The organism is Pseudomonas sp. FA117, from assembly GCF_057370475.1.
This window is the reverse complement of sequence record NZ_CM170675.1, coordinates 3,226,001-3,337,157: the sequence shown is the minus strand read 5'-3', so window position 1 is coordinate 3,337,157 and position 111,157 is coordinate 3,226,001. Positions and strand designations below refer to the sequence as shown.

107 protein-coding genes and 1 pseudogene (2 of these 108 cut by a window edge) are annotated in these 111,157 nt (G+C 64.8%); 49 read left to right on the top strand and 59 right to left on the bottom strand.

Annotation, left to right across the window (positions count from 1 at the left end):
• Positions 1-953 carry the 5' portion of an oxidoreductase gene (locus AC1TXO_RS15410; protein ID WP_486402552.1) on the bottom strand. 1,000 nt of this gene lie to the left of the window's left edge, so 953 of the gene's 1,953 nt are visible here — the first part of the coding sequence; the start codon lies at positions 951-953; the stop codon falls past the left edge of the window.
• Between the two features lie 152 nt (positions 954-1,105).
• On the opposite strand from AC1TXO_RS15410, the gene AC1TXO_RS15405 reads away from it, so the two are divergent.
• The gene (locus tag AC1TXO_RS15405; RefSeq protein WP_486402551.1) at positions 1,106-1,861 is read left to right on the top strand and encodes a class II aldolase/adducin family protein; all 756 of its coding nucleotides are present in this window, start codon (positions 1,106-1,108) and stop codon (positions 1,859-1,861) included.
• Between the two features lie 43 nt (positions 1,862-1,904).
• Here AC1TXO_RS15405 and AC1TXO_RS15400 read toward each other — a convergent pair whose 3' ends face one another.
• Positions 1,905-3,302 carry a purine-cytosine permease family protein gene (locus AC1TXO_RS15400; protein ID WP_486402550.1) on the bottom strand — a complete coding sequence of 466 codons (1,398 nt, stop codon included), beginning with the start codon at positions 3,300-3,302 and terminating at the stop codon, positions 1,905-1,907.
• Between the two features lie 281 nt (positions 3,303-3,583).
• Here AC1TXO_RS15400 and AC1TXO_RS15395 point away from each other — a divergent pair, with 281 nt between their 5' ends.
• The 4 genes from AC1TXO_RS15395 to AC1TXO_RS15380 all read left to right on the top strand — a co-directional run bounded on the left by AC1TXO_RS15395 (position 3,584) and on the right by AC1TXO_RS15380 (position 5,618).
• A complete protein-coding gene (locus AC1TXO_RS15395; RefSeq protein WP_486402549.1) occupies positions 3,584-4,471 on the top strand; it encodes an EamA family transporter in 888 nt (295 codons plus the stop codon).
• Between the two features lie 60 nt (positions 4,472-4,531).
• On the top strand, positions 4,532-4,852 hold the full coding sequence (locus AC1TXO_RS15390) for a YbjQ family protein (RefSeq protein ID WP_486402548.1): 321 nt from the start codon (positions 4,532-4,534) through the stop codon (positions 4,850-4,852).
• Between the two features lie 140 nt (positions 4,853-4,992).
• Positions 4,993-5,181, top strand: a complete 189-nt coding sequence (locus AC1TXO_RS15385) for a hypothetical protein (protein ID WP_486402547.1) — start codon at positions 4,993-4,995, stop codon at positions 5,179-5,181.
• A gap of 131 nt (positions 5,182-5,312) precedes the next feature.
• Positions 5,313-5,618: a hypothetical protein gene (locus AC1TXO_RS15380; protein WP_486402546.1), complete on the top strand. Its 306-nt coding sequence runs from the start codon at positions 5,313-5,315 to the stop codon at positions 5,616-5,618.
• Positions 5,619-5,662: 44 nt separating this feature from the next.
• Here AC1TXO_RS15380 and AC1TXO_RS15375 read toward each other — a convergent pair whose 3' ends face one another.
• Positions 5,663-5,998, bottom strand: coding sequence for a hypothetical protein (locus AC1TXO_RS15375; protein WP_486402545.1), 336 nt, complete (start codon positions 5,996-5,998; stop codon positions 5,663-5,665).
• Between the two features lie 309 nt (positions 5,999-6,307).
• Positions 6,308-7,447, bottom strand: coding sequence for a class C beta-lactamase (gene ampC, locus AC1TXO_RS15370; protein ID WP_486402544.1), 1,140 nt, complete (start codon positions 7,445-7,447; stop codon positions 6,308-6,310).
• Positions 7,448-7,573: 126 nt separating this feature from the next.
• On the opposite strand from ampC, the gene AC1TXO_RS15365 reads away from it, so the two are divergent.
• Positions 7,574-8,566, top strand: coding sequence for a bile acid:sodium symporter family protein (locus tag AC1TXO_RS15365; RefSeq protein ID WP_486402543.1), 993 nt, complete (start codon positions 7,574-7,576; stop codon positions 8,564-8,566).
• 12 nt (positions 8,567-8,578) lie between these two features.
• On the opposite strand, the gene AC1TXO_RS15360 is transcribed toward AC1TXO_RS15365, so the two are convergent.
• The 3 genes from AC1TXO_RS15360 to AC1TXO_RS15350 are packed head-to-tail and all read right to left on the bottom strand — an operon-like array spanning position 8,579 to position 11,220.
• Positions 8,579-9,163, bottom strand: coding sequence for a TetR/AcrR family transcriptional regulator (locus AC1TXO_RS15360; RefSeq protein ID WP_486402542.1), 585 nt, complete (start codon positions 9,161-9,163; stop codon positions 8,579-8,581).
• A gap of 9 nt (positions 9,164-9,172) precedes the next feature.
• The gene (locus AC1TXO_RS15355) at positions 9,173-10,021 is read right to left on the bottom strand and encodes a 3-hydroxybutyryl-CoA dehydrogenase (RefSeq protein WP_486402541.1); all 849 of its coding nucleotides are present in this window, start codon (positions 10,019-10,021) and stop codon (positions 9,173-9,175) included.
• Positions 10,022-10,035: 14 nt separating this feature from the next.
• Entirely contained in the window at positions 10,036-11,220 is a 1,185-nt protein-coding gene (locus tag AC1TXO_RS15350; RefSeq protein WP_486402540.1) for an acetyl-CoA C-acyltransferase family protein, read from the bottom strand.
• 169 nt (positions 11,221-11,389) lie between these two features.
• On the opposite strand from AC1TXO_RS15350, the gene AC1TXO_RS15345 reads away from it, so the two are divergent.
• Positions 11,390-12,403 (top strand): AraC family transcriptional regulator, encoded by a 1,014-nt coding sequence (locus tag AC1TXO_RS15345; protein WP_486402539.1) that lies wholly within the window; start codon positions 11,390-11,392, stop codon positions 12,401-12,403.
• 26 nt (positions 12,404-12,429) lie between these two features.
• Here AC1TXO_RS15345 and AC1TXO_RS15340 read toward each other — a convergent pair whose 3' ends face one another.
• A complete protein-coding gene (locus AC1TXO_RS15340; RefSeq protein ID WP_486402538.1) occupies positions 12,430-12,867 on the bottom strand; it encodes a carboxymuconolactone decarboxylase family protein in 438 nt (145 codons plus the stop codon).
• A 207-nt stretch (positions 12,868-13,074) separates the two neighbouring features.
• Between AC1TXO_RS15340 and AC1TXO_RS15335 the strand changes: the two genes are divergently transcribed.
• Both AC1TXO_RS15335 and AC1TXO_RS15330 read left to right on the top strand, forming a co-directional pair.
• On the top strand, positions 13,075-13,533 hold the full coding sequence (locus tag AC1TXO_RS15335; protein WP_486402537.1) for a nucleoside deaminase: 459 nt from the start codon (positions 13,075-13,077) through the stop codon (positions 13,531-13,533).
• Positions 13,530-14,726 carry a cyanate transporter gene (locus AC1TXO_RS15330; RefSeq protein WP_486402536.1) on the top strand — a complete coding sequence of 399 codons (1,197 nt, stop codon included), beginning with the start codon at positions 13,530-13,532 and terminating at the stop codon, positions 14,724-14,726. Before AC1TXO_RS15335 ends, AC1TXO_RS15330 begins: the two co-directional genes overlap by 4 nt.
• Here the strand turns inward: AC1TXO_RS15330 and pdxR are convergent.
• A complete protein-coding gene (pdxR, locus tag AC1TXO_RS15325; RefSeq protein WP_486402535.1) occupies positions 14,719-16,152 on the bottom strand; it encodes a MocR-like pyridoxine biosynthesis transcription factor PdxR in 1,434 nt (477 codons plus the stop codon). The two genes, AC1TXO_RS15330 and pdxR, sit on opposite strands and share 8 nt — an antisense overlap.
• Before the next feature lie 126 nt (positions 16,153-16,278).
• Here pdxR and AC1TXO_RS15320 point away from each other — a divergent pair, with 126 nt between their 5' ends.
• Complete coding sequence (locus AC1TXO_RS15320) at positions 16,279-16,860, top strand: flavin reductase family protein (RefSeq protein WP_486402534.1); 582 nt, start codon at positions 16,279-16,281, stop codon at positions 16,858-16,860.
• Positions 16,861-16,890: 30 nt separating this feature from the next.
• Here the strand turns inward: AC1TXO_RS15320 and AC1TXO_RS15315 are convergent, their stop codons facing one another.
• Entirely contained in the window at positions 16,891-17,682 is a 792-nt protein-coding gene (locus AC1TXO_RS15315) for an SDR family NAD(P)-dependent oxidoreductase (RefSeq protein WP_486402533.1), read from the bottom strand.
• A gap of 103 nt (positions 17,683-17,785) precedes the next feature.
• Between AC1TXO_RS15315 and AC1TXO_RS15310 the strand changes: the two genes are divergently transcribed.
• Both AC1TXO_RS15310 and AC1TXO_RS15305 read left to right on the top strand, forming a co-directional pair.
• On the top strand, positions 17,786-18,751 hold the full coding sequence (locus AC1TXO_RS15310; protein WP_486402532.1) for a GlxA family transcriptional regulator: 966 nt from the start codon (positions 17,786-17,788) through the stop codon (positions 18,749-18,751).
• Positions 18,752-18,756: 5 nt separating this feature from the next.
• Positions 18,757-19,656, top strand: coding sequence for a LysR family transcriptional regulator (locus AC1TXO_RS15305; RefSeq protein WP_486406848.1), 900 nt, complete (start codon positions 18,757-18,759; stop codon positions 19,654-19,656).
• A gap of 25 nt (positions 19,657-19,681) precedes the next feature.
• Here the strand turns inward: AC1TXO_RS15305 and AC1TXO_RS15300 are convergent, their stop codons facing one another.
• Both AC1TXO_RS15300 and AC1TXO_RS15295 read right to left on the bottom strand, forming a co-directional pair.
• Entirely contained in the window at positions 19,682-20,848 is a 1,167-nt protein-coding gene (locus tag AC1TXO_RS15300) for an MFS transporter (protein ID WP_486402531.1), read from the bottom strand.
• The gene (locus tag AC1TXO_RS15295) at positions 20,841-21,653 is read right to left on the bottom strand and encodes an alpha/beta fold hydrolase (protein ID WP_486402530.1); all 813 of its coding nucleotides are present in this window, start codon (positions 21,651-21,653) and stop codon (positions 20,841-20,843) included. Before AC1TXO_RS15295 ends, AC1TXO_RS15300 begins: the two co-directional genes overlap by 8 nt.
• Before the next feature lie 124 nt (positions 21,654-21,777).
• On the opposite strand from AC1TXO_RS15295, the gene AC1TXO_RS15290 reads away from it, so the two are divergent.
• From AC1TXO_RS15290 to AC1TXO_RS15265, 6 genes are all read left to right on the top strand, one after another.
• On the top strand, positions 21,778-22,284 hold the full coding sequence (locus tag AC1TXO_RS15290) for a MarR family winged helix-turn-helix transcriptional regulator (RefSeq protein ID WP_486402529.1): 507 nt from the start codon (positions 21,778-21,780) through the stop codon (positions 22,282-22,284).
• Positions 22,265-23,248, top strand: a complete 984-nt coding sequence (locus AC1TXO_RS15285) for a LysR family transcriptional regulator (RefSeq protein ID WP_486402528.1) — start codon at positions 22,265-22,267, stop codon at positions 23,246-23,248. The genes AC1TXO_RS15290 and AC1TXO_RS15285 overlap by 20 nt, the downstream gene beginning before the upstream one ends.
• A gap of 321 nt (positions 23,249-23,569) precedes the next feature.
• The gene (locus AC1TXO_RS15280; RefSeq protein WP_486402527.1) at positions 23,570-24,502 is read left to right on the top strand and encodes a TauD/TfdA family dioxygenase; all 933 of its coding nucleotides are present in this window, start codon (positions 23,570-23,572) and stop codon (positions 24,500-24,502) included.
• Positions 24,499-25,983, top strand: a complete 1,485-nt coding sequence (locus AC1TXO_RS15275) for an AMP-binding protein (protein WP_486402526.1) — start codon at positions 24,499-24,501, stop codon at positions 25,981-25,983. The genes AC1TXO_RS15280 and AC1TXO_RS15275 overlap by 4 nt, the downstream gene beginning before the upstream one ends.
• A 14-nt stretch (positions 25,984-25,997) precedes the next feature.
• Positions 25,998-26,597 carry a thermostable hemolysin gene (locus AC1TXO_RS15270; RefSeq protein WP_486402525.1) on the top strand — a complete coding sequence of 200 codons (600 nt, stop codon included), beginning with the start codon at positions 25,998-26,000 and terminating at the stop codon, positions 26,595-26,597.
• A gap of 47 nt (positions 26,598-26,644) precedes the next feature.
• Positions 26,645-27,835: a multidrug effflux MFS transporter gene (locus AC1TXO_RS15265; protein WP_486402524.1), complete on the top strand. Its 1,191-nt coding sequence runs from the start codon at positions 26,645-26,647 to the stop codon at positions 27,833-27,835.
• 50 nt (positions 27,836-27,885) lie between these two features.
• Here the strand turns inward: AC1TXO_RS15265 and AC1TXO_RS15260 are convergent, their stop codons facing one another.
• Together AC1TXO_RS15260 and AC1TXO_RS15255 are read right to left on the bottom strand one after the other, a co-directional pair.
• Complete coding sequence (locus AC1TXO_RS15260; protein ID WP_486402523.1) at positions 27,886-29,175, bottom strand: sensor histidine kinase; 1,290 nt, start codon at positions 29,173-29,175, stop codon at positions 27,886-27,888.
• A complete protein-coding gene (locus AC1TXO_RS15255; RefSeq protein ID WP_486402522.1) occupies positions 29,172-29,912 on the bottom strand; it encodes a response regulator in 741 nt (246 codons plus the stop codon). Before AC1TXO_RS15255 ends, AC1TXO_RS15260 begins: the two co-directional genes overlap by 4 nt.
• Positions 29,913-30,131: 219 nt before the next feature.
• On the opposite strand from AC1TXO_RS15255, the gene AC1TXO_RS15250 reads away from it, so the two are divergent.
• Both AC1TXO_RS15250 and AC1TXO_RS15245 read left to right on the top strand, forming a co-directional pair.
• A complete protein-coding gene (locus AC1TXO_RS15250; RefSeq protein WP_486402521.1) occupies positions 30,132-30,407 on the top strand; it encodes a DUF2790 domain-containing protein in 276 nt (91 codons plus the stop codon).
• A complete protein-coding gene (locus AC1TXO_RS15245; RefSeq protein WP_486402520.1) occupies positions 30,397-30,966 on the top strand; it encodes a redoxin domain-containing protein in 570 nt (189 codons plus the stop codon). The genes AC1TXO_RS15250 and AC1TXO_RS15245 overlap by 11 nt, the downstream gene beginning before the upstream one ends.
• A gap of 17 nt (positions 30,967-30,983) precedes the next feature.
• Here the strand turns inward: AC1TXO_RS15245 and AC1TXO_RS15240 are convergent, their stop codons facing one another.
• The gene (locus AC1TXO_RS15240) at positions 30,984-31,874 is read right to left on the bottom strand and encodes a shikimate dehydrogenase (protein ID WP_486402519.1); all 891 of its coding nucleotides are present in this window, start codon (positions 31,872-31,874) and stop codon (positions 30,984-30,986) included.
• 242 nt (positions 31,875-32,116) lie between these two features.
• Between AC1TXO_RS15240 and AC1TXO_RS15235 the strand changes: the two genes are divergently transcribed.
• From AC1TXO_RS15235 to AC1TXO_RS15225, 3 genes are read left to right on the top strand one after another with little or no spacing between them, the layout of a single operon-like run.
• The gene (locus AC1TXO_RS15235) at positions 32,117-33,313 is read left to right on the top strand and encodes a TolC family protein (protein WP_486406847.1); all 1,197 of its coding nucleotides are present in this window, start codon (positions 32,117-32,119) and stop codon (positions 33,311-33,313) included.
• 47 nt (positions 33,314-33,360) lie between these two features.
• Complete coding sequence (locus AC1TXO_RS15230) at positions 33,361-34,581, top strand: efflux RND transporter periplasmic adaptor subunit (RefSeq protein ID WP_486402518.1); 1,221 nt, start codon at positions 33,361-33,363, stop codon at positions 34,579-34,581.
• Positions 34,582-34,595: 14 nt separating this feature from the next.
• Positions 34,596-37,727, top strand: a complete 3,132-nt coding sequence (locus tag AC1TXO_RS15225; RefSeq protein WP_486402517.1) for an efflux RND transporter permease subunit — start codon at positions 34,596-34,598, stop codon at positions 37,725-37,727.
• 33 nt (positions 37,728-37,760) lie between these two features.
• Here AC1TXO_RS15225 and AC1TXO_RS15220 read toward each other — a convergent pair whose 3' ends face one another.
• Positions 37,761-39,083, bottom strand: coding sequence for an MFS transporter (locus AC1TXO_RS15220; protein ID WP_486402516.1), 1,323 nt, complete (start codon positions 39,081-39,083; stop codon positions 37,761-37,763).
• A 157-nt stretch (positions 39,084-39,240) separates the two neighbouring features.
• Entirely contained in the window at positions 39,241-39,924 is a 684-nt protein-coding gene (locus AC1TXO_RS15215) for a FadR/GntR family transcriptional regulator (protein ID WP_486402515.1), read from the bottom strand.
• 278 nt (positions 39,925-40,202) lie between these two features.
• On the opposite strand from AC1TXO_RS15215, the gene AC1TXO_RS15210 reads away from it, so the two are divergent.
• From AC1TXO_RS15210 to AC1TXO_RS15195, 4 genes are read left to right on the top strand one after another with little or no spacing between them, the layout of a single operon-like run.
• Positions 40,203-40,988: a transporter substrate-binding domain-containing protein gene (locus tag AC1TXO_RS15210; protein ID WP_486402514.1), complete on the top strand. Its 786-nt coding sequence runs from the start codon at positions 40,203-40,205 to the stop codon at positions 40,986-40,988.
• 22 nt (positions 40,989-41,010) lie between these two features.
• On the top strand, positions 41,011-41,676 hold the full coding sequence (locus AC1TXO_RS15205) for an amino acid ABC transporter permease (protein ID WP_486402513.1): 666 nt from the start codon (positions 41,011-41,013) through the stop codon (positions 41,674-41,676).
• Complete coding sequence (locus AC1TXO_RS15200; protein WP_486402512.1) at positions 41,677-42,324, top strand: amino acid ABC transporter permease; 648 nt, start codon at positions 41,677-41,679, stop codon at positions 42,322-42,324.
• Positions 42,311-43,045 carry an amino acid ABC transporter ATP-binding protein gene (locus AC1TXO_RS15195; RefSeq protein WP_486402511.1) on the top strand — a complete coding sequence of 245 codons (735 nt, stop codon included), beginning with the start codon at positions 42,311-42,313 and terminating at the stop codon, positions 43,043-43,045. Before AC1TXO_RS15200 ends, AC1TXO_RS15195 begins: the two co-directional genes overlap by 14 nt.
• Here AC1TXO_RS15195 and AC1TXO_RS15190 read toward each other — a convergent pair.
• The 4 genes from AC1TXO_RS15190 to AC1TXO_RS15175 form a co-directional block, all read right to left on the bottom strand.
• Positions 43,040-44,782 carry a hypothetical protein gene (locus AC1TXO_RS15190; RefSeq protein ID WP_486402510.1) on the bottom strand — a complete coding sequence of 581 codons (1,743 nt, stop codon included), beginning with the start codon at positions 44,780-44,782 and terminating at the stop codon, positions 43,040-43,042. The genes AC1TXO_RS15195 and AC1TXO_RS15190 overlap by 6 nt on opposite strands.
• Before the next feature lie 132 nt (positions 44,783-44,914).
• On the bottom strand, positions 44,915-45,691 hold the full coding sequence (locus AC1TXO_RS15185; protein WP_486402509.1) for a hypothetical protein: 777 nt from the start codon (positions 45,689-45,691) through the stop codon (positions 44,915-44,917).
• Between the two features lie 154 nt (positions 45,692-45,845).
• Positions 45,846-46,736, bottom strand: a complete 891-nt coding sequence (locus AC1TXO_RS15180; protein WP_486402508.1) for a dihydrodipicolinate synthase family protein — start codon at positions 46,734-46,736, stop codon at positions 45,846-45,848.
• A 33-nt stretch (positions 46,737-46,769) separates the two neighbouring features.
• The gene (locus AC1TXO_RS15175) at positions 46,770-47,552 is read right to left on the bottom strand and encodes an aldolase (RefSeq protein ID WP_486402507.1); all 783 of its coding nucleotides are present in this window, start codon (positions 47,550-47,552) and stop codon (positions 46,770-46,772) included.
• A gap of 155 nt (positions 47,553-47,707) precedes the next feature.
• Here AC1TXO_RS15175 and AC1TXO_RS15170 point away from each other — a divergent pair, with 155 nt between their 5' ends.
• Together AC1TXO_RS15170 and AC1TXO_RS15165 are read left to right on the top strand one after the other, a co-directional pair.
• The gene (locus AC1TXO_RS15170; RefSeq protein WP_486402506.1) at positions 47,708-48,250 is read left to right on the top strand and encodes a helix-turn-helix domain-containing protein; all 543 of its coding nucleotides are present in this window, start codon (positions 47,708-47,710) and stop codon (positions 48,248-48,250) included.
• Positions 48,251-48,259: 9 nt separating this feature from the next.
• Positions 48,260-49,102, top strand: a complete 843-nt coding sequence (locus tag AC1TXO_RS15165) for an AraC family transcriptional regulator (protein ID WP_486402505.1) — start codon at positions 48,260-48,262, stop codon at positions 49,100-49,102.
• Here the strand turns inward: AC1TXO_RS15165 and AC1TXO_RS15160 are convergent.
• Positions 49,044-49,628, bottom strand: a complete 585-nt coding sequence (locus tag AC1TXO_RS15160; protein WP_486402504.1) for a LysE family translocator — start codon at positions 49,626-49,628, stop codon at positions 49,044-49,046. The genes AC1TXO_RS15165 and AC1TXO_RS15160 overlap by 59 nt on opposite strands.
• Before the next feature lie 260 nt (positions 49,629-49,888).
• Here AC1TXO_RS15160 and AC1TXO_RS15155 point away from each other — a divergent pair, with 260 nt between their 5' ends.
• A complete protein-coding gene (locus AC1TXO_RS15155; RefSeq protein WP_486402503.1) occupies positions 49,889-51,460 on the top strand; it encodes a TerC family protein in 1,572 nt (523 codons plus the stop codon).
• Here AC1TXO_RS15155 and rarD read toward each other — a convergent pair.
• The gene (gene rarD / locus AC1TXO_RS15150; protein ID WP_486402502.1) at positions 51,423-52,310 is read right to left on the bottom strand and encodes an EamA family transporter RarD; all 888 of its coding nucleotides are present in this window, start codon (positions 52,308-52,310) and stop codon (positions 51,423-51,425) included. The genes AC1TXO_RS15155 and rarD overlap by 38 nt on opposite strands.
• Before the next feature lie 33 nt (positions 52,311-52,343).
• Positions 52,344-53,930 carry an EAL domain-containing protein gene (locus AC1TXO_RS15145; RefSeq protein WP_486402501.1) on the bottom strand — a complete coding sequence of 529 codons (1,587 nt, stop codon included), beginning with the start codon at positions 53,928-53,930 and terminating at the stop codon, positions 52,344-52,346.
• 302 nt (positions 53,931-54,232) lie between these two features.
• Between AC1TXO_RS15145 and hppD the strand changes: the two genes are divergently transcribed.
• Positions 54,233-55,309: a 4-hydroxyphenylpyruvate dioxygenase gene (gene hppD / locus AC1TXO_RS15140; protein WP_486402500.1), complete on the top strand. Its 1,077-nt coding sequence runs from the start codon at positions 54,233-54,235 to the stop codon at positions 55,307-55,309.
• Between the two features lie 17 nt (positions 55,310-55,326).
• Here the strand turns inward: hppD and AC1TXO_RS15135 are convergent, their stop codons facing one another.
• The gene (locus tag AC1TXO_RS15135; protein ID WP_486402499.1) at positions 55,327-56,127 is read right to left on the bottom strand and encodes a CSS-motif domain-containing protein; all 801 of its coding nucleotides are present in this window, start codon (positions 56,125-56,127) and stop codon (positions 55,327-55,329) included.
• A gap of 295 nt (positions 56,128-56,422) precedes the next feature.
• On the opposite strand from AC1TXO_RS15135, the gene AC1TXO_RS15130 reads away from it, so the two are divergent.
• Positions 56,423-58,501, top strand: a complete 2,079-nt coding sequence (locus AC1TXO_RS15130) for a hybrid sensor histidine kinase/response regulator (RefSeq protein WP_486402498.1) — start codon at positions 56,423-56,425, stop codon at positions 58,499-58,501.
• Between the two features lie 51 nt (positions 58,502-58,552).
• Here AC1TXO_RS15130 and AC1TXO_RS15125 read toward each other — a convergent pair whose 3' ends face one another.
• Positions 58,553-59,608, bottom strand: coding sequence for a tetratricopeptide repeat protein (locus tag AC1TXO_RS15125; protein ID WP_486402497.1), 1,056 nt, complete (start codon positions 59,606-59,608; stop codon positions 58,553-58,555).
• Between the two features lie 206 nt (positions 59,609-59,814).
• Here AC1TXO_RS15125 and AC1TXO_RS15120 point away from each other — a divergent pair, with 206 nt between their 5' ends.
• Together AC1TXO_RS15120 and AC1TXO_RS15115 are read left to right on the top strand one after the other, a co-directional pair.
• Positions 59,815-60,690 carry a pirin family protein gene (locus tag AC1TXO_RS15120; protein ID WP_486402496.1) on the top strand — a complete coding sequence of 292 codons (876 nt, stop codon included), beginning with the start codon at positions 59,815-59,817 and terminating at the stop codon, positions 60,688-60,690.
• Between the two features lie 294 nt (positions 60,691-60,984).
• A complete protein-coding gene (locus AC1TXO_RS15115) occupies positions 60,985-61,248 on the top strand; it encodes a DUF1652 domain-containing protein (protein WP_486402495.1) in 264 nt (87 codons plus the stop codon).
• Positions 61,249-61,266: 18 nt separating this feature from the next.
• On the opposite strand, the gene AC1TXO_RS15110 is transcribed toward AC1TXO_RS15115, so the two are convergent.
• The 8 genes from AC1TXO_RS15110 to AC1TXO_RS15075 all read right to left on the bottom strand — a co-directional run bounded on the left by AC1TXO_RS15110 (position 61,267) and on the right by AC1TXO_RS15075 (position 67,504).
• Positions 61,267-61,881: a Yip1 family protein gene (locus AC1TXO_RS15110; protein ID WP_486402494.1), complete on the bottom strand. Its 615-nt coding sequence runs from the start codon at positions 61,879-61,881 to the stop codon at positions 61,267-61,269.
• Between the two features lie 87 nt (positions 61,882-61,968).
• Positions 61,969-62,256 (bottom strand): hypothetical protein, encoded by a 288-nt coding sequence (locus tag AC1TXO_RS15105; RefSeq protein WP_486402493.1) that lies wholly within the window; start codon positions 62,254-62,256, stop codon positions 61,969-61,971.
• Between the two features lie 123 nt (positions 62,257-62,379).
• On the bottom strand, positions 62,380-62,997 hold the full coding sequence (locus AC1TXO_RS15100) for an START domain-containing protein (protein WP_486402492.1): 618 nt from the start codon (positions 62,995-62,997) through the stop codon (positions 62,380-62,382).
• A gap of 117 nt (positions 62,998-63,114) precedes the next feature.
• Positions 63,115-63,951 (bottom strand): bifunctional allantoicase/(S)-ureidoglycine aminohydrolase, encoded by an 837-nt coding sequence (locus AC1TXO_RS15095; RefSeq protein ID WP_486402491.1) that lies wholly within the window; start codon positions 63,949-63,951, stop codon positions 63,115-63,117.
• A 157-nt stretch (positions 63,952-64,108) separates the two neighbouring features.
• Entirely contained in the window at positions 64,109-64,804 is a 696-nt protein-coding gene (locus tag AC1TXO_RS15090) for a sel1 repeat family protein (RefSeq protein ID WP_486402490.1), read from the bottom strand.
• A gap of 159 nt (positions 64,805-64,963) precedes the next feature.
• Complete coding sequence (locus AC1TXO_RS15085) at positions 64,964-66,058, bottom strand: hypothetical protein (protein ID WP_486402489.1); 1,095 nt, start codon at positions 66,056-66,058, stop codon at positions 64,964-64,966.
• Between the two features lie 25 nt (positions 66,059-66,083).
• Positions 66,084-66,725 (bottom strand): LysE family translocator, encoded by a 642-nt coding sequence (locus AC1TXO_RS15080; RefSeq protein ID WP_486402488.1) that lies wholly within the window; start codon positions 66,723-66,725, stop codon positions 66,084-66,086.
• Positions 66,726-66,727: 2 nt separating this feature from the next.
• Positions 66,728-67,504, bottom strand: coding sequence for a YqcI/YcgG family protein (locus AC1TXO_RS15075; protein ID WP_486402487.1), 777 nt, complete (start codon positions 67,502-67,504; stop codon positions 66,728-66,730).
• 163 nt (positions 67,505-67,667) lie between these two features.
• Between AC1TXO_RS15075 and AC1TXO_RS15070 the strand changes: the two genes are divergently transcribed.
• Positions 67,668-68,588, top strand: a complete 921-nt coding sequence (locus tag AC1TXO_RS15070) for a LysR substrate-binding domain-containing protein (protein ID WP_486402486.1) — start codon at positions 67,668-67,670, stop codon at positions 68,586-68,588.
• A gap of 18 nt (positions 68,589-68,606) precedes the next feature.
• Here AC1TXO_RS15070 and AC1TXO_RS15065 read toward each other — a convergent pair whose 3' ends face one another.
• The 11 genes from AC1TXO_RS15065 to AC1TXO_RS15015 form a co-directional block, all read right to left on the bottom strand.
• Positions 68,607-69,788, bottom strand: coding sequence for an MFS transporter (locus tag AC1TXO_RS15065; protein WP_486402485.1), 1,182 nt, complete (start codon positions 69,786-69,788; stop codon positions 68,607-68,609).
• 76 nt (positions 69,789-69,864) lie between these two features.
• Positions 69,865-70,668, bottom strand: coding sequence for a 2,5-didehydrogluconate reductase DkgB (dkgB, locus tag AC1TXO_RS15060; RefSeq protein WP_486402484.1), 804 nt, complete (start codon positions 70,666-70,668; stop codon positions 69,865-69,867).
• A gap of 238 nt (positions 70,669-70,906) precedes the next feature.
• Positions 70,907-72,241 (bottom strand): lysine N(6)-hydroxylase/L-ornithine N(5)-oxygenase family protein, encoded by a 1,335-nt coding sequence (locus AC1TXO_RS15055; protein WP_486402483.1) that lies wholly within the window; start codon positions 72,239-72,241, stop codon positions 70,907-70,909.
• A gap of 113 nt (positions 72,242-72,354) precedes the next feature.
• A complete protein-coding gene (gene pvdO, locus AC1TXO_RS15050; RefSeq protein ID WP_486406846.1) occupies positions 72,355-73,209 on the bottom strand; it encodes a dihydropyoverdine dehydrogenase in 855 nt (284 codons plus the stop codon).
• Positions 73,210-73,228: 19 nt separating this feature from the next.
• Positions 73,229-74,506 carry a pyoverdine-tailoring periplasmic protein PvdN gene (gene pvdN, locus AC1TXO_RS15045; protein ID WP_486402482.1) on the bottom strand — a complete coding sequence of 426 codons (1,278 nt, stop codon included), beginning with the start codon at positions 74,504-74,506 and terminating at the stop codon, positions 73,229-73,231.
• A 16-nt stretch (positions 74,507-74,522) separates the two neighbouring features.
• The gene (pvdM, locus tag AC1TXO_RS15040) at positions 74,523-75,875 is read right to left on the bottom strand and encodes a pyoverdine-tailoring dipeptidase-like protein PvdM (protein WP_486402481.1); all 1,353 of its coding nucleotides are present in this window, start codon (positions 75,873-75,875) and stop codon (positions 74,523-74,525) included.
• Positions 75,876-76,007: 132 nt separating this feature from the next.
• Entirely contained in the window at positions 76,008-77,111 is a 1,104-nt protein-coding gene (locus AC1TXO_RS15035; RefSeq protein ID WP_486402480.1) for a sigma-54 interaction domain-containing protein, read from the bottom strand.
• Between the two features lie 10 nt (positions 77,112-77,121).
• A complete protein-coding gene (locus tag AC1TXO_RS15030; protein WP_486402479.1) occupies positions 77,122-78,309 on the bottom strand; it encodes an acyl-CoA dehydrogenase family protein in 1,188 nt (395 codons plus the stop codon).
• Between the two features lie 9 nt (positions 78,310-78,318).
• Positions 78,319-78,879 (bottom strand): FMN reductase, encoded by a 561-nt coding sequence (msuE, locus tag AC1TXO_RS15025; protein WP_486402478.1) that lies wholly within the window; start codon positions 78,877-78,879, stop codon positions 78,319-78,321.
• A 281-nt stretch (positions 78,880-79,160) separates the two neighbouring features.
• Positions 79,161-81,056, bottom strand: coding sequence for a penicillin-binding protein 2 (gene mrdA / locus AC1TXO_RS15020; RefSeq protein WP_486402477.1), 1,896 nt, complete (start codon positions 81,054-81,056; stop codon positions 79,161-79,163).
• A 201-nt stretch (positions 81,057-81,257) separates the two neighbouring features.
• Entirely contained in the window at positions 81,258-83,048 is a 1,791-nt protein-coding gene (locus AC1TXO_RS15015; RefSeq protein WP_486402476.1) for a thiamine pyrophosphate-requiring protein, read from the bottom strand.
• Positions 83,049-83,253: 205 nt separating this feature from the next.
• Between AC1TXO_RS15015 and AC1TXO_RS15010 the strand changes: the two genes are divergently transcribed.
• On the top strand, positions 83,254-83,781 hold the full coding sequence (locus tag AC1TXO_RS15010) for a hypothetical protein (protein ID WP_486402475.1): 528 nt from the start codon (positions 83,254-83,256) through the stop codon (positions 83,779-83,781).
• Here the strand turns inward: AC1TXO_RS15010 and AC1TXO_RS15005 are convergent.
• Together AC1TXO_RS15005 and AC1TXO_RS15000 are read right to left on the bottom strand one after the other, a co-directional pair.
• Positions 83,765-84,952 (bottom strand): PAS domain-containing sensor histidine kinase, encoded by a 1,188-nt coding sequence (locus tag AC1TXO_RS15005; protein WP_486402474.1) that lies wholly within the window; start codon positions 84,950-84,952, stop codon positions 83,765-83,767. The genes AC1TXO_RS15010 and AC1TXO_RS15005 overlap by 17 nt on opposite strands.
• Entirely contained in the window at positions 84,945-85,757 is an 813-nt protein-coding gene (locus AC1TXO_RS15000; RefSeq protein ID WP_486402473.1) for an alpha/beta fold hydrolase, read from the bottom strand. The genes AC1TXO_RS15005 and AC1TXO_RS15000 overlap by 8 nt, the downstream gene beginning before the upstream one ends.
• 328 nt (positions 85,758-86,085) lie before the next feature.
• On the opposite strand from AC1TXO_RS15000, the gene AC1TXO_RS14995 reads away from it, so the two are divergent.
• Complete coding sequence (locus AC1TXO_RS14995; protein WP_486402472.1) at positions 86,086-87,051, top strand: threo-3-hydroxy-L-aspartate ammonia-lyase; 966 nt, start codon at positions 86,086-86,088, stop codon at positions 87,049-87,051.
• 46 nt (positions 87,052-87,097) lie between these two features.
• Entirely contained in the window at positions 87,098-87,493 is a 396-nt protein-coding gene (locus AC1TXO_RS14990; RefSeq protein WP_486402471.1) for a RidA family protein, read from the top strand.
• Here AC1TXO_RS14990 and AC1TXO_RS14985 read toward each other — a convergent pair.
• Entirely contained in the window at positions 87,475-88,101 is a 627-nt protein-coding gene (locus AC1TXO_RS14985; protein ID WP_486402470.1) for a helix-turn-helix transcriptional regulator, read from the bottom strand. The genes AC1TXO_RS14990 and AC1TXO_RS14985 overlap by 19 nt on opposite strands.
• A gap of 199 nt (positions 88,102-88,300) precedes the next feature.
• Here AC1TXO_RS14985 and AC1TXO_RS14980 point away from each other — a divergent pair, with 199 nt between their 5' ends.
• A complete protein-coding gene (locus tag AC1TXO_RS14980; RefSeq protein WP_486402469.1) occupies positions 88,301-90,154 on the top strand; it encodes an ABC transporter ATP-binding protein in 1,854 nt (617 codons plus the stop codon).
• A 91-nt stretch (positions 90,155-90,245) separates the two neighbouring features.
• Here the strand turns inward: AC1TXO_RS14980 and treS are convergent, their stop codons facing one another.
• Positions 90,246-92,312 carry a maltose alpha-D-glucosyltransferase gene (gene treS / locus AC1TXO_RS14975; RefSeq protein WP_486402468.1) on the bottom strand — a complete coding sequence of 689 codons (2,067 nt, stop codon included), beginning with the start codon at positions 92,310-92,312 and terminating at the stop codon, positions 90,246-90,248.
• A gap of 236 nt (positions 92,313-92,548) precedes the next feature.
• Between treS and pstS the strand changes: the two genes are divergently transcribed.
• The 7 genes from pstS (at position 92,549) to AC1TXO_RS14940 (ending at position 98,727) form a co-directional block, all read left to right on the top strand.
• Positions 92,549-93,577, top strand: a complete 1,029-nt coding sequence (pstS, locus tag AC1TXO_RS14970) for a phosphate ABC transporter substrate-binding protein PstS (RefSeq protein ID WP_486402467.1) — start codon at positions 92,549-92,551, stop codon at positions 93,575-93,577.
• A gap of 74 nt (positions 93,578-93,651) precedes the next feature.
• Entirely contained in the window at positions 93,652-94,617 is a 966-nt protein-coding gene (pstC, locus tag AC1TXO_RS14965; protein ID WP_486402466.1) for a phosphate ABC transporter permease subunit PstC, read from the top strand.
• Positions 94,617-95,510 (top strand): phosphate ABC transporter permease PstA, encoded by an 894-nt coding sequence (gene pstA / locus AC1TXO_RS14960; RefSeq protein ID WP_486402465.1) that lies wholly within the window; start codon positions 94,617-94,619, stop codon positions 95,508-95,510. The genes pstC and pstA overlap by 1 nt, the downstream gene beginning before the upstream one ends.
• Before the next feature lie 74 nt (positions 95,511-95,584).
• Positions 95,585-96,346: a phosphate ABC transporter ATP-binding protein PstB gene (gene pstB / locus AC1TXO_RS14955; protein ID WP_054894178.1), complete on the top strand. Its 762-nt coding sequence runs from the start codon at positions 95,585-95,587 to the stop codon at positions 96,344-96,346.
• A 91-nt stretch (positions 96,347-96,437) separates the two neighbouring features.
• A complete protein-coding gene (locus tag AC1TXO_RS14950) occupies positions 96,438-97,136 on the top strand; it encodes a hypothetical protein (RefSeq protein ID WP_486402464.1) in 699 nt (232 codons plus the stop codon).
• Positions 97,136-97,756: a hypothetical protein gene (locus tag AC1TXO_RS14945; protein ID WP_486402463.1), complete on the top strand. Its 621-nt coding sequence runs from the start codon at positions 97,136-97,138 to the stop codon at positions 97,754-97,756. Before AC1TXO_RS14950 ends, AC1TXO_RS14945 begins: the two co-directional genes overlap by 1 nt.
• A gap of 119 nt (positions 97,757-97,875) precedes the next feature.
• Entirely contained in the window at positions 97,876-98,727 is an 852-nt protein-coding gene (locus tag AC1TXO_RS14940; protein WP_486402462.1) for a helix-turn-helix domain-containing protein, read from the top strand.
• 93 nt (positions 98,728-98,820) lie between these two features.
• Here the strand turns inward: AC1TXO_RS14940 and AC1TXO_RS14935 are convergent, their stop codons facing one another.
• Positions 98,821-100,188 (bottom strand): APC family permease, encoded by a 1,368-nt coding sequence (locus AC1TXO_RS14935; protein WP_486402461.1) that lies wholly within the window; start codon positions 100,186-100,188, stop codon positions 98,821-98,823.
• A 382-nt stretch (positions 100,189-100,570) separates the two neighbouring features.
• Here AC1TXO_RS14935 and AC1TXO_RS14930 point away from each other — a divergent pair, with 382 nt between their 5' ends.
• Both AC1TXO_RS14930 and AC1TXO_RS14925 read left to right on the top strand, forming a co-directional pair.
• On the top strand, positions 100,571-101,953 hold the full coding sequence (locus AC1TXO_RS14930; RefSeq protein ID WP_486402460.1) for an aspartate aminotransferase family protein: 1,383 nt from the start codon (positions 100,571-100,573) through the stop codon (positions 101,951-101,953).
• A 58-nt stretch (positions 101,954-102,011) separates the two neighbouring features.
• Positions 102,012-103,502 carry an aldehyde dehydrogenase gene (locus tag AC1TXO_RS14925; RefSeq protein WP_486402459.1) on the top strand — a complete coding sequence of 497 codons (1,491 nt, stop codon included), beginning with the start codon at positions 102,012-102,014 and terminating at the stop codon, positions 103,500-103,502.
• Positions 103,503-103,512: 10 nt separating this feature from the next.
• Here the strand turns inward: AC1TXO_RS14925 and nikE are convergent, their stop codons facing one another.
• Genes nikE through nikA form a run of 5 tightly spaced genes read right to left on the bottom strand, consistent with a single transcriptional unit; the run spans position 103,513 to position 108,455 of the window.
• A complete protein-coding gene (gene nikE / locus AC1TXO_RS14920) occupies positions 103,513-104,334 on the bottom strand; it encodes a nickel import ATP-binding protein NikE (RefSeq protein ID WP_486402458.1) in 822 nt (273 codons plus the stop codon).
• A complete protein-coding gene (gene nikD, locus AC1TXO_RS14915) occupies positions 104,331-105,101 on the bottom strand; it encodes a nickel import ATP-binding protein NikD (RefSeq protein WP_486402457.1) in 771 nt (256 codons plus the stop codon). Before nikD ends, nikE begins: the two co-directional genes overlap by 4 nt.
• Positions 105,102-105,947, bottom strand: a complete 846-nt coding sequence (gene nikC / locus AC1TXO_RS14910) for a nickel ABC transporter permease subunit NikC (protein WP_486402456.1) — start codon at positions 105,945-105,947, stop codon at positions 105,102-105,104.
• Positions 105,944-106,885, bottom strand: coding sequence for a nickel ABC transporter permease subunit NikB (gene nikB / locus AC1TXO_RS14905; RefSeq protein ID WP_486402455.1), 942 nt, complete (start codon positions 106,883-106,885; stop codon positions 105,944-105,946). The genes nikC and nikB overlap by 4 nt, the downstream gene beginning before the upstream one ends.
• Position 106,886: 1 nt before the next feature.
• Positions 106,887-108,455, bottom strand: a complete 1,569-nt coding sequence (nikA, locus tag AC1TXO_RS14900) for a nickel ABC transporter substrate-binding protein (protein ID WP_486402454.1) — start codon at positions 108,453-108,455, stop codon at positions 106,887-106,889.
• Between the two features lie 87 nt (positions 108,456-108,542).
• Here nikA and nikR point away from each other — a divergent pair, with 87 nt between their 5' ends.
• A complete protein-coding gene (gene nikR / locus AC1TXO_RS14895; RefSeq protein ID WP_486402453.1) occupies positions 108,543-108,977 on the top strand; it encodes a nickel-responsive transcriptional regulator NikR in 435 nt (144 codons plus the stop codon).
• Between the two features lie 129 nt (positions 108,978-109,106).
• Here nikR and AC1TXO_RS14890 read toward each other — a convergent pair whose 3' ends face one another.
• The 4 genes and pseudogenes from AC1TXO_RS14890 to AC1TXO_RS14875 all read right to left on the bottom strand — a co-directional run.
• Positions 109,107-109,646 carry a type 1 glutamine amidotransferase domain-containing protein gene (locus AC1TXO_RS14890; RefSeq protein ID WP_486402452.1) on the bottom strand — a complete coding sequence of 180 codons (540 nt, stop codon included), beginning with the start codon at positions 109,644-109,646 and terminating at the stop codon, positions 109,107-109,109.
• A 275-nt stretch (positions 109,647-109,921) separates the two neighbouring features.
• A pseudogene (locus AC1TXO_RS14885) lies at positions 109,922-110,186 on the bottom strand (SDR family oxidoreductase); the annotation flags it as partial.
• A gap of 275 nt (positions 110,187-110,461) precedes the next feature.
• Complete coding sequence (locus AC1TXO_RS14880; protein ID WP_486402451.1) at positions 110,462-110,923, bottom strand: type II toxin-antitoxin system YhaV family toxin; 462 nt, start codon at positions 110,921-110,923, stop codon at positions 110,462-110,464.
• Positions 110,923-111,157, bottom strand: partial view of a type II toxin-antitoxin system PrlF family antitoxin gene (locus tag AC1TXO_RS14875; protein ID WP_486402450.1) — the 3' portion only. It continues 83 nt past the right edge of the window; only the last 235 of its 318 coding nucleotides appear in the window; its start codon lies off the right edge, out of view; the stop codon is at positions 110,923-110,925. Before AC1TXO_RS14875 ends, AC1TXO_RS14880 begins: the two co-directional genes overlap by 1 nt.

Below are 111,157 nucleotides of genomic sequence, written 5' to 3'. Positions count from 1 at the left end.
ACATCGGCCTGGCCACGGGCGATGATCAGCTCGGCTTCCTGCGGCTGGTTGATGCGCCCGGTGACGAACAGCGGGATGTCCAGACGTGCCTTGAAATGCCCCGCCTCGCGGGCGAGGTAGGCCGGTTCGATAGCCATGGGCGGTACGATATGCACCGCACCGCCCAGGGTTGCCGAGGTCCCGGCGACGATATGCAGGTAGTCGACCTGAGCCTGCACGGCAACGGCGGATGCCAGCGATTCATCCTCGGTCAGGCCTTCGCTGTCGCGCTCGTCGGCGCTGATGCGCAGGCCGACGATGAACTGCTCGTCGGTGGCCGCGCGCACGGCTGCGAGCACTTCGCGCAGAAAGCGCAGGCGCGCCTGGAGATCGCCGTTGTAGCCATCGGTGCGGCGATTGACCCGTGGATTGAGGAACTGTGCGGGCAGGTAGCCGTGGCTGGCCACCACTTCGACCCCGTCCAGCCCGGCCTGGTGCAAGCGCCGGGCGGCGCTGGCGTAGCCCTGGACGATCTCGTCGATCATCGACTGCTCCAGGGCGCGCGGCATGACCCGGAAGCGCTCGTTGGGCACCGCCGACGCGCTGTAGGCCACCGCCAGCAGGCCATCGGCCGACTCCATGATCTCCCGGCCTGGATGGAACAGCTGCGACAGCACCACGGTGCCGTGGGCATGGCAGGCCTGGGCGATGCGCCGATAGCCGTCGATGCAGGCATCGTCGGTGGCCATCAGCACATGCGAGGTATAGCGCGCGCTGTCATGTACCCCGGCGACCTGCAGCACGATCAACCCGGCGCCGCCCTCGGCACGGGCGCGCTGGTAGGCCACCAACTTGTCGTTGACCAGGTTGTCGGTGGGCAGGCAGGTGTCGTGGCCGCTGGACATGATGCGGTTCTTCAGGCGTTTGCCACGGATCTGCAGCGGTTCGAACAGGTGGGCGAAGGCGGTCAACATGCGTGCGGGCTCCAGCGTGCGTTCTTGTTTTTTTCATGGAAGTGTACCTTAAGTAAAAAATCAACTTGTTTTTTTACTTTGACGGCACTAGCTTCAGTTCACTCCCACGCTTGGGATAAGCTCGACACCACAAGAACAACCTGGATGACACCATGGACCCCATCGAACGCTCGCTGCGCCAGGAACTGGCCGCCTGTTACCGGTTGATCGCGCATTTCCGGATGACCGACCTGATCTTCACCCATATCTCGGTACGCCTGCCCGGGCCGGAGCATCACTTCCTGATCAACCCCTATGGTTTGCTGTTCGAGGAAATCACCGCATCCAACCTGGTGAAGATCGACCTGCAGGGGCGTGCCGTGGAGGCGTCGCCGCACCCGGTCAACCCGGCCGGGTTCGTCATCCACAGCGCCATCCATGGTGCGCGCGATGACGCCCAGTGCGTGCTGCACACCCATACCCGGGCCGGCTGTGCGGTGGCGGCGCTGGAGAGCGGGTTGCTGCCGGTCAACCAGATTTCCATGCAGTTCTACGGGCAGGTGGCCTATCACGACTACGAAGGCGTTGCCCTGGACATGGACGAGCAGCAGCGCCTGGTCGCCGACCTTGGCGACAAACCGGTGATGATCCTGCGCAACCATGGCTTGCTGACGGTCGGCAGCACCGTGGCCGAAGCATTCCTGCGCATGTTCTACCTGGAGAAGGCCTGCGAGATTCAACTGGCGGCGCACAGCGCAGGGAAGGTGGTGCTGCCGTCACCCGAGGTGTGCGCGCACACCGAGCAACAGTTCAATGCCCCGGCCCGGCCGCTCAAGCCGGGAGAGCTGGCGGACCCGGACGCCATGGGACTGGCCTGGTCCGCGCTGTTGCGCCTGCTGGAGAAGGTCGCGCCGGACTACCGCGACTGACCCGGCGCGTCCATGTGCGCGCGCCAGCAGGCGAGGGTTTCGCTCAATGTGCCTGGGGTTCGATCAGCTGCGCAGGTGCCTGCGCGGCCTTGCCCCGTGCGACCAGGTAGTACAGCACGCTCGGTACTACCAGCCCGATCAGCCACGACACATCGACCCCGCCCAGGTGCGCGACCATCGGCCCGGTGTAGAGCTTGGTGTCGATGAACGGCATCTGGATCAGCACGCCGAAGCTGTAGACGATGATCCCCGGCCAGTTCCAGCGCCCATAGCGTCCGTTCGGATCGGCCAGGGCAGGGATGTCGTAGCGCTCGCGGGTGATGAAGTAGTAATCCACCAGGTTGACCGCGCTCCAGGGCACGAAGAAGGTCAGCAGGAACAGGATGAACGACTTGAACGCAGTCAGGAACGAGTGCTGCCCGAGCAGGGCCACCAGCGTTGCCGCACCGACGATGGCGAGCACGAACAGCAGCCGCTGCAGGCGGCTGATCTGCAGGCTGCCGCGAAAGCCGCTGATGATCGTGGCAATGCACATGAAACTGCCGTAGCTGTTCAGGGTGGAGATGGTCACCTTGCCGAAGGCGATGGCGAAGTACAGCAGCGCCGCCGTGGTGCCAGCACCGCCCAGGCCGACGATGTAGGCCACTTCACGCCCCGAGAATTGCCCGCCGGCAATCGCTGCGGCGAACACGCCGAGGATCATCGAGGCCTGGGCGCCGATCACCGAGCCCAGGCCGGCGGCGAGGAAGGTCTTGAGCGGCGAGGTGCTGCTGGGCAGGTAGCGCGAGTAGTCGGCGACGTAGGGCCCGAAAGCGATCTGCCACGAAGCTGCCAGGGATACCGCGAGCAGGAACGAGGCCCAGCTGAAGTGACGGTTGTCGAGCAACTGGCCGATGTCGGCAAGCATCAGGATGCGGCTGAACAGATAGACGAAGGCAATGATCCCCAGCACGCTGGCGACTCGGCCGATCCAGTGGATCACCCGGTAGCCGGCCAGGGTGGCGAGCACGATCACCCCGGCGAAGATGAGGATGCCGGCGCTGTCGCTGACGCTCAGCAACTGGCCGATGGCCTGGCCCGAGAGCACCGTGCCGGTGGCGGTGAAGCCCAGGTACATCAGGCACACCAGCACCATGGGAATGGCCGCGCCGTAGACGCCGAACTGCACGCGGCTGGAGATCATCTGCGGCAGCCCCAGGCGCGGGCCCTGGGCGGCATGCAGGGCCATGACCGCCCCGCCGATCAGTTGGCCCAGCAACAGGCCGATCAGCGACCAGAACACATCGCCGCCGAGTACCACGGCCAGGGCGCCGGTGACGATGGCGGTGATCTGCAGGTTGGCTCCCAGCCACAGGGTGAACTGGCTGTACACGCGTCCATGGCGTTCAGCTTCGGGAATGTAGTCGATCGAGCGCCGCTCGATCACGGGCTTGCTGGACATGTGCGGCTCCGCTTGTTTGTTGTTGTAGGGCGGGGAGCGCATCCGGATGGATGACTCGGCTCTTATATCAGCATGTATATACAAGATGGTCAATGTCACGCCGTACACCCCATCGGGTGCAATCTTGCCCGCGAAAAGATCCCCGCTGCGCCACATGATCCCCCACGGAACAGCGGACTGTTGCGCAACCCTGGCCGGCAACTGTGCTGGTTGCGGTTGGCGGAATAGCCTTATGCTGTAACGAAATATGTCTAGAAAAGCCTGAGAAAAGGAACACCGCAATGCCAGTCAAGGACCTGCTGATCGCCCTGGTGGTAATCGTCGCCTGGGGCGTCAACTTCGTGGTCATCAAGGTCGGTCTCGACGGCCTGCCACCCATGCTGCTCGGTGCCTTGCGCTTCATGCTGGTGGCGTTTCCGGCGATTCTCTTCATCAAGCGTCCGCAGCTGCCCTGGCGCTGGCTGATCGCCTATGGCGCGACCATCTCCCTGGGCCAGTTCGCCTTCCTGTTCCAGGCCATGTACAGCGGCATGCCGCCGGGGCTGGCGTCGCTGGTGCTGCAGTCGCAGGCCTTCTTCACGCTGGGCTTCGCCGCGCTGTTTCTCGGCGAACGCCTGCGCGCGGCCAGCGTGCTGGGGTTGCTGGTCGCGGCAGGTGGACTGGCGGTGATCGGCAGCGAAGACAGCAGCCATGTGCCGCTGGTGGCTCTGTTGCTGACCCTGTGTGCCGGGGCCATGTGGGGCATGGGCAACATCATCACCCGGCGCTTCGGCTCGGTGGACCTGGTGGCGCTGGTGATCTGGGGCGGGCTGATTCCGCCACTGCCGTTCCTGGCGTTGTCGTGGTGGCTGGAGGGGCCGGAGCGTATCGGCCATGCGCTGACCCACATTGGCATGAGTTCGGTGCTGGCACTGCTCTACCTGGCACTGGTCGCCACCATGCTCGGCTACAGCCTGTGGAGCACGCTGCTGTCGCGACACCCTGCGGGCAAGGTGGCGCCGTTCTCGCTGCTGGTGCCGGTGATCGGCCTGAGCTCCTCGGCCTGGCTGCTCGGTGAACGCCTCAGTACCACCCAGGGCTGGGGCGCGCTGCTGGTGATGCTGGGCCTGCTGATCAATGTATTCGGACCTCGCCTGAGCCAGCGCCTGCGTGCCGCCAGCGCTCAGTAACCTGTGCAGGGCGCGGCTCTGGTAGCATCCAGGGTTTTCCACGGCCACGGAGCAGCGCCCATGATCATTTCCACCACCAGTCAGCTCGAAGGTCGTCCGATTGCCGAGTACCTTGGCGTCGTCAGCGCCGAATCGGTGCAGGGGGTGAACTTCGTGCGCGATTTCTTCGCCCGCTGGCGCGACTTCTTCGGCGGTCGCTCGCAGACTCTGGAGAGCGCCCTGCGCCTGGCCCGCGAGCAGGCGACCGAGGAGTTGCTCGAGCGCGCACGACGCTTGCAGGCCGATGCGGTGGTGGGGGTGGATTTCGAGATCAGCATGCCCTCGGTGCAGGGCGGGATGGTCGTGGTATTCGCCACCGGTACGGCTGTGCGCCTCAAATAGAGGCCAGATGCCATTGGTCGGGCGAGGGCGCTTCGTCCGACCGGTCTGCATATGACCGGCTAGTCTCAATTCAACGCGCTGCGTTTCTCTGGGCAAGCAGGCTGCTTGCCGACGCGGTCGCCTTTGGAGGGAGACAGGGCATGAGCGAGTCCTACATCGAAGACCTGAACGACACCTTTCCGATCAACAGCCAGGTGCGTTGCGGTCAGGCCGCGTTTCGCCTGGGTTTTGCCAACATGACCCTGGACGAGTCCGAGCAACTGCAGCCGGCTCATCTGCAGCGCAGCAAGAAGGGGCGCTTCACGCCGCGGGTTCCTCCGAAGAAGTGATCTTTACGCCGAACGGCAGCTGTTTCATCCGATTGCTTGATCCGGCTCAGGGTATCGGCGGGTAGCGCTCGCCGTACCGCTGCGGCTGTGGTTTTCTGGCGCGGCATTTCGGAAAAGGAGGATGGATTTCCATGCGAGTCAGGGAAGAGACCTATTGGCAATGGGCCGATGCCCAATTGCATTGCCGCTGTCACGATGAAGAACTGAGCGATGGCACCTGCATCGATGTGCAGGTGCGTCTTTCGCGACTCGGCGCCACGCAACTGTTCCTCAGTGCCTATGCACGGGACGGCAAGGCCTTGTTCGAGGAGTACCATCCTTCGCTACCGGGTGAAACCATGACGCGCGCCCTGGTCTGGGGCGTCAATCGCGCCCGGGCCCTGGCCACCGGTGCGTGGGTGCCGCCCTGTGACGAGCCCCTGCGTCTGCAGGCATGAAAAAGCCCGGCCTCGCGGGCCGGGCTCAGGTCACGGTGGGGCGCTCAATCGCGTGAGTCGATCACCTTGACGGCCTGCCGCTCGCGGGCTGCAGGCCATTCCTCTTGCAGGGTCATCAGCACGCGCCCGACGAACTGGGTGTCGGCGGCGGCCTTCTTGCCGACATAGCCCTGGCCACGGCGGTAGACCTTGAAGCGGGCGCACATGCTGTCGGGCATATGCTGGTCGGATTCGTCTTCGACGGTGTTGGCCGGCAGGCGGTCGAGGCGGACCTCGCCGGTCTGGCTGACCCACAGCAGGTGGTCGTCCTGGCTGTCCTTGCGCGCAGCGAACAGCTGAGCCAGTTGGTCGATCGTAGGATTGTTGTTCAAGTTCATCATAAAGCCCCCATTACCCATTCGTTGGTGATTTTCACAGTTGGCGCCACAACGGTGTAGCGCTCTACCAAGGCTGCTACAGCAGCATCGCAACAGGGGCTTTCTCACGCTGCCTTTTGGACAGTTTCCCTCTCCACGAACGGCCTGCGTTACCGCGCAGGCCGTCTGGAACACCCTTGCCACCGCTCCCGATCAGGGAGACGGCCTCATCATGCACAAGGCCGGGGAAGGGCGTCAATGGTTTTGTAGTGAAAATTTTCAGGCACTACATCTTGTCGGACAATCCTGCTTTCACAGGGGAAAATGCGGCTGTCAGGGCACTGCGGCAGAGAGGATCGCGTGGGCCGCACGGACCCGTTCGTCATTGGGATAATTGCGGTTGGCGAGCAGCGCGATGGCCATGCCCTTGCTCGGTACGAACACGACATAGGCACCAAAACCGGTGGTGGCGCCGGTCTTGTTGTACCAGTAACCCGGGCCTGCCGGCTGGCTGGGCTTCAGGCGTTCAGTGACTTGTGCTTCGCGGATCATCGCAACGCCATTGCCCTTGAGCAGGGTGTCGAGCGAGGCGGGGTAGCGGTAGCGCTCCCAGCCCAGGCCCTGGGTCATGTCGCCGACCTGGAAATAGCCGGCCTGGGTGATGGCGATCGCCTTGGCGATATCTGCTGGCGCACCGTGCGGGTCGAGCTGGGCACGCAGGTAGGCGAGCATGTCGGTGGCGTTGGTCTTGATGCCGTAGGCTTCGTCGGCGAAGGCGCCCGGATTCACCCGCACGGGCTTGTCATTGGCGTCGTAGCCCTGGGCGTAGTGCCTGCGCTCGTCCGCCGGAACCTGCAGGTAGGTGTGCCCCAGCTTCAGGGCCGGCAGCAGGTCCTGGCTCATCAGCTCGGCGAATGGGCGCTTCTGCGCCTGCGCCGCAAGGTTGCCGAACAGCCCCAGGCTCGGATTGGAATAGCAGCGGCGGGTGCCGCGCTCGGTCTTCTGTTGCCACTGCTGCAGGAACACCAGCGCCTGGGCGTCGTCGGTCACCTGGTCGGGGAACTGCAAGGGCAGGCAGTCGGCACTGTAGGCGCCCAGTTCCAGCACGCTCGCCGAGCCCAGGTCTGACTTTGCCAAGGCCGGCTGGTAACGACTGGCCGGTGCATCGAGGTCAAGCTTGCCCCTTGCGCTGGCCAGGGCGACGAGGGTCGCGGTGTAGGTCTTGCTGATCGAGCCGACCTCGAACAGGGTGTCGCGGGTCACCGGCTGCTGGCCGGCCTTGTCGGCCAGGCCGTAGCTGAAATAGTGCTCCTTGCCGTTGGCGTAGACGGCCACGGCCATGCCGGGAATGCGTTGGGCCTGCATCAGCGGCTGGATGATGGCGTCGACCTGGTGCTGCAGGTCGTCGGCCACTGCCGGGGTGGCGGCCAGCGCCAGGGCCATCGCGAGCAGGTGGGGGCGTAGGCTGTGCATCGAAGGTTTCCTTGCCTGTAAGCGGGCCAATGTCCGTTTGGCGACATTGGCGGGGGTTCCGGCGTTAGCGCCGAGAGAGCGCAGACCTTATCGTCGTGCCTTGCACCATGACAAGACGGAATTACCATGAAGTACCTGCGCATGCTCTTCGACAAATTCACCCTGACCCTGCTTTCGGTGGTCCTGCTCGCCACCTTGCTGCCCTGCTCGGGGGACGGTGCGGTCGCCTTCGGCTGGCTGACCAACCTGGCGATCGGCCTGCTGTTCTTCCTGCACGGCGCCAAGCTGTCGCGCGAGGCTATCATTGCCGGCGCCGGCCACTGGCGCCTGCACATCCTGGTGTTCTCCTGCACCTTCGTGCTGTTCCCGCTGCTCGGCATGGCGCTCAAGCCGCTGTTCGTGCCGCTGGTGGGTAACGAGCTGTACCTGGGCCTGCTGTACCTGTGCGCCTTGCCGGCCACGGTGCAGTCGGCGATCGCCTTCACCTCGCTGGCGCGTGGCAACGTGCCGGCGGCCATCTGCAGCGCGGCGGCCTCGAGCCTGCTGGGCATCTTCCTCACGCCGCTGCTGGTGATGCTGCTGCTTGGTGCCGACGGCGACACCGGCTCGGGGCTCGATGCGGTACTGAAGATCACCCTGCAGTTGCTGGTGCCGTTCGTGGCCGGGCAGATCGCCCGTCGCTGGATCGGTGCCTGGGTCAAGAAGAATGCGCGCTGGCTGAAGATCGTCGACCAGGGCTCGATCCTGCTGGTGGTCTACACCGCTTTCAGCGAGGCCGTGGTGACCGGGCTGTGGAACACCGTTTCGCCGCAGCACCTGCTGGGGCTGTTCGTCGCCTGTGGCGTGCTGCTGGCCGTCGTGTTGCTGCTTACACGCCTGTTGGGCCGCGTACTGGGCTTCAGTGTCGAGGACCGTATCACCATCCTGTTCGCCGGCTCGAAGAAGAGCCTGGCCACCGGGGTACCGATGGCCCAGGTACTGTTCGTGGGCAGCGGGATCGGGGCGATGATCCTGCCGCTGATGCTGTTCCACCAGATCCAACTGATGGTGTGCGCGGTGCTTGCGCAGCGCTACGCAGCGCGCGAAGAGGTAGCAGAGGAAGCTTCGGCGGCCTCCTGAGGCGAGGCGAGCCTACACCAGCGCTCGCTCTATGCCACCCGCCACCAGGCTCTCCATCAACCCCACGCCCTGCGCTTCGGGCACTCCGCGAGCCTGGAGCACGCCCGGCAGCTGGTTCAGCAGGCTGCCGAGCACGTGCCCGGCAGCGGCCCGCACCTCGCCACCCTGACGTGTGCCGGGCGCAACCAGGGCCAGCAAGCCGTCCTCGTACTCCTGGCGCAAGGTGCCGAGGTACGCCTGCTGGGTTTCGCTCAGGCAGCAGAAGTCGCGCTCAGCCAGGCGAAACTGCAAGGGTCTTTCGGCATGCAGCTGCCAGTGCGCGGCGATCAGCCCCGGCAGCGCCGGTTTGCCACGGGCGAGGGCGCGTCGGCCCTGCTCCAGGGTTGCCAGCAGTTCCTCGTACAGCTCCTCGATCAGGTCGAACAGCAGGTCCTGCTTGCTCGGGAAGTGGTGATACAGCGAGCCCGCCGTCAGCCCGACATGCGCGGCCAGTTCACGCATGCTGACCTGGCCGAAGCCTTTCTCGGCGAACAGGGCCATGGCCCTGTCACGGCGTTCCTCGAAATTGGCACAGCGCAGGGCGGCGGTGACCGGCATGACGCATCCTCAGTAGGTGAAGAAGCCGCGGCCGCTCTTGCGTCCCAGGTAGCCGGCGGCGACCATTTCCTTGAGCAGCGGCGCAGGGCGGTACTTGCTGTCGTTGAAGCCCTCGTGGAAGGCCTCCATGATCGCCAGCAGGGTATCCAGGCCGATCAGGTCGGCCAGGGCCAGCGGGCCGATCGGCTGGTTGCAGCCCAGGCGCATGCCGGTGTCGATGTCCTCGGCGCTGGCCAGGCCCTCCTGGCGCACGAAGATCGCTTCGTTGATCATCGGCACCAGGATGCGATTGACCACGAAGCCGGGCCGGTTACCGGCGCTGATCGGCGTCTTGCCCAGTTTCTCGGTGACCAGCAGGGCCTGGGCGTAGGTCGCGTCGCTGGTCTGCAGGCCGCGGATGATCTCGACCAGTGCCATCATCGGCACCGGATTGAAGAAGTGCACGCCGATGAAGCGTTCGGGCTGCTCGATGCTGGCGGCCAGTTGGGTGACCGACAGCGACGAGGTGTTGGTGGCGATCAGGCAGTCGGCACTGACGCTGGCCGCGACCTGCTGCAGGATGCGCTGCTTGAGGGCGAGGTTCTCGGTGGCCGCTTCGATGACCAGTTGCGCCGTCGACAGCTGCGCGTAGTCGGTGCTGGTACGGATACGGGTTTTTGCCGCCAGCGCCCTGTCGGCATCGAGGGTGCCCTTGGTGACCTGGCGTTCGAGGTTCTTGCCGAGCGTGGCAAGCCCGCGTTCGAGTGCCGCCGCGCTGACGTCGATGAGCAGCACCTCGAAGCCTGCCACTGCACACACCTGGGCGATGCCGTTGCCCATGGTGCCGGCGCCGATCACGGCGATTTGCTGGATAGTCATGGCTGTAGCTCCCGTCACACGTGCTCGAAGACCACGGCGATACCCTGGCCGCCGCCGATGCACATGGTGGCCAGGGCGTAGCGTCCCTGGATGCGCTGCAGCTCGTGGATAGCCTTGGTGGCGATGATCGCGCCGGTGGCACCAACCGGGTGGCCGAGCGAGATGCCCGAGCCGTTGGGGTTGACCTTGTCCGGATCGAAGCCCAGTTCGCGGGCCACGGCACAGGCCTGGGCGGCGAAGGCTTCGTTGGACTCGATCACGTCCAGGTCGGCCACCGACAGACCGGCCTTTTGCAGAACCTTGCGCGTGGCCGGGATCGGCCCCAGGCCCATCAGCTCGGGTTCGACGCCGGCGTGGGCATAGGCCACCAACCGGGCCAGCGGCTTGAGGCCGAGGCGGCGTACGGCATCACCGCTGGCCAGTACCAGGCCGGCGGCGCCGTCGTTGATGCCACTGGCATTGCCGGCGGTGACGCTGCCGTCCTTCTTGAAGGCGGTGCGCATGGCGGCCAACTGCTCGGCGCTGACATCGCCGCGCACGTGTTCGTCGATGGCGAATTGCACAGTGCCTTTGCGCGTCTTGAGTTCGATCGGCACGATCTGGCTGTCGAAGCGGCCCTCGGCGATGGCTCGCGCGGCGCGGCGCTGGCTGGTCAGGGCCAGTTCGTCCTGCATCTCACGGGTGATGTGGTGCTTGCTGGCGACGTTCTCGGCGGTGATGCCCATGTGGAAGCCTTCGAACGGGTCCTGGAGGATGCCGACCATGTAGTCGATGCCCTGCAGGTCACCCATGCGCGCACCCCAGCGCGCCTGCGGCAGCAGGTAGGGGCCACGGCTCATGGACTCGGCGCCGGCGGCCAGGGCGATGTCGGTGTCACCCAGCAGCAGGCTCTGCGCGGCCGAGACGATGGCCTGCAGGCCCGAGCCACACAGGCGGTTGACGTTGAACGCCGGGGTTTCCTTGGGGATGCCGGCATTCATCGCCGCGACCCGGCCCAGGTAGGCATCGCGTGGCTCGGTCGGGATCACGTTGCCCATCACCACGTGGCCGATCTGCTCGGCAGCCACGCCCGAGCGCTCGATGGCGGCGCGGGTCACGGCGGTGGCGAGATCGGCCAGTGGCAGGTCCTTGAGCGAACCACCAAAACCACCGATGGCCGAACGCACTGCACTGACGACGTAGATTTCTGCGCTGCTCATATATAGCTCCGATTGCGAAGGCGTGGCGGCACGATGCCGGGCTCTGCGACAATGGCCACCGTTGCGGATGGGGTCCGAGTCTAGGCAAAGGCCGGGTGCGGGCCTATGCCGGAACTGTTCAGTCAACCTGGCATTTTTTGCCACTCAGCATAGACAGCGGATATCGGTCATGCGCGAAAGTGATTCGGTCGCGGTGTACTTTCTCAATGCCATGCTCCATGCCCTGCGCGATCGTCCGCAGGCGCGCGACGCGCAGTTGCGCGCGGTGGGCATCGATCCGGCGGTGCTGCTGCAGCCCCAGGCGCGGGTGCCGGCCAAGGCGTTCGCGCGCCTGTGGCTGGCCTTGATCCATGACGTGGACGACGAGTTCTTTCGCCTCGACAGCCACGGCATGCCGCTGGGCAGCTTTGCCCTCATCTGCCGGGGCCTGATCCAGGAACCGACCCTTGAGAAAGCGCTGCGCCAGTGCCTTGGCAACTTCGCCCTGTTCCTGCGCGACCTGCGCGGCAGCCTGTCGCTGCGTGGCGCGCGGGCGGTGATCAGCGTGCATTCGACGATCGATGATCCGCTGACCCGGGTCTATGCCGAAGAAACCTTCCTGGTGCTGGTGGTCGGCCTGCTGTGCTGGCTCGCCGGGCGCCGTATCAGCATCGACCGCACCGAGCTTGCCCTGGCGCGCCCGGCACAGGACGACGATCCGCTGCTGTGGGGGCCCGACCTGCGCCTGGGCAGCGGGCGCACCGAGGTGGAGTTCGACAGCGCCTGGCTGCGCCTGCCGGTGGTGCAGGACCTGGCAGCGCTGAAGACCTTCCTGCGCAGTGCGCCACAGGGGCTGGTGATCCGCTTTCGCAACCAGGGCGACCTGGTGGCCGAGGTCTACCGTCATTTGCGCAGCCGCAGGTACGGGCAGTGGCCGACGCTCACCGCCATGGCCGAACGCCAGGGGTTGAGCGCCAGCACCTTCCGCCGGCAACTGGAGCGCGAGGGGCGCTCTTACCAGCAGATCAAGGACGAAGTGCGCCGGGCCATGGCCTTCGAGCGCCTGCGCGCGGGGCAACTGAGCATTGCCGAGATCGCCGAACAGACCGGCTTTCAGGAACCCAGTGCATTCCACCGGGCGTTCAAGAAGTGGACCGGACAGAGCCCGGGGAGCTACCGGCTGAAGTTGGGCGTCAATGCATAGCGCGCCGCGCAGGGGCCGGTCATCGCTCAGGCCGGAACCATGGCAAAGCCGACTCCGAAGCGGTTCCAGGCATTGATGGTGGCAATCGCCAACGTCAGGTTGGCGACTTCGGCAGGTTCGAAATGCTCCAGCAACGCTTCGTATTCGGCCTGCGGCGCACCACGCTCGGGCAGGCGCGTCAGGCTTTCCAGCCAGGCCATGGCGGCACGCTCGCGCGGTGTGAAGAAGCGGGTTTCCTGCCACACGCTCAAGGTCTGCAGGCGTGCCTCGGTTTCGCCGGCCTTGCGTGCGTCGTTGGCGTGCAGGTTCACGCAGTAGGCGCAGCCGTTGATCTGCGAGGCGCGCAGGCGGACCAGTTCGAGCAGCGAATGCTCCAGGCCGCACTTGGCCAGTGTCTGTTCGAGGCCGACCATGGCTTTGTAGGCCTCCGGTGCGTGCTTGGCCCATTCGATTCGATCATGCATGGTGATTCTCCGGTCAATTCGGTTCAGGGGTGCTGCGTGGCGCCAGAGTAGCGCCGTGGCAGGCGTCGCCCGATAGCCAATCGACGGATTTGCCGGGAGGCCAATAGCGCCATTAGGGGCGCCACTGACCTTCATCCAATCTCTTCATTTCAGACCCGGACCGACACTCGGGATAATGGCGACCTGTTGTTCGAGGAGTAGCAAGACATGTCCAACGAAACCTACATGCGTGAAGCGCTGGCCCTGGCCCGCGCCAATATCGAAGCTGGCGGGCGACCCTTCGGGGCGGTGCTGGTGTACCAGGGGCGGATCGTCGCCCGTGCGGCCAACGAGATCCACAGCACCCAGGACCCGACCGCCCACGCCGAACTGCTGGCGATCCGCAAGGCTGCGCATGCCTTGGGCCAGGCCCGCCTTGAGGGGGCTGAAATCTACGCCAGCGGCCACCCCTGCCCGATGTGCCTGGCGGCCATGCACCTGTGCGGCATCGAGCGTGCGTGGTTCGCCTACGACAACGACGAGGGTGCGCCGTACGGGTTGTCCACCGCGGCGGTCTATGCCCAGATGGCTCGCCCGCCGCAGCAGCAGAGCCTGCCTTTGCTGGCGCTCAAGCCCGACGGCGAGGCAGGGCTCTACCAGCAGTGGCAGCAGGCGAACCAGGCATGAGAGGTGCGCTGAACCTGTTGCTGGTGATTCTGCTGGCGCTGAACCTGCGACCGATCCTGACCAGCATCGGCCCGTTGCTCGAACCGATGCGCGACAGCACCGGGCTCGGTTACCAGCAAGCGGCCTTGCTCACCGCGCTTCCAGTGCTGTGCATGGGGCTTGTGCCGCTGTTGCAGCCTTGGTTGCGACGTTGGATCAGTGAACACGGCGGCATGCTGGCCGGGCTGTCGGCCATCGCCCTGGCCTGCCTGTGGCGCCTGCAACTGGACAGCGCCTGGGCGCTGATTGCCAGCGCCGTAGTCGCGGGGCTGGGCGTGGCGGTGGTGCAGGGCATGATGCCCGGGCTGGTCAACCGCTGGTTCCCGACCCGCCTGGCGGCCTCGATGGGGCTGTACTCGGCGGCCTTGATGAGCGGTGGCGGCCTGGCGGCAGTGCTCGGGCCTGGTGTGGGCGAACTGACCGGCCGTTGGCAGGCCGGGCTGGGGATCTGGGCACTGCCGGCGTTGCTGGCGCTGTGCGGATGGATCTGCCTGCGTCCGCGCCAGGACCGCCCGCAACTGGCCGGCGCCAGCGACGGCCACTGGTTCGGCAATCGCCGCGCCTGGCTGCTGGCGCTGTACTTCGGCCTGATCAACGGTGGCTACACGAGCATGGTCGCCTGGTTGCCGGCCTATCACCTGGAGCACGGCGGTACGGCCCAGGGCGGTGGTGAACTGGTCGGGCTGATGACGATCTTCCAGGTCAGCGGGGCGCTGGGGCTGCCCTTGCTGCTGCGCCGCCTGCACGACCGGCGCCCCGGATTGTGGCTGGCGCTGGCGATCCAGCTCGGAGGATTCCTCGGGCTGTTGCTGGCGCCGACCCAGGCCATGGGCCTGTGGGTGGCGATGATCGGCCTGGGGCTGGGCGCCTGCTTCAGCCTGAGCCTCACGCTGACCCTCGAGCATTTGAAAACCCCTGGCCAGGCCGGGAGCCTGGCGGCCTTCGTGCAAGGTGTCGGCTTCATCGTCACCGGCACCGTGCCCTACGTGACCGGTTGGCTACGCGAGTTCACCGGCGATTTCCAGGCCTCCTGGACCCTGCTCACGGTGACCGTGGTGGCGATGCTGCTGGTCACCGCACGCTTCGCACCGGGCGGCTACAGCGCGGCGATGGTGCGTCGCGAGCGGGCGCTGCAGGCGGCGCCACTCAACTGAGCTGTTGCAGGGCATCGCGCACCCGGTCCAGTGCCGGGTCGATGTCCAGCAGCTCGATGGCGCCGAAGCCCATCAGCAACCCGGGGCGCACCGGCACGTCGTGGAAAAACGGGGCCAGCGAGTAGACGCCGACCTCGACCCGGCGGGTCAGGCGGCTCAGCAGCTCCACATCGACCCCGGGGGCGGCCAGGGCGCTGAGGTGAAAGCCGGCGCTGGCGGGTACCGCACTCAACCAGGGTGACAGGTCGCCGTCCAGGCGTGCCAGGATCCGCTCGCGCCGCGCCGCATAGATGTCGTGGCAGCGGCGGATATGGCGGTTCAGATGGCCTTCGGTGATGAAGCGCGCCAGGGCCCATTGCTGCACGGTCGGGCTGTGCCAGTCGCTCAGGTGCTTGGCCACGCAGGTGGCGCGCAGCACGCCTGCGGGCAGCACGGCGTAACCCAGGCGCAGCTCTGACAGCAGGGTCTTGGAGAAGGTCCCGACATAGGCCACCAGCCCGTGTCGGTCCAGGCGCTGCAAGGCGTCGCTGGCCGGGCCCTGGTAGCGGAATTCGCAGTCGTAGTCGTCTTCGATGATCAGCGCCCCCAGTTCGGCAGCACGGGCCAGCAGGGCGTGCCGGCGTGCTTCGCTCATCGGCATGCCCAGTGGGAACTGGTGCGACGGTGTCACGTAGATCAGCCGGGTGCCGTCGGCGATCTGCTCGACACACAGCCCTTCAGCATCCACCGGCACCGACTGCAGTCGCGCACCCATGGCCAGGAACAGCTGGCGTGCCGGCGGGTAGCCGGGGTCTTCCATCGCCACTGCAGTGCCGGGTTCGACCAGCACCCGGGCAATCAGGTCGAGCGCTTGCTGCGCGCCGTTGCACACCAGCACATCGGCACCGCTGCAATGCACGCCACGGGCAAAGGCGATGTGATGGGCGATGGCTTCGCGCAGCTCGGGCAGGCCCTGGGCCGGGAACTGCCGTTCGTTGTGGCGCTGGCTGCGGCGCAGCGCGTAGTGCAGGCAGGTGCGCCACTGGTCGAAGGGGAACTGGTTCTTGGCCGAGACGCCGCCGACGAAGTCGTAGCGCGACGGCGCCTCCAGCGTCGAACGACCAAGCACTGTGGCGCGCCGGTGCCAGCGCTCGAGGCTGTCGGCGGCGGCCAGGGTGATCGGCTCGACTTCGCTGGCCTGCAGTGCCCGGCGTGGACTGACGAAGGTGCCACGGCCGACCACGCCGCTGAGCAGGTTGTCGTAGGTCAGCCGCGAATAGGCCTCGGCCACGGTCTTGCGCGACACCCCGAGCTGTTCGGCGAGCAGGCGCGTGGGCGGCAATTGGGTGCCGGCGGCCAGGTGGCCGCTGTCGATGGCACCGCGCAGTTGCTGGTAGAGCTGCTCGGCGAGGCCCTTGCGGCCCTCCAGGCGAATGTGTAGTTCCATGGCGCAATCCGGATGACGATGGCCTAGCTTCCGGTTTCAGCCGGTGACTCGCAAGTTTTGCACGACCATGCTGGTCGATCCGGGGCGGCGTGCGGCACAATCGGCCGTTATACAGGGGATCTTTCGATGAACAAGCATTTCCACAGCGTGGACCTGAAAAAGGCCTATCGATTGCTCAACCATGGCCCGACCGTACTGGTTTCGGCGAGCCACGATGGGGTCGACAACGTGATGGCCGCCGCCTGGGCCTGTGCGCTGGATTTCGATCCGCCCAAGGTCACCGTGGTCATCGACAAGCACACCCGTACCCGTCAACTGGTCGAGGGCAGTGGCTGGCTGGCGTTGCAGGTGCCCACCGCCGCCCAGGCGCAGCTCACTCACCAGCTCGGCAGCCGCAGCCTGCTCGACCAGCCGGACAAGCTGCAGGCGACGGGGGTCGGGCTGACGCGTGTCGAGGGCTATGCACCGCCACTGGTGCAGGGGTGTTCGGCCTGGCTGATGTGCCGGGTGATCGACGAGCCGCACAACCAGCAGACCTACGATCTGTTCATTGCCGAAGTGGTCGCCGCCTGGGCGGACGACCGGGTGTTCAGCGAGGGACACTGGACCTTCGAGCGCGCCGATGCCAACCTGCGTAGCCTGCACTATGTGGCGGGCGGGCATTTCTACGCGATCGGCGAGGCGCTGGTGGTCGGCTCGAAAGACTGAGTGCGGCGGCGCCTGCTGCGCAAGCGCTGATCAGCCTTTGCGGTAGCGTGGCGCCAGTTGCTGGTTCGACAGGTGACCGTTCAACGCCTGACGGCTGGCTTCGAACGCCTCGAAACGCTCGAACGCGTGCAGCGACGGGATCGAGATCAGCCGCCGGGCATCGAAGTCCTCCAGCGCTGCGGCGACCAGGTCCTGCGCGGTCATCACGATCGCCGGGTCCAGGTTCTCCACCGGCAGGCCGCCGATGCTCCAGAAATCGGTGGCCGTGGCGCCGGGCAAGACTGCCTGGACCTGTACCCCCTTGTCCGCGAGTTCCTTGTGCAGGCTTTGGCTGAACGCCGTGACGAAGGCCTTGCTGCCTCCGTAGACGCCGTTGAGCAGCTCCGGCAGCAGGCTGACTATCGAGGAAATATTGATCAGCGCACCGCCGCCACGCTCGACGAAGCCGGGGACCACGGCGTAGGTCAGGCGGGTGAGGGCGGTGACGTTCAGGGCGATCATGTGCGTCATCCGCTCGACATCGCTTTCCAGCAATGGCGTGTGGGTCCCGATGCCGGCGTTGTTGACCAGCAGGCCGATGCTGGCGTCTTCACGCAGGCGGGCTTCGATGCGCGCCAGGTCCTGGCTGTCGGCCAGGTCTGCCGGCAGGACTTCGACGCTGCGGCCAGTCTGGCTGCTCAGGCGCGAGGCCAGCTGGTTGAGGCGTTCACGGTTGCGGGCGACGAGGATCAGGTCGTGGCCGCGTCGGGCCAGTTGCTCGGCGTAGAGCGCGCCGATGCCGGAGGAGGCGCCAGTGATGACGGCAGTGCGAAGTGGGCTCATGGTTGCTGCTCCGTAGGTTGGGGTGCAGCGATCATGCGCGGCTTTGTCTGTGGCGCAAATGACGCATATAGTACGCTTTCAGGACATTGCATCGAGGTGGAGCATGCATCGGGTCGGCTATCTGTTGTGTGAAGGTTTCCAGGTCATGGCGCTGGCGTCGCAGTCGGTGTTCGAGGTCGCCAACATGGTGACCGGCACGCGTCTATATACCTTGGGCAACTACAGCGTTGCGGGGGGCACGCTGGTGTCTTCGCTGGGCATGCAGATCCAGACCCAGGCGCTGGATGCCCCGGGCCATGCCGATACCTGGCTGGTGGCCGGCCCCCTGTCGCCGATCGCCTCACCGCCCGATGCCGCCAGCGTGCGGTGTGTGCGACGGCTGGGTGAGCAGGCGCGACGCACGGCTGGGATCTGCACCGGAGCCTTCACCCTGGCGGCGGCAGGCCTGCTCGACGGGCGTCGGGCGACCACGCACTGGGCCTATGCCCGGGAACTGCGGCAGATGCACCCGAAGATTCAGGTCGAGGACGACCGCATCTTCATTGCCGACGGCAACCTGTGGACGTCGGCGGGCATGACCGCCTGCATCGACATGGCCCTGGGCATGCTCGAGCAGGACCAGGGCCTGGAGGTGGCCCGTGCGGTCGCGCACCAGTTGGTGATGCACCAGCGTCGCTCGGGCGGGCAATCGCAGCATTCGCAACTGCTCGAACTGGCGCCGCGTTCCGACCGTATGCAGGGCGTGCTCGACTACGCCCGCCAACACTTGCAACGACCGCTCGGTGTCGAAGAACTGGCTGGGGTCGCGCACCTGAGCCCGCGCCAGTTCAGTCGGGTGTTCAGTGCCGAAACCGGGCAGTCGCCGGCGCGTGCCGTCGAGAGCCTGCGCCTGGAGGCCGCGCGGTTGATGATCGAGCAGAGCCGTCACAGCCTCGAGGTGGTGGCGCGCGAGACCGGGTTTCGCGACCGTCGGCACCTGCGCGAGGCCTTCATGCGTGGGTTCGGCATTCCACCCCAGACAATACGCCGTGATGCACGGCGCGTGGAACGCGAAGGGGTGTCGGCGTGAAGAAACTGGTACGCATGGACGATCTGCAGGTGTTCGTCACCACGGTCGAGGCCGGCGGGCTTTCGGCGGCGGCGCGACAACTGGACATTTCTCCGGCGCTGGCCAGCGCGGCGCTGCAGCGTCTGGAGCGCAGCCTGGGCATTCGCCTGCTGGTGCGCTCGACCCGCCGGTTGCGCCTGTCGGACGACGGCGAGCGCTATCTGCCCCATGCGCGCCAGGCCCTGGAGGCGCTGGTCGATGGCGAGATGGCGCTGGAACAGGCGCGTGACGAACTGGCCGGGCCGCTGCGCCTGTCGATGCCGTCTGACCTGGGGCGCAACCTGTTGTTGCCCTGGCTGGCCGATTTCCAGGCTGAGCACCCACGGCTGGAACTGCGCCTGCGGGTCAGCGACCAGGTCGCCGACCTGTTCGGCGAGCAACTGGATGCGAGCATCCGCTACGGCCAGCTGGGCGATTCCAGCCTGGTGGCCTTGCCGCTGGTTGCGGACAACCGCCGCACGCTGTGCGCAGCACCGTCCTACATCGCCCGCCACGGCGCGCCGCAGACGCCACAGGCATTGGCCGGGCACAACTGCCTGCGTTACGTGATGGGCGATCAGACCCACGACCGCTGGAGTTTCCAGGGCGCCGATGACACGACCACGGTGCTGGTCGGCGGCGACCGTTGCAGCGACGACGCCGATATCGTGAGGCGCTGGGCGGTGGCCGGCATCGGCGTGGTCTACAAGTCGCGCCTGGACGTGATCGAGGATATCCGCGCCGGCAGGTTGGTGGAGCTGTTGCCAGACCTCGCCGGGCAGGCGGCGCCGCTGCAACTGGTGTGCGCCCACCGCCACTCGCTGAGCCCGGCGGTGCGGCGCCTGCATGGGTATCTCGTGCAGCGGCTGCAGGAGCACCTGGCCTGAGCCGACGCCGCCGCGCCAGCCCGGTTCAGGCCCGGGCTGGCGCCGTCGACCAGACAGGCGGGCGCAACAGTGTGCTCAAGGCCAGCAGCAACACCGCACCCACCGCCATGACGCCCCAGGCCCAATGCAGCGAACTGAATTCGTCGCGCACGGCACCGGCCACCACCGGCATGCACGCCGCGATCAGGTAGCCGCCGCCTTGAACGAATGCCAGCAGCGAGCCGGCTTCGGCCGGTGAGCGGGCATGGTCGAGGGTGACGATCAACGACAGCGGGAACAGCGCACCGATCCCCAGGCCCAGGCACAGGATGGCCAGCACATGCAGTTCCAGCGGCGCAGCCATCAGACAGGCCAGCCCACCGATCAACAGCAGGATCACCAGTGCCAGCGGCTGGCGACGGTCGGGGAACCGCTGGATCAGCGCCGATACCAGCAGGCCGGCGATCACCTCGGTGACCGTCAGTGCGCCCAGCAGGTAGCCTGCACCTTTGGCCGTCCAGCCCAGTTCGATGTAGAACGGCGGCAGCCAGGCCAGCACCAGGGTATAGGCGCCGGTGCCGATCCCGAAGAACACCAGCAGCAGCCAGGCCCGGCCACTGCGCCAGGGCAGGCCGGCTGCTGCCGGGTAGGCATGGGCGTTGCCGGCGGCGAGCAGCCAGGCGATCAGGGCGATCATCGCCGGCAGGGCGGCGTAGCCGAGGGTGAGGTTCCAGCCCAGCTTGCCTGCACTCGGCGCGGCGATGGCGGCGGCAATGGCGGCGCCGCCCATGATCCCGGTGGTGAACAGGCCCATCAGCATCCCCGCGCTCTGCGGATGATTGCGCTTGATGAACGGCGGCATCAGCGACTGGATCACGGCGATGCCGATACCACCCACCGCCGCACTGGCAATCAGCGCCGCCGACGACTCGACATAGGTGCGCACGGCGCAGGCTGCGGCGATCAGGGTCATGCCGATGGCAACGCCCTTGATCTCGCCCAGCAGGCGCAGCAGCCAAGGACCGGCCAGGGCGAACAGGCCCATCATCATGACCGGCAGGGTGGTCAACAGGCCGCCCTGGAAGTTGCTCAGGCCCAGGTCGCGCTGCAGCAGCTCGAGCAATGGGCCGACCGAAGCCATGATGGGCCGCAGGTTGATACCGACCAGGATCGCCAGCAGGACGACGCTGGCCTTGGAGGGTGTGTCACCCATGTGGCTGTTGCTCCTGCAGGAAACCGCTGAGTGCCCGGTTGAACGCCGGGGCATGGGGAACGTTGAAGACATGGCCGTCGCCTGAAAGAGTGATGTGCTGTGCGTGGGGAATGCCGTGGGCGATGGCCTGGGCTTCACCCGGAGGGCTGATGCGGTCGCCGTCGGCGCCCAGGACCAGCGTGGGGGCCTGGATCTGCGCCAGGCGATCAGCCAGGTCGTAGGTTTTCAGGCCTTCGCACCAGCGGATCTGACAGCGCGCGCGTTGCATCGCCGCCTGGGCGTGCCAGGCCTGGTACAGGCTCTGGCCCTGGCTGGAGGCGGCAAAGGAGCTGCCAACCAACTCTGGCCAGGTGGCCTTGAAACGTTTCAGGCAGCCGTCGGGCTGAGCCAGTTGTTCGGACCACTCGTCCAACTGCTGCCGGCGTGCCGTGCTGGTCATGCTGCAGAAGGTCGCGGCGACCACCAGTTTCTCGACGGCCTGCGGATGGGTGCAGGCCAGTTCCAGGGCGACCATGCCGCCGAGGGACAGGCCGATCACCTGGCTGCTCGCCAGCCCGAGGTGGTCCAGCAGCGCCATCAGGTGTTCGGCTTGCAGTCGAGGCGTCACCGGCTCCGGGGCATCGCCGGACGCGCCATGGCCGAGCAGGTCCGGTACGATGACGCGGTGGCCCAGGCGCAGCAGCGCGCCGACCTGGTCCGTCCAGGCACGGCCACTGTTGCCCAGCCCGTGCAGCAGCAGGGTAGGGGTGCCTGATCCGGCATCAAAGTAGTAATAGCGATGTCGGTCGTGTTCGAAGAACGCCATGCTCCCTCCCGATTCATACCTCGTGCAATACAAGATAACTTAACGTTAAGATACTTGGAAGGCGCCGGGGTGCGGCAGGGATGTGGCCCTTGCAAAAGTTCAGGGTGAACGGACGGTTGAACCAATGAAAGATCATGTCGATTTTGTCGTCGCGCAGTGGGCGCAGGCGATGCCCTCGGTGGATGCCTCGTCCATGGAGGTCTTCGGGCGCATGGCGCGCCTGCAGAAGCACCTCGAGCGCCGGCGTTGCGCGGTGCTGGAGCAATACGGGTTCAAGGAGGGTGAGTTCGACGTGATGGCGACCTTGCGCCGCTCCGGCGCGCCGTACCAGTTGACTCCCACCGAGTTGTACAACTCGCTGCTGATCACCTCGGGGGCGATGACCAACCGGCTGAACCGCCTCAAGGAGGCCGGCATGGTCGAGCAGATCCACGACCCTGCCGACAAGCGCAGCTACAAGGTGGCACTGACCGAGTCGGGCCTGGATGCCATAGAGAAAGCGGTGTTCAGCCACACCAAGCTGCAGAACGAGTTCCTCGCGCCCTTGCAGCCAGGCGAGCGTGACACCCTTGCCCAGGTGCTCAAGCGGATGCTGGCGGCGCTCCCCGAAGATGTCGATCCCATTCCATGAACATGACGATCCGGAAGGTGCCTGGATGCTGCACAGCAACTACCTGAAGCAGCTCGACCTGCAGGACATCGTGGTGTTCCTCCACCTGCTCGAGCACCGCAGCGCCAAGCGCACCGCCGAGCTGATGAACGTCAGCCAGCCGACCGTGAGCTACTGCCTCAAGCGCCTGCGCGGTTGCTTCGACGACACCTTGTTCGCCTCTTCGCAGGGCTTGTTGCAGCCGACGGCGAAGGCCGAGAAGATCGCGCCCTACCTGCGTGTGGTGATCGAGTCGGTGAACCGCTGCGCCGAGGATGACCTGGGTGTCGAGGGTGTCGCGGCGCCGAGGATCTGGCGCCTGTGCGCGCCTGAGTACTTCGAGCTGGCGTTCCTGCCCCAGGCGCTGGCAAGCCTGTCGCGCAGCCACGCCAACACCTCGCTGCACCTCGACCGTCTGAGCCGGGACCTGCCGGTGGACCGCCTGATTTCAGGCGACATCGACCTGGCCATCGGCTTCGGCCCCAGCTACCACCAACTGCACCCCGAACTGCAATGGCAACCGGTGCTCAGCGACGGATTCGTGTGCCTGACCAGCCAGCGCGGGCTAGCGGTGCAGGGTGCGATGAGCCTGGATGAATTCTGCGCCTCGGCGCATGTCTTTCCTACACCGTGGATCTCGGAAAAGAACATGGTCGACAGCTGGCTGGAGAAGATCGGCCGCTCGCGCAACGTGCTGGTACGCGCCAACGGCTACCAGGCCTGCGTGAACATCCTCGCTGCCGTGCCGTCGACCGTGGCCCTGCCGTCCAGGTTGCTGCCGCACTTGCGCATCCCCGAGGGGGTGCAGGTGTGCCAGCCACCGATGGGGTTTCCGGTGTTCACGGTCGACATGATCTGGTCGCGCGACAGGAGCCTGGGCAGCGATGTGGTCAGCTTGCGCACGCTGATCCAGGACGTGGCAGGAGACATGCTGCGAGCAGGTTGATACGGACTTCGACAAGGACTGAAGGCGCTCAGGATGAGTGGAAAAACAATGTTCATGCAGGTGCTGGCGGCTGTTTCGTCGTCCCGTTGCAACGATGGGATGTGCGCCCGGCAACCTGACTGCCGCGCGGATTCGCGCCGGCACGGCGGCCCGCCGACAACGCTTTTCGAGTGCGCGTTCCCTGGCGCGCCCGCACTTTTAATTTTTCATCAGGGCTTTCGGTTTCTTAAAACCAGCATCCCCGGCATTTCCCCTACCTTGTTTTCGTCAGGCGGCGGACGCCCTGCCTGTCTGTAATCCATTTCCCAAGGAAGATGTCAGATGTTGGCCCAAACTCACTCGAAAAATTTACCTTACTACCGTCATCCCACGCCCTGCTATGGCTTCGAATGTGTCTATGCCGTCGAACCGGGACTGCGCGTCTTCGATTCGATGAGCACTGCGGCACTGTATGAAGACCTGGCGCACAGCGGTGCGGTGATCTACCGCGACTTCAGCGATTCGCTCGAAGACTTCAACGATTTCGTCAGCGCACATTCCTCCCGTGTGACTTTCGATCCGGCACGCAAGGCCGCCACGGCCAACACGGCCGAGATCGAGGCCGGCGTCCACGAGATGGGCCTGCACCGGGAAAACGGCAACCTGCCATTCAACCCCGACCTGCAGTGGTTCTACTGTCTGGAGGCGGCAGCGGTCGGCTCCGAGACCACCCTGTGCGATGGCGAGCGGGTGCTGTTCGACCTTTCGCCGGCAACCCGCAAGCAGTTCGAAGCCCGGAAGATCCGCTACGCGCGGCGCATCCCCTGGCACAACGTGCGGCGCTTCCTGAGCATCGAACTGCAGTTGCCGCTCGACAGCATCGGCGATGAACACCTGCAGCAGGTCAACGAGCAGGTGGCCGGCCAGACCTATCGCCGTATCGACCAGAACCTGATCGCCTCGGAGCTGATCATCAGTGCGGTGGAAACCAGCTGCTTCAGCGCTCGCAAGGCCTTCTGCAATTCGATGCTCGGCCCCAGCGTCAACTATGAGCCGCCTCGCATCACCTGGTCCGATGGCGAGCAGATCGCCCTGGATATCTGGGACGAGATCAAGGAAGTCACCGCGCGCAACACCTACAGCCACTTCTGGAAGAAGGGCGACATCGTGGTCATCGACAACACCCGGGTGATGCATGGCCGCCGCCGCCTCGACGACATCAGCCGGCGCATCTTCGGCGCCCAGAGCTACCGCATCGGGGGGAATGGCCAATGATCAGCCAGAAAATGCAGCAATACCTGGCGGCCAGCGCCGACCGCGTGGTGATCCGCGAGATGCACGGGCGCAGCTACACCCTGCACGGCCTGCGCAACGACGTCGAGCGCCTGGCCGATGCGCTGCACAAGCAGGTCGGCAACTGCGAGCGCAAGGTCTTCGGTATCGCCATGCGTTCATGCTACGAGTGGATCTACACCCTGCTGGCGATCCAGAAGGTCGGTGGCGTGCTGCTGCCGGTGCCCATCGAGTTCTCCGACGACCAGATCGGCAGCCTGCTGGGCAAGGCAACGGCGGTGTTCGTCAGTGACTCGGGCACCGCCCGTCGCCTGCACCGGATTCTGCCGGAGAAAACCAGCTTCATCCCGGCGCAACTGATGGAACAAGGCGCAGGTGCGCCCTGGCAACAGGACGACGAACTGCTGCCTGCCGGTATCGTGTCGGTGATCCACACCTCCGGCACCACCTCCCGGCCCAAGGGTGTGATGATCCGCGACGAGGCCGTCGGCCTGCTGGTCGACAACGTCATGAAGCGCTTGCCGCAACAGCCGCTGCATTACTTCTCGATCGTGCCGATGAGCCTGCTGATCGAGCAGGTGCTGGGGGTGTTCATCCCGATCCTCTCCGGCGGCACCCTGACGTTGATGCCTGACGGGGTGGCCGAGTACGGCGCAGCCAGCGGCAATGCCCGGCACTACCTGGAACTGATCGCGCCCAACCGGCCCAACTTCCTCTATTTGCCGCCCAAGCTGCTGGAAGAAGCCAGGCTGCTGCTCGAGCAGGGCGCCAGCGTCGAGCAACTGTTCGGCCCTGAGCAGCCGCACATCATCACCGGTGGAGCAAAGATTCCGGCCACCGTGCTGCAGGCCCTGGACGCACGGGGCGTGCAGGTGTTCGAAGCCTATGGGCTGAGCGAAAACTCCTCGATCATCTCGCTGAATTCGCCCGCCGAACGGCGCATCGGTTCGGCGGGCAAGCTGCTCGACGGCATCGAGCCCAGGCTGGTCGATGGCGAACTGCAGGTCAGGACGCCCACGCTCTGCGCCGGTTACTACAACGCCGACGACACGGCCTGCGACCTGTCCGACGGCTACCTGCACACCGGCGACATCGCCGAGTTCCGTGACGGGTTCCTGTACATCACCGGGCGCAAGAAGCACGTGATCATCCTGTCGACGGCGCGCAACATTTCTCCGGAGTGGGTGGAGAACGTCTACAAGGAGAGCCCGTTGATCGACGACATGATCGTCATGGGCGAGGGGCGCGACGAACCCTGTGCGCTCGTCCTGAGTACCGCTGCGCGTGACCGCGTGCTCGAGGAAATGGCAAGCCTGGAACACCGCCTGGCCGACTTCGCGCGGGTGCGGCGCATCCAGGTGATCGAGGATATCGCAGCGTTTCGTGACCAGTTCTACACGGTCACCGGACGACCGCGGCGCGCCGAGATCGAGGCGCGGTTCATCGAACGGCTGTACGCCTAGGACGGGACTTCGCCATGTACATCGTGCGCAATTTCTACAAGGGCCGGCCAGGCTATCGCTGCCTGCAGGAGGCGGTGCGTGGCCACTACCTCAAGCACTACGAGGCCACGCCCGTGCCGCAGCCGGACCTGTTCGTCTGCCTGACCGGCTCCACCGGCGGGGCGCCGGGTTATGCCTGCGCGGGTATCAGCTACGGCGACTCCGGCAAGCTGTTCAGCGAGTACTACCTGGACCAGGCACTGGATGAGCGCTACGCCATCGATCGGGCGCGCATCGCCGAGATCGGTGCCTTCGCCTCGTTCCAGAGCGGCAGCGGTGCGGGCAAGTACCTGCTGAACAACGTCATCCGCACCCTGGCCCTGCGCAACTTCGGTGTCGTCGTGCTGACCGCGACGCCGCAGGTCCGCCAACTGCTGGCCCCGATCGTCGACAACCTCGACGACCTGGGCCAGGCCGATCCACGCCGGGTGAAGGACCCCGGCGTGAACTGGGGCACCTACTACGACCAGGCGCCGCGGGTGCTGGCTTCGCGCCTGTCCTCGCCCAGCGCCTGGCTGAAGGCGCCGGCACCGTCACTTCCACCACCGCAGTTCGCCCACCAGGCGTCTGTCTGACCCATGTGCGTGCCGGGCACTGCGTTGCCCGGTACGCCGGAGATCTTATGCACGCCAACATGCGTTACGAGAATTTCATCGTGTTCCTGGCCCCCCTGGTCAACAGCCTTGGCGGCATCGCCATCGACCTGTATGCCCCGAGCCTGCCGTCCATCGGGCGCGAACTGGGGGCGGGGCCGGCGCTGATGCAGAACACCATCACCATCACGCTGCTGTTCTACGCCCTCGGGCAACTGTTCTTCGGCATCATGGCCGATGCCCGTGGCCGACGTCCGGCCGTGCTGCTGGGGCTGGCCGTGTTCCTGATCGGCAGCCTGCTGGCCACCGCAGCGACTTCAATCGAAATGCTGTTGCTGGCCCGCGCCCTGCAAGGTTTCGCCATCGGCGCCTGCCAGGTGGTGGCCCGTGCGGTGCTGGTGGACGTGGTCAAGGGCCCGCGGTTCTATGTCGCGATCATCTACCTGAGCCTTGCGTTCGGCCTGGGGCCGGTGATTGCCCCGTATGTTGGCGGGCTGATCGAGGTGCACTTCGGCTGGCGCTACAACTTCGTGCTGTATGCCGCGTATGCGCTGATGGTGCTGGCCTTCGTGGTTGCCGGGCTCAAGGAATCGTTGCCCCAGGCTGCCCGGCGCAACGCCCTGCAGACCCTGGCCGGTTACCCGGTCATCCTCGCCGACAAGCGCTTCCGTGCCTCGGTGGTGGTGCTCGGCTCGAGCTTTTCCGCGTTCCTGCTGTGGAACGTATTCGGCCCGCACATCGTCCAGGATGTACTGGGCCACGATGCCCACTACTTCGGCACCACGGCGCTGGGCGTAGGGTGCTGCTACCTGGCCGGTACGCTGGTCAACCGTGCGCTGATCCGCAGGGTCTCCCCCGATACCCTGATGTGGGGCGGGCTGGCTCTGTTCGCTGCAGGGGTGCTGTGCATCGCCGTCGCCCGCGATGCCTTGAGCATGGTCAACCTGTTGGGTGGGATCATGCTGATCGCCTTTGGCCAGGGCTTCATCTTCTCCAACGCCATGGCCCGCTCGATGGCGTTGTTCCCTGATCGTGCCGGTGTGGCCGCGAGCCTGCAGGGCTGCCTGATGCTGGTGTGCGGCTCGCTCGCCTCGGCGGCCGTCAGCAGCCTTGGGCTGGAGTCGAACCTGCCGGTGGCCGGGGTGTTCGGCGTGCTGATGCTGGTGTCGCTGTCAGGGATACTGGGCGCGCGCGTGGCGCGTCGAGCGTCGCTGGCCTGAGGCTGCGGGGCCGGCTGCAGCTTGCAGGCCGAGCCCCGTTTCAACATTGCTCAGGGCAGCTCGACCTGGGCGCACAGCCCGCCACCTGTACGGTTGCTCAGGCTCAGGCGACCACCCATGGCCTGGGTCAGCTGCTGGGCGATCGCCAGCCCCAGTCCGGTGCCGCCGGTGCTGCGGTTGCGCGAGCCCTCGACGCGGTAGAAGGGCTTGAGCACTTCGCCCAGCTCTTGCTCGGGAATCCCGGGGCCTTCGTCGAGCACCCGGATCAGGGTGCCGCCGGCCTGGCCATGGCTGACCTCCAGGCGTGCTTCGCCGGCGAACTTCAGGGCGTTGTCCAGCAGGTTGACCAGTACCCGGCGTAGCGCATGGGGGCGCGTCTGCAGCACCGTCTCGGTGTCGCCGCAGCGCTGGACCCGGGCGCCGCTGTCCTGGTAGTCGAACACCAGGCTGTCGAGAAATGCATCGAGGTTGACCTTGCACGGCTGCTCGGTGCTGCTGTCCATGCTGCGGGCATAGGCCACGCCTTCGCGCACCAGGTGCTCCATGGCGCTCAGGTCGCTCCACAGCTTGTCCTTCTCGAGGCCGTCGTCCATCACCTCCACGCGCAGTTTCATGCGGGTGATCGGGGTTTGCAGATCATGGGAAATGGCCGCGAGCAGCTGCATGCGCTCCTTGAGATAGGCGGCGATACGGGCCTGCAGGGCGTTGAAGGCCACCGCCGCATACTTCACCTCGCGCGGGCCGCTTTCGTCCAGTTGCGGGCCGGGCTTGTCGGGGTCGAGATGGTCGACGGCCTGTGCCAGGCGGGTCAGCGGGCCGATAGCCAGGCGTACTGCGAGCCAGGTGCACAGCAGCAGCACCGCCAGCTGGAACAGCAGCACCACCGGCAGCCAGGTGGCCAGCGGCACGGGCGCCGGGGTGACGTCGATGGTCAGCGGCGCCCCGTCACCGAGGGTCAGGTGCGCCTGGAAGTGCGCGTTCGGCCCGGGGATGTCCTGGAAGGTCAGCGGGTAGCTCATGCCGATTGCCTTGACGATCGACTCGGCGGCCATGGGTGGGTCGGCAGTGGTCATCGCCTGGCCGTCGAGACCCTTGTCCAGGCGGTAGCGGTAGTTGTGCCGCTCCAGGCGCGGCAGCCAGGCGGCGCGCTCGGCCGCAGGCAGACGGTCGAGGATGGCCACCGAGGTGGCGACGTCCAGCTCCAGGTTGTTCAGCATCATCGAGCGGCTGCTGACGTAGCGCTCGTAGAACTGCAGCCCGAACGACGAACCGTAGGCAAGCACCAGTCCGGCCAGGAAGATCAGCGCCAGGCGCGAGGCGAGCGTGCCGGGCCATTTCATGCTGGCGACTCGATCAGCGACACCGCCAGCGAGAACACGTAGCCCTCGCTGCGTACGGTCTTGATGCAGGTGGGTTCGCGCGCGTCGTCGCCCAGGCGCTGGCGCAGGCGGCTGACCAGCAGGTCGATGGAACGGTCGAAGATGTCCGCTTCGCGACCCTGGGTGAGGTTGAGCAGTTGTTCACGGCTGAGCACCCGCTGCGGATGGTCGAGGAACACCCGCAACAGGCGATATTCGGCACCGCTCAGGGCCACGAGAGTACCTTCCTCGTCGAGCAGGTGGCGTGCGGTGGTGTCCAGGCGCCATTGACCGAAGGCGATCAGGCGGCTGCTTTCGCTGATGGTGAGGTTGGGTGGCAGCATGCGCGTGCGGCGCAGCACTGCGTTGATCCGCGCCAGCAGCTCACGGGCCGAGAAGGGCTTGGTCAGGTAGTCGTCCGCGCCCATTTCCAGGCCGATGATGCGGTCGGTCTCGTCGTTGCGCGCGGTGAGCATCAGCACCGGCGTGTTGCGATGCTTGCCGGCGCGCAGCTCGCGACACAGCAGCAGGCCATCGTCGCCGGGCATCATGATGTCGAGCACGATCAGGTCGACGCTGTTGCCTTCGAGAAAGCTGCGCATCTGTCGGCCGTCGGCGACGATGCTCGTGCGCAGGCCGTTCTTCTTCAGGTAGTTGCCGACCAGTTCGCGGATTTCGCGGTCGTCGTCGACGATCAGGATGTGATCGACGTGTTCCATCGTGGCGGTCCTGTAATGAGTGCGATGGGCGCAGTGTAACGAGGTGCGCCTCGCTTGCCTGCGGGTGTTTGTATTGCAGTGTATCCGCCTGCGACACAGATACAGAACGAAGCAGCACGGATGTTTCTGGACACATGGGCGATACCTGGCGGGCTTCAAATGGCTCTCGACCGGGGAGTGAAGTGCTCCCCACCGAGAACCCCACGCAGGAGATCCACCATGAACGTCAAGACCCTCGCCAGTGCCGCCCTGTTCGCCGTGCTCGGCTTCGGCACCTTCGCCGCCCAGGCCAGCACCCAGCCGATGCCCGACAGCCAGGCCATGCAGTACCGCTACGGCGATCACCTGGACGTCAAGCGCGTACTGTCGGTGAAGAATGATCGCAGCAATGCCTGCGGTGTGGTCAACACCCGCATGGACTATCTGGATTCGCAGGGCCAGGCACAGAGCGTCGAATACCGTACCTACGCCACCGGCGGTTGCCATGACAACTGATCGCGGGCAGTTCGAGCCGGGTGATCGCTGGCGCCGGCGCTGGCTCAAGGTCGGCGGCGTGGTGCTGGCGCTGGCCGGGCTGGGCCTGGCCGGTCACCTGCTGGCGCGCGACGACCTGGGGCCGATGCCGTCGCTGGCCGGCGCCCAGGCCTGGATCAACTCGCCCCCGCTGGATGCGCCTGCGCTCAAGGGCAAGGTGGTGCTGGTGGACTTCTGGACCTGGGACTGCATCAACTGCAAGCGCAGCATGCCGTACGTCAACCAGTGGGCCAAGCGCTATGCCGACCAGGGCTTGGTGGTGGTAGGCGTGCATACGCCCGAGTACGACTACGAGCACGATGTGGGCAACCTCAGGCAGAAAGTGCGTGCACTGGACATCGGCTATCCCGTGGCCGTGGACAACGACTACAGGATCTGGAACGCCTGGGGCAACCAGTTCTGGCCGGCGCATTACTTCGTCGATCGCAAGGGCCAGGTGCGCCACGTGCACTTCGGCGAGGGCGACTATGCCGGGCAGGAACAGGTGATTCGCGAACTGCTGGCCGAGCCTTCGGCATAGGCAGCTTCAGGCGCGAGTCAACCAAGGCTGGCGAAATGCGCCTGCATCCGTGCGGCGTCGGCTTGCCTGCCGCTGAACAGCTCGAAGGCCTTGACCGCCTGGAACACGGCCATGGTGCTGCCGTCCAGGGTAGGGCATCCCAGCGCCCGCGCGTGACGCAGCAACTCGGTTTCGAGCGGGAAGTAGATGATCTCGGCCACCCACAGGCGCGGATGCAGCAGCGTGACCGGCAATGGTGTGCCTGGCAGCCTGGCCATGCCCACCGGTGTGGTGTTGACCAATCCGTCGGCGCTTGCCAGGGCGTCTGCCAGGTCGTCGCCCAGCAGCGCCCGGTCTGCGCCGAAGCAGGCATTGAGGTTGTCCACCAGGGCCTGGCCGCGGGCCTGGTCGACCTCGAACAGCACCAGGCGCTCGACCTTTTCGGCCAGCAGGGCATGAGCCACAGCCGAACCTGCGCCCCCCGCACCGAGCTGCACCACCTGGCGCCTGGCCACGCCGGGCAATCCGCGTCGCAGGCCTTCGGCAAAGCCCAGGCAGTCGGTGTTGTGGCCGATGCGCCTGCCGTCGCTGAACACCACGGTGTTCACGGCGCCGATGCCGCGTGCCTGTTCCGACAGCTCGTCGAGCAACGGCAGGATCGCCTGCTTGAACGGGAAGGTGATGTTCAGCCCGGTGAAGCCACTGCGCTGGGCACCGTCCAGCAGAAGGGGCAGGGCGCTGTCGTCCACGCCCAGCTGGTCGGCGTCGATCAGGCGGTACAGGTAGCGCAAGGCCTGGGCATCGCCCTCGTGTTCGTGCAGCGCCGGTGTGCGCGAGGCCTGGATACCGCGCCCGATCAACCCGGCCAGTATGCTGCGCGGCTTTGTGCAGCTATCGGGGTCGAGAACTTCTACGTCTGGCAAGGACATGGGGCGGCATCTCTCCTATTGTGAGTTCAGCTAGTTTTGTACTATCCGGTTAGTTTTGTAAATGCTGCATGACCTGCGAGCCTCGAATCGGGGCGATAATCGCCCGCGACCTTGGCTTGATTACAGAATCGTAATCTTCGCGCCACCGCCACGATAACCGCCGCGCCCTAGAGTCCAGCGCCAGCTAACGCCTGCCGCGAGGACCCGACACCGTGCCGTTGACCCTTTCCCGCCCCCTCGTCCTGTTCTGTCTGCTGTCGGCCACTGCCGTCGTCCAGGCTGGACAGGGACTGACCCTGCCCCAGGCGCTCGACGCAGCCTTTGCCGACAACCCCGAGCTGGCCGCCGTGCGCCAGGAGCTCGGTATCGCCGATGGCGAGCGGCGCCAGGCCGGTCTGTTGCCCAACCCTGAGTTGTCCTGGGAGCGCGAAGACACTCGCCGCGACACCAGCACCACCACGGTCATGCTCAGTCAGCCGCTGGAGCTGGGCGGCAAGCGCGGTGCGCGGGTCGAGGTGGCCAAGGCCGGGCAGGACATCGCCCGGCTCGAGCTGGAGCGCCAGGGCAATGGCCTGCGTGCCGATGTCACCCAGGCGTTTCATGCTGCGTTGCGGGCGCAGACGGCTGTGGAACTGGCTGAACAGTCCAGGGTGCTGACCGAGCGCGGTGTGCGCGTCGCGCAGGCGCGGGTTGCAGCCGGGCAGTCGTCGCCGGTCGAGGCCACCCGCGCCGAGGTGCAGTTGGCCCAGGCCCAGGCCCAACTGCGCCGCGCCGAAGCGGATCGGGTGGTGGCCTGGCAGGCCCTGGCGCGCCTGACCGGCAGCGCCCAGGTTTCGTTCGGCCAGCTGGATGGCAGTACGCTGTCGCCGGGCCCTGCGCCGCAGGCCGATGCCTTGCTGGCCAAGGTCGAGCAGACCGCCGAATGGCGCCTGGCGGCGGCGCAGATCGAACGCGGTGACGCCGCGCTGGGTTCGGAAAAGGCCCAGCGCATTCCCAACCTGACTGTCAGCCTGGGCAGTCAGTACAGCCGCGAGGACCGCGAGCGGGTCAACGTGGTCGGGTTGTCCATGCCCCTGCCGTTGTTCGACCGCAACCAGGGCAACGTGCTGGCGGCTGCGCGCCGCGCCGACCAGGCCCGTGACCTGCGCAACGCGGTCGAGCTGCGCTTGCGCAGCGACACCCGCAGCGCGCTGAGCCAGTGGGCCATGGCCATGGCCGAGGTCGAGGCCTACGACCGCACCATCCTGCCCTCGGCACGCCAGGCGGTCGACACCGCCACGCGCGGCTTCGAGCGCGGCAAATTCGCCTTTCTCGATGTGCTCGACGCCCAGCGCACGCTGATCGACGCCCGTGGCCAGTACCTCGACGCCCTGGCTTCGGCGATCGACGCCCGGGCGCAGGTCGAGCGGATCTATGGCCAGCTGGATGCCGGGCGCTGAGCCGCGAATCGAGCGTTTCACTTTCTTCATTTGCAGCAGGAGCCCCCATGAACACCACCCGCAAGTTCGCCCTCCTTGCCACCCTGATCGCCGTGATCGGCGTCGGCGGGTTGGCCTGGACCGGCAACCTCGCCCCCGGCAAGGCCAGCGAGGCCGGCCACGACGAGCATGGCAACGATGCGCATGGCAATGACGGCCATGACCACGGCAGTGAAAAAGCAGGTGCAGGCGAGCAAAGCCATGACGAGGAGGGCCAGTTGCACCTTTCAGCTGCGCAGATCGAGGCTGCCGGTGTCCAGCTGGTCACCGCCGGTCCGCGCGCCCTGGGCAGCTCGATCAGCTTCCCCGGCGAGATCCGTTTCGACGAAGACCGCACCGCGCACGTGGTGCCCCGGGTTCCCGGGGTGGTCGAGTCGGTGCAGGCCGACCTCGGCCAGCCGGTCAAGCGTGGCCAGGTGCTGGCCGTCATCGCCAGCCAGCAGATTTCCGAGCTGCGCAGCGAGCAGCAGGCGGCCCGGCGCCGGGTCGAGCTGGCGCGCCTGACCTTCGAGCGCGAGCAGCAACTGTGGCGGGAGCGCATCAGCGCCGAGCAGGACTACCTGCAGGCCCGGCAGGTATTGCAGGAGGCCGAGATCGCCCTGGCCAACGCCGGGCAGAAAGTCGCGGCCGTGGCCCCGGCCGGGGCTGGCAACCGCTATGAACTGCGGGCGCCGTTCGATGCCGTGGTGGTGGAAAAACACCTCACCGTGGGCGAGGTGGTCAGCGAGACCAGCAATGCCTTCACCCTGTCGGACCTCAACCGGGTCTGGGCCACTTTCGCCGTGACCCCACGCGACCTCGACAAGGTCACCAGCGGTCGCGCGGTGACCGTCAGCTCGCCGGACCTCGATGCGCAGGTCGAGGGCACCGTCAACTACGTCGGCAACCTGTTGGGCGAGCAGAACCGTGCCGCCACCGCCCGCGCCACCCTGGCCAACCCCAACGGTGCATGGCGACCGGGGCTGTTCGTCAACATCGCGGTCACCGTCGAGCGTACCGAGGCGGCGGTGGTGGTGCCGCAGATCGCCGTGCAGACCCTCGAGGAACGCAGTGTGGTGTTCGCCCGCACCGACGAAGGCTTCCAGGCGCTGCCGGTCAGCCTGGGCCGCCGTGATGGCGGCTTCGTCGAAATCAGCGAAGGCCTGGCCAGTGGCACTCAGGTGGCGGCGGCCGGCAGCTTCGTCCTCAAGTCCGAGCTGGGCAAAGGCTCGGCCGAGCACAGCCACTGATCCGGGAATCCGTCATGTTCGAACGCCTCATCCAATTCGCCATCGAGCAGCGCCTGGTGGTGATGCTCGCCGTGGTGCTGATGGCCGCCGTGGGCATCCACAGCTACCAGAAACTGCCGATCGACGCCGTGCCCGACATCACCAACGTGCAGGTACAGATCAACACTGCGGCCCCCGGCTATTCGCCGCTGGAGACCGAGCAGCGCATCACCTACGCCATCGAAACCGCCATGGCCGGCCTGCCCGGGCTCAAGCAGACCCGCTCGCTGTCGCGTTCGGGGTTGTCGCAGGTGACGGTGATCTTCGACGACGCCACCGACATCTTCTTTGCCCGGCAACTGGTCAACGAGCGCCTGCAGGTGGCCCGCGAGCAGTTGCCCGAAGGCATCGAGGCGGCGATGGGGCCGATCTCGACCGGCCTCGGGGAAATCTTCCTGTGGACGGTCGAGGCCCGCGACGGTGCGCTCAAGGAAGACGGTACACCCTATACCGCCACCGACCTGCGGGTGATCCAGGACTGGATCATCAAGCCGCAGCTGCGCAACGTGCCCGGTGTGGCCGAGGTCAACAGCATCGGTGGCCACGCCAAGCAATACCTGATCGCGCCTGATCCCAAGCGCCTGGCGGCCTACAAGCTGACCCTCGATGACCTGATCGCTGCCCTGCAAGGCAACAACGCCAACGTCGGTGCCGGAGCCATCGAGCGCAACGGCGAACAGCTGCTGGTACGTGCGCCGGGCCAGGTGGCGTCGGTCGAGGACATCGCCAACATCGTGATTTCCAGCGCCGATGGTGCGCCGATCCGCGTCAGCCACGTGGCCCAGGTCGGGCTGGGCGAGGAGCTGCGGTCCGGCGCCGCCACCGAAAACGGTCGTGAGGTGGTGCTGGGTACCGTGTTCATGCTGATCGGCGAGAACAGCCGCACGGTGTCCCAGGCGGTGGCGGCGAAGCTTGCCGAGATCAACCGCAGCCTGCCCAGGGGCGTGGAGGCGGTAACGGTGTACGACCGCACCAACCTGGTGGAGAAGGCCATCGCCACGGTGAAGAAGAACCTGATCGAGGGCGCGATCCTGGTGGTGGCCGTGTTGTTCCTGTTCCTGGGCAACATCCGCGCTGCGCTGATCACGGCGATGGTCATCCCGCTGTCGATGCTGTTCACCTTCACCGGGATGTTCGCCAACAAGGTCAGCGCCAACCTGATGAGCCTGGGGGCGCTGGACTTCGGCATCATCGTCGACGGTGCGGTGGTGATCGTCGAGAACGCGATCCGCCGCCTGGCCCATGCCCAGCACAGGCACGGACGCATGCTGACCCGCGCCGAGCGCTTCCACGAAGTGTTTGCCGCCGCCCGCGAAGCACGCCGGCCGCTGATCTACGGGCAACTGATCATCATGGTGGTGTACCTGCCGATCTTTGCCCTGACGGGGGTCGAGGGCAAGATGTTCCACCCCATGGCCTTCACCGTGGTCATGGCCCTGCTGGGCGCGATGATCCTCTCGGTGACCTTCGTGCCGGCGGCCATCGCGCTGTTCGTGACCGGCAAGGTCAAGGAGGAGGAAGGGGTGATCATGCGCACGGCTCGCCAGCGTTATGCCCCGGTGCTCGCCTGGGTGTTGCGCCGGCACAGGCTGGCGTTCGCCCTGGCGGCCGGCCTGGTGCTGCTTTCGGGGGTGGTGGCCAGCCGCATGGGCAGCGAGTTCATTCCCAGCCTCAGCGAGGGCGATTTCGCCTTGCAGTCGTTGCGGGTGCCGGGTACCAGCCTGAGCCAGTCGGTGGACATGCAGCAGCGCCTGGAGCGGGCAATCATCACCCAGGTGCCGGAGGTCGAGCGGGTCTTTGCCCGTACCGGCACCGCCGAGATCGCCTCGGACCCGATGCCGCCGAACATTTCCGACGCCTATGTGATGCTCAAGCCGCGCGAGCAGTGGCGCGACCCGGGCAAGCCGCGCGAGGCGCTGATCGCCGAGGTGCAACAGGCCGCCGCCAGCGTGCCGGGCAGCAACCACGAGCTGTCGCAACCTATCCAGCTGCGCTTCAACGAGCTGATCTCCGGTGTGCGCAGTGATGTGGCGGTGAAGGTGTTCGGCGACGACATGGACGTGCTCAACGCCACGGCGGCGAAGATTGCCGCAGCCTTGCAGCAGGTGCCGGGGGCTTCGGAGGTCAAGGTCGAGCAGACCACCGGGCTGCCGGTGCTGACCATCGACATCGATCGCGACAAGGCCGCACGCCATGGTTTGAACGTCGCCCAAGTGCAGGATGCGGTGGCCATTGCCGTGGGTGGCCGCAAGGCCGGCACGCTGTACGAGGGGGACCGGCGATTCGACATGGTGGTACGCCTGTCCGAAGCGCTGCGCACCGATGTGGACGGGTTGGCGAACCTGCTGATTCCGGTGCCGGCCAGTGCCGGCACGACGCAGATCGGTTTCATCCCGTTGTCGCAGGTGGCGAGCCTGAACCTGCAGTTGGGGCCGAACCAGGTCAGTCGCGAAGATGGCAAGCGCGTGGTGGTGGTCAGCGCCAACGTGCGCGGACGCGACCTGGGCTCGTTCGTCGAGCAGGCCGGGCAGACCTTGATCGAGCAGGTGCCGATCCCGCCAGGATACTGGACGCGCTGGGGTGGTCAGTTCGAGCAGTTGCAGTCGGCGGCCGAGCGTCTGCGGGTGGTGGTGCCGGTCTCCTTGCTGCTGGTCATGGCCCTGCTGCTGATGATGTTCAACAACCTGCGCGACGGCTTGCTGGTGTTCACCGGCATCCCCTTCGCCCTGACCGGTGGGGTGCTGGCGCTGTGGTTGCGCGACATTCCCCTGTCGATCTCGGCCGGGGTCGGCTTCATCGCGCTGTCGGGCGTGGCGGTGCTCAACGGCCTGGTGATGATCGCCTTCATCCGTAGCCTGCGCGAGGAAGGGCGGTCGCTGCGTATGGCGGTCGAGGAGGGGGCGTTGACGCGCCTGCGGCCGGTGTTGATGACCGCACTGGTGGCGTCGCTGGGGTTCATCCCCATGGCCCTGGCTACCGGCACGGGGGCCGAGGTGCAGCGGCCGCTGGCGACGGTGGTGATCGGCGGGATCCTGTCGTCGACGGCGCTGACCCTGCTGGTGCTGCCGGCGCTGTACCGCTGGGCCTACCGCCGCGAGGAGGATTGAACGAGGCCGCCCAGCGGCCTCTTGAAAGGGGCGTCAGGCCGAAGCCGGCTGGCTCCCCAGGTTTTCCTCGTGCAGGGAAATCCGTGAGGTTTCCGGCAGCGCCAGGCCGCCAACCAGCGCCACCAGGGCGATCACCACCAGGTAGAACGCGGGCGCCAGGCTGCTGCCGGTCTGGCCGATCAGCCAGGTCGCCACCAGCGGGGCGGTCCCGCCGAACAGGGTATAGGCCACGTTGTAGGTGATCGCCGAGGCGGTATAGCGGGTGCGGGTCGGGAAGCTTTCCGAGAGCAGCGCTGCGGTCACCACACCACTGGACAGTGCGCCCACCGCCAGCAGGATCACCCCCAGCAATGCCCCCGACATCGAACCGGAACTGGCCAGCCAGTAGGCCGGGAATACGCAGACCATCACCCAGAGGCAGGTGAAGCCGATGGTCCGGCGGCGTCCGACCTTGTCGGAGAAGGCACCTGCCAGGGGGCAGCCGGCGGCGGCGAACAGCAGCGCCACGGTGGTCACCAGCAGCGACTGGGCTCGGCTGAGGTTGCCCACCAGTTGCAGGTAGGTGGCGAAGTAGGTGGTGAACATGTAGAACGACAGCGCAGTCAGCGAAATGAACGCGCCCAGGTTGCGGATCGCCCGACCGTGATTGCGCAGCGTGTCCTTGAGAGGAGAGTGCTCGTGCTGGCGTCCCTCGGCCATGGCCTCGCGAAACGCCGGGGTTTCCTCCATGCGCCAGCGCAAATAAAGTCCGACCAGGCCCAGCGGGGCAGCGATCAGGAACGGCACGCGCCAGCCCCAGCTGTTCATGGCCTCGGGCGTCAGGCTGGCTTCCAGGGCATAGGCGATCACCGCCGCACAGGCGAACGCGGAAAAGGTCGAGACCGGCACGAAACTGCCGTAGAAGGCGCGTTTGTCGCGCGGTGCATGCTCCATCAGGTAGGCGCAGGCGCCGGCGTATTCGCCGCCGGCCGAAAAGCCCTGCAGGCAGCGCGCCAAGGTCAGCAGGACCGGGGCGGCGATACCGATGCTGGCGTAGGTCGGCAGCAGGCCGATCAGCGTGGTGGAGCCGGCCATCAGCAGGATGGTCAGCGACAGGATGCGCTTGCGCCCCAGGCGGTCGCCCAGTGCACCGAAGACGATCCCGCCCAGCGGGCGCAGGGCGAAGGCCACGGCGAACACGGCGAAGGTCTTGAGCAGCGCGACACTGGCGTCCTGGCTGGCAAAGAACTGGCTGGCGATCAGCGTGGCGAGAAAGCCATACACGGCGAAGTCGAACCACTCGACGAAATTGCCGATGGCCGATGCGGCGATCACCCGACGCAGGGTGGCGGGGGATACCTCAGGGGATACAGACATGCGCATGCTCTCCGGTTGTCATAGGCAGCCTGGCGGGGTATGGACCCGGTCATGCCGGGTCGTCTGGTTGTCAGGGCCAGTAGAGCGGAGGGCGTGATGCCGTGCATCCTTGAGGGCGACACCGGAATATCTGTTTCGACCGCAGCTACCGCTCGGGTCAGCCGCTGAACACCACGCCGGTGCGCGACGCTGCATTGCGGATGTGCTCCTGCATCGCCCGTTGCGCCCCGGCCTGCGACCTGCGTTCCAGGGCCTTGAGGATCTTGCGGTGTTCCTGCCAGGTTTCCATGGCCCGCTCCGGGCGGATGAACGGCAGTTTCTGGCTCTCGAGGAAGATGTCCTGGCCGGTGGTGATCACTTGCAGCATCGCCCGGTTGCCGCAGGCCTGGAGCAGCAACTGGTGGAACTCGAAGTCCAGCCGGGCGGCGCTTTCGAAGCGGCCCTCGCGCAATTCGACGCGCATCGCCTCGACATTGGCCTGGAGCCGGTCGATGTGGTCGGTGGTCAAGGCCAGTGCCGCCTGCCCGGCAGCGAAGCCCTCCAGCGCGTAGCGCAACTGGAAGGTATCGGCGGCCGACACCTGCTCGGCATAAGGCCAGGCGAAACCGCTGGGCGCCGGGCTTTGCACGAACACACCCTTGCCCGGCTGAACGCTGACCAACCCCAGGGCGCTGAGCGACGACAGCGCCTCGCGCAGCGACGCGCGACTGACACCGAGCCGCTCGGCCAGGTCACGTTGCGAGGGCAGCGCATCACCCGGCTGGTAGCCGCCTTCGTCGATGAGCTTGCGGATGGCCTGCAGGGCCAGTTCCGGGACGGCGCGGGGGAGGGTGTCGAGCATGCTGTTCAGACCAGTCGGAAGGCGATGACGCTGACGTTTTACGGTGAAGCAGCCGCGCTGGCAAGCCTTGCGCCAAGCTGGCGCAGGTGCCGCAGGCACTGCACGAAAGCGGGGCGTGCAGCAGCGACGTGCAATCGCGCGTGGGTTGACTGTTCAGACCAGTAAGACCGTGCAGCCATGGGCCTCGAGCGCTCTTGCAGCGACGTGCGCGGCACACTGGCATGGCCCCTGCAAAGGTCTGCCCAGTTCCTTCACACGAATGCCTGCGAGGCCTTGCAATGACGACGTTCCGCTCCCTGCTTCTGGCGACCCTGTTCTGTGGCTCCAGCCTGGCCCTGCCGTTGGCCCAGGCCGATGCGCTGGCCGATATCAGCGCCCGTGGCGTACTCAAGGTCGCCGTGCCCCAGGATTTCCCGCCCTTCGGTTCGGTCGGCCCGGACATGAAACCCCGTGGCCTGGACATCGACACCGCACAGCTGCTGGCCGACAAGCTCGGCGTCAAGCTGGCCCTGACCCCGGTCAACAGCACCAACCGTATTCCGTTCCTCACCACCGGCAAGGTCGACCTGGTGATTTCGAGCCTGGGCAAGAACCCCGAGCGTGAGGCAGTGCTCGATTTCTCCAGGCCCTATGCCCCCTTCTATCTGGCCGTGTTCGGCCCGGCCGAGGCGCAAATCGACGATATCGCTGCGGTGGCCGGCAAGACCATCAGCGTCACCCGGGGCTCGATCGAGGACATGGCCCTCACCGCCGTGGCGCCCAAGGATGCGGTGATCAAGCGCTTCGAGGACAACAACTCGACCATCGCCGCCTACCTGTCCGGCCAGGTCCAGCTGATTGCCAGTGGCAGCGTGGTGATGTCGGCCATTGCCGAGAAGAACCCGGCCAAGGTGCCAGTGGTCAAGGTCAAGCTCAAGGATTCACCGGTGTACGTAGGGGTGGCCAAGAACGAGGCGGCGCTGCTGGAGAAGGTCAACACCACGCTGGCGGCGGCCAAGGCCGATGGCAGCCTGAACCGCAACGCCGAGAAATGGCTCAAGCAACCGCTGCCGGCCGACCTCTGAGCCGCCGCTGGAATCCCTGTTCATGGCTTATCAATTCGACTTCGCCCCGGTGCTCGCCCAGGGTGACCTGTTGCTCAAGGGCGCCTGGTTCACCCTGCAACTTACCGCGGTCGGCACGCTGCTTGGCCTTGCCATCGGTGTAGTCGGTGCTGCGGTACGGGCCTGGCGCCTGCGCCCCTTCGACCTGCTGTTCGGCTTGTACGTGGAGTTGATCCGCAATACGCCGTTCATCGTCCAGCTGTTCTTCATCTTCTTCGGCCTGCCCGCGCTGGGCGTGCGCCTGAGCGAGTGGCAGGCGGCGGTGCTGGCGATGGTGGTCAACCTCGGCGCCTACTCAACCGAGATCATCCGCGCCGGTATCCAGGCGATTCCCAAGGGCCAGCTCGAGGCGGCGGCCGCGCTGGCCATGACCCGCTTCGAGGCGTTCCGGCATGTGGTCCTGCGTCCAGCACTGGCCAAGGTCTGGCCGGCACTGACCAGCCAGATCGTCATCGTCATGCTCGGTTCGGCGGTCTGTTCGCAGATCGCCACCGAGGAGCTGTCGTTCGCCGCCAACTTCATCCAGTCACGCAACTTTCGCGCCTTCGAGACCTACCTGCTGACCACGCTCCTGTACCTGCTGATGGCGATCGTCGTGCGCCAGTTGCTGGCCTGGATCGGGCAGCGCCTGCTGATGGGGAAACGCTGAATGGACTTCACCTTCTGGGACATCGTGCGCAACCTGCTGACCGGCCTGCAGTGGACGCTGGCCTTGTCGCTGGTGGCCTTCGCCTGCGGTGGTCTGGCCGGATTGCTGGTGCTGGTCGGGCGTATTTCCGAACGCAACGTGCCCCGGCGACTGGCACGCGCCTACATCGAGCTGTTTCAGGGCACGCCGTTGCTGATGCAGCTGTTCATGGTGTTCTTCGGCATCGCGCTGCTGGGGGTCGATGTCTCGGCCTGGATGGCGGCGGCCATTGCCCTGACCCTGTTCACCAGCGCGTTCCTGGCCGAGATCTGGCGCGGTTGCGTGGAGTCGATTCCACGGGGGCAATGGGAGGCGTCCGGCAGCCTGGCCCTGAGCCGGCTGGAGCAACTGCGTCACGTCATCCTGCCCCAGGCGATGCGCATTGCCATCGCCCCGACCGTGGGCTTTTCGGTGCAGGTGGTCAAGGGCACCGCCGTGACCTCGATCATCGGCTTCACCGAGCTGACCAAGACCGGCGGCATGATCGCCAACGCCACCTTCGAGCCCTTCATGGTCTACGGCCTGGTGGCGCTGGGCTATTTCATCCTCTGCTATCCGCTCTCGCTGAGCGCCCGTTATCTGGAAAGGAGGCTGCATGCCCCTGCTTAGAGTGTCCGCGCTGCACAAGTACTACGGCGACAACCATGTGCTCAAGGGGGTCGACCTGAGTATCGAAGAGGGCGAGGTGGTCGCCATCATCGGCCGCAGCGGCTCGGGCAAGAGCACTTTCCTGCGGACCTTGAATGGCCTGGAGTCGATCAGCGACGGGGTGATCGAGGTGGACGGTGAATACCTGGACGCCAGCCGCGCCGACCTGCGTTCGCTGCGCCAGAAGGTCGGCATGGTGTTCCAGCAGTTCAACCTGTTTCCACACCTCACCGTGGGTGAGAACGTGATGTTGGCGCCGCAGGTGGTGAAAAAGGCCAGCAAGGCCGAGGCGCGGGAGGTGGCCGCGCAGATGCTGGCACGTGTAGGGCTGGCGGAGAAGTTCGACGCCTACCCGGATCGTCTCTCCGGCGGCCAGCAGCAGCGGGTGGCGATCGCCCGCGCCCTGGCGATGTCGCCCAAGGTGCTGCTGTGCGACGAGATCACCTCGGCGCTGGACCCGGAGCTGGTCAATGAAGTGCTGGGGGTGGTGCGGCAGTTGGCCAGCGAGGGCATGACCCTGATCATGGTCACCCACGAGATGCGCTTCGCCCGCGAGGTCGGCGACAAACTGGTGTTCATGCACCAGGGCAAGGTGCACGAAGTGGGCGATCCAGGTGCGCTGTTCGCTGCCCCGCGCACGGCGGAGCTGGCGAACTTCATCGGCATGACGGCTTCGTCATGAACCTGCAGGAGGGTCAGGAATCTGATCCTGAATGCGGTATGTGAATACGTTTGCAGGAGCAGCGTTCAAATCGACGCGGATCACCGGCCTCCACAGTTGCTTGGTAGTCATCAGGTCCCGTTGCATGCCCTTGGCCTGGTTGAGCGCGTCAGGTGTAGGATCGTTGCTCTGATAGAAGAACGCTTCCAAGGGCAGCAGTTCAGGGATGTTCTGCGGCCAGGTGGCGACCATCAATTCGTTATGGTGCCGGTGCTGTTGGGTGTTGAGCATGGCCTTGCGGGATTCGCTGGCCAGGGTGAATGCGGCGATGTCCACGCCCAGACTGCACTGATACACGTTGCGCGTGTTGAAATACTTCTTCTTATCCGCCTCGCTTTCCTTCTCGTGCTCGAAATGGGCTTTCAACTTGTTCAGGTCGTCGATGTTCTGATCGACACATTTTCGGCTGGCGGCAGGGTATGTTTCGTTGGCACCGCAGCCCTGCGAGTTTCGATTCCAGCTTGCGCCGTCGGTTGGGTACATGCATAGCGGCGTGATGTTATAGATGTTCGGCTCGGAAACGCTGTCCAGCTCCCTGAAGATCAGCCCTTGGTAAAGCGTATTCCAGGCCAGCACCTTGATCCCCAGATCCTTTCTGAGGTAAGAGAACGATACACCGCGGGACTTCACCGATTTGTCGCTGGGGTTCCATGCGTGGAACGTCGTGGCGTAGGTGGTGGTGCGCAGGATCACGCCGTTACAGTACAAGCTTGCCTTGTTGCCACAATTCGTGGCCGTGTTGTTGTAGCGCAGTGTCAACGCGCTTGCGGTTGCCTCCCCTTGTTGGGTTTTGGTCAGCTCTGTAAAAATCTTGTTGTCGGTCGCAGCAAGGTTCAGGCCGACGATGGGTAGCAGGCGGGAGGTGCCGTTGTAGAAGGCTTTTCGCAGTTGTAGTGCCGAGCCGAACGCGTCGTCTTCGGCGACGTTGTAGAAAAATGCTTCGATCGGTAATTCTCTGGGGCGGGTATCGTCCCATGTGGGGATCAACAGTTCGTTGCCGTATGACTTGGCCTTGTCTTCGTTATCTTTGCGTGCTTGCAGGCTGATCATCAGTTGCACGGGAGCTTCGGCATTCAGTGCGCATTGCTTGCTGCGATCCGAGTTATTGCTTTCAAAATGATCTTTCCATGCCGACGCTGTACTGGTGACTTCGGCCTGGCATTGCGTACTCTGAGTTTCTGTCGGGCCGCAACCCTTGAGCGTGCGTCCGGCGTTTTGCGTACCGGCCATGAATGGGTAGATGCAGCGCGGCGTCTGGGTGGCATATCCTTTTGCGCGAGCGCTGACGTTGTCCATGAAAATGAACCCGCTGAACAGATCTTGGCTCTTGCTGTTTCCATCTGCCCGCAGCCAGGAGAAGGTCACCGATTCGAGCTTTCTGGCAGCAGGGCTGTGGGTCCAGAAATCGAAGCCAGTATTGAAGCGAGAACGGCGCAGGACGATACCGCTGCACTCCAGCGCCGAGGTACCGCCATCGCAGCTTTGCACGCTGCTTTTGTAGCGTGAGTTGAGCCGCTCTATCAGCGACATCTGGCCGGCGGCATCCATTGCTGACTGGTCAAGAATGCCCGCGGGTGCGACCTCGATGATACCTTCCGCCCCTTGTTCCATGTTTGAGGCGCCGGCGACGGTCAGTGGGCTGACCAGCAGTCCTGACAGCAGCCATAGGTAAGGGAGAGGCCCTTGGTTATCTGGCATGTCTCAACGCTCCGGCAGGGGTATTCCTGCGGACTCTATGACTGCAATCCCGACGTCAACAACTGGCAGATTTGTCAGTTGCGCCGTGATCGCGAAGGAGCCTTCGGTGCACTGGCACGATCGGCCGCAGACTCACTCTCGCCCGGTTTTCCAAGGCGCGTACTCCAATAATCCATTGCCGGCAACGTTGCCCTCGGCATCCGGCGAGAATCCCGGCATCTGTTGCAGGTTCAGGTTCAGGCACTGCCGGTTGAGCCGGGCCTGCAAGGCGCCGTCCATGCGGAAGGCGTTCTTGCGCACAGGGTGCTGGGCAAGCTCCACCAGGCAGCCGGTCACCTTGCCCGTGGCATCGGCCTGGTAGCGGATCAGGGCAAGGCCCACGCTGGCGACCGGTTCATCGCGCATCAGCCTCTGCCACAGGTACTGGTTGATGGCATGCTGTTGGCGGCGCTGCAGTTCGCGTTCCGTCACATAGGGCGGCCTGAGCAGGACCAAGGGTGCGACCAGTTGTACCTGGCCCTTGTCGTCCAGCATCCCGGCGGGCACTTCGGGGTAGACGGTCTTCCAGCACTGGGCCTCGACGGTACGTGCCAACAGCTTGCGGTCGGTGGCGGTCATGTCCTGTGGAAACTGCAAGGCCAGACTGGCCTTGGCGCGCTGGGTGCTGCAGGCGATCGGGCGGCCTTCGCGGTCCAGGGTGATGTTCAGGTTGAGGACGCCAGCCATCTTGCCGCCGGTGGCGCCGAGCATGTCACGGTGCAACATCCTCAGCGTATCGTCGATGAACGCCTGGCGGGCCTTCGGGTCGAGCGGTGGCGCAGTGGTGGCGTCCGGTCCGGTCTGGCAGCCGCCGAGCAGGAGAGTGCAGGCAAGGGCGAAGACCCTGAAGGCGAAGCGGGAATCTGGCACGAAAACATCCTTGATGGCAGGGCGGAACGTTCATGTTCCGTTTTGAAGGGTGCAGCCTATCGGACGGATGAGCCGTGACAAAATACAGCGATCGGGGAAGGTTTTTCAGGGTGTTGCGGACTCTTGCGAGCCCGCACCCGCCAGCTTCGCTCCATCAACGAGCCTGCAGGTTGTCCAGCAAAGCCTGCAGCGCAGTACGGCCTTGCTCATCCAGCCCGAACACAGGCCGCCGTGGTTCGCCCACGGGCAATCCGGTCATGCCCAGGCCGGCCTTGATGGTGGCAGGCAAACCGCCCTTGAGGATGAACTCCAGCAGGGGGAGCTGGCGATAGAACAAGGCTCGCGCCTGCTCCAGGTCGGCGTCGCGCACGGCCTGGTAGAGCTGCTGGTTCAATTGCGGGATCAGGTTGGCCGCTGCCGTGCACCAGCCTTTGGCCCCGGCCACGAAGGCTTCCAGCGCCAGCGGGTTGCAACCGTTGTAGAACGGCACCTGGCCTTCGCCGAGCACCTGCAGCTTGTGCATGCGCTGGATGTCGCCGGTGCTCTCCTTGACCATGGTCAGGTTGTCGACCTCGCGCACGATGCGCAGGATCAGCTCCACCGGCATGTCGGTGCCACTGGTGGCGGGGTTGTTGTAGAGCATGATCGGCAGGTCGATGGCAGCGCCAATGCGCCGGTAGTGCTCGAGGATTTCAGTGGCGCTGAGCTTCCAGTAGGCCGAGGGCAGCACCATCACTGCATCTGCGCCGTGCTGCTGGGCGAAGCGGGCGCGGCGGATGGCGCCGGCGGTCGTCAGGTCGGAAACGCTGACGATGCTGGGTACGCGCCTGGCGATGCGTTCGAGGCTGTACCGGGCGACCTGTTGCCACTCGCTGTCGCTCAGGTAGGCACCTTCACCGGTGCTGCCCAGCGGGGCGATGGACTGCACGCCGCCGTCGATGAGTCGGTCGATGGACTGGCCCAGGGCGGGGAGGTCGAGTTGCTCGCCGTCCTGGCTGAAGGGGGTGATGGTGTAGCCGATGATGCCGTGGAATTCTGTGGTCATGATGGGTGGCTCCGCAAGCAAGGCAGTCAGGGTTCAGTTCAGGCAGTCGGCGTGCTGGCGCAGGCTCTGCCGGGCGAAGTAGTTGAACGAGGCGCTGTGGCGTTTGGGGCGGTCGATCCAGTCGTGCGCTTCGCGGCCCAGTTTCGGCTCGATGGGCTTGATGCTGCCGGCCGCCATCGCCAGCAGTTGCAGGCGCGCGGCACGCTCGATGAGCTGGGCGTACACACAGGCCTGCTCGACGCTGGCACCGGTGGACAACTGGCCGTGATGCGAGAGCAGGATGGCGCGCTTGTCGCCCAGGGCCTGGCTGATGATCTCGCCCTCTTCATTGCCCACCGGGACGCCGGGCCAGGCGCCGAGGAAGGCGCAGTCGTCGTACAGCGGGCAGAGGTCCATGTGCGACACCTCCAGGGGTACTTCCAGCATCGACAGGGCGGCGACATGGGTGGGGTGGGTGTGGATGATGCAGTTGACGTCCGGTCGTGCGCGATACACCCAGCTGTGGAAGCGGTTGGCAGGGTTGGGCATGCCTTCGCCTTCGAGCACTTGCAGGTCTTCGTTGACCAGCAACAGGTTGCTGGCGCTGATTTCGTCGAAACCCAGGCCCAGTTGCTGGGTGTAGAAGGTGCCGGGCTGCGGTCCTCGGGCGCTGATCTGCCCGGCCAGGCCCGAATCGTGGCCGTGATCGAACAGGATTCGACAGGTCAGGGCCAGCTTTTCGCGCACAGTCCACGTATTATCGGCGAGCGAGCCTTGCATCTGCGTCAGCGCTTGCTGGACCAGTTGGTCTTTGCTGAGTGTCAGGGTGTTGGCCATGGGCGCTATCCTCTGTGGCGTGATGATGATGATGTCGGTGCTTGCCCGCCTCGCTGCTTTGATCGGGAGAGAGGCGGTCAATCAGATGACACAAAATAATCTACATGACACAAAGTGTCATTGGCAACACCGTTAGCTCGGGAAAACCGCGTCGCATGTCTATCCGTTTGAAATTGCTGAGAAAGAAACTGGGAATCACCCTCGAGGTGCTGGCCGACAAGTCCGGCATGACCAAGAGCTACCTGTCGAAGGTCGAGCGCGGCCTGAGTACGCCGTCGATCGCCACGGCGCTGAAACTGGCCAGGGCGCTCAACGTCAATGTCGAGGAGCTGTTCGCCGAGGATCACACCGCCCAGGCGCGCTACAGCCTGGTGCGTCGGGCTGGGCGACAGGCGCTGGTGGGTGACGGGGCAGGCCCCGGCTACGCGGTGCTCACCTCGCAGGTCGGGCAGCGCAGCCTGCTGCCGTTCATGATCCGTCCGCCCACCGAGTTCAGCGATCCGACGTTCAAGGAACACCAGGGCGAGGAGTTCCTGTTCGTCCATGAAGGCCAGGTCGAAGTCGACTTCATGTCCGAACGGGTGCTGCTGGAGCAGGGCGATGCCCTGCATTTCAATGCGCAGACGCCGCACCGGCTCCGTTCGGTCGGCACACAGCAGGCGCAGTTGCTGGTGGTGGTGCAGGGCGGCGAGGAATGAGGGCAGGCGATGATCGAGGTGTCGCGGTTCTGGCGTGATCCGGCCTTGCCCTTCGTCGAGGCGCGGCGGGTAGGTGACGGGCGTCAGGTCTGTTACGGCCCGCATTCGCACGAAGGTTTTTCCATCGGCGTGATCACGGGTGGGCGCAGCAGCTACCTTTCCGGTGATACCTGGCGCGAGCTAGGCGCTGGCGCCACGGTGCTGATGAACCCCGGCGTGGTGCATGCGTGCAATCCGATCGAAGGCGAGGTCTGGTCGTACTTGATGTTGTACGTCGACCTGCCGTGGCTGGAGGCGCAGGGCTTCATCCTGCCGCAGGCAACCTACAGCGAGTCGCCAGCACTCTATGCACGTCTGTTGCAGATCTTCGCCGCGCTGTTCGATGGCGATACCGACGTCAGCGAAGCGATGCTGACGACGTTCTTCACAGCGCTGCCGGGATACCTCGGGGCGCCGCCACGCGCGCATTCGCAGGCACATCCACGTCTGGAGACGGCAGCGGCCTTCATTCGCGCTCATCGTCTCGACCCGCTGAGCCTTGACGATATCTGTGTCGCCGCGGGCTTGTCGCGGGCGTACCTGATTCGGGCGTTCCGCCAACGCTTCGGCTTGACCCCCCACGGTTACCTGGTTGATCAGCGGGTACAGCACGCCCGGGCGCAGTTGCGTCGTGGGCGAGGGATCGCCGAGGTGGCGCTGGAGGCGGGGTTTGCCGACCAGGCGCATATGCAGCGGGCCTTCAAGCAGCATCTTGCGGCCACGCCGGGGCATTACCGCAGCGCGGTCGGGCGCGCTAGCCCAGCATCAGGTACAGCGCACTGGCGACCAGCAATACCGCCAGCCCGCGATTGAACAGGCGCATGTGACGCGGATTGCCCAGGTACTGACTGATCACGCTTCCGGCCCAGGCCCAACTGGCCACCGAGACGAAGCAGATCGGGGCGTACAGCCAGGTGAACAGCCACAGCAGCTGGTGATCGCCGCCGGTATAGGCACCGATCCCGGCCACCGAGGCCAGCCAGGCCTTGGGGTTGAGCCACTGCATCACTGCACCGTGCCAGAAGGACGGCGCCTGTGCCTGGTGCCCGGCGCTCAGGTGGCCATTGTCGCTGGCCAGTTTCCAGGCCATGTACAGCAGGAACAGCACTCCACCCCAATGCAGCAGGCGGCTGAGCAGCGGCCAGCGCAGCAGCAGTTCATGAAGGCCCAGGCCGATCAGCACCAGCAACAGGCAGAAGCCCAGGCTGGCGCCGGCGGCGTGGGCCAGGCTGGCGCGCAAGCCGTGCCGGGCGCCGCTGCCCAGCGCGACGATATTGACCGGGCCTGGGGAAATCGAGGCCGCCAGGGCGAAGGCGGCCATGGACAGTGACAGGCTCATGAGGGGCTTCCTTGATGTCGAATGGGGTGGCCATGCTCGCGCGCCTCACCTTGGGTGTATTGAACAAAAGTGCTCCATGGGGCCTGTTACAGCTTTTGTAATATTTTCACACTGTCGGAAAAACCTGCTTCGATTGTAGGATCACCTTCCCAAATTTCTATCAAGGCAACTATGAGCACCTTCGCGGAGCCCCCCAGTCCCCGGCCGTCCCGGCCATCCTTCCCGCGTCTTCGTGATGCTTCCCCCGAGAGTACCCGCTAATGGAATGGCTAGCCGACCCCACGGCCTGGCTGGGCCTGTTGACGCTTATCGTCCTCGAGCTGGTGCTGGGTATCGACAACCTTGTGTTCATCGCCATCCTGGCCGACAAGCTGCCACCGCATCAGCGCGACCGTGCGCGGGTGATCGGCCTGACCTTGGCATTGCTCATGCGCCTGGGCCTGCTGGCCTCGATCTCGTGGATGGTGACGCTGACCGCACCGCTGTTCGAGGTCTGGGGCAAGAGCTTCTCCGGCCGTGACCTGATCATGCTGTTCGGTGGTGTGTTCCTGCTGTTCAAGGCCACCATGGAGCTGCACGAGCGCCTGGAAGGGCACGTGGTGCAGAGTTCCGGTGCGGTGCGCCACGCCGCCTTCTGGCCCATCGTCGCGCAGATCGTGGTGCTGGACGCGGTGTTCTCGCTGGACGCGGTGATCACTGCCGTGGGCATGGTCGAACAGCTGTCGGTGATGATGATCGCGGTGATCTTCTCGATCGGCATCATGATCGTCGCGAGCAAACCGCTGACCCGCTTCGTCAATGCCCACCCGACCGTGATCATGCTGTGTCTGGGCTTTTTGATGATGATCGGCTTCAGCCTCACCGCCGAAGGCCTGGGCTTCCACATCCCGAAAGGCTATCTGTATGCGGCGATCGGCTTCTCGATCCTGATCGAACTGTTCAACCAGCTGGCCCGTGCCCGCCGCAAGCGCAGCCTGCAGCAGCACAAGCCGCTGCGTGAGCGTACTGCCCATGCCGTGTTGCGCCTGCTGGGCGGACGTCGGGTCGAGGCCGACGAGGTCGGTGAGGAGATTGCCGACCTGGTCGAAGGCGGGCAGGAGCAGGTGCTGTTCGACCGCCGTGAGCGGGTGATGATCAGCGGTGTGCTGAACCTGGCCGAGCGCCCGATCCGTACCGTGATGACGGTGCGCACCGAAGTCGACGCCATCGATCTGGCCCTGCCGGCCGAACGGGTGAAGCAGGCCCTGATCCACTCGCCGTACTCGCGCCTGCCCCTGATTCGCGACGGGCGCATCGACGAACCGCTGGGCTTCGTGCACAAGAAGGAGTTGCTCAAGGAGTTGTTGTCGGGCAACGAGCCGGACCTGGAGCGCATGGTCCGCAAGCCGTTGAACCTGCTGGAGAGCTTCAGCATCCTCAACGCGCTGGAGCAGATGCGCGGGCAGTCGACGCACATTGCCTTCGTGGTCAACGAGTTCGGTGACTTCATCGGCGTGCTGACCATGACCGACATTCTCGAGTCGATCGCCGGCGAGCTGCCTGATGCCAGCGAGGTGGAGGGGCCGGAAATCGTCGAGGAGGAGGGCGGTTTCGTTGTCAGCGGCGCACTGAACCTGAGCCAGGTCCAGGCCCGCACCGGCTTCGTCGCCCGTGCCACCGAGGACTACCAGACCCTTGCGGGCCTGGTGATGAGCCTGCTCGACCGCCTTCCGGTGGTTGGCGACCGCCTGGCCTGGAACGGCTGGACCATGACGGTGGTGGCGGTCGAGGAGCGTCGGGTACGCCAGGTACGGCTTACACCGAGCGACGACGCTGGCGCAGCAGGTGCCTGATGCCTTCGAGCACCAGTACCAGCACGGCGGCCCAGATGGGCAGGTAGGTCAGCCACTGGTCGGGAGCGATGCTCTCGCCCAGTAGCAGGGCCACCCCCACCAGCAGCACCGGCTCGACGTAGCTGAGCAGGCCGAACAGGCCGAACGGCAACAGGCGGCTGGCCAGCACGTAGACGATCAGTGCCGAGGCGCTGATCGCTCCGAGGACCGGGATCAGGACGTACAGGCCCGGGTGCGCGGCCAGGTCGGCGCTGGACAGCGGGCCCTTGATCACGAAGTACAAGGCCCAGGGCAACAGCAGGCACATGTCGCACCACAACCCGCCCAGGTGATCGGTGCGGCAGCGCCGGCGCAGCACGAAGTAGATCGGATAGCCGATCATCACCACCAGGGTTTCCCAGGCAAAGCTGCCGTGCTGGTACAGCTCATGCCCGACGCCCAGCGCGGCACAGCCTACCGCCAGTTTCTGCAGGCGCGACAGGCGCTCGCCGTACACCAGCCTGCCGGTCAGGACCATCGCCAACGGCAACAGGAAGTAACCCATCGACACTTCCAGGCTGCGCCCATGCAGCGGTGCCCAGAGGAACAGCCACAACTGCACCCCCAGCAACCATGAAGTACCGACCATGCCCAGCACCAGGCCGGGTGTGCGGCGCACGCGCGCCAGCAGCTCGCCGACATGTCGCCAGTCCTTGCTCAGCAGCATGAACAGGGTCAGGCATGGCAGGGTCAGCAGGGTGCGCCAGCCAAAGATCTCTTCGCCATCGAGAGGGGCGAGCAGGGAGGTATAGAAGTACATCACGGCAAACAGACAGGACGCCATGACGGACGAGATGATGCCTTTTGACACGAAAGCCTCGAAAACAGGAAGTGAACGGACGAATCAGCCGGGCATGATCTCAGGGGGCGCGTCGTGGGGCAACCGAGTGCTGGCGGGCAGTGTGACCAGGGCCTGGAGGAAGTCTTCGAGCGGCATCGGCCGGGCGTACAGGTAGCCTTGCTGGAAATTGACCTGATGGCGCGCGAGGTAATCGCGCTGCACTTCGGTCTCCACTCCCTCGGCGACTATTCCCAGGCCGAGCTTGGCCGACAATTCGATGATGGTGTCGAGAATGTGCTGGGACAGCGCATCACCGCCGATCATGGCAACGAAGCTCTGGTCGATCTTCAGGTAGTCGACCTTGAACTGACGCAGGTAGTTGAGGCTGGATTGCCCGGTGCCGAAGTCGTCCAGGGCGATCATCACGCCCAGATCGTGGAGCTTCTCGAACAGCTCCAGGGTGATCGGCGTGGCTTCGATCAGCTTGCGCTCGGTCAGCTCCAGGGTCAGCACCACGCGGCCTGGCGGGAAATGCTGAAGGAAGCTGCGGCAATCGTCGAGCAGGCTCAGGTCACGGCAATGGTCGGCGGTGATGTTGATGCCGATGTGGAAGCCGTCTTCCATCAGCGCCGAGTAGGGTGCCAGGCCCTCGGCTGTGCGCAGCATCAGGGCGCGGGTCATGGGTACGATCTGGCCGCTGTGTTCGGCATAGGGGATGAACAGGTCCGGGCGCACCAGGCCTTCATGCGGGTGTTGCCAGCGCATCAGCACTTCGGCCCCGGCCCAGCGATAGTCGCCCTTGCGCACCACCGGCTGGAAATATGGAACGAATTCGTCGGCTTCCAGCGCCCGGTTCAACTCGGCCCGTGAAGACGACGCCCGGCGCAGTTGCCAGCGACAGGCCAGGCCGATGATCGCGCCGATCACCAGCAGCAGGCTCAGCAGCGCCGGATACTGGTCGCGCAGTACCTGCATTGTTTTACCCGGACCGTAGCCACCGTGCACACTGAAGGGGTAGCGCGAGGAATATTGCGCCACTGCGGCACTGGAAGCGCTGGGCGGTGCGCCGGTGTGGACCACGCCGTCGGCGCCGAGCCAGTGCTCGCCGACCTGAATCTGCAGGGTTTCGTCATCGGCGATCAGGCGCAGGGCCGTGAGCAGGTGGTCACCGTCGACCGTGGTGATCGCTCCGCGTCCGTCATCGACGGTTCGGTACACCAGCAAGGCGTGGCCTGGCGTGACCGAGTTGCCATTCATCAGCCACAACTGGCCGTCGGTGTAGTCGCGGGCCTCGACCGGCTCGTCGTAGTCACCGAACAGTGAGGAGCAATAGAGGGTGTCGTGGTCGAACAGGTTGGTCGAGCGTACGAAGGCGTTGCGTGTCACCTGCTCACGAAGCGCGAGCGTGACCTCCGGGCACGACCGACCCGCCAGTGGCATCAGCGCCTGTGCTGCGCTGGAGAGGTTGGCCAGGATGCGCTCGACATGGTTGACCACCTGGCGCGCGGTGGCCTGGCTGCTGTCGTGCAGGTTGCGCTCGATCTGCCAGTGCATGATTACCAGCCCGAACAGCACCGGCAGGCTGCCGATGGCCCAGGGGAGCAGGGTGCGCCAGCCCCATCGGGCAGAACGTCGAACCGTGAGAGGCATGTGGAGCTAGACTTCAATGGCGGGTAGTAGCACAAGGATAGCCCGTACTGCGGGCGACGTGCTGAAGTAAAGCGCGACAAAGGAATTTACGCCATGTAGAATCAGTTTACGAATACAAGAATAAGGCTTCCGAATCTGGAAGACCGACCCAGCGAGACCAGGTCCATATGGCATATCACGGTTTCAAGCTTCTCATCGGTGATTTTCTCTCCCGCAGCGTCAGGGGCATTCCGTGCTCTCCGCCTCGTCCGTGAGGCACGTCCGGCGTTCGACTTTCCACTGCTGCTGATGAGGACACGACCATGACTGATATCTTCGAAAACCCGATGGGCCTGATGGGCTTCGAGTTCATCGAATTCGCTTCTCCGACCCCGGGTGTGCTGGAGCCTGTATTCCAGGCACTGGGCTTCACCAAGGTGGCGAGCCACCGTTCCAAGGATGTGCACCTGTATCGCCAGGGTGGCATCAACCTGATCCTGAACAACGAACCCAAGAGCATCGCCTCGTACTTCGCCGCCGAACACGGTCCGTCCGTGTGTGGCATGGCCTTCCGTGTGCGCAATGCGCATGAAGCCTACGCGCGCGCGCTTGAACTCGGTGCCCAGCCGGTGGAAATCGAGACCGGACCGATGGAACTGCGCCTGCCGGCGATCAAGGGGATTGGCGGTGCGCCGCTGTACCTGATCGACCGTTTCGAGGAAGGCAGCTCGATCTATGATATCGATTTCAACTTCCTCGAAGGCGTAGACCGCAATCCACAGGGCGCTGGGCTCAAGATCATCGATCACCTGACCCACAACGTCTATCGCGGGCGTATGAGCTATTGGGCGGGCTTCTACGAGAAACTGTTCAATTTCCGCGAAATCCGCTACTTCGACATCAAGGGTGAGTACACCGGCCTGACCTCGCGGGCAATGACTGCACCCGACGGTATGATCCGCATCCCCTTGAACGAGGAGTCTTCGAAGGGATCGGGTCAGATCGAAGAGTTCCTGATGCAGTTCAATGGAGAAGGCATCCAGCACGTGGCCTTCCTCACCGACGACCTGCTCAAGACCTGGGACGCCCTGAAGGCGATCGGCACCCGCTTCATGACCCCACCGCCGCAGACGTACTACGAGATGCTCGAAGAGCGCCTGCCAGGCCATGGCGAGCCGGTCGAGGAGCTCCAGGCGCGGGGTATCCTGCTGGACGGCGCTTCGGCGCCGGGGGACAAGCGGCTGCTGCTGCAGATATTCTCGGAAACCTTGCTTGGCCCGGTGTTCTTCGAATTCATCCAGCGCAAGGGTGATGATGGCTTTGGCGAGGGTAACTTCAAAGCCTTGTTCGAGTCGATCGAGCGCGATCAGGTGCGACGTGGCGTGCTGACGGTGGAATAGGGCCGAATAACCGCCGGTCAACGACCGGCGGTGCTTCCTTTGGTGCGGGATCGTCTGCCGCTGAGGTTCCAGAAGACGAACACTGACGTCAGCCAGCCGATCAGGACGAGATACGGCATGAGTCTCGCCCTGGACTTTTCACGTTCATGGGCAGTGAAACCGGCGGGATAGCCGGCTTTTATGATGTACCCGTACTTTTCCGAAGTGGCGGTGGCGAAATACTCCGAATATGAAGGCTTCTCCTGATCACGACTGTCTCCCCATGCCCAGAGGTACAGATCGCCGATTTCCATCAGTACCACCAGCCCCTCCCTGAAGCCGCGCAGCTCATTACGCACCTGCAAGCCGTAGGCGGAGGCGACCACCGTACGCGTGCTGATGATCGGACGATACTCGACAAGGACTCCATTGGGCGCATTCTGTGGCCGGATATTCAGTTGCAGGCGCGCGTCAGCGGCGAAGACAGGCGTGTGCAGGGGTAGCATCTGCAGACTGCTGCAAAATGCCGAGCCTCGTTTCACCAACGTCAAGGAACTGATCCGGGGGTAGCGCTGGGTCAGGCTTTGCAGTGTGTCCTGAACAGCATTGCATGGCTGGTCAAGCAGAGGATGGGCTTGCATCGCAGCGCTGTGCAGCCCGTCGATGACGCGATCGACATCGAACAGCGCATCCTTCACAGCCACAGCGGTATCTTCTTCCAGGCGCCTGTCGAGCTGATAGTTCATGACCAGCAGGCCGGTAACGGGCGGTGCGGTTCCGATCAGAACAGCCACTGCGAGGTCTGCCAGGCGAAAGCGCGAATGCTTGTGCGTGGACATTGTACATAGACTCCAGAACTGTTGAGTCAGCGATCCTAGGGCCGGATTATTGGCTTGTGCTGCCGGAGGAATCCGGCTATTCGCCGGTTTCTGCTACGTCGGTTGCGAGGTATCGCTGACGGCGCTGTAGCTCCTGTGTCAGTTGATGTAGGCACGAGGTGCGCCTGTCTTCGGGTTGTGCCGACGGTGTGCTAGCCTTGAGGCAAATTGCCTTTATCAGGAGTTGCCATGGATCCGGAAACCCTGTCGTTCGAGTCGCCTGCCTTGCTTTGCCTCAAGGTTCGGAGGCTCTGCCTTGGCCGTTGACGAGCGTGCCCGCAGCGGCACCACTCAGGTTATTCATCTTGCCCGGCCTTCGTCCTCGTACGAGAGGCTCGGAGAGCACATCCTGCATTTCGACTGGGGGCGTACTTCGCTAGGGGCGCTTTCCCAATGGTCTCCCTCGCTGCGGATCGCCGTGGATATCATGTTGATGTCGCCCTTTCCTTGTGCCCTGGCCTGGGGCAGGGATCTCATATTGATACCCAATCAGGCTTATCTGGCGCTGCTGCCAGAAGGGCGAGAGTGGGTGGGCGAGCGTCTGGATCTGGCCTGGCAGGTCGATTGGCCTCGTATCGGTGGTTGGGTATTCCGGGCGCTGGAGGGCTGTGCCAGTTTTGCCGACGATGTACCTGTTCGCGTGCCTGCCATCCAGTCAGAGGGTGCGACCAACGTTATCCTCGGCTACGCGCCGCTGCGTGATGATCAAGGTGCCGTTGCCGGGCTTGTACACACTGCGGTCAACACCGGGTCCAGTGGCACTCTGTTGCGGCAGTGGCGCGAAATGGCCCAAGGCTTCGAGCAGCAGGTCGAGAGCTGCTTGCCCCACAGTGACCAGCTCTGGCGCTTGTCCCGCGACGCCATGATCATCATCGACCGCGATCTGCACCTGTTGGCGGCCAACCATGTATGGCACCGGATGTTTGGCTGGGATGAGCAGACAGTGAAGTCGATGCCGGTGGTCAATCTTGTCCACCCGGCAGACCGTACCGAGGTGCTGCTGGCTGCCAATGAATTGCTGCGCGGCAAGCCGGTTGACCAGCTTGAGTCACGATTGCGGCACAAGGACGGGTATTACTGCTGGATGAGCTGGAGTGCCCGACCCGAAGGCGATGTGCTGGTTGCGGTAGGACGCGACCTCACCGAAGAGCGGTCGAGTATCCTGCGAGAAGCGCAGGCGCTGCTGCATGACAATCAACGAATGGAGACTGTCGGTCAGTTGGCCAGTGGCATGGCCCATGAGATGAACAACCTGCTGGCAGGTGTCGGTGGCAGCCTGGAACTGCTCGAGCGGCGTCTGGGGCAGGGGCGACTGGAGCGCATCGACGAGTATGTGCACGTGGCACGTGATTCGGTGCACAAGGCGATGGCACTGACTCACCGGTTGCTGGCATTTTCTCGCAGCCAGCCCCTTGCGCCGCGCATGCTCGATGTCAACCGTCAGCTCCGGGAGCTGGAACCCTCGATCATGCAGGCACTCGGGGCGGAATTCACCGTCAACTGGCAACTGGACGTAGCGCCTTGGCCGGTGTGGCTCGACCCGACCCAGCTGGACATCGCGATCATCAACCTGTGCAGCAACGCGCGGGATGCCGGCATCGAGCAGGGAATCCTCACCCTGCATACCGCCAACGAGCGGATTGTCGACACCGAGCAGCACGGTCGTAGCGTCCCGGCAGGCGATTATGTGGTCATCCGTGTCGCAGACAACGGCCAGGGCATGCCTGTCGATGCCATCGAGCGTGCCTTCGAGCCGTTCTTCACCACCAAGCCCAAGGGCCGTGGCGCAGGCCTTGGGCTGCCCACGATCTACGGGTTCGTGCGCCAGTCGGGCGGGTACGTCTGGATCGATTCGATTCCGGGCGAAGGCACCAGGGTCACGTTGTTGTTCGAGCGCCATCCGGGCGAATTGCCGGTCAGCCCCGAGGCAGACGCCGCACCGTCACTCAAGAGGGCCAAGGGCGAGCGGATTCTTCTGGTGGATGATGAAACCAACCTGCGGCTACTGATCAAGGAAGTACTGGTGGAGCAGGGCTTCGATGTGCTGGAGGCCGGTGATGCGGGCCAGGCCCTGGAGCATTACCGTGGCAAGGGGGCGTTCGACCTGGTGGTCACGGATATCGGTCTGCCCGGCGGGATGAGTGGCCGTCAGTTTGGCAAGCTGATCCGCACGACGACGCCACGTCAGAAAATCCTGTTCATCACCGGCTATACCGCGCAACCGCTGGAACCCAGCCTGCTGGAGCAACCAGGAACCGCAGTGATGCTCAAACCCTTCTCGCTCGAGAGCCTGGTCAGGCAAGTCCAGGCGATGCTCGAGCCAGCTCATTGCTGAACGGACCCGTCGACACCCTGCAAGGGCACCGCCACAGTGAGGGTGTCCGCGCTACAGCCCTTGCTGGAGAAAAGGATCGTCTGGGTTCTGCCGTTCGAGTTCGGCGAGCAGCACCTGCACATTCTGCAATTGACCGGTTTCCTTCCAGTAGCGGATCAGCAGGACACGTGCACGCCGGTTCGCAGGCTGACGGTCGAGCAGGGTTTCCAGCTGCTTTTGCGCCGCCTCGACCTGTTCCAGGTCGTGCAGGGTGACGGCCAGTGTGTAGCGGTAGTCAGAATTGTCCGGTTCCAGTTCCACCGCCCTGGAGAACGCGAGCAAGGCATACTCCTGCTGCTCGTGGCGAGTGAGCCACAAGCCCAGTTCGTTCTGCAGGAACGCCGAGTCCGGACGCAAGGCAAGCGCTTTGGCCAAGACCTCCCGCGAAGCGTCGTGCTGGCCCTGGCGCTCCAGCAGTCGTACTTGTGTGGCAAGCGCCTCCAGGTTCTGCGGATCCAGTGCCAGGCTGCGCTCGAGTGCCGCTTCGGCCGAGGGATAATCCTGCTCGTGCAAATACAGGCGTGCGAGATGGACCTGAGCCTCGGTGTCGTTCGGTGCCTGTTCGAGGGTGTGTTGGTACTGCTCCAGTGCAGCCTGCAATGGCCGGAAATACAGGCCGATGGCATCGGGGTCCAGCCCCAGCAAGGCGTCCACTGCGGCAAAGCGCACGCTCTGGTCGTCATCTTCCAGCAAGGGGCCGAGGACCAGGCTGCGTTGGGCGGGCGGCAAAAGGCGGCGAATGCTGGTGATCGCCGCGCGCCTTACCACAGGGTCGCCGTGCTCCAGATCCTGCTTGGCCAGTTTCAGCGCCTGCGGGGAAGGGTAGTGCGGCAGTTCGGCATAGAGCGCCGCGCGGCGGATCGGGGGGAGGTCGTCGCGTTGCAATTGCTGGTACAGCACCCGTGCTGCACCCGGCTCGCCATCATGCGCCTGGCGCAGCGCCTGGGCATAGTTTTGCGCGGGGGGGCTGGGTGGTGTCGGTTTCGGGGCGCGCCACAGATGACCGATCACGCCTGCAATCGCGAGCAGCACCACCAGGGCGATCAGGGAGCGGTTGCGTGTGGACATCGAGGATTCCGGGGATTGCGCGAAGGCTGAGCTTGGAGCAGGTGGCGCGCAAATGCAACGGCGCGAACCGATGGCTCAAACGGATATCGAAGGGGTGGTCTGCTGTGTATTGTCCTGCCTATAGGACGAATAAAGCTGTTTTAGCCCTCTAACGCGGAATTGTATTCAAGCGTAGAGTGATCGGCAGCCAAAAGAGGAGGTTTCTCATGAAGAAGATTCTGGGTGTCCATCGTAATCCCAACACCCATTGGGTCGGGGATGGATTTCCCGTACGCAGCCTGTTCACCTATGACCAGCTCGCGCGCCAGATCAGCCCGTTCCTGCTGCTCGACTACGCAGGCCCCCACGAGTTCACGCCCACCAGCGCTCGTCGTGGCGTCGGTCAGCACCCGCATCGCGGCTTCGAGACCGTCACCATCGTGTATGCCGGGGAACTCGAGCACCGTGACTCCACGGGCGCCGGCGGACTGATCGGGCCGGGCGATGTGCAATGGATGACGGCGGCCAACGGCATCATCCACGAAGAATTCCATTCTCCCGGATTCGCCCGCACGGGCGGCGTCCTCGAGATGGTGCAGCTCTGGGTCAACCTGCCTGCGCGCGACAAGACCGCAGTGCCGGGCTACCAGACGTTGCTCGATGCACAGATTCCGCAAGTTGCACTCCCGGGGAATGCCGGTAGCCTTCGGGTGATTGCCGGGGACTACCTCGGGCACCATGGGCCGGCGCGGACCTTCACGTCTCTGGATGTGTGGGACATGCGCCTGAACGCAGGTGCGCAGGTGCAGTTACCGATCGCCAGCGGACGCAATGCCGCACTGGTGGTACTGCGCGGCTCGATCAGGGTCAACGGTGAACAACAGGTGGGTGCGTCCAGCCTGGTACTGCTGGGTCGTGAAGGCGAGCATGTCGAAGTGACAGCCCTGGATGACGTGAAACTGCTGCTGCTCAGCGGCGAGCCCATCGATGAGCCTATCGTCGGTTATGGTCCCTTCGTGATGAACAGCCAGGCGCAGATCGCCGAAGCGTTCGAAGATTTCCATGCCGGTCGTTTTGGCGCGGTGGCACCCTCGGCGTCCTGATCCTTTGCGTTCTGGCGTGCTCGACCATGATGTGTGGCCCGGCCGGAAGTTTGTTCTGATGCATGACCTTCGCGACCGACGGTAGCAGGCTTCACCGCCTGTCGTCCGGGGGCTGCCGCCGATCGAACGACCGCCCTGGACCCACGTTCTTTCACTAAGGTGACAGAGGAATCTGTGTTCCGATCTCGCCCGGATGAATGGACTGCCATCCGGGTACGGGTGCGCTTGGCTGGCCATGTGCTGCCAAGGCACGACCTGACAGACAGGCCATCCATTGAAGTGAGGGTCATGCACATGGCTTTGATAGGAGTTTCGCTGCTGGAGATGCGTCAGATCATCGAACAGGCTTGCCTGCCCGATCGGTGCGAGGTGAACAGCCCGGACGGCGTCAGCCTCACCATCCGGCTGGGCCATGGACAGAGCCTGGACGAGTGCGTGACCTTGGCCGAGGTCCCGCTGGACAGCCTCAATAGTTGCAGGGATCTGGTGAGCCTGGTCGGGCAGCTTCGTAACGAACAGCGCCAGGGCCATGGCCATCGGCGCCAGTCCGGTATCTAGAACCGCACGGTCGCCCGGTCAACCCAGGTTGCCCGGGCGGCTGTACTCAGGCATCAGGCCGTTGAACCAGAACAGGATCATCGACACCAGAAGTGTCACCAGCACCAGCAGGCCCACGCCCCAGACGCACGTGGCGAACAGCAATGCCTGCTCTTTTTTCAGCCGCAGGAATGTCTGCAGGCCGCCGTACAACAGTATCGTCGCATAGGTCGAGGCGGCGAGCAGTGCGAGCACTGCCAGCCAGCGCATGGGCACCAGGCCGACGACGCCCGCAAGAAACCAGGGGGTTGCGCAGTAAGCGGCAAAGCCGATGCACTGGTTCAGGCTCGGTTGGCTGTCGAAACCTCGGGACATCCAGCGAATCATCATGCCCATTACCATGACCCCGACCACGGTCGTGGCATACAGCAGTGCCGACAGTTGGGCGGCGCTGGCGATGTCCAGGCGTACCCGCTCCTCGGCCGCAAGGCTCCAGCCAAATAGCGTGGTGCCGACGAACAGGCACAGGGCCGGAACGAGCGCCATTGCCAGCAGCCGCGGCAGGTACTGCCGGGGATGTGCTTCCTCGGCGCGGCGGATCTCCAGCCACGCATCAGCTGGATGAGTGAAAAGCTTGAGCAACGGGCTGTTCATCGGTGTTCTCCTCGGGGCTTGGCCCTTTGTTCAATGGAGAAGCAAACCGTGTCCGGGGTTCAGCCGGGCGCCAGGCCGTTGATCGGCTTACTGCAACTCGAGCAGAAGGTTCAGGCCGCCATCGCCGCATCTGCCACGGTCGCGCACGACCCCGTGATAGTGGCGACCATCCCAACTGAATGCGACGCTGTGAGCGCGCTCCACCTTGTCCGGCAGGGGCGGGTGGATATGCAGGCGCAGGGCGGGACGCCCCTGAAGATTGACGGCGGCAAGCTGGGCACGGCACTCGACGCTCTGGGCCACGGGGCCGAACAGCGTATCGCGTACATAGTCCAGCTGCAGGCAGGCACTGGGCGCGCGGTCGGGCATTTTCATGAGCGCCGCCAGGCGCAGCGACGAGGGATCAGGCGTGGTATCGGCATGGCACTACCTCCAGGTGACGACTGCATCCAGTTTCGAGGCCTGCCGCCCTCAGGTGTTCAATCGGATGCTGCAGGCTCAGGGCTGGCGCTCGGCCACGGCCCTGAGCGTCTTGAGCGTGACCATCGGCGCATCGACCACGAAGCGGTTGGCCAGCCAGCCGGGAACATCGCCAGCGGGGTCGGCCTGCAACCGATAGCTGACCTCGGTGACGCGCTCGGCCAGTGGGTGCATGACCCACTCCCCCTGCAACTGGCGCACGCGAATCAAGCCCTTTTCCTCGGGCAGCCTGTCAGGCTCGGCGCTCAGCCGACGTATCAAGGTCCCGTCATCGAGCCGTTCGGTGCGCACCCGTAGAATCATGTCCCGAGGTTGCGCCGGCCATGGCAGTTCGGTGGTGAGGTACACCCAGGTGCTGTCGCCATCCACTTCCAGCAGCCGCATCTGCGCGCAGGCATACAGCCATTTGCAGGCCACGCGCAGGTTTTCCTGGAGGTCGCTCAGGGTTCGCACGCTTGCCTTTATCTGCACCACGCCACGGAACTGCCGGTAAGGCGAGCCCTGGACATCGGCAAGGTAGACGTCGATACCGCTTTGCTGGTGGGCGAGGCGCCAGTTTTCGTCAGCCGATGCCAGCCCCGACAACAAGGCAGCAGCGATCGCGAGCAGGCGCAGCGGGGAGGCAAGCACAGGCATGTTCAGGCTCCGCACGAGGGATTTGCGCAGTATGCGCGGTAACGGGCCGGGCGAACATGAAGATGATACGGCACGACCGACCAAGGCCCGGGGCAGGCCCTGATCGGTCACATGGGGTCAGCGCTGTGGATTTAGCGTCAGGTGCACGTGACGGTTTACATCCTTGTACAGCAGGTAGCTGAACGGGCCAGGACCACCGGAATAGCAGGCCTGCGGGCAGAAGGCGCGCAGCCACATGAAGTCACCGGCCTCGACCTCGACCCAGTCCTGGTTCAGGCGATACACCGCCTTGCCTTCGAGCACATACAGGCCGTGCTCCATGACATGGGTTTCGGCAAATGGAATCACGCCGCCAGGCTGGAAGGTCACGATGTTGACGTGCATGTCGTGGCGCATGTCGGCCATGTCGACGAAGCGGGTGGTGACCCAGCGGCCTTCGGTCCCCGGCATTTCGATGACGGTGGCGTTGTCGCGGTGGGTGACGAACGACTCGGGAACTGCCAGGCCTTCGACCTTCTGGTAGTGCTTGCGCAACCAGTGGAAGGTGACATTGGCCTTGCTGTTGTTGCGCAGGCTCCATTCGGCGCCCGGTGCGAGGAAGGCATAGCCGCCGGGCACCAGGGTATGGTGCTTGCCTTCGACGGTGATGTCGATCTGGCCTTCGACGACGAACACCACCGCCTCGGCGTTGGGGTCCAGCTCGGGGCGCTCGCTGCCACCCTCGGGTGCGACTTCGACGATGTACTGGGAGAAGGTCTCGGCGAAGCCGGTCAGCGGGCGGGCGATGACCCACATGCGCATCTTGTCCCAGAACGGCAGGTGGCTGGTGACGATGTCACGCATCACGCCCTTGGGGATGACGGCATAGGCTTCGGTGAACATGGCACGGTCAGTCAGCAGCTCGGTCTGAGCCGGGTGCCCACCGTGGGGGGCGAAGTAGGAATGATTCGACATGGACAGTCTCGACTTGTTGTTCTCTCCCCGTGCCGTGAACCGCACCGGCCGGTGCGGCGCAGGGGATGCAGGAACAGCATAGGGGCGAGGCGCGACCATCCACAAATTAAATGTTGGAATACCCGGTATTTGATCGCTGAATGTGTTGGCGAGTTGCTCAGCGATGGCTGGTCAGGCGCTGTTGCGCCGCCGCGCAGCCGTTGATCTCGACCGCCTTCTGCAGCAAGGCCTGGCGTCGTTGCGGGTCGAGTTCACCCAGCAGGCGATAGACTTCTGCCTGGTAATCGCGCTGACGTCCCCACTGCAGTTCCAGCCCTTGCGGGCGACTGCGCAGGCAGGCCAGGCGAGTGGCAGGTTGCGGGTAATAAGGGGCGTACAGGGTCGCCATGCTCGGAATCGCATCCAGCGCATCACGGTAGGCGGATGTGGCGCTGTACGAAGGACACCAGTTGGCGATTGCCGCAGCCGGCGGCGCGAAACCCTGACTCAGGCTGGCTTCGAGCAGCGGGCAGGCGGAGTCGGCGATCTTGCCGGCAGGCAGGTAGGTCATGTAGTACAACGCCAGTCGATATTGGGCGACCGGATGACCCAGTGCGACGGACTTTTCCAGCAACGCCACCGCCGTGGGGAGGGTGCGGGCCATGGCCTGGCCCTGGCGGCTGAGCTCCGGATCGTCGGATGCCGAGGTGCGCAGCGGGCTGGGGCTGTCATCCTCGGTATCGGCCTGCTCGAGCAGCGGCAGGGCCTGGCGGTAGAGCAGGTCGGCGTGCGGATCGATGCGCACTTCCAGTGCCTGGGCGGCAAGGGGTGCCAGTGTCGCGAGCAGGCTCGACAGGAGGACGGCTCGACTCACGGACGGGCCTCGTGGGCCGGCACGCGGGTGTGGGTGGCCAGGGGCGGTTGGACTGCGGGTGTATTCATGACGAGTACGTGTTTGCCTCAGGCGACCTTGAGCGGTGAGTGGCTATTCTAGCCACCCCCGGGCGCTTGCCGAAAGGGGCTTCGTCTGTATTCAGACGAGCTTGAAGGGCGTGACCTTGCGACTGGCGTATTTTTCCTGGGCCAGACCCAGCTTCGCGGTAATCACCTTGGCCAGCGCATTGTTGCCCAGGTCGTTGAAGTGCAGGCGATCAACGAACAGGTGCTCGTTGAACACCGGGGAGCTGCTGAGCATGCCGTTCATGTCGTAGCAGGGCACAGGTTCTGCCTGGCTCTTGAGGCGACGGAAGAAGGTCGAATGCAGTTCGCTGTCGTGGACGCCGTCGAGCAACCTGTCGAAGTTGCCGGGCTGGTGTTCGAGCGACTGCAGCATGGCCTGTTCACTGGCTGACAACTGCTCGCGGCACCAGGGCAGCAGGGGCTGGAGGATGAAGGTCAAGGTGGTGTGGCTGTCGGCCAGCAGCCTCTCCCACTGGCGCAGGGTTCGTCCAATGCAGTCTGCGGCGCGAAGCAGGCGTTTTTCAGGCGCCGACAATGGCCAGGGGTTAGACGAGGGCAGCGCACGACGTGGCGCCAGGCTCTGGCCCAGGCGCTGCCAGAACGAGGTGGGCGCGGGCCTTGGCGGCACCAGTACGCCTTCGTTGAAACTGTTGAGAAAGTGCTGGTACTGCCGTGCGCCTTCCGGTTCATGGTCGCCGGTGAGCAGCTCATGCAGTCCTTCGTGGGCCAGGGTGTTGAGCCCGCTGAGAATGACCACATGCCCGACCTGGCCCAGGCGATGCTGGTTGCTGAGGAACATCAGCAACTCCTGGGTGGCATTCATTCCACAACCTGCCAGGTTGAGCCAGACCTCGCCCGTCAGCACCGACAGGTAGGAAGCCACGGTATTTTCGTCCGAACTGGCACCGATGCCCAGTGCAGTGGAGCCGCCTACCAGCAGATTGACGCGTGCCGCACCGCCGCGCTCGGCGAGCGAGAAGCGCTTGCCGGCAAAGTGGCTGTAGCGCTGGCCCAACGCATCGGTGTTGATGGTGTCGGAGCGGTAGCCGCGCTCGTGCACGTAGAGCGTATGTGGCGCGCGGCGTCCGCCGAGCAGGAGGAAGCGCTGGTAGTCTTCGCGCAGGGGAATGGCGCCGCCCAGGTCCGGGGTGATGTCGATCGGTGTCATGGGCGCTCCTTTGGGCAGGGCTGGCTCAGGCGGCCAGCTCCTTGACGTTGTACAGCAGGCCGCCCGCGGCAATCAGCAGCAGCGCGATGCCGGAGGCGAGGCTGATCAGGCGGTTGCTGCGCCGCGAGGCGATCTTGCCGATGGCGAAGATGTACAGGCTCAGTACGGCGAAATCGATGACGATCCACAGCAGCGACAGCACCACCATGCTCTTCTCGAACGATTCGGTGACTTGGATGAACTGCGGGAAGAAGGCAATGAAGAAAATGATGTCCTTGGGGTTGGAGATGCCCACCATGAAGCCCTGCAGCAGGCCGCCACGCCCGCCGCGGCGGGTGGGCTCGACCGTGCCGGAGTCTGCTGGCGCCGCTGCCGGCGCCTGCAGCGCCTCACGCAAGGTACCCACGGCGATATAGCCGATGAACAGGCAGCCCAGCAGGCTCATGCCGCTGAGCCAGGTCTTGTCGATGGCTGCGCTGGTCAGGATGATCCAGGCGGCAGCGGCGATCAGCACCAGTGACGCCCAGTTGGTACCCAGCGCCGTGAACAGGGCCTTGCGCGACCCGGAGGCGGCTGCGGTATTGACGATCAGCGCGACGACAGGCCCCGGCGTTGCGATCAGCAGAAGGACGGTGAGGGCATAAGTGGCGGTCAGTGCAGTATTCACGTTCAGTTCTCGATCTGGTTTTCAGGCGTTGCAAAAGCATGGAAGGGGCAGCGTGAAGGCTTGAGTGAACCGGCCTCCTGGAGTTGGTACTGCTTCCATTCGAAGTTGTCGTCCTGGCCGAAGAAACCCAGGCTGTCGGGCATCACGCCTTCGTTGTACTGCGCCACACGCTCGCGGATCCGGGCACGGATCCGCTGGCCGCTTTCGGTGCTGGCGCTGGCCACTTCGTCGAAGCTCTCGCGCGGATTGATGACGAAGGTGATGCTGCTGCCCAGGTTGCGGCTCTTCATCTGCCGGTGCGCAGGGAAGCTCATGTTGATGAACAGCGGCATGCCGGCGAAGCAGAACGACCACTGGGTGTCGTGCGGATCGCGCGGCACGTCCTGGGGCCAGGGCTGCGGATCGCGGGCATGGACCTGCTGGAGGATCTTCCAGGCCAGGGCCTGCTGGTCGGCCAGGCTGTCGTCGTTTGCCGTCTCCAGGAACACCAGCAGGGGGTTGCCGATGCGCTGCTTGAGCGGGATCGGCTGGAGCGTATCGACATAGTCGGCCAGGCCGCGCGCGATGTCGTTGGCCGGGTCCTCGGCGCGGGCAAAGAGGATGTGGCAACTGGCAGCTGCGACCGCCTTGCGTCCGAAGAGGCAGGGAAAGGCCGGGTTGCCGAGGATTTCCTTGAAATGTTCCATGGTTTTGTACGTCCAGTGATGCTTGCTCTGGACATGTTCGTCGGCCAGCTCTAGCGCATCCAGGCGATAGCAGTTTCCATAACCCGTAAACATGGTTTCCCCAGGAGATTTCTATGAAGTGATTTTTCTGCCTTATCGCGGCGTGTTGGCTAGATGTAATTGTTATTTACCTGCATTTTCTGAGAACTACCCCAGGTTGTAAAACGCCTGGAACTATGAGTAACTATTAGTTTCACTCATGCTCTGGATGGCGAAGATGTCGGAACGGATTCAAGCCCTGCACGCCCTGCGTGCCTTCGAGGTGGCATCGCGCTACGGCTCGTTCACCCGGGCGGCAGAAGAACTGGCCCTGACCCAGGGGGCCGTGAGCCATCACATCAAGACCCTCGAAGCCATGTTCGGCTGCGACCTGTTCGAGCGCCGCGGCCCCAAGCTGCGCCTGACCGAGCATGGCCGCCTGCTGGCGCAGGAGCTGAAAGTCGGTTTCAAGATCATCGAGAACGCCTGCGCGCTGCTGCGCCAGGACCGTTACGGGCTGCGCCTGAAAGCTGCCTCGACGCTCACGGTGCGCTGGCTGCTCAAGGCGCTGGATGGATTCAAGAAGATCGACGACAGCTGCAGCGTGCAACTGTCGAGCGTATGGATGGACATCGATACCGTGGACTTCTATTCCGAGCCCTACGATTGCGCCATCCTGCTGGGTAACGGCAAGTTTCCGGCCGATGTCGAGAGTCTGAAGCTGTTCGACGAATGGCTCATCCCCGTGTGCCACCCGGACTATCTCGAAGAGCCCGAGCCCGAGCTGTCGGTGCTGCGCACCTGCGAGCTTCTTCACCCCTCGTCGGACCGCCGTGACTGGCGGCGCTGGCTGGCCAGGGTCGATGCGCTGGACATCAGCATCGACCAGGGCCAGGTGTTCGACACCCTCGACCAGGGCATTTCCGCCGCGCAGCAGGGCCTGGGGATTTCCGTGGTCGACCTGGTGCTGGCCAGTGCCGATCTGGCGGCCGGGCGCTTGATCACGCCCTTCAAGCAGGCCGTGGCGACCGGCGACGGCTACTACATGACCTGGCTCAAGGCCAGCCCCAAGGCCCGGCAGATGGGCAGGCTGCGCGACTACCTGCTCGGTCAGGTGCCCCCGCTGGCACTGAAGGATATCAACTACCTGTACGGGTGAACGCCGGGGTGAGGCGCTTTACAGCGCCTCGCCGACGGTGCCGTTGCTTACCCTGTTGCGCCCACCCAGCCACACCAGCAGCAGAGCAGTGGCCGCCAGCAGGCCGCCGGCCATCGGCACTGCGGCGTAGCCCAGGTCCAGGCTGATCACCGCGCCGCCGAGCGCTGCACCCACCGCGTTGCCGAGGTTGAAGGCGCCGACGTTGATCGAGGAGGCCAGGCCCGGCGCCTCTGCCGCAGCGGTCATCACCCGCATCTGCAGCGGCGGGACCACGGCGAAGGTGAACATGCCCCAGACCAGCAACGCCAGCGCCGCACCGACATGGCAGCCAAGCACCAGTGGCATCAGCAGCATGATCACTGCCAGGCTGGCGAGGAAGATCCGCGCGGCGCCGTCCAGCGACCAGTCGGCCAGGCGTCCACCCAGGCTGTTGCCGAGGGTGAAGCCGACGCCGATCAGCACCAGGCCGAGGGTGACGAAGGTGTCGGAGGCCCCGGTCAGTTCGGCGAGCACCGGGGCGACATAGGTGTACAGGGTGAACATGGCGCCGGCACCCAGCACCGTGGTGGCCATCGCCAGCAGCACGCTGGGCCGGGCGATCACCGCCAGTTCCTTGCGCACATGGGGCACGCTGCCGCGTTCACCCTTGGGCAGGGCGTACCACAGGGCGGCGATGGCGAGCAGACCGAGCACGGCGGTGCCGGCAAAGGCCATGCGCCAGCCGACCTGCTGGCCGATCCAGGTGGCAGCCGGTACACCGCCGATGTTGGCGATGGTCAGGCCCATGAACATGGTGGCGATGGCACTGGCCTGCTTGTCCCTGGGCACCACGCTGGCAGCGACCACGGCGCCGAGGCCGAAGAACGCACCATGATTGAGGCTGGTGATCAGTCGGGACACGAGCAGGGTGTAGTAGTCCGGCGACAGCGCCGACAGCAGGTTGCCGACGGTGAAGATGCTCATCAGCATCATCAGCGCGGCACGCTTGCCGAAGCGGCTGAACAGCAGGGTCATGATCGGGGCGCCGACCATGACGCCGATGGCGTAGGCGGTGACCAGCATGCCGGCGGTGGGAATGCTGGCGTTGACGCCTTCGGCGATCACCGGCAGCAGGCCCATGGGCGTGAACTCGGTGGTACCGATGCCGAAGGCGCCGATGGCCAGGGCAAACAGGACCCGTTTGGGGGAAAGCGCGCTCATCGGAGACTCCGGGTAGTGGCGATTCAGGAAGGGGGGATGGCGTCGACCGCAGCCGACGCCAAGGTGCAGCAGCGGATCAGTCCCAGGCTGGCGCCAGGCCGTCTGGGCTCACTTCACGACCGTTGCGCTCCAGGGTGGCGATCTGCGCCATGTCCTCGTCGTCCAGGTGCAGGTCGCGGGCAAGCAGGTTGCTGGCCAGGTTCTCGCGCTTGGTCGAGGACGGGATGACCGCATAACCCAGCTGCAGCGCCCAGGCCAGGGCAACCTGGGCGACGGTCGCCTTGTGCTTGTTGGCGATGCGGGTCAGTACCGGGTCCTTGAGCACCTTGCCGTAGGCCAGGGTCATGTAGGAGGTGACGGTAATGCCCTGCTCCTTGAGGAAGGCGGTCAGCTTGCGGTTCTGCAGGTAGGGGCTGAGCTCGATCTGGTTGGTGGCGATCTCGCCCTTGCCGACCACTTCGATGGCCTGGCGGGTCAGCTCGATATTGAAGTTGGAAATCCCGATCTGGCGGGTCAGGCCGAGTTTCCTGGCTTCGGCCAGGGCGGTCATGAACTCGCGCAGTTCCACGCCGTTACCCGGTGCCGGCCAGTGGATCAGGGTCAGGTCGACATGGTCGGTACGCAGTTTGGCCAGGCTTTCGCGCAGGCTGGGGATCAGTTTGTCGGCCGCGTAGCTGTCGGTCCAGATCTTGGTGGTGATGAACAGCTGGTCACGCGGCACGCCGCTTTCGGCGATGGCTTGGCCGACGTCGGCTTCGTTCTTGTAGATCTGGGCGGTGTCGATGACGCGGTAGCCCAGATCCAGCGCGGACTTGACCGAATCGATGACGGCCTGGCCGGTGAGGCGGAAGGTGCCGAGGCCGAAGGAAGGAATGCTCATGGTTCTGCTCCTGCTGTGGGGGAAGTCGTAATCGATCGAGAGGCGCTGGCGCCTGGAAACATCGATCATTCGAGTGGGGAGCAGTTTGAAGGTTGCAGCGGGGATGATTAAGAGGGGGGCGGGGCAAGGTCTTTTGACCTGGAGTCATGAATCGACAGCGATTCCTTCGGCAGTTGGCTGCAAGCCCTAGCCGAGCGGCACCGGGAGCGCCCGGTGCTGCTCGGCTGGGACGCCTGATTCAGGCGCTGGTCATGCGCAGCGCAACGGGTGCATTGCTCGCCTGCTTGCCCAGGTGCTGATACAGCGACTGGCCGATTTCCGCGGCGCGTGCCGGCAGCACCGACAGCAGGGTGTCGCTCAGGCCGTGGGAAGATTCGCAGAAGCCCTGCAGGTACACGCTGGCGCCGAACTCGGGGCTGGCCAGGGCGCGGTAGTTGCGATCGACCTCGAAGTCCTTCAGGTGCTGCTGCAATGGCGCCAGCAGGTCCCGATGCGAACGGCGCTCGTAGCCGGTGGCAAGGATCACCGCATCGTAGCGGTGGGTCTGGCGCACGTCGGTGGCCAGGTCGCGCAGGGTCAGCTCGACACCTTCGGCCGTATCGACCACGTCCTCGATAGTGCGACGGCACAGTACGGCATGACGGTATTGATGGGCCACCTTCTGTCGATAGAGGATGCCGTAGATGCGCTCGATCAGGTCGACGTCCACCACCGAATAGTTGGTGTTGTGGTACTCGCCGATCAGTTTCTCGCGCCCGGCATGCGGCTGGTTGAAGACCAGGTCGGTGTACTCGGGGGCGAAGATTTCGTTGACGAACGGGCTGTCGTCGGCCGGCTTCAGTGCAGAGCCGCGCAGGATCATGTCGACCTTGACCGACGGGTAGCTGTCGTTGAGGTCGATGAAGGCTTCGGCGGCGCTCTGGCCCGAACCGACCACGGCGATGCGCATGGGTTTGCCATCGGTGCACGGCAACTGCTGCAGGGCGCTCAGGTATTGGGAGTGGTGGAAGACGCGCGGGTCATCCTTGAATGCACGGAATACCTCGGGAACCTTCGGCGTGCCACCACTGCCGACCACCACCGAGCGGGCCCGGCGCTGGTGCTCGTGGCCTTGCTGGTCGCGGGAAATCAGGCGCAGGTGGTCGACCCGGCCATCGCGCAGTTCCGGTTCGATCCGCAGCACTTCCTCGCCATACACTGCCTGGGTGGCGAAGTGGTCGGCGGCCCAGCGCAGGTAGTCGTTGTACTCCAGCCGGCAGGGGTAGAAGGTGCCCAGGTTGATGAAGTCGGCCAGGCGCTGCTTCTGGTGCAGATAGTTGACGAAGCTGTAGGGGCTGGTGGGGTTGCGCAGCGAAACCAGGTCCTTGAGGAACGAGATCTGCAGTTCGCTCTGGGTGGCCAGGGTGTTGCCGTGCCAGCGATAGTCGCTCTGCTTGTCGATGAACAGTGCGTCGAGGGCATGGCCGTTGGTTTCGGCGAGCTCTTCCAGGGCAATGGCCAGCGCCAGGTTGGAAGGGCCGAAGCCGACGCCGATGAGGTCGTGGATTTTTTCGGGCGAGGAGGTCTGGCTCATGGTTGCGATTCCTTGGATGGTCGGGTGGGGCGCGGCATGGCGCGCCCCGAGTCCTGCGCAAGTACATCGATAGGAACGAGCCGGGGGTGGCAGAATTTACCGCCGCGGGTGCCTCACAGCTCGCGGATCACGCGAAAGCCGATCCAGTCGCCACGGTCATCGCGCACGGTGGTGTTGCGGTTGCCCGAGCGCGAGAAGATCGGTGCTTCACCCCAGTCGTTGCCGCGAATCGAGATCTGCGTGCAGCCTGCCTCGGTGCGCGCGCTGCCGTCGGCAGGGGCGCCGACATAGCTGTCGTGGTAGCAGTCAGCAACCCATTCGTAGACGTTGCCGTGCATGTCGTAGACGCCGAACGCGTTGGCCGGGAAGCTGCCGACCGGCGAGCTGTAGCTGAAACCGTCCTTGGGGCCGTAGACGTTGGCGTACTTGCTGATGTCGAGGTTCTCGTCCGTCTCGAAGGGGAAGGCGCCGGTGCTGCCGCCGCGTGCGGCGTACTCACGCTGGGCTTCGCTGACCATGGCGTAGTGCTTGCCGGTCTTCTTCGACAGCCAGGCCACGTACTGCTGGATCTCGTCGTAGCTCATGCACACCGCAGGCTGGCGCGGGCCTTGCTGGTAGCTCGGCTTGCTCGCGGTGCAGCGCCGACCGGGACGATCGTCGCCGTCGGGAATCTTCACCCCGGCCTCCTTGAGATAGGCGTCCCATTCGCCGGCCGTGACCTGGAAACGGCTGATGGCGAAGGGCTTGGCGAATGTCACCTGATGCTGCGGGCCTTCGTCATCCTGGCGACCGATTTCGTCGGGCGGGGTGCCCATGGTGAAGCTGCCGGCCGGCAATACCACCAGCTCCGGGCAGCTCGTGCTGCAGTCGCGAAACACCGTGCCGGGCTTGCTGGCGGTGTCGGCAGCCAGTGCCGGCAGGCTGCAGGCGGCGAGCAGGGCGGCGAGGGTCAGGCGGGAAAAGTGCATGGTCATCGTAGGGCCTTGTTCAGAGTTGCTGGGTGATCAGGTGCATGGCCCGGTCGATCTGCTGCTCGTCGTTGAGCAGGCTCGGCGCCAGGCGGATGACGGGGCCGACGTCGCGGTCGACGGCGTCGCACATCACCTTGCCCGCCACCAGGCGGGCGGCGATGGCGTCGGGGTCCTTGCCGGGGACGCGGAAGAAGGTGAAGCCGGCGGAGTATTGCGCGCTGGGTGGCGTTACCAGCTCGATGCGGCGGTCTTCGAGCAGACGCTCCTTGAGCAGGGCGTTGAGCTGGTGGATGCGCGCCTGGACATCGGCCTTGCCCAGTTGCAGGTGCAGCTTGAAAGCTTCGCCGGCGGACCAGCGGTATTCGAAGGCGTGGTAGCCGCCGGGCGTCATGATGGTGGCGAAGTCTTCATCGCGGGAGAACGTGGCGATGCTGGGGATGAGGTGATCCATGCCGGTCGAGGCGGCGCAGATGATGCCGGTGCCTCGCGGGCCGAACATCCACTTGTGGGTGCCGGCGATGAAGTAGTCGCAGTTGAAGTTGGCGAAGCGCTGGTTTTCCACGCCGAATCCATGCACGCCGTCGACCACGTAGAGGATGCGCTCGGCTTCGCTGCGTTCGCGGTTGTGGCGGCGCACCAGTTCGCCGATCTCGCCGACCGGAAGCTTGACGCCACTGCCCGAATGCACCCAGGTCATGCCCAGCACGCGGGTCTCGGGGCGGATGTTGCGCTCCAGGGTGGTCAGCACCTGGTCGGTGGAAACCTCCCACGGGTTGTTGAACAGGCGGACCTTGCGCACCTGCGTGCCCTGGCGGCGACTGCGGAACTCCAGGGTCTTGTTGGCGGAATAGTGCTCGTGTTCGGTGGTCAGGATCTCCTGCCCGGCGCCGACCTGCAGGCCGCCGTAGATCATGGCCAGGCCTTCGGTGGTGCTGCCGGTCAGGGCGATCTGCCGTGGGCCGACCTCCAGGTAGCGTGCGGCCCAGTCGCGCACTTCGTCTTCGCGCTGCCATTCGTACTGGCTTTCCCAGTCCATCAAGGCGGCAGGGTTGCGGTCCAGGTCGGCACGGTGGCGGTCGATCGCCTCCTGCACCGGGCGCGGATGGGCGGTGACCAGGAAGTTGGCGAAGTGAGCGATCTCCGGGTCCAGGGGGAAGAGCTTGCGCAGGTTGCGCCATTTTTCGCTGCCGGTGAGCGGCGCGGGGGCCGGCGTGGCTGCCAGGGCACCAGGCAGCAGCGGCAGGGAGGCGGCGACCAGGCCGGCCTGCTTGAGGAAGGTACGACGGTTGCTCATGCGGGCGGGGCCTTGATCAGGGGTGGGTGGCGGCGACGGGTTGTCCGGCTTTCTGTACCTGGTCCCAGACCCGCAGGAAGTTGCCTGCCCAGAGTTTGGCGATGTCGGTTTCGCTGTAGCCGCGGCTGAGCAGCTCGGCGGTGACGTTGCGGATCTCGCTGACATCCTTCCAGCCATCGAGGCCGCCGCCGTCGTTGAAGTCCGAACTGATGCCGACATGGTCGATACCGACCTTCTTCACGGTGTAGTCGATGGCATCGGCAAATTGCCTGAGGGTCGCCTTGGGCTCCTCCTCGAGAATCCCGTAGAGGCTGCTGGCGTATTCGCCGAAGCGCGACTCGGGCCAGATGGCGATCACTGCATCGCCCGGCATCAGGGCATTGGCCAGGCCTTGCAGGGGTTGCAGGTCGAAGCGCGCACGCAGTGCCTCGAGCTTGTCCAGCACCGACTTGTCCAGGGGCTTGAGGTACTGGCCGAAGCCGACCACCTGGATCACGCCGCCGCTGTCCTTGATCAGCTGCATTTCCTTGTCGGAGAGGTTGCGCGGGATGTCCACCAGCGCACGCGGCGCCGAGTGCGAGGCGACGATCGGCGCGCGGCTCAGGCGGGCGACGTCTTCCAGGGCCAGGGTCGACATCTGCGAGACGTCGATGATCACGCCCAGGTCGTTGAGCCGCTTGACCGCCTGCTCGCCCAGCGGCGACAGCCCACCCAGGGCGTCGGCGGTGTCGTTGAAGAACGGCAGCGGGCGCGAGGAGTCGGCCCAGTCGTTGTTGCCGGTATAGCTGAAACCGAACATGCGCATGCCGCGCGCGGCCCACAGGTCCAGTTGCGACAGGTCATGGCCGAGTGGGTAGGCATTGAGCATGCTGATGAAGATGGCGAACTTGCCTTCGCCGTTCAGGCGTCGGAAGTCGTCGGGTGTGTAGGCGATGCCGACCTGGTTGGGAAAGTCGCGGACCATGCCGCTGATGATCTTGTAGCGCACTTCCTGCTGCTGGCGGGCCTCGTCGACGAAGCCCGGAGTGGGGCGGTGCGGCGCATTGGGGCCGTTCCAGATTTCCGGCCAGCCAAAGATGGTCAGCGCCGCGCCGGACAGGCGGCCACGGTTGGCCTTGACCAGGTCGAACTGGCCCGGACCGTCCTTGTCGACCTCGTTGCCAGTGCTGCCCAGGTCCAACGGCACGGTGACATGGCTGTCGAACGAGAGCATGTGCTCGTGCAGGGCATTGGCCTGCTCGACGATCTTGCGCGGGTAGCCGGCGTCCAGGCTTTGCCAGTAGAGGTAGCCGGCGGCACTGCCCAGAGCGACCACCAGGGCCAGGGGCAGGCCAATGTAAAGGGCTTTGCGGGAACGGGTCTTGGTCATTGCCATCTCGTTGCAGGGCTGATCGGAACCGCCCGGCCGTCGCGGAACACGGCCGGGCAGGGTTCGGGTATCAGGTGGACGAATGGCGTGTGCAGAGATTTACGTAGAAGGTGTTTCCGGATACGCACGGATTCAGATCGACAGGCGCACTACCCGGTTGTCCAGCGGCTGCTCTTGTGCCCGGCGCTTGTTCACCACCAGTTCGCCGATGGCGATCAGCCGCGTGCGCGTGACATTGCGCGACAGCCCGAGTAACTGCGCGGTATGCACCTGGTTGTAATGGCAGAAGTGGTAGGCCGAGCGCAGCAGCGCATTTTCGACCTTCTCGTACAGATCGCCCGACTGCTCCTCGTACAGCCGGCTGAAGGCCTGTTGCAGCAGGTCGTCGATGCCTGCGGACTTCGCGGTCGGCGGGTCGTCCTGACGCTCCAGGCGCAGGTTGGAAAGGCGCAGGTCGCGGGCGTGGATCAGCCCGTCGCCGCAGGTCAGCAGGCTGTGATGGATCACGTTCTCCAGCTCGCGAATATTGCCCGGCCAGCCGTAGGCCACCAGCTTGGCCTGGGCATCGGCAGCCAGCTCTACCGGCCCGTAGCCCAGGCGCTCGCTGTAGCTGCGGATGAAATGCCGCGACAGCGGCAGGATATCGCCAGGTCGCTCGCGCAGCGGGTGCAGCGACAGCGTGACCACGTTCAGGCGGTAATACAGGTCTTCGCGAAAATGCCCGGCGTTGATCGCCTTTTCCAGTTGCACGTTGGTGGCCGCCAGCACCCGCACATTGATCGGGATGCTCTTGCGCGACCCCAGGCGCACCACTTCGCGCTCCTGCAGCACGCGCAGCAGCTTGACCTGGATCGGCAGCGGCAGGTCGCCGATCTCGTCGAGGAACAGCGTGCCGCCGTTGGCTTCCTCGAACCAGCCGGCCTTGGACGCCAGGGCACCGGTAAAGGCGCCCTTCTCGTGACCGAACAGCTCGGCCTCGACCAGCGATTCGGAGAAGGCGCCGCAGTTCACCGCGACGAACGGCCCGTCACGGCGGGCACTGAGGTTGTGGATGTGGCGTGCGACCAGCTCCTTGCCCGTGCCGGTCTCGCCGATGATCAGGACGCTGGCCTCGCTGGGGGCGACCTGTTGCAGGTGGGCGAGCAGCGCCTGTGATCTGGGGTCTTCGAAGACCTGTGCGGTCGCCCTGATCGAGGTAGCCAATGACGGTGACGGGGGGAGGGTCAGCAATTGCATGGACGTGCCTTTAGGAATAGAAGGACGGGAAAGGGCGCTTGTCATTCAGCGCCCACTCGCCGAGTTCATGGATGCGGTAGTCCACCGGGTCGTGCAGGGTCTGGGTCCTGAGGTTGCGCCAGTGGCGGTCGAAGCGCAGCGAGGCGTGGGTGGCGCGCGCGCCGGTGACTTCGAACAGGCGGTTGCAGATGTCCAGGCCATGGCGGGTCGCCGCAACCTTGGCGGTACCGATGGCCAGGGCCAGGTCTGCCCGCTGTTCGGCGCCGAGGCTGTTGTCGCGTGCCCAGGCGGCGTCGAGTTGCTCGCAGGCGCGGCGGATCAGCAGGCGCACGCTTTCCAGGCCCACCCAGAACTCGCCGTAATGACGCAGCACGTAGGGGTCTTCGCGGCTTTCGCTGGCGCTGGAGCGGAACCAGGGCCGGCTCTCCTTGAGCGTGTACTGGCGCGCCTCGTCGAAAGCCCCTTCGGCGATGCCCAGGAACAGGTTGGCGAAGTGCAGTTGGGCGATCAGCGGGCGCAGGGCGGCGAACGGGGTGCTCAACGGGCCGGGATCGAGCAGCAGCTCATCGAGCTCGACCCGCACCCGCTCGAAGGTGGCGCTGCCACTGTCGGTCTGGCGCTGGCCGATGTTGTCCCAGTCGCCGTGCAGGCTGATGCCGGTGCGGCCACTGGGGATCGCCGCGATCAGCAGCTTGCCGCCGGCGCGCTCATCGACCGCCGAGGCGATGAGCATCTCCGAATCGCTGGCGCCGGAGCAGAAGCTCTTTTTGCCGGAGAACTCGCACCAGCCGTCGAAATGCCGGACCTGGGTGCGGGTGTCCAGCGGGTTGAGGGCGTTACCCCAGAACCACTGCTTGCGCGCCGTCTGTTCGAACCATGGCTGCCATTGGTCCGGTCGGGAAAACAGCCGCACGGTTGCCAGCATCAGGTGATGGAAGCCGAACACGTGGGCGATGGAGCTGTCGACCCGGGCGAACTCGCGGATCACATCGAAGGTTTCGGTCCAGCTGGCACCCTGGCCGCCCAGCGCAACCGGGATGCTCAGCGACAGCAGGCCGCTGTTGCGCAGGGCGTCGCGCTCGGCCTTGGGGGTGCCGCCGCGCTCGTCACGTTCGACCGCAGTGAGCGCGAACTGGCGGGCCAGTTCACGGGCAATGGCCAAGGGGGTGTGGGCGGCGGTGGTTACGGGAGCATTCATGGTGGTCACTCAGGCACTCTTGCGCAACTGATGATGGGGGGCGAACAGCGGTACGGCGCGCTCTGCGGCCAGGCGGATGCGCGCGGCCAGGGCGTCGCTGGAAACCCGGTAGTCGTGCAGCTCGGCCTGGCTGGCATAGACGCCGATCGGCAGGGTCAGCGCCTGCAGGAAGCTGAACAGCGGGCGCAACTGGTGATCGAGGACCAGGGCGTGACGCTCGCTGCCACCGGTGGCTGCCAGCAGCACCGGCGTGTCGACCAGGGCGTCCTGGCCGATGAGGTCGAACAGGTGCTTGAAGTGGCCGGGAAAGCTGCCGCGGTAGACCGGCGTGGTCACCAGCAGCAGGTCGGCCTGCTCGATGCGCTGCAACTGTTGCTCGACGGTCTCTGGCAACTCGCCGCGCCACAGCGCAGCACCCAGCGGACGGGCGATATCGCCCAGCTCGATCAGGTGGGGCTTGATCAGCAAGTGCCGGCCGAGTTCGGCGAGGATGGCTTCGGTCAGGGCGAGGGTTCGCGAGGGGCGCGCGGTGCCGCCGGAAAGGGCGACGACGTTCAAGGGGGTGCTCATGGCGAGTCTCCTGTTCGGGTGAGCGGGGGACTTTGCTTGAGCAATCGTCGTGCCGAGATGCTGAGGCCTTTGAAATCAGACACCTGCGGCGTTTTCGCAGCCAGTGCCGTGTTGCCGGGGCAGCGGGGTGTTGAACGGGTGTTGCGCTGTGAACAGTTGGCCGGTGTTGGCTGCTGTACAGTTGGGAAAGTTATAGAGGAAGGGCTTTCAATATAAAAGGAATAAGAATTCATATTCTTATTCCTTTTATTGGATTTAGCGTGATCCGTGTGGGAGCGGGCTCACCCGTGCGGCACCGGCCCCTTGGCCCCGGCACCTGCGTACTGCTCCTTGAGGTGCCCTTGGTCATCCAACAGCCAGGCATCCATGATCTCGCGCACCACAGGCCCGGCAACCCGGCCACCGGCTTCGCCGTTCTCGATCATCACCGCGACCACGATCGAGGGATGCTCGGCCGGGGCGAAGCCGACGAACAGCGCGTTGTCGCGATGTCGCTCCAGGGTCTTGTCACGGTTGTAGCGCTCGCCCTGGCGGATCGCCACGACCTGCGCGGTACCACTCTTGCCGGCAATCCGGTACTGCGCACCTGCGGCCGCTGCGCGGGCGATGCCGCGCGGATCGTGCATGACCATCTGCATGCCCTGGCTGACCTGGTCCCAGGCGCGCTTGTCGTGCAGCACGATGTCCGGCATCGGGTTCGGATCGACCGGGTGCTCGCCGCCCACGGTCATCGCCAGGTGCGGGCGGTGCCAGGCGCCTTTGCTGGCCAGCAGGCTGGTGGCCTGGGCCAGTTGCAGCGGGGTGACCTGCATGTAGCCCTGGCCGATGCCGAGGATCAGCGTCTCGCCAGGGAACCACGCCTGGCGGCGGGTGGCGCGCTTCCATTGCGCCGACGGCATGAGCCCGGGGGATTCCTCGAACATGTCCAGCGAGACTTTCTGCCCCAGGCCGAACTCGGCCATGTAGTCGTGCAGGCGGTCGATGCCCAGCTTGTGCGCCAGGTCGTAGAAATAGGTGTCGTTGGAACGCATGATGGCGGTGTACATGTCCACCCAGCCATCGCCGGTGCGGTTCCAGTTGCGATACTTGTGATCGTAGTTGGGCAGCTCGTAGTAGCCGGGGTCGAACACCCTGCTGCCGGGGGTGATGACGCCGCTGTCCAGCCCGGCGATGGCCACCTCCGGCTTGACCGTCGAGCCGGGTGCGTACAGGCCGCGCAGGACGCGGTTGAACAGTGGCCGGTCGATCGAGTCGCGCAGCGCGGCATATTGCTTGAAGCTGATGCCCTTGACGAACAGGTTGGGGTCGAAGCTGGGATTGCTGACCATCGCCAGCACGTCGCCGGTGGCCGGATCCAGCGCCACCACGGCGCCGCGACGATCGCCCAGCGCCTTCTCGGCGGCCTGCTGCAGATGGGCATCCAGGCTCAGGACGATATCCTTGCCCGGTACCGGGTCATGGTGGCGCAGCACCCGCATCACCCGGCCCTGGGCGTTGGTCTCGACCTCTTCATAGCCGACGTGGCCGTGCAGTTCGTTCTCGTAGAAGCGTTCGACACCGGTCTTGCCGATCGACTGGGTGCCTCGGTACTCGGTGCTGTCGAGGGTCTTGGCTTCTTTCTCGTTGATCCGCCCGACGTAGCCCACCGAGTGGGCGAAGTGCTCGGCGAGCGGGTATTCGCGGATGAACTGCGGCTCGACGTCCAGCCCCGGCAGGCGGAACTGGTTGACCGCGATCAGGGCGATCTGCTCCTCGCTCAGGCCGAACATCAGGGTGACCGGCTCGAACGGTTTGCGCCCGCGGCGCAGGTCCTTGTCGAACTGGGCGCGGTCGTCTTCGGACAGGTTCAGCACCTGGGCCAGGGCGTCGAGCACGGCAGGCGTCTGGCCGTTGGTGCGCTCGCGGGTCATGGTCAGGTTGAAGCTGGGCTTGTTGTCGGCCAGCACCACACCGTTGCGGTCATAGATCAGCCCGCGTTCAGGGGCGATGGGCAGCACGTGCACGCGGTTGTTTTCCGACACCGCCGACTGCTGGTCGTGCTGCAGCACCTGCAGCACATAGAGCCTTCCCACCAGCACGGCGACCAGGCCCAGGGTCAGCGCTGCGCAGACCAGCAGCCGGCGGTTGACCAGCAGCTTTTCCTTTTCATGGTCCTTGAGGGGGATCGGTTGTGGCATGGGGGCTCGGATGACAGATGAAAGAAGGTGCTGCGCCCCCGAGACTGGCGACGAGGGCTCGCGATGCTACGCAAGCCCGCGCCCGGCCTCAAGACATCCACGTCCGGCCGTCCCGCTTCGAGCCTCCGTTGGCCCTGCCATTCAGGCACTCGCAGCGAAAATGAAGATTTGTTCATTCGGCCGGGCGCAACAGAGATCCCTCTACTTCTTCTTGCCAGGCAGCACCGAGCTCAGTACCTGCTTGGCGGTCTGCACGATGACCCCGGCCTCATCCGGGTCGCCCTTGAGCAGGGTGGTGGCGAATTTCTTTGCCTGTTCAAGCTTGATGTGCGGCGGCAGCGGTGGCACGTCGGGATCGGTCTTGAACTCGATCAGCACGGGACGATCTGCAGACAGCGCGCGCTCCCAGGCGTCGGCGACATCTTCCTCGCGCTCGACATAGATGCCCTGCAAGCCAATGGAAATGGCGAACAGGTGGTAGGGCACGTCCGGGATCGATTGCGAGGCTTCGAATTTCGGATCGCCTTCCATCACCCGCTGTTCCCAGGTCACCTGGTTGAGGTCCTCGTTGTTGAACACGGCGCAGATCCACTGCGGGTTGTCCCACTGCTGCCAGTACTTGGCCACGGTGATCAGCTCGGCGAGGTTGTTCATCTGCATTGCGCCGTCGCCCACCAGCGCCACCACTGGCCGCTGCGGGTGGGCGAACTTGGCGGCAATGGCGTAGGGTACTGCCGCGCCCATGCAGGCCAGGCCACCGGACAGCGAGCATTGCATACCCTCGCGGATCTGCAGGTCGCGGGCGAACCAGTTGGCGCACGAGCCCGAGTCGCTGGTGATGATGCTGTGATCCGGCAGGCGAGGTGAGAGCTCGTGCACTACGCGCTGCGGGTTGATCGGGTCGGCCTTGGCCAACGCGCGTTTTTCCAGGGTCTTGTCCCAGCGTGCGCGCCAGCCTTCGACCTTCTTGCGCCAGCGGCCATCGGTCTTGGGCAGCAGCAGTGGCAACAGCGCGCGCAGGGTGTGTGCGGCGTCCCCGACCAAATTGACTTCCATCGGGTAGCGCAGGCTGAGCATGTCCGGTTGCAGGTCGATCTGCACGCCACGGGCCTGGCCTTCCTTGGGCAGGAATTCAGCATAGGGAAAGCCTGAACCGATCATCAGCAGGGTGTCGCACTCGTTCATCAGCTGGTAACTGGGCTCGGTCCCGAGCAGGCCGATCGAACCGGTCACCCAGGGCAGGTCGTCCGGCAGCACAGCCTTGCCCAGCAAGGCCTTGGCCACGCCTGCGCCAAGTTTCTCGGCCACTGCAGTCACTTCCTCGCTGGCTTGCAGGGCGCCGGCACCGACCAGGATCGCCACCTTGCGTCCGGCATTGAGTACCTCGGCAGCGCGCTGCAGGTCGTCTTCGAAGGGCACGACCTTGGGCTTGCTGTAGCCGACACCCGAATGCAGCGTACCGTGGGCTCTGGGCGGCGCCTCGTAGGGAAGGTCCTGCAAATCGTTGGGCAGGATGACCGCCGTGACCCGGCGCTCGCCCACTGCCGTGCGCACGGCACGGTCGAGCAGGTGGCGGACCTGCGCGGGCGTGGAGGCCTGCTGCACGAAGGCGCCGGCCACATCCTTGAACATCGACACCAGGTCGAGCTCCTGTTGGTAGTGACCGCCCAGTGCGGCACGCGCCTGCTGGCCGACGATGGCAAGCACCGGCTGATGGTCCATGCGAGCGTCGTAGAGGCCAGTGAGCAGGTGCGAGGCACCGGGGCCGGAGGTGGCGATGCACACCCCCAACTCGCCGGTGAACTTGGCGTGGGCACTGGCCATGAACGCTGCCATCTCTTCATGGCGGGCCTGGACGAACTGGATCTTGCCGCCGGCCCGGGCGAGCGCGCCGAACACGCCGTTGATGCCGTCGCCGGGGTAGCCGAAGATGCGCCGCACGCCCCATTGATACAGCCGCTCCACCAGGAAGTCGCCTACGGTGACGGTCATTGTCCTCTCCCATTCTGTGATCGATAGGGGTCTGGACTTGGCGCGTTCGAGGAAAGTTTCAATCGTCTGGCCTGGCGTCCCGCCCATCTGCCGTAGCCGAGATCGCCTGAACTTTGTCGGTCGCGGCGGATTCCCTGCAGACAACAGGGCGCAATTCGCTTTGCGCTGCAAGCACGGCAACGACCCACTTCCCAGGAGTCATCGAGTGCCCCGCATCATCACTCCGTCCACGCCCGAGCACGAGATCAGCAATGAACGCGATGCCCGGATGTTCGGCTCTCCCAAGGAGCGCCTGGACTTCTACCGTCGTGAAATCCAGTACGAAACCAGCATCCTGGCCAACCGCACCGATGCCTACCTCACCGCCCAGTCGTTTCTGGTGATCGCCTTCGTCTCGTCGATGAGCAACCTGAACCAGAGCTGGGGCGAAATGTTCACCTTGCTGGTGCCGCCGTTCCTCGCCTTGCTGGGCGTGCTCAGTTCGCTGAACGCCTGGCCCGGCATTCATGCGGCCTACAGGATCATCGATCACTGGCAGACCAAGCAGAGCCACCTGCTGCGCAGCGAACCGCTGATGGGGCTCGCCTATGATGAATCGCCATTGTTCAGCGAGGCGGAGACTTCACGCGCCACGCACCGCAAGTCGCTGCTGTTTTCCCTGCGTACGCCCTGGATCTTCCTGGTGTTCTGGATAACGCTCGGCGGTTATGCGGTGTTCATTCAGCTGGCGTGACACGCAGCTCCTGCGCCATCGGCAAGTGCAGGCTGAAAGTGGTGCCCGAGACCGTGCTGGACGAGACCTCGACCTGGCCGCCGTGGGCCTCGGCGATGGCGCGGACAATGAACAGGCCAAGGCCGACCGAGCGTATCGAGCCGCACCTGTCGGTGGCGCGGGTCATCGGTTCGAACAGGTCGGGCAGCAGCGAAGGTGCAATGCCGGGGCCATGGTTGTGCACGGTAAGCACCGCAGTCGGGTGTTCCAGCGTGCTGGCGAGGGTGATCGGGTGCTCGAGATCACCATAGGCCACGCTGTTGCCGACCAGGTTGCCGATCAACTGCTGCAGGCGGTCGGGGTCGATATCGATCAGGCCGCGACCGTGCGGCAGGTAGCGGATGTCAGCCTGAGGGAAGGCCACGCGCAGTTCGGTCAGGCTCTGTTCGACGATCTGCTGCAGATCGCACACCTGGCGTCGGATGATGATGCCCTGGCCGATCCTGACCGAGGCGAGGTCGAGCAGGTCGGCGATCATCCGTCGGGCGCGCTCCGAGGAATGGCTGATACTGCCGAGCAGGCGTCGCTCGCGCTCGTGCCGCGCGTCCCGCTCCAGCAACTGGGTGGCCATGCTGATCGCGGTCAGCGGATTCTTCAGGTCGTGGCTGGCGATGGCGACCATCTGCTCGGCGAACGCCGCCCGGCGCTGGGCGATCTCATAAGCTTCCGACAGCGCGGTCTTGGCCTGTTGCAACTGCGCTTCGGCTGCAGATTTCTGCGCCAGCAGTTGTTCGGCCTGGCAGCGCGCCGCCACCATCTCGCGCTCGTAGCGATCACGCTCCATGGCGCCGAACAGCGCCAGCTCGTAGCAGACACCGCCCGAGTGTTCACGGCGGATACCGTTGAGCAGCATGGTGATGGTCCGTCCCTCACGGTGCTGCAGGTCGAGTTTCACTTCCGCCACCGAGCCCTGCATCTTCATCAGGGGAGCCCAGTGGGTCTGGTGAAAGATTCGCCCGCCGACGGTCAGCAGGGTCTGGAATCGATGACCGACCAAGCGTGCCGACTCATGCCCCAGCCAGTCGCCGAAGGTCCGGTTGCTGCGCAGGATGGTGCCATCCTCGGCAATCACCACCAGGCCGCAGGGCGCCTGCTCGAACAGCGCATCGGCACTGGGCAGGCCGTTATCCATGGGCCGTTGCCCAGGGTGCCAGGAAGGCATCCATCGCCTGGCTGCAGGCCTGGGCCGCGCTCATGTGCGGGTAGTGGCCGATGTTGTCGATCAGGCACAGCTGGCTGTTGGGCAGCACCTTGTGCAGGTAGTCGCCTACGGCAAGGGGCGCAATGATGTCCTCGGTCGATTGCAGCAGCAGTACAGGGGTCGACAGGCCTTCGATGTCCTGGCGATGGTCCGAGAGGAAGATGATACGGGCGAACTGCCGTGCAATCGCTGCATTGGTCCGGCAGAAGCTGTTGGCCAAAGCTTCGCCGAGCTCTGGCTGCCCCGGTGCGCCCATCACCACCGGCGCCATGTTGCTGGACCAGCTCAGGTAGTTGCTGTCGAGGGTCTCGAGCAGCCCATCGATGTCGGCCTGGCTGAAGCCGCCGAAGTAACCGTCGTCATTCACGTAACACGGCGAGGCACCGATCATGACCTGGGCAGCGATGCGCCCGGGCATCTGCCGCTCGGCCAGGGCGCCGATCATGGCGCTCACGGAATGCCCCACCAGGATCACCGGGCCTGCGGCGAAGGCGCTGATGATCTCGTTGAGGTCCGTGGCGTACCCTTGCAACGAGGCGTACTTGTCGGCGTCGTAGGCCTCGAGGTCGGATCCGCCTGCGCCTGCAAGATCGAAGGTGATCACCCGAAAACGTGCACGAAAATGTGCCAGCAGCGGATTCCACACCGATTGGTCGCAGCCGAAGCCATGGGCGAAGATGATCGTGGCCTGGCCTTTACCCGAAAGATGCACATTGTTGCGGCGTTTCAAGTCCATGGCGGTTCCCGGTGTCGAGCACCGTCGAATGGCATCAGAGAGGCTCCGGCTGCTGCCAGAGGCATTGGCCGGGATAAGGTAAGGACGTGCGGGTAACTGTGGTCGGAACAGCGAACGGGAAGAACGTTCGCTTGGCTTGAGCGTAGCGGATACAGGGGAGCATACAGGGAAAGTGGTCAGCATGCCTGTGCGAGCGTGCACCGAGCGTCACGAGCAACGGCGTTCAGGTGTTTACAGATTGTATATGTCTGGATAATGTGTCCAATAAATTGATTCGATCTGGCGCCCGGTAGCGCCGCCCGTTGTCCAATCCTCGAGGAACCTTGCCATGTCCATCGCTTTGCCCACCTACCAGGATGTGCTCGACGCGTCTGCGCGGCTCCAGGGCGCTGCCCACCTGACTCCCGTACTGACATCGCGCACCCTCGATGGCCAGGTCGGTGCACAGGTGTTCTTCAAGTGCGAAAACCTCCAGCGCGGCGGTTCCTTCAAGTTCAGGGGCGCCTACAATGCCCTGTCGCAGTTCAACGAGACGCAGCGCAAGGCTGGCGTGGTGGCTTTTTCGTCCGGCAATCACGCCCAGGGCATCGCGCTGGCCGCTGCGATCCTGAAGATCCCGGCCATCATCGTCATGCCTACCGATGCTCCGGCGGCCAAGGTTGCGGCCACCCGTGACTACGGCGCAGAGGTGGTGTTGTACAACCGCTACACAGAGGACCGCGAAGCCATCGGCCGTACCTTCGCTGTCGACCGCGGCATGACCCTGATCCCACCCTACGACCACCCGCACGTCCTGGCGGGGCAGGGTACGGCTGCCAAGGAGCTGTTCGAGGAGGTAGGCCAGCTCGATGTGCTGCTGGTCGGCCTCGGTGGTGGTGGCATGCTCTCCGGCACCGCGCTGTCGACGCGGGCGCTGTCACCCGGCTGCACCCTGATCGGGGTCGAGCCGCAGGCGGGCAATGATGGCCAGCGTTCGTTCGAATCCAGCCAGATCGTGCACATCGACACGCCGGACACCATCGCCGACGGTGCCCAGACCCAGCACCTGGGCAACTACACCTTTCCGATCATCCAGCAAGGGGTGAACCGTATCGAAACGGTCACCGACCCCGAGCTGGTGCAGGCGATGCAGTTCTTCGCCCAGCGCATGAAGATCGTGGTCGAGCCTACCGGCTGCCTGGGCCTGGCGGCCGTTCGCAAGCTCAAGGACGAGCTGCAGGGCAAGCGCGTGGGGGTGATCATCACCGGCGGCAATATCGATATCGACAGGCTCGGCCAGTTCCTGCAGGCCTGACCATGGCAACTTTTCCGATAACGCGCCAACGGCAGCGAGGCTGGCCATGAAGCTGATCGACACACCCGCGGCACCCAGGCCTGCGGGCCATTACTCCCAGGCCACCGTGCATCAGGGGATGGTCTACGTTTCCGGGCAATTGCCGGTCAGCGCGGATGGAACGCACAACACCCAGGCGTCGTTCGCCGAGCAGGCGCACATCGTGCTGAAAAACCTCGAGGCGATTCTGCACGCCGCCGGCAGCAGCTTGGCCGACCTGCTCAAGGTCACGGTCTACGTGGCCGGCGTGCAGCACTGGCCGGCATTCGACCAGATCTACGCCCAGGCGCTGGGCGATCATCGCCCGGCACGGGCGGTGGTACCGGTGCCTGAGTTGCACCACGGTTACCTGGTCGAGATCGAGGCGCTGGCGCGGCAGGGGGATCAGCGGCTGTCGCTGTAGACCGTGGCCCTGGATACGCCCAGGTGCGAGGCCACGGTTTCCATGGCCTTGCGGATCTCCAGCAGGCCGGCGTCCTTGAGCTCCTGGAGCAGCGCCCTGCGCTCTGCGGCCTTGAGTGCGCGCGGCGTGGTGGCCAGGCGCGCGGCGAACTGGTCGATCCTGGCCCTGATGGCTTCGGCGCCGCTGCTTTCGAGCGACTCGTGGGGGCGCTCGCCGCTGAACGAACCGAACTGTTCGAGCATGCCCTGCAGGCCGCGAAACAGGGTGAGGTCGATGTTCATGCACAGCGCCGCGATGTAGTGGCCGCTGGAATCCTTGATACCGATCGAGGTGCTCTTGACCTGGCGACCGTCCTTGAACTGGTTGGGGTAGTTGGCAATGACCTGCGCATAGGCCGGGTCGGCAATCCTCGCCAGGCCCAGCTCCGTGGCCGGGTCGCCGACTTCGCGTCCCGAGAGGTTGTTGTGGATGGCGAGGATCGCGTGTTCGGGATCGCGCAGATCGTGCAGCACGACCTCGCAAAACGGGCTGAAGGTCTGGCTCAGGCCTTCGGCGATCTGCGCCATCTGCTGGATCAGCGCCTGTTGTTCGGGGGTGGTCTTTTTCATGCCCGGAAGATATCCAGCCGGTGGGAACAGTGTCAATCGAGGCCTGGTGAGCGCACCGCGCCGTGAAAGGGCTGAACGAAACGCCGATGGTTTCCTCTGAACAGTACCACCTGCAACGCCATCGGCCTGCAGACAACAGCGACGAACTTGTCGACGGTTGTCTGGCACAATTGCGTTTTCATCTGTTCGGAGCCCTTTCATGCTGCGTGTACTCGAGCGCTGGCTAGACCCTTTTCCTCCTGACGAAGTGCCGCCGCCGCCGATGGGCCTGGCCCGGTTCATGTGGGCCTGCACGCGAGGTGCGCGCGGCTACATCCTGGCCCTGGCGCTGCTCAGTGCGGCGGTGTCGATCTATGAAGCCTGGTTGTTCGCCTTTCTTGGCCAGGTGGTGGACATGCTGTCGACCTGGCAGGCCGGCAGCGGTGTGACCGACGAGGAGCGCCGGGTGCTCTGGGGCCTGGGCGTGGTGCTGGTCACCAGCATCTTCCTGGTCGCCGGGCGCACGATGGTTCAGCATCAGGTACTGGCGATCAACCTGCCGCTGCGCCTGCGCTGGGATTTTCACCGGCTGATGCTGCGCCAGAGCCTGTCGTTCTTCTCCGACGAGTTTTCCGGGCGAGTGACCACCAAGGTCATGCAGACGGCCCTGGCGGTTCGCGAGGTGTTGTTCACCCTGATCGAGATCCTCCCGGGCATCGGCGTGTACTTCGTCGCCATCATCGCCCTGGCCGGAGGCTTCGCGCTCAAGCTGATGCTGCCGTTCATGGCCTGGATCGCGCTGTTCGGCCTGGCCATGGTGTACTTCGTGCCGCGCCTGGGGCAGGTCGGGCAGGAGCAGGCCAACGCCCGTTCCTCGATGACCGGACGTGTTTCCGACGCCTACACCAACATCACCACGGTCAAGCTGTTCTCGCATTCCCGGCGCGAGGCGCATTTCGCCCGCGCGGCCATGGAAGATTTCAAGCAGACCGGCTTTCGCCAGATGCGCCTGGTCAGCCAGTTCGAGATCGTCAACCAGGCACTGGTGGTCGGCTTGATCATGGGCGCGGGCGGCTATGCCCTGTGGCTCTGGCACCAGGGCCAGGTCGGTGCTGGCGCGGTGGCGGCAATCACCGCCATGGCCTTGCGGGTCAATGGCATGTCGCACTGGATCATGTGGCAGATGACTGCGCTGTTCGAGAACATCGGCACGGTCCAGGATGGCATGGTGACCCTCACCACCGGGCCCAAGGTCGAGGATGCTGCAGATGCCGGTGAGTTGCAGACTCGCGGCGGCGCCGTGAGCTTCGATGACGTGCGCTTCAACTACAACGGCGAGCGCCAGGTGCTCGATGGCCTCAGCCTGGAAATCCGCGCGGGCGAGAAGATCGGCCTGGTGGGCCGTTCGGGTGCGGGCAAGTCGACGCTGATCAACCTGCTGTTGCGTTTCTACGACGTCGACAGCGGGCAGATCCGCATCGATGGCCAGGATATCGCCAAGGTGACCCAGGATAGCCTGCGCAGTGCGATCGGCATGGTCACCCAGGACACCTCGCTGCTGCACCGGTCGATCCGCGACAACATCGCCTACGGTCGCCCGGAGGCCAGCGAAGCGCAGATTCATCACGCCGCAGCCAGTGCCCAGGCCGATGGCTTCATCGCGCAACTGAGCGACCGCCAGGGCAATACCGGCTATGACACCCTGGTCGGCGAACGCGGCATCAAGCTCTCCGGCGGTCAGCGCCAGCGCATCGCCATTGCCCGGGTGATGCTCAAGAACGCACCGATCCTGCTGCTCGACGAGGCCACCAGCGCGCTGGACTCGGAGGTCGAAGTGGCCATCCAGGAAAGCCTCGATGACATGATGCAGGGCAAGACGGTGATCGCCATCGCCCACCGACTCTCGACCATCGCCGCCATGGACCGGCTGATCGTGATGGATGAAGGGCGCATCATCGAGCAGGGCACCCACGCCGAACTGCTGGCACGCAATGGCACCTACGCCCGGCTGTGGCAGCACCAGAGCGGCGGCTTCCTGGGTGAAGACCAGGGTGTGGTCGAGGCGGTGGAGTAGCGGCAATCTGCCAGATGCCTCAGGGCACCGTTGACGTCGGCAGGCAGGATGGGCTGGCGCGCAGGGCCAGCCATCCTGCCGGGAAGGCTGGTCAGGCGTGGCCGCTGCTGTTGACGATCCGCAGGCACAGCGCCTCATACGGATCGAGGGTGATCAGCAACTGACCGTCCAGGTCCAGGTCGCCTTCGACCGTCTCGTTGATCATGTCCACCACCGGCCCGGGTGTGAAACCACTCAGTTGCAGGGTCTCGCCGATCAGTTCGGCGCTGAAGTTCAGCGCGCTGATCTGCGTGCCCCGGCCGGCGGGCAGTTCATGCACCATCACCAGCAGCCCCGGGCTGCTGACCTCGGGCACCAGCACCTGGCGACTGGCCGCGATGCCGTAGGCCTGGCGCACCGCCAGGAGTTTCCTGACCTGGCTGGCGAACGAGTCGGGTTGCTCCAGTTGCTCGCCGAGACTGCCATACAGGCTGCGTGCCCGTGGCATGCCCCGTACCGACGCACTGGCGTGCGGATCGAGGCCCGACAGGTCGTAGCCGCCCCGGTGAATCCAGCGGGTATCGCCATCGAGCATGCGTTCGGCCACGGCTTCGGCGGGCAAGGGCAGGGCGCCGACCATGTCCCATCCCGACAGGGCCACCACCCCGGGCTGCATGGCGTTGTACATCACCAGCAGCAGGTGCACTTTCTGGATCTGCGCGATGTCGTGCGCGCCGATCTGGTCAAGATCGCGGATCCCCAGCGCTGCCGTGATCAGGCTGACCGTGGTGCAGGAGATGCCATTGGTCACGAAGCGCAGGTTATAGGGGGCATGTTCCCCGGAGGCGCGTTCGTAGATCTCTTCACGGACATGCTCGCGCAGCACGCTGCCGGGCAATGTCTGGCCCTTGTAGAGGTACATGTCGTGGGCATGCAGGGTCCAGAAGTGCACGAGTTCGGCGGTCAGTTCGTCATGGTTCTGCAAGGCATGGATCAAGGAGGCCGGGTCGATGCCGAAGGCGTGCATTTCCTTGAGCATCAGGCGCAGGAACTCGGTGTCCCCGGTGAGCAGCGCGTGCTGATAGGCCGGGCGGGTGACGAAATCGTAGGAGAGGTCCGCGCCGCCTTTGGACATCTGGGCGATGTCGTCCAGGGTCAGGTTCAGTTCCTGGAAGCTGAAGCCGCCGGCCTTGCGGATCATGCCACCGATCAGCTGGTTGCCGGTCAGCGACAGCGGATGGCTCTCGGACCAGGCGGGTCCGCCGGTGCGGGTCTCGACGCCGAGAAAACCGTTGGCATCCAGGCGCAGCCCCCGTGCGCCGAGGCAGTCCAGGGCGTGCAGCGCGTCGCCGATGATCATCTGCTGGGCGGCAAAAGTCGGGTCCAGCCAGTTCAGCGAAGGTTGTCCCTCCTTGAAATAGTGCAGGTACACCCAGCGCCGGGTCTTGCCATCGACACCCACCACGGGGGGCGTGGCGCTCCAGTCGGTTTCCTTGACGCCGGGCTCGAAGAAGATCACCCGTTGCAACTGGCCGACGATGTAGTGCCGCAGCTTGAGCTCGTCACAGGTCGCTGGCGACAGGTTGACCGCGTCGCGCCCTGCAGGAACATCCGGCAGCAGCGGCCAGTCCTCTTCGCGGATCTCGACCATGTGGTACAGCCCCGGATAGCTGTCGTGGGCCATTTCCGCCAGGCGGAAGTCGGCACCCTTGCCGGTGTGCGAAGGGATCAGGTCGTCGATGGTCACGGCGTTGTGCGCGGCCGCCAGGCGGCTCATCTGCACCAGTTCGGCTTCGCTGCCGTAGAGGGGATCGATCTCGAAGCTGATGCGATCGAAATTGCCGTCTATGCTGGGTGTGGTCTGTCTACCCGTGATCCCGCCGGACTGCTTGATCGGGCCGGTGTGAATGCCCTGGATGCCGATGTGCGAGAGCTGGCGCCACAATGCCTCGTGGCCCAGGGCGCCGAGCACGCTGCATCCTTCGGGAGCGATGATCGCATCGGGGTACACGGTGAGCCATACCGAGGCGATTTCGCTGGCGCGGCGCGGTTGCGCTTCGGCGTAAGGGTTTTGCCACAGCCTTGGCTGGCCTGCGTAGAGGCGTGCACGCGCTTGCGAGGTACGCAGCATCGAGCGCTCTTCCAGCCATTGAATGTAGGCTTCGTCGGGTTGGGGCATGTGCAGCACCTCGGCTTCGTCCATGGGCGTTGCATAGGACGGCTGGCGCAGGCGAACGTTCGTTTTTGCTGGCTCTGGCGCCGCTATGCCGGGGGCAGTTGTCATATCCGTTTACCAACTGACTGTAGGAAACAGCAGTGTTCTGGCACCTGGCCATCCACATTGCCACCCAACAGTCACAAAGTTGTAATACAGCTGCTGCAAAGTGTCCCGGCCATCACACGGAGCGCTTTTCCATGATACGCCTGATGAAATCTGCTGCACTCGCCGTTGCCGTTTCGCTCAGCGCCACTTCGGCATTCGCCGCAGAGAACGTCCGCCTGACCGGTTCCGGCGCAAGCTTCCCGGCACCGATCTACCTGACCTGGTTCAAGGATTTCAGCAAGAAGACCGACGGCGTCACCGTCGACTACCAGTCCAAGGGGAGCGGCGCTGGTGTTCAGGACTTCCTGAACAAGACCGTCGATTTCGCCGCCAGCGACTCGGCCATGAAAGACGATGAAATCGCCAAGGTTGCAGAGGGTGTGCAACTGCTGCCGATGACTGCCGGTGAAATCGTCCTGGCCTACAACCTGCCGGGCAACCCGAAGGGTCTGAAACTGCCACGCGAAGTGTATTCCGACATCTTCCTGGGCAAGATCACCCAGTGGAACGATCCGAAGATCGTTGCCGCCAACCCTGAGCTGAAGCTGCCAGCCACCCCGATCACCGTGGTCGTGCGTGCCGACTCCAGCGGTACCACCGCTGTCTTCACCAAGCACCTGTCGGCCATCAACCCGGGCTTCAAGGAAGCACTGGGCGAGGGCAACACCGTCAACTGGCCTGCGACCGACAAGTTCATCAAGTCGCCGAAGAACGACGGCGTGACCGCTACCGTTCGCCAGACCCCGGGCGCCATCGGCTACATCGAATACGGCTTCGCCAAGCTGGCCAAGGTCGACTTCGCCGCCCTGCAGAACAAGGCTGGCCAGTATGTCGTACCGAATGCCGAGAGCGGTGCCGAGGCACTGGCCGCGGTGAAGATGCCGGAAAACCTGGTGGCCTGGCTGCCTGATCCGGACGGCGCCAAGTCCTACCCGATCACTTCCTACACCTGGATGATCTTCCGCAAGGATAACGGTAACCCGGCCAAGGCCAAGGCCATGCGCGACATGATCGAGTACAGCCTGACCGAAGGTCAGAAGATCGCCGACTCGATGGGCTACATCCCGCTGCCGCAGTCGGTTGTAGACCAGGTACGCAAGGCTGCCCAGAACATCAAGTAAGGCTTGCCAGGTTGCGCTCGGCCTGGCCGGTATGGCACGCCGGGCGCCTTTGCCCCCTGTCCCGGAAATAACCAATGAACACACCTTTTGCCATTCCGGATAACCCCGACTCTGCATGTCAGCCACCGTCAGCCAAGGATTTCCTGGTTGACCGTACCTTCCGTGCACTCGCACGCATCGGTGTGGTACTGGTACTGGCGCTGGTCTTCGCGCTGGTCTACGAAGTAGGACGCAAGGCACTGCCTGGCATGGAAAAGCACGGTTTCGACGTGCTCTTCGGCAGCGTGTGGGACGTTAACCAAGGCAAATACGGCATTCTGCCAGCGATCTGGGGCACGCTCTACAGCGCCCTGATTGCATTGCTGATCGCAGGTTTCTTCGGCGTCAGCATGGCCATTTTCCTCACCCAGGACTTCCTGCCCGCAAAACTTGCGGCCGTGTTCCGCACCATCGTCGAGTTGCTCGCCGCCATCCCCAGCGTGGTCTACGGTCTGTGGGGCATCTACGTGGTGATCCCGGCGATCCGCCCACTGGCGGCCTGGTTGAACAGTGAACTGGGCTGGATTCCTTTCTTCGGCTCTTCCCTGAGCGGGCCCGGGCTGCTGCCCGCCGCGCTGGTACTGGCCATCATGATTCTGCCGACCGTTGCCGCCGTTTCTCAGGACGCGCTGACCAGCGTGCCGATGAAGACCAAGCAGGCGGCCTACGGCATGGGCACCACCCACTGGGAAGCCATCCTCAAGGTGATGGTGCCATCGGCAGCGACCGGCATCTTCGGCTCGCTGGTGCTCGGCCTGGGCCGCGCGCTGGGCGAGACCATGGCCCTGGCCATGCTGGTGGGCAATGCCAACACCATCACGCTGTCGCTGTTCGCCCCGGCCAACACGCTGGCGGCCCTGTTGGCCCTGAACTTCCCCGAGGCCGGACCGAACGAGGTCGAGGTACTGATGTACGCGGCCCTGGTACTGATGTTCATCACCTTGCTGGTGAACGTCATCGGATCGCTGATCATGCTCTACGCCCAGCGGGGTAACAAATAATGACCGACCTCACCACCCCGACTACGGCATTGCCAAGCCTGCAGCGCCGCTTCGAAGGCCGCGCCCTGCGCAGCCTCACCCTGACCACCATGGTCTGGGCCGTTGCCTTGCTGGCCAGCGTACCGCTGATCTCGGTGCTGTACATGCTGATCACCCGTGGCGGCGCACGCTTGAGCCTGGAGGTGTTCACCGAGCTGCCACCGACCGGCTTCGAGATGGGCGGCGGCTTCGGCAACGCGATGGCCGGTACCTTCGTCATGGTCGGCATCGCCGCCGCCATCGCCGTACCGGTCGGCATCCTGGCCGCGATCTTCCTCGCCGAACTGGGTCCGGACAGCAAGCTGGCCAACGCTTCGCGCTTCGCCGCGAAGATGCTCACCGGCCTGCCTTCGATCCTCGCCGGTGTGTTCGCCTACGCCCTGGTGGTGATGACCACCGGCACCTACTCGGCCCCGGCCGGTGGCGTTGCGCTGGCGGTGCTGATGCTGCCGATCGTGGTGCTGACCGCCGAAGAGGCGATGAAGATGGTGCCCAAGATCATGAAGGATGCCGCCTATGGCATGGGTTGCACCCGCGCCCAGGTGATCTGGAAGATCATCCTGCCGACCGGCATGCCGGCCATCCTTACCGGCGTCATGCTGGCCGTGGCCCGCGCCGCAGGCGAAACCGCGCCGCTGCTGTTCACCGCACTGTTCAGCAACTACTGGATCTACCACGACGGCAGCCTGGCGGTGATGAACCCCACGGCCTCGCTGGCGGTACTGATCTACAACTTCTCCGGCATGCCTTTCGACAACCAGCTGGAGCTCGCCTGGGCGGCCTCGCTGGTCCTGGTCATGATCGTGCTGGTAGTGAATATTCTCAGCCGGATTTTCGGCAAGCCTAAGTATTGAGAACGGGAGCATCTAACTTGAACGTATCGACTGCGCAACGAGCCGCTCCGTTGGTCAACCAGGCACCAGTGGTCATGGACTGCAAGCTGGACAAGATTTTCTACGGCAACTTCATGGCCGTGCGCGACAGCCACGTGCCGATCGAGAAGAACAAGATCACCGGCTTCATCGGCCCGTCCGGCTGCGGCAAGAGCACCGTGCTGCGCAGCCTGAACCGCATGAACGACCTGGTGAAGGGCTTCCGCTTCGAAGGCCACGTGCACTTCCTCGGCCAGGATGTCTACGGCAAGGGCGTCGACCCGGTAGTGGTGCGCCGCTACATCGGCATGGTGTTCCAGCAACCGAACCCGTTCTCGATGAGCATCTTCGACAACGTCGCCTTCGGCCTGCGCCTGAACCGCTACAAGGGCGACCTGGGCGACCGCGTCAAGCACGCCCTGCAAGGTGCCGCCCTGTGGGACGAAGTGAAGGACAAGCTCAAGGTCAGCGGCCTGTCGCTGTCCGGCGGCCAGCAACAGCGCCTGTGCATCGCCCGGGCCATTGCCACCGAGCCGGAAGTGCTGTTGCTCGACGAACCATGCTCGGCACTGGACCCGATCGCCACCCGCCGGGTCGAGGAACTGATGGTCGAGCTGAAGAAGGACTACACCATCGCCCTGGTGACCCACAACATGCAGCAGGCGATCCGGGTGGCCGACACCACGGCGTTCTTCTCGGTGGACATTTCCCAGGGTTCGCGCACCGGCTACCTGGTGGAAATGGGGCCAACCACCCAGATCTTCCAGAACCCGCGTGAACAACTGACCAGTGACTACATCAGCGGCAAGTTCAGCTGATCGATCACACCGCAGGCGGTCGGACGTCGCAGGCCAGGATGGCCAGGCGACGTTGCGGCCGTTTCACTTTTTATGTTTCCAGAGATTGCCTATGCGTGCCACGCGTCGTCTTGACCTGTCAGCGGTAGAACGCGCACTGCGGGATGTGCAGCGTCGTTTCACCGAGCTCAGCAAGCATTTTACCGAACCGCGCGATCCGTTCACCGACGAGGTGCTGCAAAATGTGCTTGAAGGCTATGCCCTGATTGACGACTATGTCGCGCGGGGAATCGACCTTTTCGACCTGCAGCAGGTGAACCTGATGCTGGAGATCAACGCCACGGTGCTGTGCGGCAGCGATCCTGAACGTCGAGTGGAGTTCGCCCAGCACCTGATCGCCACCGAAGAACACTTCTTCAACAACGTCGAAGGCGGCATCAAGGATCTGTACAATTGGTATTGCTCGTATGGCAGTGATTCGGTCTGGAAACGCGCGGCTGGCGTGTATGTTCGGATTCTGAGCAAGCCGCAGCTGTTCATCGAAGGCAACAACCGCACGGGGTCGCTCATCGTCAGTTATCTGCTGATGCGCGCAGGGCTGCCGCCGTTCGTGCTGACGCTGGACAACGCCAAGGGCTATTTCAACCCGTCCTCGGTCATACGCAACTCCGCCAAGCATGGTGTAAAGGCCTTGTACGAATTGCCCAAGATCAAGAAAAAGTATGCGGCGTTCCTGGAAGCGCAGGCGCCGGATCCCGATAAATTCTTCCTCGGCGGTGCGTCTGCACCCGTCCGCCAGGAGGTACGCTGATGGGCCGTTATCCGATGCTCAAGCACTGGCGCGCCGGCAGCCGCCAGGCCTGGCAGGGCGTCACCCGGGCATTCCAGCGCCCGCGCGTGCGCATTTCGTTCGACATCGACGACACGCTCGCCTGCCTGCCGGACCACAGCCCTGAAGAGCACAGCAAGCTGCCCGGTTTCGTGCACCGCTGGCTGGGCGAGCCCCTGCGCATCGGCACCCGCTCGCTGATGCGCGATCTGCGTCGCCAGGGTTACAGCGTCTGGATCTACACCTCGTCCGGTCGTTCACCGTCCTATATCCGCCGCTGGCTGCTGCTCTACGGCATCCGGGTCGACGGAGTGGTCAACAGCGACCGGCACCAGCATGTCCTGACCCTCAACGGCCTGGAGAATGCCCCTTCGAAATTCCCACCCGCGTTCGACATCGACCTGCATGTCGACGATTCCGACGGCGTGCGGCTCGAGGGTGACGATCACGGCTTCCGCGTGGTGGTTGTCTGCCCCAAGGACCGGCACTGGACGCAGAAGGTCATGGATGCTGCCGTCGAGGTCCAGGCCAAACTGGCCTGGCAACAGCCGCTCAGGCACTCGATGCCGGTGCAGCCATCCTCCGAGGCGCTGGTGTCCTGAGTACGGCACGCCTCGCTACGCAATGGTGCGCGAAGCGGCCCCGAGCATCTCACCCCAACGGGTGATTCCCCCGACGCGCCACCCCATGGCACCATCCGATCAGCGGAATTCCAGGGGTCATGCGCGTGCACACCGATCAACTCTCCTCAACCCGATGGTTCGAGGCGATGGCGAAAGCCACCGCCGCCCTTGGCGCACCGGGCTTCGCCACGGCGTTGTTCGACGCCTTGGCCCTGGTCGGGCCAGTCAAGGCCAGCACGGTGTACCTGTACCCGCGCGAGGGCCTGCCGTCGGCCTGGTCGGAGTGTGACGGCCCAGGGCCCTGGCGACCTGAAGGTAACGTCCGGCGTTATCTGTCAGGCTTCTATCTGCTCGATCCGTTCTACGAGGTGTGCATCGAGAGGGTTCACTCAGGCTGCTACGCGCTGGCCGACGTGGCGCCCGATCATTTCAAGCTCAGCGAATATTACCTGGCGTTCTATCGGCACTCGCACCTCGAAGACGAAATCAACTACCTGCTGCATCTGGACGAAAGCCTCAGCCTGGCGGTGTCGCTGGCTTTCACCGATGAGCTCGACGAAGCCACCAAGTTGCGCTTCAAGTGCATCAGCCCGTGGGTGCTGGCGGTACTGGCCAAGCACTTCGAGGGATATCAGGGGCGCGGCGGGCGCGAGGAGAAGGTCTGGGAACAGCGTGTACACGCTGCCTTGAGCAATTTCGGCTCGTCCTTGCTGACCGAGCGTGAGTGCCGGATCGCCCAGCTGATCCTGCGGGGGCATTCGACTCGATCCCTGGCCGAACGGCTGAAGGTTTCCGAAGACACCATCAAGTCTCACCGCAAGCATGTCTATGCCAAGCTCGATATCGGCACCCAGTCCGAATTGTTTTCCCTGTTCATCGATGCCCTGGCCAATGCTCATGGGGTGTTGGAGCGCGATCCGCTGGAAAGCTACATGAGCAAGCCGCGCTGAGGCGGGCACATGATCAAGAGATCGCTCCTGCAAGCGACCAGGCAGTACCGGCCTTGGGTCGCCAAAGGGTCGCAAAGCGACCCCCGGCGCTGATCAATCGGCCATCTGCAATTCAGGCAGTTTCACCCGGAAGGCACGGGTCAGTCCGATCAGCAGCGCGATGCCCAACCCCATCCAGCACAGGCCGATGCTGAACGACAGGCTCGACAGGCTGGTCCACAGCCACAGCGTGCTGAGGAACCCCAACCCCGGAATCAGTCCATAGCGCAGGCAGTTGGCCGTGCCGCGCAATTTCTGGTCGGCCAGGTAGTGCTTGACCACTGCCAGGTTCACGGCGGAAAACGCAAACAGCGCACCGAAGCTGATCATGTTGGCGACGGTGTCCAGGCTGATGAACAGCGCACTCAGCGACACCAGCCCGACCACCAGGATCGCGAACGCCGGCACGCGTTTTTTCGTGACCAGCTGGCCGAAGGCACGGGGCAGGGCGCCGTCGCGTCCCATGGCGAACAGCACGCGTGACACGCTGGCCTGGGAGGCCATGGCCGAGGCGAAGCAGCCCGCCACGTAGGTGGCAGTGAACGCGCTGGCCAGCAGATGGCCGCCAGCGCTGTTCATCACCTCCACCGGCGCCGAGTCGGGGTTGGCGAAGCTGCTCCAGTCCGGATGCACCAGTTGCGCGAAGTAGGAAACCACCAGGAACAGCAGGCCACCGATCAGCGACACCGCCATGATCGCCCGTGGGATTCTCCGGGTGGGGTCGCTGGTTTCCTCGGCCATGGTCGATACGGCGTCGAAGCCGACGAACGACAGGCACAGAACGGCTGCGCCAGCCATGATCGCCGAGGTACTGAAACCGTCATGGTAGAAGGGCGCTGTCAGCGAAATCGGCTGCGACTGGCCGCCCAGTGTACTGATGCAAAGGGTCACGAACACCACGATGAACACCAGTTGGGCGACCACCAGCAGGCCGTTGACCCGGGTTACCGACTCGATGCCGATCAGGTTGAGGAAGGTCACCGCACCGATTGCACCCAGCACCCAGACCCAGGCGTGGACGTTCGGGAAGTATTCCGACATGTAGATGCCGATCAGCAGGTAGCTGAGCAGCGGCAGGAAGATGTAGTCGAGCAGCAGCGTCCAGCCGGCCATGAACCCGGCGTGGGCACCGAACGCCTTGCACGTGTAGGTGTAGACGGACCCCGAATAGGGGTGCGCCTGCACCATCCGGCCATAGCTGTAGGCGGTGAACAGCATGGCCCCCAGGGTCAGCAGGTAGGCGGTCGGAAGATGGCCCTTGGTGGTCTGGGCCACCAGCCCGTAGGCGGAAAACACCGCCAACGGCACCATGTAGGCCAGGCCGAAGAGGATCAGGGCAGTCATGCCCATGGATTTGCGAAAGCGGGTGCTTGAAGGTTGATGGGGCGTGGAATGCGCTGCGGTAGTAGTTGTTGTATGCATTGCTGACTCCTGGTGTGGGATGCAGGACGCCGCGGCATGCGAGCGAGCTCGATACCGGCAAGGACAGGGCGGGTAGGGCTGATGCGGGGCCTGGCCCCGGCTTCAGGCGCTGCAGGTGTCGCCAGGCGCGGCGCGGTACAGCGGGCTCGAGCGTGCGTTCATGACGTTGTTCTCTTTATTGACGGGGCACGGAAGGTAGGGCCGCGTTTCGGCGGCCGTGGTGGATGCTCCCACAGCCCCTGTGCCTTCGAAATCACCCCTTGGGGTGACGCGACGCGGCCATCGCACGCATCACCCCAACGGGTGATTTCCCTGTGCTTGCGGCTGCTGCAGGCTTTCCTGGCGTCGCCATACCCACAAGACAGCACAAGGAAAACCGTCCATGAACGCGCCTTTCGTACCTCAACGCCAGACCCGTGATTACCAGGCCGCCGATGCCGCGCACCACATCCACGCCTTTCTCGACCAGAAGGCGCTGAACGCCGAAGGCCCGCGGGTGATGGTCGGCGGTGAGCGCCTGCACCTGTGGGACAGCGAGGGCAAGCGCTACCTGGACGGCATGTCGGGCCTGTGGTGTACCCAGCTCGGTTACGGGCGCAAGGACCTCACCGCCGCCGCCGCGGCACAGATGGACCAGCTGGCCTACTACAACATGTTCTTCCACACCACCCACCCGGCAGTGATCGAGCTGTCCGAACTGCTGTTCAGCCTGCTGCCCGGGCACTACAGCCACGCGATCTACACCAACTCGGGCTCCGAGGCCAACGAGGTACTGATCCGCACGGTGCGCCGCTACTGGCAGGTGGTCGGCCAGCCGGCGAAGAAGATCATGATCGGCCGCTGGAACGGCTACCACGGCTCGACCCTGGCAGCCACGGCGCTGGGCGGGATGAAGTTCATGCACGAGATGGGCGGGTTGATCCCGGATGTGGCGCACATCGACGAGCCCTACTGGTACGCCGCCGGGGGTGACCTGACCCCTGCCGAGTTCGGTCGTCGCTGTGCGCTGCAGCTCGAAGAGAAGATCCTCGAGCTGGGCGCCGAGAACGTCGCCGGGTTCATCGCCGAGCCGTTCCAGGGGGCCGGCGGCATGATCTTCCCGCCGGAGAGCTACTGGCCGGAAATCCAGCGCATCTGCCGCCAGTATGACGTGCTGCTGTGCGCCGACGAGGTGATCGGTGGCTTTGGTCGCACCGGCGAATGGTTCGCCCACGAGTACTTCGACTTCGAGCCGGACACCCTGTCCATCGCCAAGGGCCTGACCTCGGGCTACGTGCCCATGGGTGGCCTGGTGCTGAACCGGCGCATCGCCGAGGCCCTGGTCGAGCGCGGCGGGGTGTTCGCCCACGGCCTGACCTATTCCGGACACCCGGTGGCGGCGGCGGTGGCGATCACCAATCTCAAGGCCCTGCGTGACGAAGGCATCGTGCGCCAGGTCAAGGACGATACCGGCCCGTACCTGCAACGCATCCTGCGCGAAGTCTTCGCCAACCATCCGCTGATCGGTCAGATTCAGGGTGCAGGCCTGGTAGCGGCGTTGCAGTTCGCCGAGGACAAGCCCAGCCGCAAGCGCTACGCCAACGAGAACGACCTGGCCTGGCAATGCCGCACTTTCGGCTTCGAGGAAGGTGTGATCATCCGCTCGACCCTGGGCCGGATGATCATGGCGCCGGCACTGGTAGCCAACCACAGCGAGCTGGACGAACTGGTGGAGAAGACCCGCAGGGCGGTCGATCGTACCGCTCAGGCGCTGGGCAGGCTGTAAGGCCCATCGCCCCGTCCTTTCCCGATCACTACCGTTCACTGGCACCCTGGAGCAGAACGTGCACGACACACTCGACTGGCGGAAAAAAGCCGCCACACTGACCTTTCCTGACAAGGCCCTGATCAATGGCCGCTTCGTCGGCGCCGCTGATGGCGCAACGTTCGATGCGGTAAATCCGGCCAACAACCAATTGCTGGCACGGGTTGCCGCCTGCGCCGAGGTGGACGTCGACCGCGCCGTGGCCAGTGCCCGGCAGGCTTTCGAACAAGGGCCCTGGGCGCAGATGGCACCAACCCAGCGCAAGCGCGTGATGCTGCGCCTGGCCGAGCTGATGCTGGAACACCGCGAGGAACTGGCGTTGCTCGAATCGCTGAACATGGGCAAGCCAGTGCTCGATGCCTACAACATCGATGTACCGGGAGCGGCCCAGGTGTTCGCCTGGTACGGCGAGGCGCTCGACAAGCTCTACGACCAGGTCGCACCGAGTGCGGCGGATGCCGTGGTGACCATCACCCGCGAGCCTGTGGGCGTGGTGGCGGCCGTGGTGCCGTGGAACTTCCCGCTCGACATGGCCGCCTGGAAGCTGGCGCCGGCGCTGGCCGCCGGTAACAGCGTGGTGCTCAAGCCGGCCGAACAGTCGCCGCTGTCGGCCCTGCGCCTGGCCGAGCTGGCCCTGGAAGCCGGGATGCCCGAAGGGGTGTTCAATGTCGTGCCCGGCCTGGGTGAGACTGCAGGCAGGGCCCTGGGGCTGCACCCGGATGTCGACTGCCTGGTGTTCACCGGCTCGACCCAGGTCGGCAAGTACTTCATGCAGTATTCGGCACAGTCGAACCTCAAGCAGGTATGGCTGGAATGTGGTGGCAAAAGCCCGAACCTGGTGTTCGACGATTGCCAGGACCTGGACCTGGCGGCGCAGAAGGCGGCGTTCGGCATTTTCTTCAATCAGGGAGAAGTCTGCTCGGCCACTTCGCGGCTCTACGTGCAGCGCTCGATCCATGACCGTTTCGTCGAACGCCTGATCGCCAAGGCTCGCGACTGGCAGCCGGGCGATCCGCTGGACCCGGCAAGCCGCGCCGGCGCCATCGTCGATGCGCAGCAGACTTCGCGGATCATGGCGGCCATCGATCGCGCCCGCGGGGAGGGCGCGCGCCTGGTCGCCGGTGGACGCCAGCTGACATTCAACGGCTCGAGCAACTTCATCGAGCCGACGATCTTCACCGGGGTCGATCCGCAGTCGTCGCTGTCGCGTGACGAAGTGTTCGGTCCGGTGCTGGCAATCATTGCTTTTGACACCGAGGAGGAGGCGATCAGGCTGGCGAACGACAGTATCTACGGCCTCGCGGCCTCGGTCTGGAGCGACGACCTGAACCGCGTGCATCGGGTTGCCCGGCGGCTCAGGGTGGGCAGCGTGTCGGTCAATACCGTCGATGCGCTGGATGTGGCCGCGCCGTTTGGCGGCTTCAAGCAGTCGGGCTTTGGCCGTGACCTGTCGCTGCATGCGTTCGACAAGTACACCCAGCTCAAGACTACCTGGATCCAGCTGCGCTGAGCCTTGGGTGTCAAGCCATGTCCAGGGGCTGTGCCTGCCGCGCGCGCCCCTTGGGCGGGTGTACAGGTAATATGGCGGCCTGCAATTGCCTGCCCACGGGATGCTCGAACTGCAGGTCCTGCGTCACGGCGCGATCCTCGACGATGCTTCCGCCCTCCAGCAGCACCACTCGCTGGCAGAAGCTGCGGACCAGGCTCAGGTCATGGCTGATCAGCACGAAGGCCGTTGCGCTTTCCCGGCGCAGCGCGTCCAGGCGTTGCAGCAGTTGCAACTGCAGCACGCGGTCCAGGTTCGACAGGGCCTCGTCTAGCACAACCAGCCTGGGCGAAACCGCCAGCGCCCGGGCGATGTTGGCGCGTTGCAACTGGCCACCGCTCAGTTGGTGCGGCAGGCGCTCGGCATGCTCGGCGCCCAGGCCCATCTGTACCAGCAGCTCGACCACCCGCGTGCGGCGCGCCGCCTCGTCCAGACCGCTCAGGTGACGCAAGGGCTCGGCAATGCTCCAGCCGATACTGCGCCGGGGGTTGAAGGCGCCGGGTGCATCCTGGAACACCATCTGCACGGTACGCTGGAAGTCCCGCGCTGCGGCGCCGCGCAGTTGATCCACCGGCTGTCCGGCGAAGCTCACCTGCCCCTGGGTGGGCGTCTCGAGCCCCAAAAGCAGGCGGGCAAAGGTGCTCTTGCCGCTGCCGCTGCTGCCCAGCAAGCCCACGGATTCACCCGCCCGCAGCTGCAGGTCGATGCCCTCGAGCACCTGCAGCCAGCCGCGCTTGCGCAGCAGGCCGCCGGTACGATAACCGTGGCCGAGTCGGTGCACCTGCAACAGGTTCATGAGTCGCTCCCGCAAAGGGTCTGGTGGGCCTGGAGCAGGGTACGTGCCGTGCTGCTCCCGGGCTGTTCGAACAGGTCGTGGACTGGCTGGCGTTCGACGATGCGGCCGGCTTCCATCACGGCCACCTGATCGGCACAGCGCGCAACCACGCCCATGTCGTGGGTGACCAGCAACACGCCCAGCCCGTGATCCTCGACAAGCGCCATCAGCAGGTCGAGAAAACGAGCCTGGCTCAGCGCGTCGAGGTCGCTGGTCGGCTCGTCGGCCAGCAGGAACGGAGTTTCAGCCATCAGCGCCAGGGCGATCATCATGCGCTGCAGCATTCCGCCGCTGAGCTGGAAGGCGAACGATTGCAGTACCCGCTGAGGGTCGCCCAGGCCAACAGCGGCCAGGCAATGCGCCATGCGCTCACGCGCTTCGGCGCCGGTGATGCCTCGCTGCCTGAGGGTTTCCAGGCCGTGGCTGGCCATGTTGCGCACCGGGTTGAAGGCGCTGCGCGGGTTCTGCAGCACCAGCCCGGCCAGGCGTCCGCGAACCTGAGTAGCGTCCAGTGGTGTGCCGTCCAGCAGCAATTGCCCGCGGGTGCGGCTCAGCCCGGGTGGCAACAGGTCGAGCAGGCCCAGGCAGCTGAGCGACTTGCCCGAACCGCTGGCCCCGACCAGGGCGCAGACTTCGCCGCGTTGCAGTTGCAGGCTCACGCCATGCACCAGCACGGCGCCAGGGGCTTCGATGCGCAGGTCGCGCACCTGCAGGGTCGACGGGGGCATTCAATGGTGCTCCTGGGTCGGGTCCAGACGGTCGCGCAACGCGTCGCCCAGCAAATTGAAAGCCATCACCGAGAAGAAGATCATCAGCCCGGGCAACAGCAGCAACTGCGGCCGGGTCCAGAGGAACTCCTTGGCATCGTTGATCATCACCCCCCATTCGGCCGTGGGCGGGGTAACGCCCAACCCCAGGAACGACAGGCCCGAGACGTGCAGCATCATGTGGCCTATGTCCATGGTGGCCAGAACCAGCAAGGGCCCGGCGATGTTCGGCAGCACGTGTTCGCGCAGCCGCGACCAGCGCGACGCCCCCGCCAGGCGCGAGGCCAGCACGTATTCACGGCCACGCTGCGCAATCACCAGGCCCCGCACCATCCGCGCGTACCAGGCCCAGTGGGAGAGGGCGATGGCGATGATCACGTTGGTCAGCCCGGTACCCAGCAGGGTGACGAAGAAGAACGCCAGCACCAGAGTGGGGAAGGTCATGAACATGTCGCACAGGCGCATCAGCAGCAGGTCGGTGCGGCCGCCGACGAAGCCGGCAACACCGCCCACCAGCAATCCCAGGGCCAATACCAGTGCCAGGGTCAGCATCACGCTGCCCAGCGACAGGCGGGTGGCGACGATCAGGCGTGACAGCAGGTCGCGGCCCAGGTGGTCGGTGCCTAGCCAGTGGCTGGCGTCGGCGGGCTGCAGGCGCTGGCCTAGGTCGATCAGGTCGGGGTTGTGCGGGGCGATCCACGGGCCGAACAGGGCCAGCAGCGCCAGCAGGCCGACCAGCACCAGGCCCAGGACAAGGCTGTGCTGGCGGCGTATGGCCAGGCGCGGCAGGAAGGATGAGGCTTTCATGCGCTGACGCCCTCCAGCCGGCTGCGTGGATCGAGCCAGGCGTAGCACACGTCCACCACCAGGTTGCAGACCATCAACAGGCCGGTCAGCAGCAAGGTGAAGCACTGCATGACCGGGAAATCACGGTTGAGCACGGCCGCGACGGCAAATCGGCCGACGCCGGGCCAGGCGAAGATCGTCTCGATCACCAGGGCGCCACCGATCAGCTCGCCGATATGCATGCCAGTGGCCGTCACCAGCGGTAGCCAGGCGTTGCGCAGGATATGGTCGCGCCACACGCTGCGCTCGGGCAGGCCACGGGCACGGGCGTAGGTGACGTGCCGCTGGTTGCCGGCTTCGAGCAGGCTGGCGCGCAGCAGCCGGGCGTTGATCGACAGCGACATCAGCGCGATAGCCAGCACCGGCATGACCAGGTGCGCGGCCGTACCGCGACCCAGCGGGGGCAGCCAGCCCAGCGACAGCGAGAACAGCGCGATCATCAGGAATGCCAGCCAGAAATTGGGCATCGACACGCCGAGAAAGCTCACCGCGCGCACCACATGATCCGGCCAGCGCCCGTGCCAGCGTGCGGCAACCAGCCCGAGGGGGATGGACAGCAGCAGCGTGCAGGCCAGTGCCAGGCCACCCAGTTGCAGGGTGGCGGGCAGGTAATACAGCAGGTCGTCGAGCACCGGGCGGCCGCTGATGTAGGAGGTGCCGAAGTCCAGGTGCAGGGCCTTCCATAACCAGGTGACGTACTGCACGTACAGCGGACGGTCCAGGCCGAGGGTGTGGCGGACCTCGGCGATGGCTGCGTCGGTGGGCGGGATGTGCGACAGGCGCAGGTAATCCAGCGCCGGGTCGCTGCTGCCCAGGTGCAGCAGCACGAACACCAGGACGGACACGCCGAGCATCGCCGGTACCAGCAGGGCGATGCGCAGGAGAATGTAGCGCAGCATGTCAATGATCCTGCCGTGGCGTCATCGCTTCGAATGGCACGTCGAACAGTGTGCTGCCGAACTGCACCTTGGCCACCGAGTCACGGCGCACGCTGATCGAGGTCAAATGCGAGATCGGCAGGTAGACGGCCTGCTCGTGCAGCGTCGAGAGGATGAAACGGTACTGCTCGGCACGCTGTTGTTCATCGGTGCTGGCCAGCACCTGGCCGATGCGCGTGTCCAGCTCGTCCTTGATTGCCAGCCCGCGCTGGGCCATGTAGTCGGCGTGGCCGGCGTAGCGCATGGAGCTGACGAAGGAGTGCGGGTCGTAGGGAGCGCCCCAGGTGTCGGCGAAGATCATGCCGAAATCACCCTCGCGCTGGCGCTGCACCAGCGCACCCTCCTCGACGGCACGCAGGACGATCTGGATGCCGACCTTGGCCAGGTCGCCCTGCAGCACTTCGGCCAGGCTCTTCTGCATGGCGTCGGTGCCCAGGAACACCAGCTCGATCGACAGCGCCTGGCCCTGTTTGCTGCGCACCGATGCACCCGGCGCCAGGGTCCAGCCTGCGGCCTCCAGGCCCTGGGCGGCGAGAGCGGGGTCATAGGGGTAGGGCTTCAGACCGATATCGGCGTAGGGCATGTTACTGGCGAACAGACTGTCGGCGCGCGGCTCCAGGCCGTAGAGGATCTTGTCGATGATCGCCTGCTTGTCCACCGCCTCGTTGATCGCGCGGCGCACGGCCAGGTCGGCGGTGGCGCCACGGCCGGTGTTGAGTGCCAGTGCCCGGGTGGCCAGGGGCGCCGACAGCGCGGTGGCGAACCCCTGGTCACGCAGGCGCACGAATGTGCCGGCGGTGATTTCCCCTGCTGCCCCCTGGATCAGGTCGACTTCACCGGCCTGCAGTGCCAGGGCACGGCTGTTGGGGTCGGGGATGACCTTGACCAGCACCTCGCCGTAGGCCGGGGTCGGCCCCCAGTAATAAGGGTTGCGCACGAAACGGTCGAACTCCCCCATGCGCGACTCCGCCCGCATCCAGGGGCCGGTGCCGAGCGGTTGGCCAGGCTTGGCCTGTGGCGCACCGAAGCGCAGCGGGCGGACCTGGGCCAGCTCCATCAGCGTGGGGTAGTAAGGGTGCTTGAGAACCAGTCGAAGGGTCAGGCGATCCGGCGCCTCGACGTGGTCGAGGGTGGACACCAGCTCCATCCAGCGATGACGCTGGCTGTTGGCCAGAACTGCATCCAGGTTCGCCTTGGCCGCCGCCGCATCGAAGGGCGTGCCGTCGCTGAAGCGCACGCCGTCACGCAGGGTGAAGGTATAGCGCTTGCCGTCCTCGGAGACCTGCCAGGCCGTGGCCAGCCAAGGTTCGACGGTGCCTTGCGCGGTGTAGCGCACCAGTGGCTCGTAGACCATCGCCTGGGCGTACATCTGGTTGGGGGAGTAGCCGCGCGGATCGAGCGGCCCGGCATTGACCGGCCAGGAGTAGACCAGCCTCGGCGCCGGGTTGCTGTCGGCCTGCACGAACAGGCTCGTGGCAAGCAACAGCAGGCCGCACAAGGCGGGGTTTCGTTTGATCGATCGCTGCTTCACACTGCATCCCCCACATCAAAGGAAGACGTAGGCTAATGAGTGCTGGGTATGATGTCTACGTAAAATCATCACACTGGAAATCATCACATGCAACGGATCACCATCACGCTGGACGAAGAGCTGCTGGACCTCATCGACCGGCGGGTGGCCAGCCAGGGCTACCAGGGACGCTCCGAGGCCATCCGTGACCTGCTGCGCAGCGGCATGCGCGAAGCCGAGTCGCTGCCTGACGAGGCGCCTTGCGTGGCCGTGGTCAGCTATCTGTACGACCATTCCACGCGTGAGCTGCCCAAGCGCCTGAACCAGACCCTGCACGCCCACCACGACCTGACCCGCTCGACCCTGCATGTGCACCTGGATGCCGGTCACTGCCTCGAGGTGTCGGTGCTGCAGGGCGAGAGTGGGCGCATCGGCGAGTTGTCGCGGCAACTGATGGTCGAGCGTGGGGTCGAGCATGGGCAGGTGCAGGTGATGCCTGCACCGGGGTATGGGAAGCGGGACGCGGAACGGCAAGGCGAGTGATCCGGTGCGGTTTTCGGGGGCGCGCACGGCTGCTCCTGAATCCGGACGATAAGTTCGCCTTCGAACATCCCGGCTATCGCAAGGCCCGCTGCAGCGCTTTCTAATTGGACGCTGCATGGAGCTGCAGGCTCAGCGGGCCAGAGCCTTGATCAACTGTTCATTGAATGCAGGGATGTCGTCCGGCGTGCGGCTGGTGATCAGGTTGCCATCGACCACCACCTCTTCATCAACCCAGTTACCGCCCGCGTTGCGAATGTCGTCCTGCAACGTCTTGAAGCTGGTCATACGCTTGCCCTGGGCCAGGCCGGTCGACACCAGCAGCCAGGCACCGTGGCAGATGACCGCCAAGGGCTTGCTCGCCGAGTCGTGGCTTTTCACCAGCTTCTGAGCGCCGGGTATCAGCCGGATGGTGTCGGAGTTCTGGACCCCGCCAGGCAGCACGAGCGCGTCGTAAAGATCCAGCTGGGCGCTGTCGAATGTTGCATCCACGGCAAATTCGTCGGCAGGCTTGTCATGGTGCCAGCCGCGCACAGTCCCTTCCTTGTCACCCAGGATGTCGATCACGGCGCCGTTTTTCTCCAAGGCTTCACGCGGGCCGGTCAGTTCTATCTGTTCAAAGCCATCGGTGACCAGGAAAGCCACGCGCTTGCCGTTCAGTTGTGCACTCATCGTTGAGTCTCCGTTTTCGATAGATATGGAAGGTGAGGCCAGGGACAGGCGCAAAGTTCAAAAGACTGCGCTTCAGTGCCGTCTGCGTTGGGCGTGGGTGAATAAAAAGCCGACGAGCAGCCCGATGACTGCGGCGCTCAGCAAAAGCGGCAGCCTGTCTTTACGGGTCAAGGCAAGGCCACCGGAGTTGTCGGGTTCGCGGTTGAGCGCTTTGTCCATAGCCGGTTGATCCTCTGCATCGATGTCGTCGGCCATCACGCTCACAGGCAGTTTGGCCAGCTTCAATGCCGTGCCATCCACCAGCATCAGCGTCAGGTCCTCGATGTCTCCTGCTGCGCGCCCTGGAAAAACCGGTTCGCCTGCAGCATCCAGGTTGTCGTAGATGAAGCGCTTGCCCTCCATCCAGCCCACAGCCGTGAGGAGCTCGGGGCCAAGATAGTATTTTCCATCCAGGAAGAAGCCTGGAAACTGATGAGCGCGTTCGACGTTCTCTACCGAGTAACGCTCACCCGCTTTCATGCCTGTTCTGGGATCAATCATGACCACGACCTCCGTCTGCTGGTATAGCGATGGAGGCGGGATGAATCAGGCGTGTTCCGAAAGGCTGACCAACGGGCCACTTCAGTGTTTTCTGCTGTAGCAGGGTGGGGCTCGGAAACCTGGCAGATAGGTTAGCCAAAGGGAGTGGCCGGTCCTCGCGGCATCAAGCGCGGAACCGGGCCGACCTCACCCGAACACAGTGAAGGGTAGGAGGGCAGCATGACGAAAGAAGTCCATCAGAAGAAGCCAGGCAATCCCTCACCCACTCGCGCAATTTATGCTTTGGGCTCGTCCCAGTCGCTACGCGTCGCAGCAGTCAGCGCATCCCAGTCATCAGGAGGGTTGCCGCGGCCCAGCATCTTCTCGAAGACCGCGTAGGGATCGGATTTGCTGCCTGCGGAGCGTAGGGTATTTTCGTCGTTGACCCATGCATAGACGATGACCTTGGACCTTGAGTCGTAGCGAAAGAACAGCCGAAAGCGCCTGCCGATTTTTGCACGGCGCCAATGTCGGTAGGCGGTGCCTAGCGTATTGCCTTGGCGGAACTCATCACGGCCTGGGTCGGCAGGCACAGCCTCCATGATCAGATGGCTCAATGCCCGAAACAGCTTCACGTTGGCGTTGTTTTCAAAACCTTGTGGGTCGTTCTGCTCGGCCCGGGCGGCAGCTTCTTGCAATTTGCGTAGCTGTAAAATCACACCTTCATGGAACAGCAGTGTCCAGCCATGTCGCAGCATCAGATCGCGACCTCACCATCGATATCTTCGTCCAGGTTTACGGGGTGATTTGCGTTGGCGAGCATGGTTTGCGCCAAGTCTTCCGGCAGGGTGGTGAGGTTGCGTCCGTTTCGGATATCAGCTTCCAGCAAACCTAGGAACGCACCGATGGCAGGGTCTTCATGGAGGGTGTCTACGCGGCTGACCACAACTTCGCCGTCGCGTACGTCGAATGCGATCTTCCCACCGGTATCA

Excerpts from the sequence above, each read along its gene's own strand:
- AC1TXO_RS15405 (WP_486402551.1), top strand. The coding sequence starts at position 1,106 with ATGGACCCCATCGAACGCTCGCTGCGCCAGGAACTGGCCGCCTGTTAC.
- AC1TXO_RS15400 (WP_486402550.1), bottom strand. The coding sequence starts at position 3,302 with ATGTCCAGCAAGCCCGTGATCGAGCGGCGCTCGATCGACTACATTCCC.
- AC1TXO_RS15395 (WP_486402549.1), top strand. The coding sequence starts at position 3,584 with ATGCCAGTCAAGGACCTGCTGATCGCCCTGGTGGTAATCGTCGCCTGG.
- AC1TXO_RS15390 (WP_486402548.1), top strand. The coding sequence starts at position 4,532 with ATGATCATTTCCACCACCAGTCAGCTCGAAGGTCGTCCGATTGCCGAG.
- AC1TXO_RS15385 (WP_486402547.1), top strand. The coding sequence starts at position 4,993 with ATGAGCGAGTCCTACATCGAAGACCTGAACGACACCTTTCCGATCAAC.
- AC1TXO_RS15380 (WP_486402546.1), top strand. The coding sequence starts at position 5,313 with ATGCGAGTCAGGGAAGAGACCTATTGGCAATGGGCCGATGCCCAATTG.
- AC1TXO_RS15375 (WP_486402545.1), bottom strand. The coding sequence starts at position 5,998 with ATGATGAACTTGAACAACAATCCTACGATCGACCAACTGGCTCAGCTG.
- ampC (WP_486402544.1), bottom strand. The coding sequence starts at position 7,447 with ATGCACAGCCTACGCCCCCACCTGCTCGCGATGGCCCTGGCGCTGGCC.
- AC1TXO_RS15365 (WP_486402543.1), top strand. The coding sequence starts at position 7,574 with ATGAAGTACCTGCGCATGCTCTTCGACAAATTCACCCTGACCCTGCTT.
- AC1TXO_RS15360 (WP_486402542.1), bottom strand. The coding sequence starts at position 9,163 with ATGCCGGTCACCGCCGCCCTGCGCTGTGCCAATTTCGAGGAACGCCGT.
- AC1TXO_RS15355 (WP_486402541.1), bottom strand. The coding sequence starts at position 10,021 with ATGACTATCCAGCAAATCGCCGTGATCGGCGCCGGCACCATGGGCAAC.
- AC1TXO_RS15350 (WP_486402540.1), bottom strand. The coding sequence starts at position 11,220 with ATGAGCAGCGCAGAAATCTACGTCGTCAGTGCAGTGCGTTCGGCCATC.
- AC1TXO_RS15345 (WP_486402539.1), top strand. The coding sequence starts at position 11,390 with ATGCGCGAAAGTGATTCGGTCGCGGTGTACTTTCTCAATGCCATGCTC.
- AC1TXO_RS15340 (WP_486402538.1), bottom strand. The coding sequence starts at position 12,867 with ATGCATGATCGAATCGAATGGGCCAAGCACGCACCGGAGGCCTACAAA.
- AC1TXO_RS15335 (WP_486402537.1), top strand. The coding sequence starts at position 13,075 with ATGTCCAACGAAACCTACATGCGTGAAGCGCTGGCCCTGGCCCGCGCC.
- AC1TXO_RS15330 (WP_486402536.1), top strand. The coding sequence starts at position 13,530 with ATGAGAGGTGCGCTGAACCTGTTGCTGGTGATTCTGCTGGCGCTGAAC.
- pdxR (WP_486402535.1), bottom strand. The coding sequence starts at position 16,152 with ATGGAACTACACATTCGCCTGGAGGGCCGCAAGGGCCTCGCCGAGCAG.
- AC1TXO_RS15320 (WP_486402534.1), top strand. The coding sequence starts at position 16,279 with ATGAACAAGCATTTCCACAGCGTGGACCTGAAAAAGGCCTATCGATTG.
- AC1TXO_RS15315 (WP_486402533.1), bottom strand. The coding sequence starts at position 17,682 with ATGAGCCCACTTCGCACTGCCGTCATCACTGGCGCCTCCTCCGGCATC.
- AC1TXO_RS15310 (WP_486402532.1), top strand. The coding sequence starts at position 17,786 with ATGCATCGGGTCGGCTATCTGTTGTGTGAAGGTTTCCAGGTCATGGCG.
- AC1TXO_RS15300 (WP_486402531.1), bottom strand. The coding sequence starts at position 20,848 with ATGGGTGACACACCCTCCAAGGCCAGCGTCGTCCTGCTGGCGATCCTG.
- AC1TXO_RS15295 (WP_486402530.1), bottom strand. The coding sequence starts at position 21,653 with ATGGCGTTCTTCGAACACGACCGACATCGCTATTACTACTTTGATGCC.
- AC1TXO_RS15290 (WP_486402529.1), top strand. The coding sequence starts at position 21,778 with ATGAAAGATCATGTCGATTTTGTCGTCGCGCAGTGGGCGCAGGCGATG.
- AC1TXO_RS15285 (WP_486402528.1), top strand. The coding sequence starts at position 22,265 with ATGTCGATCCCATTCCATGAACATGACGATCCGGAAGGTGCCTGGATG.
- AC1TXO_RS15280 (WP_486402527.1), top strand. The coding sequence starts at position 23,570 with ATGTTGGCCCAAACTCACTCGAAAAATTTACCTTACTACCGTCATCCC.
- AC1TXO_RS15275 (WP_486402526.1), top strand. The coding sequence starts at position 24,499 with ATGATCAGCCAGAAAATGCAGCAATACCTGGCGGCCAGCGCCGACCGC.
- AC1TXO_RS15270 (WP_486402525.1), top strand. The coding sequence starts at position 25,998 with ATGTACATCGTGCGCAATTTCTACAAGGGCCGGCCAGGCTATCGCTGC.
- AC1TXO_RS15265 (WP_486402524.1), top strand. The coding sequence starts at position 26,645 with ATGCACGCCAACATGCGTTACGAGAATTTCATCGTGTTCCTGGCCCCC.
- AC1TXO_RS15260 (WP_486402523.1), bottom strand. The coding sequence starts at position 29,175 with ATGAAATGGCCCGGCACGCTCGCCTCGCGCCTGGCGCTGATCTTCCTG.
- AC1TXO_RS15255 (WP_486402522.1), bottom strand. The coding sequence starts at position 29,912 with ATGGAACACGTCGATCACATCCTGATCGTCGACGACGACCGCGAAATC.
- AC1TXO_RS15250 (WP_486402521.1), top strand. The coding sequence starts at position 30,132 with ATGAACGTCAAGACCCTCGCCAGTGCCGCCCTGTTCGCCGTGCTCGGC.
- AC1TXO_RS15245 (WP_486402520.1), top strand. The coding sequence starts at position 30,397 with ATGACAACTGATCGCGGGCAGTTCGAGCCGGGTGATCGCTGGCGCCGG.
- AC1TXO_RS15240 (WP_486402519.1), bottom strand. The coding sequence starts at position 31,874 with ATGTCCTTGCCAGACGTAGAAGTTCTCGACCCCGATAGCTGCACAAAG.
- AC1TXO_RS15230 (WP_486402518.1), top strand. The coding sequence starts at position 33,361 with ATGAACACCACCCGCAAGTTCGCCCTCCTTGCCACCCTGATCGCCGTG.
- AC1TXO_RS15225 (WP_486402517.1), top strand. The coding sequence starts at position 34,596 with ATGTTCGAACGCCTCATCCAATTCGCCATCGAGCAGCGCCTGGTGGTG.
- AC1TXO_RS15220 (WP_486402516.1), bottom strand. The coding sequence starts at position 39,083 with ATGTCTGTATCCCCTGAGGTATCCCCCGCCACCCTGCGTCGGGTGATC.
- AC1TXO_RS15215 (WP_486402515.1), bottom strand. The coding sequence starts at position 39,924 with ATGCTCGACACCCTCCCCCGCGCCGTCCCGGAACTGGCCCTGCAGGCC.
- AC1TXO_RS15210 (WP_486402514.1), top strand. The coding sequence starts at position 40,203 with ATGACGACGTTCCGCTCCCTGCTTCTGGCGACCCTGTTCTGTGGCTCC.
- AC1TXO_RS15205 (WP_486402513.1), top strand. The coding sequence starts at position 41,011 with ATGGCTTATCAATTCGACTTCGCCCCGGTGCTCGCCCAGGGTGACCTG.
- AC1TXO_RS15200 (WP_486402512.1), top strand. The coding sequence starts at position 41,677 with ATGGACTTCACCTTCTGGGACATCGTGCGCAACCTGCTGACCGGCCTG.
- AC1TXO_RS15195 (WP_486402511.1), top strand. The coding sequence starts at position 42,311 with ATGCCCCTGCTTAGAGTGTCCGCGCTGCACAAGTACTACGGCGACAAC.
- AC1TXO_RS15190 (WP_486402510.1), bottom strand. The coding sequence starts at position 44,782 with ATGCCAGATAACCAAGGGCCTCTCCCTTACCTATGGCTGCTGTCAGGA.
- AC1TXO_RS15180 (WP_486402508.1), bottom strand. The coding sequence starts at position 46,736 with ATGACCACAGAATTCCACGGCATCATCGGCTACACCATCACCCCCTTC.
- AC1TXO_RS15175 (WP_486402507.1), bottom strand. The coding sequence starts at position 47,552 with ATGGCCAACACCCTGACACTCAGCAAAGACCAACTGGTCCAGCAAGCG.
- AC1TXO_RS15170 (WP_486402506.1), top strand. The coding sequence starts at position 47,708 with ATGTCTATCCGTTTGAAATTGCTGAGAAAGAAACTGGGAATCACCCTC.
- AC1TXO_RS15165 (WP_486402505.1), top strand. The coding sequence starts at position 48,260 with ATGATCGAGGTGTCGCGGTTCTGGCGTGATCCGGCCTTGCCCTTCGTC.
- AC1TXO_RS15160 (WP_486402504.1), bottom strand. The coding sequence starts at position 49,628 with ATGAGCCTGTCACTGTCCATGGCCGCCTTCGCCCTGGCGGCCTCGATT.
- AC1TXO_RS15155 (WP_486402503.1), top strand. The coding sequence starts at position 49,889 with ATGGAATGGCTAGCCGACCCCACGGCCTGGCTGGGCCTGTTGACGCTT.
- AC1TXO_RS15145 (WP_486402501.1), bottom strand. The coding sequence starts at position 53,930 with ATGCCTCTCACGGTTCGACGTTCTGCCCGATGGGGCTGGCGCACCCTG.
- hppD (WP_486402500.1), top strand. The coding sequence starts at position 54,233 with ATGACTGATATCTTCGAAAACCCGATGGGCCTGATGGGCTTCGAGTTC.
- AC1TXO_RS15135 (WP_486402499.1), bottom strand. The coding sequence starts at position 56,127 with ATGTCCACGCACAAGCATTCGCGCTTTCGCCTGGCAGACCTCGCAGTG.
- AC1TXO_RS15125 (WP_486402497.1), bottom strand. The coding sequence starts at position 59,608 with ATGTCCACACGCAACCGCTCCCTGATCGCCCTGGTGGTGCTGCTCGCG.
- AC1TXO_RS15120 (WP_486402496.1), top strand. The coding sequence starts at position 59,815 with ATGAAGAAGATTCTGGGTGTCCATCGTAATCCCAACACCCATTGGGTC.
- AC1TXO_RS15115 (WP_486402495.1), top strand. The coding sequence starts at position 60,985 with ATGGCTTTGATAGGAGTTTCGCTGCTGGAGATGCGTCAGATCATCGAA.
- AC1TXO_RS15110 (WP_486402494.1), bottom strand. The coding sequence starts at position 61,881 with ATGAACAGCCCGTTGCTCAAGCTTTTCACTCATCCAGCTGATGCGTGG.
- AC1TXO_RS15105 (WP_486402493.1), bottom strand. The coding sequence starts at position 62,256 with ATGAAAATGCCCGACCGCGCGCCCAGTGCCTGCCTGCAGCTGGACTAT.
- AC1TXO_RS15100 (WP_486402492.1), bottom strand. The coding sequence starts at position 62,997 with ATGCCTGTGCTTGCCTCCCCGCTGCGCCTGCTCGCGATCGCTGCTGCC.
- AC1TXO_RS15095 (WP_486402491.1), bottom strand. The coding sequence starts at position 63,951 with ATGTCGAATCATTCCTACTTCGCCCCCCACGGTGGGCACCCGGCTCAG.
- AC1TXO_RS15085 (WP_486402489.1), bottom strand. The coding sequence starts at position 66,058 with ATGACACCGATCGACATCACCCCGGACCTGGGCGGCGCCATTCCCCTG.
- AC1TXO_RS15075 (WP_486402487.1), bottom strand. The coding sequence starts at position 67,504 with ATGTTTACGGGTTATGGAAACTGCTATCGCCTGGATGCGCTAGAGCTG.
- AC1TXO_RS15070 (WP_486402486.1), top strand. The coding sequence starts at position 67,668 with ATGTCGGAACGGATTCAAGCCCTGCACGCCCTGCGTGCCTTCGAGGTG.
- AC1TXO_RS15065 (WP_486402485.1), bottom strand. The coding sequence starts at position 69,788 with ATGAGCGCGCTTTCCCCCAAACGGGTCCTGTTTGCCCTGGCCATCGGC.
- dkgB (WP_486402484.1), bottom strand. The coding sequence starts at position 70,668 with ATGAGCATTCCTTCCTTCGGCCTCGGCACCTTCCGCCTCACCGGCCAG.
- AC1TXO_RS15055 (WP_486402483.1), bottom strand. The coding sequence starts at position 72,241 with ATGAGCCAGACCTCCTCGCCCGAAAAAATCCACGACCTCATCGGCGTC.
- pvdO (WP_486406846.1), bottom strand. The coding sequence starts at position 73,209 with ATGCACTTTTCCCGCCTGACCCTCGCCGCCCTGCTCGCCGCCTGCAGC.
- pvdN (WP_486402482.1), bottom strand. The coding sequence starts at position 74,506 with ATGAGCAACCGTCGTACCTTCCTCAAGCAGGCCGGCCTGGTCGCCGCC.
- pvdM (WP_486402481.1), bottom strand. The coding sequence starts at position 75,875 with ATGACCAAGACCCGTTCCCGCAAAGCCCTTTACATTGGCCTGCCCCTG.
- AC1TXO_RS15035 (WP_486402480.1), bottom strand. The coding sequence starts at position 77,111 with ATGCAATTGCTGACCCTCCCCCCGTCACCGTCATTGGCTACCTCGATC.
- AC1TXO_RS15030 (WP_486402479.1), bottom strand. The coding sequence starts at position 78,309 with ATGAATGCTCCCGTAACCACCGCCGCCCACACCCCCTTGGCCATTGCC.
- msuE (WP_486402478.1), bottom strand. The coding sequence starts at position 78,879 with ATGAGCACCCCCTTGAACGTCGTCGCCCTTTCCGGCGGCACCGCGCGC.
- mrdA (WP_486402477.1), bottom strand. The coding sequence starts at position 81,056 with ATGCCACAACCGATCCCCCTCAAGGACCATGAAAAGGAAAAGCTGCTG.
- AC1TXO_RS15015 (WP_486402476.1), bottom strand. The coding sequence starts at position 83,048 with ATGACCGTCACCGTAGGCGACTTCCTGGTGGAGCGGCTGTATCAATGG.
- AC1TXO_RS15005 (WP_486402474.1), bottom strand. The coding sequence starts at position 84,952 with ATGGATAACGGCCTGCCCAGTGCCGATGCGCTGTTCGAGCAGGCGCCC.
- AC1TXO_RS15000 (WP_486402473.1), bottom strand. The coding sequence starts at position 85,757 with ATGGACTTGAAACGCCGCAACAATGTGCATCTTTCGGGTAAAGGCCAG.
- AC1TXO_RS14995 (WP_486402472.1), top strand. The coding sequence starts at position 86,086 with ATGTCCATCGCTTTGCCCACCTACCAGGATGTGCTCGACGCGTCTGCG.
- AC1TXO_RS14990 (WP_486402471.1), top strand. The coding sequence starts at position 87,098 with ATGAAGCTGATCGACACACCCGCGGCACCCAGGCCTGCGGGCCATTAC.
- AC1TXO_RS14985 (WP_486402470.1), bottom strand. The coding sequence starts at position 88,101 with ATGAAAAAGACCACCCCCGAACAACAGGCGCTGATCCAGCAGATGGCG.
- AC1TXO_RS14980 (WP_486402469.1), top strand. The coding sequence starts at position 88,301 with ATGCTGCGTGTACTCGAGCGCTGGCTAGACCCTTTTCCTCCTGACGAA.
- treS (WP_486402468.1), bottom strand. The coding sequence starts at position 92,312 with ATGCCCCAACCCGACGAAGCCTACATTCAATGGCTGGAAGAGCGCTCG.
- pstS (WP_486402467.1), top strand. The coding sequence starts at position 92,549 with ATGATACGCCTGATGAAATCTGCTGCACTCGCCGTTGCCGTTTCGCTC.
- pstC (WP_486402466.1), top strand. The coding sequence starts at position 93,652 with ATGAACACACCTTTTGCCATTCCGGATAACCCCGACTCTGCATGTCAG.
- pstA (WP_486402465.1), top strand. The coding sequence starts at position 94,617 with ATGACCGACCTCACCACCCCGACTACGGCATTGCCAAGCCTGCAGCGC.
- pstB (WP_054894178.1), top strand. The coding sequence starts at position 95,585 with ATGGACTGCAAGCTGGACAAGATTTTCTACGGCAACTTCATGGCCGTG.
- AC1TXO_RS14950 (WP_486402464.1), top strand. The coding sequence starts at position 96,438 with ATGCGTGCCACGCGTCGTCTTGACCTGTCAGCGGTAGAACGCGCACTG.
- AC1TXO_RS14945 (WP_486402463.1), top strand. The coding sequence starts at position 97,136 with ATGGGCCGTTATCCGATGCTCAAGCACTGGCGCGCCGGCAGCCGCCAG.
- AC1TXO_RS14940 (WP_486402462.1), top strand. The coding sequence starts at position 97,876 with ATGCGCGTGCACACCGATCAACTCTCCTCAACCCGATGGTTCGAGGCG.
- AC1TXO_RS14935 (WP_486402461.1), bottom strand. The coding sequence starts at position 100,188 with ATGCATACAACAACTACTACCGCAGCGCATTCCACGCCCCATCAACCT.
- AC1TXO_RS14930 (WP_486402460.1), top strand. The coding sequence starts at position 100,571 with ATGAACGCGCCTTTCGTACCTCAACGCCAGACCCGTGATTACCAGGCC.
- nikE (WP_486402458.1), bottom strand. The coding sequence starts at position 104,334 with ATGAACCTGTTGCAGGTGCACCGACTCGGCCACGGTTATCGTACCGGC.
- nikD (WP_486402457.1), bottom strand. The coding sequence starts at position 105,101 with ATGCCCCCGTCGACCCTGCAGGTGCGCGACCTGCGCATCGAAGCCCCT.
- nikC (WP_486402456.1), bottom strand. The coding sequence starts at position 105,947 with ATGAAAGCCTCATCCTTCCTGCCGCGCCTGGCCATACGCCGCCAGCAC.
- nikB (WP_486402455.1), bottom strand. The coding sequence starts at position 106,885 with ATGCTGCGCTACATTCTCCTGCGCATCGCCCTGCTGGTACCGGCGATG.
- nikR (WP_486402453.1), top strand. The coding sequence starts at position 108,543 with ATGCAACGGATCACCATCACGCTGGACGAAGAGCTGCTGGACCTCATC.
- AC1TXO_RS14890 (WP_486402452.1), bottom strand. The coding sequence starts at position 109,646 with ATGAGTGCACAACTGAACGGCAAGCGCGTGGCTTTCCTGGTCACCGAT.
- AC1TXO_RS14880 (WP_486402451.1), bottom strand. The coding sequence starts at position 110,923 with ATGCTGCGACATGGCTGGACACTGCTGTTCCATGAAGGTGTGATTTTA.